Source organism: Caenimonas sedimenti, from assembly GCF_007833165.1.
GTDB lineage: Bacteria > Pseudomonadota > Gammaproteobacteria > Burkholderiales > Burkholderiaceae_C > Ramlibacter > Ramlibacter sedimenti.
In genome coordinates this window covers 113031-225993 of sequence record NZ_VOBQ01000008.1, presented here as the reverse complement: position 1 = coordinate 225993, position 112963 = coordinate 113031, and the positions used below count along the sequence as shown (strand labels likewise).

The 112963-nt window shown below is 68.1% G+C and carries 105 protein-coding genes and 1 pseudogene (2 of these 106 only partly in view); 57 read left to right on the top strand and 49 right to left on the bottom strand.

The window, feature by feature from the left end; translation table 11 throughout:
* Window positions 1-717, bottom strand: the 5' portion of a protein-coding gene (locus FN976_RS10690) for an IclR family transcriptional regulator (RefSeq protein WP_186510817.1). 174 nt of this gene lie to the left of the window's left edge; only the first 717 of its 891 coding nucleotides appear in the window; the start codon lies at window positions 715-717; the stop codon falls past the left edge of the window.
* Between the two features lie 56 nt (window positions 718-773).
* On the opposite strand from FN976_RS10690, the gene FN976_RS10685 reads away from it, so the two are divergent.
* Together FN976_RS10685 and FN976_RS10680 are read left to right on the top strand one after the other, a co-directional pair.
* Complete coding sequence (locus tag FN976_RS10685) at window positions 774-1901, top strand: NAD(P)H-dependent flavin oxidoreductase (protein WP_255440296.1); 1128 nt, start codon at window positions 774-776, stop codon at window positions 1899-1901.
* A 27-nt stretch (window positions 1902-1928) separates the two neighbouring features.
* The gene (locus tag FN976_RS10680) at window positions 1929-3095 is read left to right on the top strand and encodes a CaiB/BaiF CoA transferase family protein (protein ID WP_145892992.1); all 1167 of its coding nucleotides are present in this window, start codon (window positions 1929-1931) and stop codon (window positions 3093-3095) included.
* A gap of 3 nt (window positions 3096-3098) precedes the next feature.
* On the opposite strand, the gene FN976_RS10675 is transcribed toward FN976_RS10680, so the two are convergent.
* From FN976_RS10675 to FN976_RS10650, 6 genes are read right to left on the bottom strand one after another with little or no spacing between them, the layout of a single operon-like run.
* Window positions 3099-4349, bottom strand: a complete 1251-nt coding sequence (locus FN976_RS10675; RefSeq protein WP_145892991.1) for a CaiB/BaiF CoA transferase family protein — start codon at window positions 4347-4349, stop codon at window positions 3099-3101.
* Complete coding sequence (locus tag FN976_RS10670) at window positions 4346-5230, bottom strand: SDR family oxidoreductase (RefSeq protein WP_145892990.1); 885 nt, start codon at window positions 5228-5230, stop codon at window positions 4346-4348. Before FN976_RS10670 ends, FN976_RS10675 begins: the two co-directional genes overlap by 4 nt.
* Window positions 5227-6093: an SDR family oxidoreductase gene (locus tag FN976_RS10665; protein WP_145892989.1), complete on the bottom strand. Its 867-nt coding sequence runs from the start codon at window positions 6091-6093 to the stop codon at window positions 5227-5229. Before FN976_RS10665 ends, FN976_RS10670 begins: the two co-directional genes overlap by 4 nt.
* 5 nt (window positions 6094-6098) lie before the next feature.
* Window positions 6099-7772, bottom strand: coding sequence for an electron transfer flavoprotein-ubiquinone oxidoreductase (locus FN976_RS10660; protein WP_145892988.1), 1674 nt, complete (start codon window positions 7770-7772; stop codon window positions 6099-6101).
* A 37-nt stretch (window positions 7773-7809) separates the two neighbouring features.
* Window positions 7810-8316, bottom strand: a complete 507-nt coding sequence (locus FN976_RS10655; RefSeq protein ID WP_145892987.1) for a MaoC family dehydratase — start codon at window positions 8314-8316, stop codon at window positions 7810-7812.
* The gene (locus tag FN976_RS10650; RefSeq protein ID WP_145892986.1) at window positions 8313-8942 is read right to left on the bottom strand and encodes a TetR/AcrR family transcriptional regulator; all 630 of its coding nucleotides are present in this window, start codon (window positions 8940-8942) and stop codon (window positions 8313-8315) included. The genes FN976_RS10655 and FN976_RS10650 overlap by 4 nt, the downstream gene beginning before the upstream one ends.
* Window positions 8943-9151: 209 nt before the next feature.
* On the opposite strand from FN976_RS10650, the gene FN976_RS10645 reads away from it, so the two are divergent.
* The 19 genes from FN976_RS10645 (at window position 9152) to FN976_RS10555 (ending at window position 30324) form a co-directional block, all read left to right on the top strand.
* Window positions 9152-10318 carry an acyl-CoA dehydrogenase family protein gene (locus FN976_RS10645; RefSeq protein WP_145892985.1) on the top strand — a complete coding sequence of 389 codons (1167 nt, stop codon included), beginning with the start codon at window positions 9152-9154 and terminating at the stop codon, window positions 10316-10318.
* Window positions 10315-11100: an enoyl-CoA hydratase/isomerase family protein gene (locus FN976_RS10640; RefSeq protein ID WP_145892984.1), complete on the top strand. Its 786-nt coding sequence runs from the start codon at window positions 10315-10317 to the stop codon at window positions 11098-11100. The genes FN976_RS10645 and FN976_RS10640 overlap by 4 nt, the downstream gene beginning before the upstream one ends.
* Window positions 11101-11116: 16 nt before the next feature.
* The gene (locus FN976_RS10635; RefSeq protein ID WP_145892983.1) at window positions 11117-12724 is read left to right on the top strand and encodes a carboxyl transferase domain-containing protein; all 1608 of its coding nucleotides are present in this window, start codon (window positions 11117-11119) and stop codon (window positions 12722-12724) included.
* Between the two features lies 1 nt (window position 12725).
* Window positions 12726-14738 carry an acetyl/propionyl/methylcrotonyl-CoA carboxylase subunit alpha gene (locus FN976_RS10630; protein WP_145892982.1) on the top strand — a complete coding sequence of 671 codons (2013 nt, stop codon included), beginning with the start codon at window positions 12726-12728 and terminating at the stop codon, window positions 14736-14738.
* Between the two features lie 23 nt (window positions 14739-14761).
* Complete coding sequence (locus FN976_RS10625; protein WP_145892981.1) at window positions 14762-15715, top strand: hydroxymethylglutaryl-CoA lyase; 954 nt, start codon at window positions 14762-14764, stop codon at window positions 15713-15715.
* 31 nt (window positions 15716-15746) lie between these two features.
* Entirely contained in the window at window positions 15747-17006 is a 1260-nt protein-coding gene (locus FN976_RS10620; RefSeq protein WP_145892980.1) for an MFS transporter, read from the top strand.
* 208 nt (window positions 17007-17214) lie between these two features.
* Window positions 17215-18810, top strand: a complete 1596-nt coding sequence (locus FN976_RS10615; protein ID WP_145893171.1) for a carboxyl transferase domain-containing protein — start codon at window positions 17215-17217, stop codon at window positions 18808-18810.
* Between the two features lie 11 nt (window positions 18811-18821).
* Window positions 18822-19619, top strand: coding sequence for a crotonase/enoyl-CoA hydratase family protein (locus FN976_RS10610; protein WP_145892979.1), 798 nt, complete (start codon window positions 18822-18824; stop codon window positions 19617-19619).
* 13 nt (window positions 19620-19632) lie between these two features.
* On the top strand, window positions 19633-21642 hold the full coding sequence (locus tag FN976_RS10605) for an acetyl/propionyl/methylcrotonyl-CoA carboxylase subunit alpha (RefSeq protein WP_145892978.1): 2010 nt from the start codon (window positions 19633-19635) through the stop codon (window positions 21640-21642).
* Complete coding sequence (locus tag FN976_RS10600; protein WP_145892977.1) at window positions 21639-22784, top strand: acyl-CoA dehydrogenase family protein; 1146 nt, start codon at window positions 21639-21641, stop codon at window positions 22782-22784. The genes FN976_RS10605 and FN976_RS10600 overlap by 4 nt, the downstream gene beginning before the upstream one ends.
* Before the next feature lie 35 nt (window positions 22785-22819).
* Window positions 22820-23311, top strand: coding sequence for a PaaI family thioesterase (locus FN976_RS10595; protein ID WP_145892976.1), 492 nt, complete (start codon window positions 22820-22822; stop codon window positions 23309-23311).
* A complete protein-coding gene (locus tag FN976_RS10590; RefSeq protein WP_145892975.1) occupies window positions 23308-23766 on the top strand; it encodes a PaaI family thioesterase in 459 nt (152 codons plus the stop codon). The genes FN976_RS10595 and FN976_RS10590 overlap by 4 nt, the downstream gene beginning before the upstream one ends.
* On the top strand, window positions 23763-24650 hold the full coding sequence (locus FN976_RS10585) for an SDR family oxidoreductase (protein WP_145892974.1): 888 nt from the start codon (window positions 23763-23765) through the stop codon (window positions 24648-24650). The genes FN976_RS10590 and FN976_RS10585 overlap by 4 nt, the downstream gene beginning before the upstream one ends.
* A 35-nt stretch (window positions 24651-24685) precedes the next feature.
* Window positions 24686-25174 (top strand): MaoC family dehydratase, encoded by a 489-nt coding sequence (locus tag FN976_RS10580; RefSeq protein ID WP_145892973.1) that lies wholly within the window; start codon window positions 24686-24688, stop codon window positions 25172-25174.
* A 36-nt stretch (window positions 25175-25210) separates the two neighbouring features.
* Window positions 25211-25999 (top strand): SDR family NAD(P)-dependent oxidoreductase, encoded by a 789-nt coding sequence (locus FN976_RS10575; RefSeq protein ID WP_145892972.1) that lies wholly within the window; start codon window positions 25211-25213, stop codon window positions 25997-25999.
* Between the two features lie 19 nt (window positions 26000-26018).
* Window positions 26019-27170 (top strand): acyl-CoA dehydrogenase family protein, encoded by a 1152-nt coding sequence (locus FN976_RS10570; RefSeq protein ID WP_145892971.1) that lies wholly within the window; start codon window positions 26019-26021, stop codon window positions 27168-27170.
* 2 nt (window positions 27171-27172) lie between these two features.
* Window positions 27173-28327 carry an acyl-CoA dehydrogenase family protein gene (locus FN976_RS10565; protein ID WP_145892970.1) on the top strand — a complete coding sequence of 385 codons (1155 nt, stop codon included), beginning with the start codon at window positions 27173-27175 and terminating at the stop codon, window positions 28325-28327.
* A 38-nt stretch (window positions 28328-28365) separates the two neighbouring features.
* Window positions 28366-29136: an enoyl-CoA hydratase/isomerase family protein gene (locus tag FN976_RS10560; protein ID WP_145892969.1), complete on the top strand. Its 771-nt coding sequence runs from the start codon at window positions 28366-28368 to the stop codon at window positions 29134-29136.
* Window positions 29137-29151: 15 nt separating this feature from the next.
* Entirely contained in the window at window positions 29152-30324 is a 1173-nt protein-coding gene (locus FN976_RS10555) for an acyl-CoA dehydrogenase family protein (protein WP_145892968.1), read from the top strand.
* Between the two features lie 48 nt (window positions 30325-30372).
* Here the strand turns inward: FN976_RS10555 and FN976_RS10550 are convergent, their stop codons facing one another.
* From FN976_RS10550 to FN976_RS10530, 5 genes are read right to left on the bottom strand one after another with little or no spacing between them, the layout of a single operon-like run.
* On the bottom strand, window positions 30373-31575 hold the full coding sequence (locus tag FN976_RS10550; protein WP_145892967.1) for a CaiB/BaiF CoA transferase family protein: 1203 nt from the start codon (window positions 31573-31575) through the stop codon (window positions 30373-30375).
* 1 nt (window position 31576) lies between these two features.
* Window positions 31577-32479, bottom strand: a complete 903-nt coding sequence (locus tag FN976_RS10545) for an acyl-CoA thioesterase (protein WP_145892966.1) — start codon at window positions 32477-32479, stop codon at window positions 31577-31579.
* Window positions 32476-32901 carry an acyl-CoA thioesterase gene (locus tag FN976_RS10540; RefSeq protein WP_145892965.1) on the bottom strand — a complete coding sequence of 142 codons (426 nt, stop codon included), beginning with the start codon at window positions 32899-32901 and terminating at the stop codon, window positions 32476-32478. Before FN976_RS10540 ends, FN976_RS10545 begins: the two co-directional genes overlap by 4 nt.
* A 27-nt stretch (window positions 32902-32928) precedes the next feature.
* Entirely contained in the window at window positions 32929-33909 is a 981-nt protein-coding gene (locus tag FN976_RS10535; protein WP_145892964.1) for a Bug family tripartite tricarboxylate transporter substrate binding protein, read from the bottom strand.
* Between the two features lie 45 nt (window positions 33910-33954).
* The gene (locus FN976_RS10530) at window positions 33955-34920 is read right to left on the bottom strand and encodes a Bug family tripartite tricarboxylate transporter substrate binding protein (RefSeq protein ID WP_186510816.1); all 966 of its coding nucleotides are present in this window, start codon (window positions 34918-34920) and stop codon (window positions 33955-33957) included.
* 132 nt (window positions 34921-35052) lie between these two features.
* On the opposite strand from FN976_RS10530, the gene FN976_RS10525 reads away from it, so the two are divergent.
* Complete coding sequence (locus tag FN976_RS10525; protein ID WP_145892962.1) at window positions 35053-35835, top strand: enoyl-CoA hydratase/isomerase family protein; 783 nt, start codon at window positions 35053-35055, stop codon at window positions 35833-35835.
* A gap of 56 nt (window positions 35836-35891) precedes the next feature.
* On the opposite strand, the gene FN976_RS10520 is transcribed toward FN976_RS10525, so the two are convergent.
* The 3 genes from FN976_RS10520 to FN976_RS10510 are packed head-to-tail and all read right to left on the bottom strand — an operon-like array spanning window position 35892 to window position 39356.
* Window positions 35892-37097 carry a CaiB/BaiF CoA transferase family protein gene (locus FN976_RS10520; protein ID WP_145892961.1) on the bottom strand — a complete coding sequence of 402 codons (1206 nt, stop codon included), beginning with the start codon at window positions 37095-37097 and terminating at the stop codon, window positions 35892-35894.
* Window positions 37098-37131: 34 nt separating this feature from the next.
* On the bottom strand, window positions 37132-38199 hold the full coding sequence (locus tag FN976_RS10515; RefSeq protein WP_145892960.1) for an acyl-CoA dehydrogenase family protein: 1068 nt from the start codon (window positions 38197-38199) through the stop codon (window positions 37132-37134).
* Window positions 38196-39356 carry an acyl-CoA dehydrogenase family protein gene (locus FN976_RS10510; protein WP_145892959.1) on the bottom strand — a complete coding sequence of 387 codons (1161 nt, stop codon included), beginning with the start codon at window positions 39354-39356 and terminating at the stop codon, window positions 38196-38198. Before FN976_RS10510 ends, FN976_RS10515 begins: the two co-directional genes overlap by 4 nt.
* A 149-nt stretch (window positions 39357-39505) precedes the next feature.
* Between FN976_RS10510 and FN976_RS10505 the strand changes: the two genes are divergently transcribed.
* Window positions 39506-39964 (top strand): MaoC family dehydratase, encoded by a 459-nt coding sequence (locus FN976_RS10505; protein ID WP_145892958.1) that lies wholly within the window; start codon window positions 39506-39508, stop codon window positions 39962-39964.
* A 4-nt stretch (window positions 39965-39968) separates the two neighbouring features.
* On the opposite strand, the gene FN976_RS10500 is transcribed toward FN976_RS10505, so the two are convergent.
* Both FN976_RS10500 and FN976_RS10495 read right to left on the bottom strand, forming a co-directional pair.
* Entirely contained in the window at window positions 39969-42098 is a 2130-nt protein-coding gene (locus tag FN976_RS10500; RefSeq protein WP_186510815.1) for an acetate--CoA ligase family protein, read from the bottom strand.
* An 8-nt stretch (window positions 42099-42106) separates the two neighbouring features.
* Window positions 42107-42865 (bottom strand): SDR family NAD(P)-dependent oxidoreductase, encoded by a 759-nt coding sequence (locus tag FN976_RS10495; protein WP_145892957.1) that lies wholly within the window; start codon window positions 42863-42865, stop codon window positions 42107-42109.
* Between the two features lie 118 nt (window positions 42866-42983).
* On the opposite strand from FN976_RS10495, the gene FN976_RS29425 reads away from it, so the two are divergent.
* The 5 genes from FN976_RS29425 (at window position 42984) to FN976_RS10475 (ending at window position 47938) form a co-directional block, all read left to right on the top strand.
* A complete protein-coding gene (locus FN976_RS29425) occupies window positions 42984-43109 on the top strand; it encodes a hypothetical protein (RefSeq protein WP_255440291.1) in 126 nt (41 codons plus the stop codon).
* Complete coding sequence (locus tag FN976_RS10490; protein ID WP_145892956.1) at window positions 43106-45415, top strand: acyl-CoA dehydrogenase family protein; 2310 nt, start codon at window positions 43106-43108, stop codon at window positions 45413-45415. The genes FN976_RS29425 and FN976_RS10490 overlap by 4 nt, the downstream gene beginning before the upstream one ends.
* Before the next feature lie 71 nt (window positions 45416-45486).
* Entirely contained in the window at window positions 45487-45903 is a 417-nt protein-coding gene (locus FN976_RS10485) for a Zn-ribbon domain-containing OB-fold protein (protein WP_145892955.1), read from the top strand.
* Window positions 45900-47069 (top strand): acetyl-CoA acetyltransferase, encoded by a 1170-nt coding sequence (locus FN976_RS10480; protein ID WP_145892954.1) that lies wholly within the window; start codon window positions 45900-45902, stop codon window positions 47067-47069. Before FN976_RS10485 ends, FN976_RS10480 begins: the two co-directional genes overlap by 4 nt.
* A 2-nt stretch (window positions 47070-47071) precedes the next feature.
* Window positions 47072-47938, top strand: a complete 867-nt coding sequence (locus FN976_RS10475) for an alpha/beta fold hydrolase (protein WP_255440332.1) — start codon at window positions 47072-47074, stop codon at window positions 47936-47938.
* Between the two features lie 6 nt (window positions 47939-47944).
* Here FN976_RS10475 and FN976_RS10470 read toward each other — a convergent pair whose 3' ends face one another.
* Window positions 47945-49444, bottom strand: coding sequence for a carboxyl transferase domain-containing protein (locus tag FN976_RS10470; protein ID WP_145892952.1), 1500 nt, complete (start codon window positions 49442-49444; stop codon window positions 47945-47947).
* Window positions 49445-49618: 174 nt separating this feature from the next.
* On the opposite strand from FN976_RS10470, the gene FN976_RS10465 reads away from it, so the two are divergent.
* Together FN976_RS10465 and FN976_RS10460 are read left to right on the top strand one after the other, a co-directional pair.
* Window positions 49619-51205 (top strand): carboxyl transferase domain-containing protein, encoded by a 1587-nt coding sequence (locus FN976_RS10465; protein WP_145892951.1) that lies wholly within the window; start codon window positions 49619-49621, stop codon window positions 51203-51205.
* 16 nt (window positions 51206-51221) lie between these two features.
* Window positions 51222-53216, top strand: a complete 1995-nt coding sequence (locus FN976_RS10460) for an acetyl/propionyl/methylcrotonyl-CoA carboxylase subunit alpha (protein ID WP_145892950.1) — start codon at window positions 51222-51224, stop codon at window positions 53214-53216.
* 427 nt (window positions 53217-53643) lie between these two features.
* On the opposite strand, the pseudogene FN976_RS29775 reads toward FN976_RS10460, so the two are convergent.
* Window positions 53644-53897: pseudogene (locus tag FN976_RS29775) on the bottom strand (ATP-binding cassette domain-containing protein); the annotation flags it as partial.
* Between the two features lie 96 nt (window positions 53898-53993).
* On the opposite strand from FN976_RS29775, the gene FN976_RS10450 reads away from it, so the two are divergent.
* The 3 genes from FN976_RS10450 (at window position 53994) to FN976_RS10440 (ending at window position 57220) form a co-directional block, all read left to right on the top strand.
* Window positions 53994-54431, top strand: coding sequence for a MarR family winged helix-turn-helix transcriptional regulator (locus FN976_RS10450; RefSeq protein WP_145892949.1), 438 nt, complete (start codon window positions 53994-53996; stop codon window positions 54429-54431).
* A gap of 127 nt (window positions 54432-54558) precedes the next feature.
* Entirely contained in the window at window positions 54559-55674 is a 1116-nt protein-coding gene (locus tag FN976_RS10445) for an HlyD family secretion protein (RefSeq protein WP_145892948.1), read from the top strand.
* 52 nt (window positions 55675-55726) lie between these two features.
* Entirely contained in the window at window positions 55727-57220 is a 1494-nt protein-coding gene (locus FN976_RS10440; protein ID WP_222432797.1) for a DHA2 family efflux MFS transporter permease subunit, read from the top strand.
* A gap of 507 nt (window positions 57221-57727) precedes the next feature.
* Here the strand turns inward: FN976_RS10440 and FN976_RS10435 are convergent.
* From FN976_RS10435 to FN976_RS10395, 9 genes are all read right to left on the bottom strand, one after another.
* Window positions 57728-58885, bottom strand: coding sequence for an acyl-CoA dehydrogenase family protein (locus FN976_RS10435; RefSeq protein ID WP_145892947.1), 1158 nt, complete (start codon window positions 58883-58885; stop codon window positions 57728-57730).
* 14 nt (window positions 58886-58899) lie between these two features.
* Window positions 58900-59370, bottom strand: a complete 471-nt coding sequence (locus FN976_RS10430; RefSeq protein WP_145892946.1) for a MaoC family dehydratase — start codon at window positions 59368-59370, stop codon at window positions 58900-58902.
* Window positions 59371-59393: 23 nt separating this feature from the next.
* Window positions 59394-60203, bottom strand: a complete 810-nt coding sequence (locus tag FN976_RS10425; RefSeq protein ID WP_145892945.1) for an NUDIX hydrolase — start codon at window positions 60201-60203, stop codon at window positions 59394-59396.
* Between the two features lies 1 nt (window position 60204).
* Complete coding sequence (locus FN976_RS10420; protein ID WP_145892944.1) at window positions 60205-61347, bottom strand: acyl-CoA dehydrogenase family protein; 1143 nt, start codon at window positions 61345-61347, stop codon at window positions 60205-60207.
* 18 nt (window positions 61348-61365) lie between these two features.
* Window positions 61366-62760, bottom strand: coding sequence for an MmgE/PrpD family protein (locus tag FN976_RS10415; RefSeq protein ID WP_186510813.1), 1395 nt, complete (start codon window positions 62758-62760; stop codon window positions 61366-61368).
* A 55-nt stretch (window positions 62761-62815) separates the two neighbouring features.
* Window positions 62816-63577, bottom strand: coding sequence for an enoyl-CoA hydratase-related protein (locus FN976_RS10410; RefSeq protein WP_145892942.1), 762 nt, complete (start codon window positions 63575-63577; stop codon window positions 62816-62818).
* The gene (locus tag FN976_RS10405) at window positions 63574-64416 is read right to left on the bottom strand and encodes an IclR family transcriptional regulator (protein WP_255440290.1); all 843 of its coding nucleotides are present in this window, start codon (window positions 64414-64416) and stop codon (window positions 63574-63576) included. Before FN976_RS10405 ends, FN976_RS10410 begins: the two co-directional genes overlap by 4 nt.
* A gap of 91 nt (window positions 64417-64507) precedes the next feature.
* On the bottom strand, window positions 64508-64771 hold the full coding sequence (locus tag FN976_RS10400; protein WP_145892941.1) for a hypothetical protein: 264 nt from the start codon (window positions 64769-64771) through the stop codon (window positions 64508-64510).
* Window positions 64768-65247, bottom strand: a complete 480-nt coding sequence (locus tag FN976_RS10395; RefSeq protein WP_145892940.1) for a PaaI family thioesterase — start codon at window positions 65245-65247, stop codon at window positions 64768-64770. Before FN976_RS10395 ends, FN976_RS10400 begins: the two co-directional genes overlap by 4 nt.
* Before the next feature lie 104 nt (window positions 65248-65351).
* Between FN976_RS10395 and FN976_RS10390 the strand changes: the two genes are divergently transcribed.
* From FN976_RS10390 to FN976_RS10370, 5 genes are all read left to right on the top strand, one after another.
* Window positions 65352-66140: an enoyl-CoA hydratase/isomerase family protein gene (locus FN976_RS10390; protein ID WP_145892939.1), complete on the top strand. Its 789-nt coding sequence runs from the start codon at window positions 65352-65354 to the stop codon at window positions 66138-66140.
* A 34-nt stretch (window positions 66141-66174) separates the two neighbouring features.
* Window positions 66175-67374, top strand: coding sequence for a CaiB/BaiF CoA transferase family protein (locus FN976_RS10385; protein WP_145892938.1), 1200 nt, complete (start codon window positions 66175-66177; stop codon window positions 67372-67374).
* Between the two features lie 10 nt (window positions 67375-67384).
* Window positions 67385-69376: an acetoacetate--CoA ligase gene (locus FN976_RS10380; protein ID WP_145892937.1), complete on the top strand. Its 1992-nt coding sequence runs from the start codon at window positions 67385-67387 to the stop codon at window positions 69374-69376.
* Between the two features lie 13 nt (window positions 69377-69389).
* On the top strand, window positions 69390-70382 hold the full coding sequence (locus tag FN976_RS10375; protein ID WP_145892936.1) for a Bug family tripartite tricarboxylate transporter substrate binding protein: 993 nt from the start codon (window positions 69390-69392) through the stop codon (window positions 70380-70382).
* A 74-nt stretch (window positions 70383-70456) separates the two neighbouring features.
* Window positions 70457-71239: an enoyl-CoA hydratase-related protein gene (locus FN976_RS10370; RefSeq protein ID WP_145892935.1), complete on the top strand. Its 783-nt coding sequence runs from the start codon at window positions 70457-70459 to the stop codon at window positions 71237-71239.
* Window positions 71240-71432: 193 nt separating this feature from the next.
* Here FN976_RS10370 and FN976_RS10365 read toward each other — a convergent pair whose 3' ends face one another.
* The 17 genes from FN976_RS10365 to FN976_RS10285 form a co-directional block, all read right to left on the bottom strand.
* Window positions 71433-72593 carry an acyl-CoA dehydrogenase family protein gene (locus FN976_RS10365; RefSeq protein WP_145892934.1) on the bottom strand — a complete coding sequence of 387 codons (1161 nt, stop codon included), beginning with the start codon at window positions 72591-72593 and terminating at the stop codon, window positions 71433-71435.
* 5 nt (window positions 72594-72598) lie between these two features.
* Window positions 72599-73762 carry a CaiB/BaiF CoA transferase family protein gene (locus FN976_RS10360; RefSeq protein WP_145892933.1) on the bottom strand — a complete coding sequence of 388 codons (1164 nt, stop codon included), beginning with the start codon at window positions 73760-73762 and terminating at the stop codon, window positions 72599-72601.
* Window positions 73759-74586: a citryl-CoA lyase gene (locus tag FN976_RS10355; RefSeq protein WP_145892932.1), complete on the bottom strand. Its 828-nt coding sequence runs from the start codon at window positions 74584-74586 to the stop codon at window positions 73759-73761. The genes FN976_RS10360 and FN976_RS10355 overlap by 4 nt, the downstream gene beginning before the upstream one ends.
* 22 nt (window positions 74587-74608) lie before the next feature.
* Window positions 74609-75085 (bottom strand): MaoC/PaaZ C-terminal domain-containing protein, encoded by a 477-nt coding sequence (locus FN976_RS10350; protein WP_145892931.1) that lies wholly within the window; start codon window positions 75083-75085, stop codon window positions 74609-74611.
* Window positions 75082-76617, bottom strand: coding sequence for a class I adenylate-forming enzyme family protein (locus tag FN976_RS10345; RefSeq protein ID WP_145892930.1), 1536 nt, complete (start codon window positions 76615-76617; stop codon window positions 75082-75084). Before FN976_RS10345 ends, FN976_RS10350 begins: the two co-directional genes overlap by 4 nt.
* A 34-nt stretch (window positions 76618-76651) precedes the next feature.
* Entirely contained in the window at window positions 76652-77800 is a 1149-nt protein-coding gene (locus tag FN976_RS10340; protein ID WP_145892929.1) for an acyl-CoA dehydrogenase family protein, read from the bottom strand.
* A gap of 7 nt (window positions 77801-77807) precedes the next feature.
* Window positions 77808-78560, bottom strand: coding sequence for a 3-oxoacyl-ACP reductase FabG (gene fabG, locus FN976_RS10335; RefSeq protein ID WP_145892928.1), 753 nt, complete (start codon window positions 78558-78560; stop codon window positions 77808-77810).
* A gap of 12 nt (window positions 78561-78572) precedes the next feature.
* Window positions 78573-79673 carry a CaiB/BaiF CoA transferase family protein gene (locus FN976_RS10330; RefSeq protein WP_145892927.1) on the bottom strand — a complete coding sequence of 367 codons (1101 nt, stop codon included), beginning with the start codon at window positions 79671-79673 and terminating at the stop codon, window positions 78573-78575.
* Window positions 79674-79694: 21 nt separating this feature from the next.
* Window positions 79695-80486, bottom strand: a complete 792-nt coding sequence (locus FN976_RS10325; protein WP_145893167.1) for an ABC transporter ATP-binding protein — start codon at window positions 80484-80486, stop codon at window positions 79695-79697.
* An 89-nt stretch (window positions 80487-80575) separates the two neighbouring features.
* Window positions 80576-81802, bottom strand: a complete 1227-nt coding sequence (locus tag FN976_RS10320; RefSeq protein WP_145892926.1) for an ABC transporter substrate-binding protein — start codon at window positions 81800-81802, stop codon at window positions 80576-80578.
* A gap of 41 nt (window positions 81803-81843) precedes the next feature.
* Complete coding sequence (locus FN976_RS10315; RefSeq protein ID WP_145892925.1) at window positions 81844-82896, bottom strand: branched-chain amino acid ABC transporter permease; 1053 nt, start codon at window positions 82894-82896, stop codon at window positions 81844-81846.
* A gap of 4 nt (window positions 82897-82900) precedes the next feature.
* The gene (locus FN976_RS10310) at window positions 82901-83788 is read right to left on the bottom strand and encodes a branched-chain amino acid ABC transporter permease (RefSeq protein ID WP_186510811.1); all 888 of its coding nucleotides are present in this window, start codon (window positions 83786-83788) and stop codon (window positions 82901-82903) included.
* The gene (locus FN976_RS10305; protein WP_255440288.1) at window positions 83785-85809 is read right to left on the bottom strand and encodes an AMP-dependent synthetase/ligase; all 2025 of its coding nucleotides are present in this window, start codon (window positions 85807-85809) and stop codon (window positions 83785-83787) included. Before FN976_RS10305 ends, FN976_RS10310 begins: the two co-directional genes overlap by 4 nt.
* Window positions 85806-86585 carry an ABC transporter ATP-binding protein gene (locus tag FN976_RS10300; protein WP_145892924.1) on the bottom strand — a complete coding sequence of 260 codons (780 nt, stop codon included), beginning with the start codon at window positions 86583-86585 and terminating at the stop codon, window positions 85806-85808. The genes FN976_RS10305 and FN976_RS10300 overlap by 4 nt, the downstream gene beginning before the upstream one ends.
* A 2-nt stretch (window positions 86586-86587) precedes the next feature.
* Complete coding sequence (locus FN976_RS10295; protein ID WP_145892923.1) at window positions 86588-87748, bottom strand: acyl-CoA dehydrogenase family protein; 1161 nt, start codon at window positions 87746-87748, stop codon at window positions 86588-86590.
* A gap of 43 nt (window positions 87749-87791) precedes the next feature.
* Complete coding sequence (locus FN976_RS10290; protein ID WP_145892922.1) at window positions 87792-89039, bottom strand: thiolase family protein; 1248 nt, start codon at window positions 89037-89039, stop codon at window positions 87792-87794.
* A 28-nt stretch (window positions 89040-89067) separates the two neighbouring features.
* Window positions 89068-89868 (bottom strand): enoyl-CoA hydratase/isomerase family protein, encoded by an 801-nt coding sequence (locus tag FN976_RS10285; protein WP_145892921.1) that lies wholly within the window; start codon window positions 89866-89868, stop codon window positions 89068-89070.
* Window positions 89869-90003: 135 nt separating this feature from the next.
* Between FN976_RS10285 and FN976_RS10280 the strand changes: the two genes are divergently transcribed.
* The 19 genes from FN976_RS10280 to FN976_RS10190 all read left to right on the top strand — a co-directional run bounded on the left by FN976_RS10280 (window position 90004) and on the right by FN976_RS10190 (window position 111035).
* Window positions 90004-91536: a class I adenylate-forming enzyme family protein gene (locus FN976_RS10280; protein WP_255440286.1), complete on the top strand. Its 1533-nt coding sequence runs from the start codon at window positions 90004-90006 to the stop codon at window positions 91534-91536.
* 75 nt (window positions 91537-91611) lie between these two features.
* The gene (locus FN976_RS10275; protein ID WP_145892920.1) at window positions 91612-92796 is read left to right on the top strand and encodes a lipid-transfer protein; all 1185 of its coding nucleotides are present in this window, start codon (window positions 91612-91614) and stop codon (window positions 92794-92796) included.
* A gap of 25 nt (window positions 92797-92821) precedes the next feature.
* Window positions 92822-93265: a MaoC family dehydratase N-terminal domain-containing protein gene (locus FN976_RS10270; protein ID WP_145892919.1), complete on the top strand. Its 444-nt coding sequence runs from the start codon at window positions 92822-92824 to the stop codon at window positions 93263-93265.
* Between the two features lie 10 nt (window positions 93266-93275).
* Window positions 93276-93692 carry a MaoC family dehydratase gene (locus FN976_RS10265; RefSeq protein ID WP_145892918.1) on the top strand — a complete coding sequence of 139 codons (417 nt, stop codon included), beginning with the start codon at window positions 93276-93278 and terminating at the stop codon, window positions 93690-93692.
* 32 nt (window positions 93693-93724) lie between these two features.
* Window positions 93725-94552 (top strand): SDR family NAD(P)-dependent oxidoreductase, encoded by an 828-nt coding sequence (locus FN976_RS10260; protein WP_145892917.1) that lies wholly within the window; start codon window positions 93725-93727, stop codon window positions 94550-94552.
* 21 nt (window positions 94553-94573) lie between these two features.
* Complete coding sequence (locus FN976_RS10255) at window positions 94574-95755, top strand: acyl-CoA dehydrogenase family protein (protein WP_145892916.1); 1182 nt, start codon at window positions 94574-94576, stop codon at window positions 95753-95755.
* Window positions 95756-95778: 23 nt separating this feature from the next.
* Window positions 95779-96915, top strand: coding sequence for an acyl-CoA dehydrogenase family protein (locus FN976_RS10250; RefSeq protein WP_145892915.1), 1137 nt, complete (start codon window positions 95779-95781; stop codon window positions 96913-96915).
* Between the two features lie 54 nt (window positions 96916-96969).
* Window positions 96970-98577: an acyl-CoA carboxylase subunit beta gene (locus FN976_RS10245; protein WP_145892914.1), complete on the top strand. Its 1608-nt coding sequence runs from the start codon at window positions 96970-96972 to the stop codon at window positions 98575-98577.
* Between the two features lie 22 nt (window positions 98578-98599).
* Window positions 98600-99793 carry a CaiB/BaiF CoA transferase family protein gene (locus FN976_RS10240; RefSeq protein ID WP_145892913.1) on the top strand — a complete coding sequence of 398 codons (1194 nt, stop codon included), beginning with the start codon at window positions 98600-98602 and terminating at the stop codon, window positions 99791-99793.
* Between the two features lie 22 nt (window positions 99794-99815).
* Entirely contained in the window at window positions 99816-100976 is a 1161-nt protein-coding gene (locus FN976_RS10235) for an acyl-CoA dehydrogenase family protein (protein ID WP_145892912.1), read from the top strand.
* Between the two features lie 7 nt (window positions 100977-100983).
* Window positions 100984-101784 (top strand): enoyl-CoA hydratase/isomerase family protein, encoded by an 801-nt coding sequence (locus tag FN976_RS10230; protein WP_145892911.1) that lies wholly within the window; start codon window positions 100984-100986, stop codon window positions 101782-101784.
* Window positions 101784-103772: an acetyl/propionyl/methylcrotonyl-CoA carboxylase subunit alpha gene (locus FN976_RS10225; RefSeq protein ID WP_145892910.1), complete on the top strand. Its 1989-nt coding sequence runs from the start codon at window positions 101784-101786 to the stop codon at window positions 103770-103772. The genes FN976_RS10230 and FN976_RS10225 overlap by 1 nt, the downstream gene beginning before the upstream one ends.
* A complete protein-coding gene (locus FN976_RS10220) occupies window positions 103769-104599 on the top strand; it encodes an enoyl-CoA hydratase-related protein (protein ID WP_255440284.1) in 831 nt (276 codons plus the stop codon). Before FN976_RS10225 ends, FN976_RS10220 begins: the two co-directional genes overlap by 4 nt.
* Before the next feature lie 46 nt (window positions 104600-104645).
* Entirely contained in the window at window positions 104646-105452 is an 807-nt protein-coding gene (locus FN976_RS10215; RefSeq protein WP_145892909.1) for an enoyl-CoA hydratase-related protein, read from the top strand.
* 29 nt (window positions 105453-105481) lie between these two features.
* Window positions 105482-106270, top strand: a complete 789-nt coding sequence (locus tag FN976_RS10210) for an enoyl-CoA hydratase/isomerase family protein (protein ID WP_145892908.1) — start codon at window positions 105482-105484, stop codon at window positions 106268-106270.
* A gap of 31 nt (window positions 106271-106301) precedes the next feature.
* Entirely contained in the window at window positions 106302-107222 is a 921-nt protein-coding gene (locus FN976_RS10205; protein WP_145892907.1) for an MBL fold metallo-hydrolase, read from the top strand.
* Window positions 107223-107431: 209 nt separating this feature from the next.
* A complete protein-coding gene (locus tag FN976_RS29645) occupies window positions 107432-108058 on the top strand; it encodes an oxidoreductase (RefSeq protein ID WP_349291365.1) in 627 nt (208 codons plus the stop codon).
* Window positions 108059-108104: 46 nt separating this feature from the next.
* On the top strand, window positions 108105-110141 hold the full coding sequence (locus FN976_RS10195) for an NADPH-dependent 2,4-dienoyl-CoA reductase (RefSeq protein WP_145892906.1): 2037 nt from the start codon (window positions 108105-108107) through the stop codon (window positions 110139-110141).
* A gap of 3 nt (window positions 110142-110144) precedes the next feature.
* Entirely contained in the window at window positions 110145-111035 is an 891-nt protein-coding gene (locus FN976_RS10190) for an alpha/beta fold hydrolase (RefSeq protein ID WP_145892905.1), read from the top strand.
* 48 nt (window positions 111036-111083) lie between these two features.
* Here the strand turns inward: FN976_RS10190 and FN976_RS29710 are convergent, their stop codons facing one another.
* The 4 genes in view from FN976_RS29710 to FN976_RS10180 are tightly spaced (at most 35 nt apart) and all read right to left on the bottom strand, a layout consistent with a single transcriptional unit that may run on beyond the window.
* Window positions 111084-111299 (bottom strand): hypothetical protein, encoded by a 216-nt coding sequence (locus FN976_RS29710; RefSeq protein ID WP_349291363.1) that lies wholly within the window; start codon window positions 111297-111299, stop codon window positions 111084-111086.
* Window positions 111300-111311: 12 nt separating this feature from the next.
* The gene (locus FN976_RS29705) at window positions 111312-111722 is read right to left on the bottom strand and encodes an enoyl-CoA hydratase/isomerase family protein (RefSeq protein WP_349291362.1); all 411 of its coding nucleotides are present in this window, start codon (window positions 111720-111722) and stop codon (window positions 111312-111314) included.
* Window positions 111653-111850 carry a Clp protease/crotonase-like domain-containing protein gene (locus FN976_RS29700; protein WP_349291361.1) on the bottom strand — a complete coding sequence of 66 codons (198 nt, stop codon included), beginning with the start codon at window positions 111848-111850 and terminating at the stop codon, window positions 111653-111655. Before FN976_RS29700 ends, FN976_RS29705 begins: the two co-directional genes overlap by 70 nt.
* Before the next feature lie 35 nt (window positions 111851-111885).
* On the bottom strand, window positions 111886-112963 hold the 3' portion of the coding sequence (locus FN976_RS10180; RefSeq protein ID WP_145892904.1) for an NAD(P)/FAD-dependent oxidoreductase. 149 nt of this gene lie beyond the right edge of the window; the window shows 1078 of its 1227 coding nt (coding positions 150-1227); the start codon falls outside the window, past its right edge — the gene reads right to left on this strand; it ends in the stop codon at window positions 111886-111888.

Here is a 112963-nt window from a genome sequence, read left to right as displayed (position 1 = left end):
CAACTCGCGCCGCGGCTCGAGCCGGTCGATCGGGACGCCGATGCCGATGGCATGGCGCACTCGGCCGTCGCGCTCGATGACTGGGGCGGCCACGGCGCCGGCGCCTATCGTGTGCTCACCCTGTGTCACCACCACACCGCTGCCGCGCACCTCGTCGATGATGCGTCGCAGGCGTGTCCGTTCGGTCACCGTGCGCGGCGTGCGCCGCAGCATGTCAGTTTCGGCCAGGTAGCGATGAATGAACGACGGCTCCTGAAACGCTAGCAGCGCACGGCCCATGCCAGTGCAGTACAGCGGCCAGCGCGAGCCGACACGCGGTGAATAGCGGATGTCCTGCTGGCTGTAGATGACGTCGAGGTACAGCGCTTCGGCACTGCGTTCGTCGAGCGTGGCGAGCATCACGGTCTCACCGGTCCTGAGCATCAGTTCGGCCGCCACGGGGCGCGCCGCAGCCAGCACGCCAGCATCGGCGGCGATGATAGCGCCCAGACGCAGCGCCGCCGGGCCCAGCGCGTAGCGGGCATCGCGCAGGCTCACGTAACCGGCGCCGACCATGACCCGCAGGTGGTTCAGCAGGCTGGTCTTCGGAATCTGCAGGGCTTCGGTCATCGCGGCTAGCGACATTCCGTTGGTCGCGGCGGCCAGCAATTCGACGATGTGCATCACGCGCAACGGCGACTTGGGGCCGCTGTAGTCGTCGCCGCCGGAACCGCTCATGGGGGCAGAAGGCCGTTTCATTATTGGTATGATAATCCAATATTGGACTACTCTGAATGACAACCGTGGCCAACCGCTTGTGTGAAATGTTCGGGATCGAGGCGCCGATCTTCGCCTTCTCGCATTGCCGCGACGTGGTCGTCGAGGTCTCGAAGGCCGGTGGTCTCGGAGTGCTCGGCCTGGCCCGCATGAGCCCGCAGCGCGTCGACGCCGAACTGCAATGGATCGACGACCACATCGGTGGCCGGCCCTACGGCGTCGACATCCTGATGCCTACGACCTACCAGGACGCGGGCGAGGGCGAGGCCAAGTACGACGCCGACCGGCTGCTGCCCGCCGGGCATCTGGCTTTCGTTCGCGGCATGCTCGATCGCGCCGGTGTGCCAGCGCTGCCCGCGGCCGAAGCGGCGCAGATCGAGCGCGACCTGGTTTCGACGTTCAACTTCACCCCGGGCGAAAGCGCCGCGATGATCGAGATCGCGCTGCGCCATCCGATCAAGCTGATCGTGAATGCGCTGGGCTCGCCGCCGGCCGAACTGGTAGAGCGCGCCCATGCGCGCGGCATCAAGGTGGCGGCGATGGCAGGGGCGCCCAAGCACGCGATCAAGCACCGCGATGCCGGTTGTGATTTCGTCATCGCGGTCGGCACCGAGGCCGGCGGCCACACCGGCAGCACCACCTCGATGGTGCTGTGGCCGCGCATCGTCGACGCGGTCGCGCCGTTGCCTGTGCTCGGCGCCGGCGGGATCGGCCGCGGACGCCAGCTCGCGGCGGCGCTGGCGCTCGGCTGCGAAGGTGCCTGGTGCGGCTCGATCTGGCTGAAGACGGTGCAGAGCGAGGTCACCCCCGAGGTCAAGGCCCGCATGTTCGAAGCCGGCCCCGACGACGCGGTGCTGACCCGCAGCGTCACCGGCAAGCCCTGCCGCACACTGCGCAGCGCTTTCACCGATGCCTGGGACGCGCCCGGCGCGCCTGAACCGCTGCCCGCGCCGCTGCAGGCGATCTTGTGGTGGGGGCAGGGCCGCACGCGGGTCGAACGGGTCCGGGCCAAGGAGTTCCTGACCTACCCCGTCGGGCAGATCGTTGCCGACATGCGCGAAGAGACCTCGGTGCGGCAGGTGGTTCAGGACATGCTCGGCGAACTGTCCGAGGCCAAGGAACGCCTGGATCGCCTGCTCGGTTGACATCCCATCGTTGAAGGAGAACAGACAATGAGCCAGGGACCGCTCGGCGGCATGAAGGTGGTGGAGTTCGCCGGCATCGGGCCGGGCCCGATGTGCGGCATGTTGCTGGCCGACCTGGGTGCCGAGGTGCTGCGTGTGGACCGGCTTGCGCCGAGTGGCCTGGGCATCGAGCGGGCGCCGAAATTCGATCTGCTGAACCGCGGCAAGCGCTCGATCGCGGTCGATCTGAAGGCCGCCGAAGGGGTCGCGTTCGCGCGCCGGCTGGTCGCCTGCAGCGATGCGCTGATCGAGGGCTTCCGGCCGCAGACGATGGAGCGGCTCGGCCTGGGCCCCGAGCCTTGTCTGGCGCAACAACCCAAACTGGTCTACGGGCGCGTCACCGGCTTTGGCCAGACCGGGCCGCTGGCGCTGGCCGCCGGGCACGACCTGAACTACATCGCCTTGTCGGGTGCGCTGCATGCGATCGGCCGCGCCGGTGCGCCGCCGACGCCGCCGCTGAACCTGGTCGGCGACTTCGGCGGCGGCGGTCTGCTGCTCGCGTTCGGCATGCTCGCGGCCCTGTGGAACACGCAGCGTGGCGGTGCCGGGCAGATCGTCGATGCGGCGATGGTTGACGGCGCGGCGATGCTGATGACCTCGCTCTACGGCATGCTCGGCAGCGGAATGCACACCGGGCCGCGCGGTACCAACCTGCTGGATTCGGGGGCGCCGCACTACGAGGTGTTCCGCTGCGCCGACGGCGAGTATGTCTCGGTCGCGCCGATCGAACTGAAGTTCCGCAAGGTTCTGGTCGAGCGCCTGGGCCTGGCCGCCGACGCCTTCGACTTTGACGACGCGGCGCGGTGGGCCGAAAGCAAGACCCGGCTGGCCGCGATCTTCGAGACCCGCACGCGGGCGCAGTGGTGCGATCTGCTCGAAGGCAGTGACGCCTGCTTCGCGCCGGTGCTTGCGCCACTCGAGGCGCCGAAGCATCCACACAACCAGGCACGCTCGACCTTCATCGACATTGGCGGTGTGGTGCAACCTGCGCCAGCGCCGCGTTTCAGCGCCACCCCGGCGGGACTGCCGCGGGGACCGCACAGCGCGGACGATGGGGCGCTTGAACAGGTGCAGCGTTGGGGCATACCGGCGTCCGAACTGGGCGCACTGGTGCAGCGCGGCTTCGTTCGCGCGGGCGGTGCGCGCGCGGCTTGAAGGTCAGAGCTCTGCTTTGGCGCGCACGGCCTCCTGCGCGCTCGCCGCACCGCTGGCCAGCAGGCGGTCAATGTCAGCCGCGGCGTAACCGGCCTCGGCCAGCACCTCGCGCGTGTTTTCGCCCAGCAGCGGCGCATGGCGCCGGATGGCCGGCGGCGTGCCCGACCACGTGCCGGGAATGTTCATGCTGCGGATGCGCCCTTCGCTTGGGTGCTCGATCCACTCGAAAAAGCCGATGTCGGCCAGGTGCGGGTCGTCCATCAGGGAGGCCGGCGTGTGCATGGGCGTCACCGGGATGTCGGCCTTGGCCAGCGCGTCCATCCACTCGGCGGTGGTGCGCTGGGCCATCTGCTCGGTGACGAAGGCGTACAGCGCGTCGACATTGCGCGTGCGATCGGCCATGCGCAGGAAGCGCGGGTCGCGCAGCATCTCCTCGCGGCCCAGCATCTCGCAGAAATTCTTCCAGTGCTTGTCGATGTAGATCAGGACGCAGATGTAGCCGTCCTTGGTCTTGCAGGGGCGCCGATCCTTGGCGAGCAGACGCACATAGCCGGCGTCGGCCAGCGGCGGGTCGAAGGTCTGGCCGTACATGTGGTCGGACAGCACGAATTGCGTCATGGTTTCGAACATCGGCACTTCGATGGCCTGGCCGCGGCCGCTGCGCTCGCGCGCGTAGAGCGCGGCAGTGACGCTGTAGACGGCGGTCAGGCCGGTGGTGCGGTCGCAGATGTTGGTCGGCAGGTAGCGTGGCTCGCCTGTCACACGGCCGACCAGCGAGGGCAAGGCGACCGCGCCCTGGATCAGGTCGTCGAGCGCCGGTTTGCCGGCATAACGTCCGCCTTCGCCGAATCCGTAGGCACCGCAGTAGATGATGCCCGGGTTGACCGCGGCGACCTCGTCGTAGCTCAGGCCCAGCCGGCCCATCGAGCCTGGGCGGATGTTGAACAGCAGCACGTCGGCGCCGGCGATCAGGCGCTTCAGCGCCGCCAGGCCATCGGGCTGGCGCAGGTCGAGCACGATGCTGCGCTTGTTGCGGTTGACGGCCAGGTACATCGGGCCCATACCCTTGCTGCGGCTGGGGCCGATATTTCGTACGGTGTCGCCTTCAGGAGATTCCACCTTGATGACGTCGGCGCCCAGGTCGGCCAGGATCTGGGAGGCGAACGGACCCATCACCACGGTGGTGAGATCGATGATCCTGACGCCGGCCAGCGGGCCGGGGCCACTGGCGGTCTTGTCGGTTGTGGAGCTCATGTTGGGGATGCGGGTGGTTTGAAGTAGTCGGGCATGCCGGCGGGCCAGAAGTCGCCCCACAGCACCATGCCGCCGTCGATGTTGACGGTCTCGCCAGTGATGTACTTGCCCGATGGCGCAGTGAGGTAGACCACCGCCTCGGCAATGTCCTGCACGTCGCCGGCCCTGAGCATGGGGTTGGTGCGGAACAGGCCGCCGACGTTTTCTTCCCTGTAGTTGTTGAAGCCGTTGCTCTCGATCGCGCCGGCGCCGATGCAGTTGACGCGGATGCCGTGCTCGGCCCATTCGACGGCCAACGTCTGTGACAGCGCGATCACGCCTGCCCGCGACGCAGCGGTGTGTGCCATGCCGGGCAGGCCGCGGTCAACCGCGGCAGCGATGGTGACGATGCTGCCGTCGCGCTTGCCCTGCTTGACCCATCGCTTCGCCGTGCCCTGCATCATGTACCAGGTGCCGTTGAGGTTGGTGTCGATGACGGCGTTCCAACCCTTGTCGGTGAAGTCCATCGCATGCGCGGCGAACTGCCCGCCGGCATTGTTGACCAGCACATCGATGCTGCCGAAGCGTTCGAACACTGCGTCGAACAGACCTTCGACTTGCGCCGGATCGCGGATTGTCATCGGGTGCACAAGGACCTCGCGGCCTGACAGGGCGCGCAGCTTCTCGGCGCAGTCCTCCAGCGCATCCAGCTTGCGGCCGCAGATCGCCAGCGTGGCGCCCAGGCGGGCGAACAGGAAGGCAATCGCCTTGCCGATGCCGCTGCCGGCGCCCGAGACCAGCACCACCTTGCCGGCGAACAGATTGTCGCGGTAGACCGTGGGCAGCTCGGCGAGCGCCGCGTCGCCGGGGCCGAATTTGGGTTGCTTTTCCGCTGCGCTCATGGCGTCTGCCCCTGGGTGAAATAGGCAGGCTTGGGGATCGTCCACAGCTCGCCCCACAGGACGCCGCCGCCATCGACGGTGAGCAGCTCACCGGTGATGAACTTGCCGCTGGGCCCGGTGAGGTAGATCACCGCGTGACCGATGTCCTGCACGTCGCCCTGGCGCAGCATCGGGTTGCCGCGTGGGAACTGCTCGCGCGCTTCGGCCGAGTACTGCTTGAAGCCGGTGCTCTCGATCACGCCGGGCGCCACACAGTTGACGCGGATCTGGTGCTGCGCCCATTCCACGGCCACCGTCTTAGACAGGTAGGTCACCGCGGCTCGCGCAGCGCAGGAGTGGGCGACGCCGGGGAAGCCGCGCTGGAAGGTCAGCACGATGTTGACGATGTTGCCCGGCGTGCCGGTGTCGCGCCAGCGCTTTGCGGCGGCGTGCATCATGTACCAGGTACCGTTCAGGTTGTTGTCGATCACCGCCTTCCAGCCGTTCGGGCTGAGGTCGAGCGCGGCCTTCGGGAACTGGCCACCCGCGTTGTTGACCTGCACGTCCAGGCGACCGAAATGGGTGTAGGTCGCGTCCAGCAGCCGCTCGACATCATCGGGCTGACGAATGTTGGCCTGCTGCACCAGCACGTCGGGGCTGCCGAGCTTGCGCAGCCAGGGCTCGCAGGCATCGAGCTTGGCGCGGTCGCGGCCGCAGATGACGAGTCTGGCGCCCAGTCGCGCGTACAGGAACGCGATGGCCTTTCCGATGCCGCTGCCGGCGCCGGAGACCATCACGACTTGGCCGTCGAACAGGCCGGCCTCGAAGACGCGCGGCGCGTCCGCCAGCGCGGCATCGTCCCAGCCGAATTGCGGTTCACTCATGGGGTTCACATTCCTGCGTAGTTGGGCCCGCCGCCGCCCTCGGGCGTGACCCAGACGATGTTCTGCGACGGATCCTTGATGTCGCAGGTCTTGCAGTGCACGCAGTTCTGGGCATTGATCTGCAGGCGCTCTTTCTGGTCGTCGTCGCGGACGAACTCGTAGACTCCGGCCGGGCAATAGCGGCTTTCAGGCCCGGCGTACTTGGCCAGGTTCAGCGCCACTGGCACCGAGGGGTTCTTCAGCGTCAGGTGCGCCGGCTGGTTCTCTTCGTGGTTGGTGTTGCTGACGAACACCGACGACAGGCGGTCGAAAGTAAGCTTGCCGTCCGGCTTGGGATAGGCAATGGGGTGGGCCCGGTCGGCTGCCAACAGGCATTCGTGGTCGCGCTTGCTTCCGTGTAGCGTCCAAGGCGGGCTGGCGATGCCCAGCCTGGGCAACAGCCACTGCTCGATGCCTGTCATCAGAGTCCCGACCCACTTTCCCTTCTTGAACCAGAGCTTGAAGTTGCGCGTCTGCTGCAGCTCCCCGTTCAGCCAGCTCTGCTCGAAGGCCAGCGGGTAGGCCAGCAACTCGTCGCGCTGGCGCCCGGCGGCCAGCGCCGGCGCCAGCGCCTCGGCACACAGCATGCCGCTCTTGATGGCGGCGTGACTGCCCTTGATGCGTGCGGCGTTGAGATAGCCGGCGTCGCAACCGACCAGGGCGCCGCCCGGGAACACCGTCTTGGGTAGCGCTTGCGGGGTGCCGTTGTTGATGGCGCGCGCGCCATAGCCGATGCGCTTGCCGCCTTCGATGTGGGCGCGGATGGCGGGGTGCGCCTTCCAGCGCTGCATCTCCTCGAACGGGCTCATGAACGGATTGCTGTAGTCCAGCCCGATCACGAAGCCCAGCGTCACCTTGTTGTCGGCGAGGTGGTACAGGAAGCCGCCGCCGAAGGTCTGGTCGCGCATCGGCCAGCCCGCGGTGTGGACCACCAGGCCGGGCTTGGCGCGGGCCGGGTCGACCTCCCACAGTTCCTTGATGCCGATGGCGAAGCTCTGCGGATCCTTGCCTGTGTCGAGCCGGTAGCGGGCGATGAGCTGCCTGCCGAGGTGGCCGCGCGCGCCCTCGGCGAAGACGGTGTACTTGGCGCACAGTTCCATGCCGAGCTGGAAGGCGTCAGCGGGCTCGCCGTCCTTGCCCACGCCCATGTTGCCCGTGGCCACGCCGCGCACGGCGCCCTGGTCGTCGTACAGCACTTCGGCGCCGGCAAAGCCGGGGAAGATTTCCACGCCCAGGGCTTCCGCCTGCTGCGCCAGCCAACGCACCACGTTGCCCAGCGACACGACATAGCAGCCATCGTTGTGCAGGTTGCGCGGCACCAGCCAGTCGGGCGTGCGCACGGTGCCGGTTTCGGACAGAAACAGCACGTCGTCGGCGGTCACGGGCTGGTCGAGCGGTGCGCCCTGAGCCTTCCAGTCGGGCAGCAGTTCCGAGATGGCGCGCGGGTCCATCACCGCACCAGACAAGATATGGGCCCCCGGTTCCGACCCTTTTTCGATCACGACCACGGACAGGTCGGCGTTCAGCTGCTTGAGACGGATCGCTGTGGCCAGGCCGGCAGGGCCGGCGCCGACCACGACCACGTCGTACTCCATCACTTCGCGCGGGCCGAAGCGTTCGATCGATTGCTGGATGTTCACTTTCGATGGGCGCGCATGGCGCGCGCTCGAGTCGGAGTCAAGGCTTAGACCCCGGAACCGGGGGCGCGCGGTTTGGCGCCATCCCGCGCTTGTAGACCATCAGCGTGCGCTTGAAGGTGCACACCACTACCGCATCATGGTTGAAACCCTCGGTCGCGACGGTGATCACGCCCAGGTTCGGGCGCGACTTCGATTCACGCTTGTCGAGGACGGTGGAGCGCGAGTAGATGGTGTCGCCCTCGAACACCGGATGCGGCAGGCGTACGTCATCCCAGCCTAGGTTGGCAAATACGTTGTAAGAAACGTCAATCACGGACTGCCCTGTGACCAGCGCCAACGTGAGGCAGGAATTGACCAAGGGCCGCGCAAACTCGGTTTGCGCGGCGTAGTGCGCATCGAAATGCACCGCAGCCACGTTCTGGGTCAGCAGCGTGAACCAGATGTTGTCCTGCTGCGTGAGGGTCCGGCCGAGCGGGTGGCGGTATTCGTCTCCGACAATGAAGTCTTCGAAGAAGCGGCCCTCCCATCCCGGCTTGACGCTCATGCCGGCTCGCCGACAAAAGTGCCGTCGAAGACGATCGCCGTGATCTGCTTGACGAAATCCTGGAACGAACCCTTCTGCGGGTTGTACCACTCGACGGTCCAGTTCAGGGCGCCGATCACGAAAAGACGGATCATGGCGGTGCTGGTGTCGGCCCGCAACTCGCCGCGTTGCAGTGCGTCCTCCAGCAGACTGTCCCAATAGTCGGCGTACTCGCGACGGATCTTGCGGTGGCGGTTCTTCGCCGCGGCGGGAATCTGACCGTAGATCCGGATGTTGGCCGACGTGAAGTCGCCATGGTGCAGCATGCCCCAGAGGTGGCCTTCGATCGCCGCCGCCAACCGCTGCCGAGCAGTGGCCTCTGCAGGCAGCGCCTCCACGCGCTGCTGCACTGCGGCGGAGACCACCTGGATGCCCTTGTCCAGCACCTCACCGAGAATCTGGTCCTTGGATTCGAAGTGGTAGTAGATGCTGCCTGCCTTGATGCCGGAGGCGTCAGCCACTTCCCGCAAGGTCGTTGCGGCGTAGCCATGGTGGCGGAACAACCGTGCGGCCTCCAGCAGGATGCGTTCACGCGTCGCGCTGTCTACCTCGACTGGAGCAGGGTTTTCGCGGGACTTGGTTGCCATAGTGTGTGGTTAGTTAGGTTGGGTGATCGAAAATGGTACCAGTCACAGCGTATGTCGCCTTGAAGCCCTTGAGTTCCTAACTAACGTATGTTCGATGATATGATAGACCGGACTTGCCGGTGCAGGCAAGCGATACGTTGTCGAGGCGCTTCGTCGATGTGCGGGCGATGCGTCCCGAAGTGCTTCCACCCAGCCAAGGAGACCGGATCATGCTGCTCAACGAAGACCAGATCGCACTGCGCGACGTCGCTCGCCGCTTCTCGCGCGAGAAGCTCAAGCCCCACTACCAGACGCGTGAGGCCGACCTGGGCTTCGACCGCGCGCTGATGAAGGAGATCGGCGCGCTGGGCTTGATCGGTGTGGATCTTCCGGAAGAGTACGGCGGGCTGGGCCAGAGCGGCGTCACCTCGGGTCTGATCACCGAGGAAATCGCCTACGGCGACTTCAACATCAGCTATTTGCAGTTGCTGGGTTCGCTGATGGGGGCCATCGTGCACCGCAACGCCAACCCCGAACTGGCGCGGCACTGGAACAGCCGTCTGGTCGCGGGCGACGCCATCATCGGACTGGGGTTGACCGAGCCGCGCGGGGGCTCCGATGCGGCCAACCTCCAGGTGAAGGCGCGCCGCGACGGCAATCAGTACATCCTGTCGGGTGAAAAGACGTCCATCAGCTTCTCCGACCAGTGCGACGCCATCGTCCTGTTTGCCCGTACCGGCAAGCCCGACGCCGGCGCACGGGGCATCTCGGCCTTCCTTGTGCCGATGGATTCGCCGGGCATCCAGCGCACACGCTTCAACGACGTGGGCAGCAAGATCATCGGTCGCGGTTCGGTATTCTTCGACGATGTGCGCATCCCGGCCGAGAACCTGATGGGCCAGGAGGGCAAGGGCTTCACCGAGGTGATGCAAGGCTTCGACTTCAGCCGCATCCTGATCGCATTGCAATGCGTGGCAGCGGCGCAGGCGTCGATCGACGAGACCTGGGAGTACATGAAGGAGCGTCAGGCGATGGGCGCGCCCATCGTGCAGTACCAGGGCGTGTCGTTCCCCATCGTCGAGTTCGAGACCCTGCTGGCCGCCTGCCGACAGCTCTGCTACCACGGCCTGGCGCTGCGCGACGCTGGCCAGCCGCATACGGCGGAAGCCGCCATGGTCAAGTGGATGGGCCCGAAGACCAGCTTCGATGCGATCCACCAATGCATTCTGACCTTCGGCCACTACGGCTGGTCCAAGGACCTGCCGCACCAGCAGCGCCTGCGTGACGTGATGGGCCTGGAGATCGGCGATGGCACAGCGCAGGTGATGAAGCTCATCGTCGCGCGCGAGCGCGCGGGGCGCGTGGCCGTGCAGTACGCGGCAGAGAACAGGAAATGAGCGCGGCTTCGCCGCTGGTCGTCGGCCGCGAAGGCGCCGTCGGCATCATCGAACTGGCGCGGCCGGACAAGTTCAACTGCCTGTCGCTGGCCGTGCATGCGGCCATTGAGGCGGCGCTGGACGACTTCGAGAAGCCCGGCTCGGGCGTGCGCGCTGTCCTCATCCGCGCCCAGGGCAAGCACTTCTGCACCGGCGCCGACCTCGACGAGGTCAAGGGCCTGCGCAGCGATCCGGCCAAGATCGACCACTTCATCCGCTACGGCCACGCGGTGCTGCAGCGCCTGGAAGCCAGCCCGCTGCCCGTGGTGGCGGCCTGTCAGGGCCTGGCCCTGGCAGGCGGCAGCGAGCTGATGATGGCCTGCGACGTGATCTTCGCGTCGACCGACTTCCGCATCGGCGACCAGCATGCGCAGTACGGCTTGGTGCCCGGTTGGGGCGGATCGCAGCGCCTGCCGCGCATCGTCGGACTGCGCCGCGGCCTCGACCTGTTCTTCAGCGCACGCTGGATCGATGCCCCCACCGCCCTGCAGTGGGGCCTGGTGAACTACGTGGTCGAGCCCGACAAGCTGGGCGAGGCCGCGCTCGCCTACTGCACCCAGCTCACCACGCGCAGCCGCGGCGGGCTGGCGATCATGAAACGCCTGGCGCGGCAGGGCATGGACCAGCCGCTGGGCGGCGGCCTGAAGCTCGAACAGGACGTCATGGCCACCGAGTTGATGAACGACGACGTGAGCGAAGGCCTGGCGGCTTTTGCGGCGCGCCGCCCGCCCGTGTTCAAGTGACTATTAGAGCTCCCGGATGACGATTCTTTCCTCGCGCGCTTCCACCGCCGACCCCGAGTTCCAGCTCAACCGCAGCGCCTACGAGGCCCTGATCGCCAGGCTGCACGAGCGGCGCCGCAAGGCGCTGGCCGGCGGGCCGCCCAAGGCGCGTGAGAAGCACCTGGCGCGCAACAAGATCCTGCCGCGCGACCGCGTCGAAGTGCTGCTCGATCCGGGCTCGCCCTTCCTTGAGCTCGGCATGCTGGCCGGCGAGGGTCAGTACGACGGCGTGCCGCCGGGTGCGAGCATCATCACCGGCATCGGGCTGGTGCAGGGCCGGGCCTGCATGATCATCGCCAATGACGCGACGGTGAAGGGCGGCACCTACTACGGCATGACGTGCAAGAAGCACGTGCGCGCGCAGCAGATCGCCTGGGCGCATCGGCTGCCGTGCATCACGCTGGTCGACAGCGGCGGCGCCTTTCTGCCGGACATGGCCAACATCTTTCCCGACGTCGGCCAGTTCGGCAGCATCTTCAACAACCAGGTGCGCATGTCGGCCGAGGGCATCCACCAGATCGCCGTGGTGCTGGGGCCCTGCACCGCGGGCGGCGCCTACATCCCCGCGCTGTGCGACGAGATCGTGATCGTCAAGGAGCAGGGCTTCATGTACCTGGGCGGCCCCGAGCTGACCTTCGCCGCCACCGGCGAGACGGTCGACGCCGAGTCGCTGGGAGGCGCGCAGATGCACTGCAGCCTGAGCGGCGTCACCGACCACATTGCCCACGACGACCGCCACGCGCTGGCGCTGACGCGCGAGATCGTGCGCGAGCTGGGCGAGCCGCCGAAGCCGCGCTGGACCAAACAACCCAGCTTGCCGCCGCGGTTCGATCCGAGCGAGATCCATGGGCTGATCAGCCGCGACCCCAAGATCCCCACCGACACGCGCGAGATCCTCGCGCGCTTCGTCGACGACAGCCGCTTCCAGGAATTCAAGCCGCTGTACGGCGACACGCTGCTCACCGGGTTCGCCCGCATCCACGGCCACGAGATCGGCATCCTTGCCAACCAGGGCGTGCTGTTCCCCGAAAGCGCGATGAAGGCGGCGCACTTCATCGACCTGTGCTGCCAGCGCGACATCCCGCTGCTGTTCATGGCCGACGTCACCGGCTTCATGGTCGGTCGCGCCGCCGAGCAGTCGGGCATCGCCAAGGCGGGCGCGAAGATGATCACTGCGATGGCGTCGGCCAATGTGCCCAAGTACACCATCATCATCGGCGCGTCGTATGGCGCAGGCTATCTGGCGATGTGCGGCCGCCCGTTCAACCCGACCGCGATGTTCGCGTGGCCGAACGCGCGTGCCGCGATCATGGGCCCCGAGCAGGCGGCCACCGTGATGGCCCTGGTGCGCCGGCAGATCAACAAAACCGAAGGCCGCGAGTGGACGCCTGAGGAAGAAGAAGCCTTCAAGGCGCCGGTGCGCAAGGTCTACGAAGATTTCCAGCCGGCCGACAACTTCTCATCGAACCTGTGGGCCGACGGCATCATCGACCCCGTGGAGACGCGCGACGTGATGGGCTTGATGCTCGATCTCGCGTCACGCACCGCCCCCAAGCCGACCCCCTTCGGCATCTTCCGGTTCTGACATGCAACGCATCCACAAGGTCCTGATCGCCAACCGCGGTGAAATCGCCTGCCGCATCGCGCGCACCTGCCGGCGCCTCGGGCTGAAGGTCGCCACCGTGCATTCGAGCGTCGACCGGCATGCGCGCCATGTGCGCGAGATCGGTGAATCGGTCGAACTCGGCGGCGCGGCACCGTCCGACAGCTACCTGCGCATCGACGCCATCGTCGCGGCAGCGCTGCGCGTCGGCGCCGACGCAGTGCATCCCGGCTTCGGCTTCGTCTCCGAGAACCCGGATTTCGTGCGCGCGCTCGACGCCGCCGGGCTGATCTTCATCGGCCCCACGGCCGAAACCATGGAACGCCTGGGCGGCAAGGCGCAGGCCAAGCGCGAGGCCGCGCGCCTGGGCGTGCCAGTGATCGCGGGCAGCGAGGGCGGCATGAACGTCGCCGCCGAGGTGGTGAACGCCGTGCGCGGCATGCCGCTGCCGGTGCTGCTGAAGGCCGTCGCCGGCGGCGGTGGCCGCGGCATGGCGGTGGTCGAGACCCTCGACGGGCTGGACGCACGCGTCGAAAGTGCGATGCGGGAGGCCGAGAAGGCCTTCGGCAAGGGTGAGCTGATCGTCGAGCGCTATCTGCCGCGCGTGCGCCACATCGAGGTGCAGGTCGCCGGCGACGGGCAGGGCCACGCGATCCACCTGTTTGAACGCGAATGCACGCTGCAGCGGCGTCACCAGAAGGTGATCGAGGAGGCGCCGAGCGCCGGCCTGCCGGCAGCCTTGCGCGAGCGCCTCCTGGCCGATGCGGTCAAGCTCGCCGCCGGGGTGAACTACCGCGGCCTCGGCACGGTCGAGTTCGTCGTGACGGGGGACGAGCACCACTTCCTCGAGGTCAACCCGCGCCTGCAGGTCGAGCATCCGGTCACCGAGGAAGTGACCGGACTCGACCTGGTCGAGCTGCAACTGCGCATCGCCGACACCGATCGGCTGCCGCTCATGCAGGCCGACGTGCGCTGTGACGGTCACGCCTTTGAGGCGCGGCTGTGTGCCGAGGATGCCGAAGCCGGCTTCCTGCCGACCACCGGGCGGCTGGACCGGGTCGACTTCTCGCGCGCCGCGGTGCGCATCGAGTCGGGCGTCGAGAGCGGCGACGAGATTTCGCCGTACTACGATTCGATGATCGCCAAGCTGGTGTCGCGCGGCCCGAACCGCGAGGCCGCGCGCCGCGCGCTCGCTGCGGGTCTGCGCGACAGCACGGTGATCGGCCTGACGACCAATCTGCAGTTCCTACACGAGCTGCTGCACTGGCCGCAGACCATCGCGGCGACTTTCCACACGCGCCTGATCGACGAGTCGTTCGCGGCCGATGCTGCGACTGCCCGCGCGGCTCCTGTCGTGCCGGCCGAGCACGTGGCCGCGGCTGCGCTGCACTGGATCGCCACCCAGCGCGCTGCGACCCCGGAACTCGGCTGCTGGAGCCAAGCGCGGGGTTTCACCGGCTGGCGCCTGGCCAACGGCGGGCCCGCGCCGGCGCCGCTGCCGAACCTGGTGCTCAAGAGCGGCACGGACGAATGGCCGGTGCGCTTCGGCGCGCCGCAGACCGACGGCAGCATCGAGCTCGTGCTTGGCGATGCGCACGAACGCGTGTCGCTGGCCGTGCTGCCCAGTGGCCATCGGCTGCTGCACTTCGGCGGCCGAACGCTCGAGCTCGCGCTCGTCGGCGATGCCCACAGCATCGAGCTGTCGAGTCCGCTCGGGCGCAGCGTGTTCGACTGCACGCCTTACCTTGGCGGTGCGCTCGCAGACGCCGCCGCGGGCGGGCAGCTCGGCGCGCCGATGATGGGCAAGGTGGTGGCCCTCAAGGCCGCGGTCGGCGATGCGGTGAAGATCGGCCAGACGGTGATCGTGCTCGAGTCGATGAAGATGGAACTGCACGTCGCCGCCCCGTTCGACGGCAGCGTCGCAACTCTGCGCTGCAAGGTCGGTGACATGGTCGAGCGGCACCAGGTGCTGGCCGAGGTCGCGCCGCTCGAATAGTCTGCGCAAGCAAGGAGCAACCCATGACGTCATTCCCGAAGCAGGTCGAGTTCCATGAAGAGGGCCCGCGCGAGGGCTTCCAGATGGAGAAGGCGACCTACCCGCTGGCCGACCGCCTGGAACTCATCGACGCGCTCGCCGCCACCGGCCTGAAGCAGGTGCAGTGCGCGTCTTTCGTGAGCCCGCGCGCGGTGCCGCAGATGGCCGATTCGCCCGAGCTGTTCGCGCGGCTGAAGAAGCGGCCGGGCACGCGCTACACCGCGCTCTGGCTCAACGACAACGGCTTCGAGCGAGCGCGCGCCTGCGAACAGGTCGACCTCGACGGCAAGATCGTGTTCTACGTGACCGAGCCGTTCTCGCAGCGCAACAACAACTGCAGCGTGGCCGAGAACCGCGAGCGCCAGCTCCGCTGGATCGACTGCTACATCGCGCTGGGCATCCCGCTCGAACAGGCCTATGTGGTCACGTCCTTCGGCTGCAACCTCGGCGGACCGGTGCCGGTCTCAGCAATCACCGACATCGTGCGCTGGCTGGCCGACGTGTGTGCAGACCGGCGTATCCCGTTCCCTGCCTTCTATCTGGCCGACACGATGGGCTGGGCCAACCCGGAAGAGATCAAGCGCCGCGTCGGCGCGGTGCGCGAGATCGTGCCTCAGGCGCGCATCGGCCTGCACCTGCACGACACACGCGGGCTGGGCGGCGCCAACGTCTACGCGGCGCTGCAGATGGGCGTGGAGTTGTTCGACAGTTCGGTCGCCGGCCTGGGTGGCTGCCCCTTCGCCGAGCACAAGACCGGCTCTGCGGCCGGCAACGTCTGTACGGAGGACATGGCGTTCATGTGCGAGGAGCTGGGCATCTCGACCGGCATCGACCTGGAGAAGCTGGTCGAGGCCTCGCGTCTGGCGGAACGCATCATCGGCCGGCCGCTGAACGGCCACCTGATGCACAGCGGCACGCTGGCCGCGATGCGCGGGTGACCTTGCCCTCGCTCGCGCCGCCGGCCACTGGATGACGGCGGCCGGCCCCAAAGACCCGCCGGGCCTGCAGACCGGCCGCGATGAAGACTGGTTGGGCCCGCTGCTTGCGATGCTGGCGGTGCAGACGGCCGTGTCCTTCCTGTCGCGCATCGCGCCGACGCTGGCGCCTTCGCTCGCACCGCGCATCGGCTGGCCGGTCGAGAGCGTGGGTTACCTCTCGTCGATGATCACCGGCGCCTCGGTCGTCGCGCTGCTGCTGGGCATGCCGCTGCTGCGGCGCCTGGGCTCGATGCGCAACCTCCAGATTGGCCTAGCGCTGGGTGTGCTCGGCGCGTTGCTGAGCGCGGTGCCGGAGGCCATTGCGCTGGTGGTCGGCACCTTGCTGATCGGCTTGTCGATCGGGCCACCGTCGTCGGCCGGCATGGACGTGCTGCAGCGCTTCGCGCCGCCGCGGCATCGCAACCTGATGTTCTCGGTCAAGCAGGCCGGCGTGCCGCTCGGCGGCGTGATCGCCGGGCTGCTGATGCCCTGGGCCTCGCAGACGCTGGGCATCGGCCTGGCCGTGGCCATCGCCGCCGCGTTGGGGGCGCTGACACTCTTCGCGGTGCAGCCGTTGCGGGCCCGCGTCGACGCTGCGCGCGAGACCACGCTGCGGCTGAACTGGCGGATGTTCCTGTCGCCAAACAACCTGCGTCAGCCGCTCGCGGTGCTGGTGGCGATGCCGGCCTTGCGCCGCATGGGCTTGGCGGGCGGCTGCCTGGGCGCGGGGCAGAGCGCGTGGTTCGCGTTCCTCGTCACCTACCTGGTGGTCGAGCTGCAATGGACGCTCACAGCCGCCGGCGCGCTTTTCGCGCTGATGCAGTTGGTCAGCGCGCTAGGCCGGCCGCTGGCCGGCTTCATCTCGGATCGGCTGGGCGACGGGCTGCGCGTGCTGCGGTGGGCGGTGATCGGGTCGGGCCTGACCACGCTGGCGCTGGCGTTCTGCACGCCGGCCTGGCCGACCTGGAGCGTGGTCGCGCTGGCGGTGCTGGCCGGTTTGACGGTGGCCAGCTGGAACGGCGTGCAGTTCGCCGAAGTCGCGCGCCTGGCGCCGCCGGAAACGCTGAACGAGACCATGACCGGCGCCACGTTGCTGTTGCTGCTGGCCTATGTCGTGGGGCCGTCAATCTTCAGCCTGGTGGTCGCCGCCGGTGCGAGTTTTGGGGCTGCCTTTGGCTTCACCGCGCTGGTCACTTTCTCGGCCCTGTGGCCCTTGTCTCGGGTCAAGGACGATGCCCTGCCGCGTGGTTGACCTTGCGCCGATTCTGCAGCCTCCATCACCCCCACACCCTGCTTCCCTCCAAACAAGTCAGCTAACTAACGTATGTTTGATGGCAGAATGCGAGGAAGGCGGCGTGGCGATACGCATGCGCATCGGCGCTGCCGAGGATCGGAAGTCCAATGAAGAGTTCCTGGCGTCTGCAACCGGCTTCACCGGCCGTCTCGAAAGGGCACCGCCCATGGCAGTGATGACCAGTCGCGTCGATTGGCGCTCGGGTGCCGGCGTCGCGGCCGCGGCGCGCGGCCGACAGCAGCTCGAACTGCTGCGCGAGCGCCTAGTGCTGGCCGCCACGGGCGGCCGCGACGCGCACATCCTTCGCCACCGCGGCCGCGGTAAGTTGCTGGTGCGCGAGCGCATCGACTTCGTGCTCGACGACGCGAGCGCCTTCCTCGAGCTCTCCCCGCTCGCCGCGTGGGGCCAGTACGGCAACGAGGTGCCGGCGGCCGGCATCGTCACCGGCATCGGCATCGTCGCGGGCCAGCCGTGCATGTTCATCGCCAACGACGCCACCGTGAAGGGCGGTTCCTTCTTCCACGAAACGGTGAAGAAGCACCGCCGCGCGCAGGAGATCGCGTGGCGGCTGCGCTTGCCGTGCTTGTACCTGGTCGACTGCGGCGGTGCCTTCCTGCCCGAGCAGGACCGGGTGTTCCCCGACCGCGATCACTTCGGGAACAACTTCTTCCAGCAATGCCGCATGTCGCAGGACGGCGTGCCGCAGATCTCGGCCGTGTTCGGGGGCTGCACTGCGGGCGGGGCCTACATCCCGGCGCTGTCGGACGAAGTGGTGATGGTGCGCGGCAATGCACGTATCCACCTCGGCGGCCCGTCGATCGTGAAGATCGCAATCAACGAGACGGTGGACGGCGAGACGCTCGGCGGCGCCGAGATGCATACCCGCGTCTCCGGCGTCAACGACCACCTGGCCGAGAACGAGCCGCAGGCGCTGGCGCGGCTGCGCGAGATCGTCGCCAGCCTGCCGCCGGCGCCGCTGCCGGTGCCGGCGCTGATGCCACGACCGCCGCTGTACGACCCGGCCGAGCTCGACGCCATCGTGCCGGTCGACCCCAAGCAGCCCTACGACGCGCGCGAGATCATCGCCCGCCTGGTCGATGGCAGCGAATTGCACGAGTTCAAGCCCGAGTGGGGCTCGACCCTGGTGACCGGCTTCGGCGCGATTCACGGCCAGCCGGTGGGCATCCTGGCCAATAACGGCGCGCTGCTGGCCGAGGCGGCGCTGAAGGGCACGCACTTCATCGAACTGGCCAACCAGCGCGGCGTGCCGCTGCTGTTCCTGCAGAACATCGCCGGCTTCATGGTCGGCACCGAGGCCGAGCGCGCTGGCATCGCAAAGCACAGCGCCAACATGGTCTACGCGGTGTCGTGCGCGCGCGTGCCCAAGATCACCCTCATCGTCGGCGGCTCCTACGGCGCCGGCAACTACGGCATGTGCGGGCGCGGATTCGAGCCCGAGTTCCTGTTCGCCTGGCCGAGTGCCTCGGTCGCGACCATGAGCGCCGACATCGCCAGCAACGTGATGCTCGAGCTGGCGCGCTCCAACCTGCGCGGCCCGGCCGACGAGGCGCGCATGGCCGAGACCGAGCGCGCCGTGCGCGAGCAGTACGCCCGCCAGTCCGACCCGTACTACGCCACCTCGCGCCTGTGGGACGACGGCCTGATCGCGCCATCGCAGTCGCGCGGCGTGCTGGCGCTGGCGCTGGCGCTGGCCACGCGGCGCGTGTTGTCCAAGACCGCCACCCCCGTCTACCGGATGTGAGAGCCCAAACGATGAAGACCCCTGCCTTCGAAACCCTGCTGCTCGACATCGACGCCCGCGGCGTGGCCCGGCTCACGCTGAACCGGCCCGAAACCCACAACGCGCTCAATGCGACGCTAATTACCGAGCTGCGCCAGGCAGCCGCCTGGCTGGCCGGCGCGACCGGGCTGCGCGCCGTGGTGCTTACCGGCGCCGGCAAGACCTTCTGCGCCGGCGGTGATCTCGGCTGGATGCAGCAGAACATGAAGAAGACGCGCGCCGAGCGCGTCGCTGACAGCGCCGAACTGGCAACCATGTTCCGCGCGCTCAACGAGCTGCCCATGCCGCTGATCGGGCGCATCAACGGCCCGGCCTATGGCGGCGGCGTGGGCATGATCTCGGTGTGCGATGTCTCCATCGCGGTCGACAGCGGCGTGTACTGCCTGACCGAAGTGCGCCTGGGCCTGCTGCCGGCAAACATCGCGCCCTATGTCGTGGCACGCATGGGCGAGGCCAACGCGCGCCGGAGCTTCCTGACCGCGCGGCGCATGAGCGCGACGGAGGCGCGCCGCCTCGGCCTGGTCTCCGAGGTCACGCCCGACGACCAGCTCGACGCGGCGGTCGAGCGCGAACTCGCGGACTTGCTCCAATGCGCACCCGGCGCAGTCGCCGCGACCAAGAAGCTGATCGACTACGTGGACAAACACGATCTGTCCACCAGCATGATCTACACCGCCGACAAGCTAGCCGATGCCTGGGAGACCGAGGAAGGCAGCGAGGGCATCACGGCCTTCTTCGCCAAGCGGCCTCCCGCCTGGCGTGCGGCCTAAGCGAACGGGCGCCATGTTCGACACCCTGCTGATCGCCAACCGCGGCGAGATCGCCTGCCGCATCGCCCGCACAGCGCGGCGCATGGGGCTGCGCACGGTGGCCGTCTATTCAGACGTCGACCGCGAGGCGCTGCACGTCGCGAGCTGCGACACGGCCATGCGCATCGGACCGCCCGAGGCCGCGCGCAGCTACCTCGATGCTGTGGCCATCGTCGCCGCGGCGCGCGCCACCGGCGCGCAGGCGGTACACCCTGGCTACGGCTTCCTGTCCGAGAGCCTGGCGTTGATCGAGGCCTGCGAGGCCGCCGGCATCGCTTTCGTCGGCCCGTCGCGCGAGGCGATCCGGCGGATGGGCTCGAAGATCGAATCTAAGCGCATCGCGGTCGAGCATGGCGTTCCGGTCGTGCCGGGCTACCACGGCGATGACCAGGCGCCCGCGGAGCTGAGCGAGGCCGCCGCGCGCATTGGCTTCCCGGTGCTGATCAAGGCTTCGGCCGGCGGCGGCGGCAAGGGCATGCGGGTGGTACGCGCCGCGGAGGAATTCGCTGCGGCACTCGACACCGTTCGGCGCGAGGCCAAGGCCTCGTTCGGCGACGACCGTGTTCTGCTCGAACGCTACCTCGCTGAGCCGCGCCACCTCGAGGTGCAGTTGCTGGGCGACAAGCACGGCCACCTGGTGCACCTGTTCGAGCGCGAGTGCTCGATCCAGCGCAACCATCAGAAGGTGATTGAGGAGGCGCCGGCAGCCCATCTGTTGGAAGCACAACGCGAGCAGCTTTACCGGCACGCGTTGGCGGTCGGGCGCGCGATCGGCTATGACAGCACCGGCACGATCGAATTCATCCACGACGCGGGCAGCGGCGACACCTTCTTCCTGGAGATGAACACCCGGCTGCAGGTCGAGCACCCGGTGACCGAGGCCACGGTGGGCATCGACCTGGTCGAATGGCAGTTGCGCGTCGCCGCGGGCGAGCCGCTGGCGTTCGAACAGAAGGACCTGAGCCGCCGCGGCTGGGCGATCGAGGCGCGGGTCTGCGCCGAAGACCCGGCCGCCGGCTTCGCCCCCGAGATCGGTGCGATCGTCGGCTACACGGAGCCCGCCGGCGAAGGTGTGCGCGTCGACAGCGGCGTGCGCGCCGCCAGCCGCGTCACACCGTATTACGACTCGATGCTCGCCAAGGTCATAGCCTTTGCCGACACCCGCGAGCAGGCCGCGCGGCGTCTGGCCACCGCGCTCGACGAGTATCAGCTGCTGGGGGTACGCAGTAACCTGGGCTTCCTGGCCGACCTGCTGCGGGCGCCGGCCTTCGGGCAGATGCTCAGCACCCACTACATCGAGCGCAGCTTCCCCGAAGGCTGGCACCCGCGCGGCGACACGGTAGAGGCCCTGGCCACGGCCGCGCTGGGGTGCGCGCTCGCCGCCCACGCGCTGTACACAGCCTCGCCCTGGCAAGCACTGGGCGCCTGGCGTGTGATCGGTGATGCCGCGCCGGCCGGCGTGTGCGTGTTGCTCGAAGACCCGTCGCGCACGCTGCACCAGGTGTTGGTGCAGGCCCGCAGCAGCCTGTGGCAGGTCCAGGTGGGCGAGCGCAGCTTCAGCTTTGCCGCCCGGCTCGACGGCGAACGGCTGGATGTCGAATACGCAGGTCGCAGCGCGACGCACCGCTTCATGCGCGTGCACGACCCTGGCGCCGAACGCGTGTGGCTGTGCGGCCCGCAAGGCACCCACACTTGGACCCGGGTGGATCGCGTGCGCCACGCGCTCGCAGGCGGCGACGCGGCCGGGGCGGATGCCGGCAACAGCCTGCGCGCGCCCATGCCGGGGCTGGTGACCTCCGTGCCCGTCAGCGTCGGCGCGAGCGTGCGCGCCGGCGACACGCTGGTGATGCTGGAAGCGATGAAGATGCTGCACACGCTGGCGGCGCCCGCTGCCGGCCGCGTGACTGACCTGCGCTGTCGCGAAGGTGATTCGGTGCGTGGCGGCGATTTGCTGGTGGTGATCGAACCGGAAGAGAGAACATGAACGAGCCGATCTACTTCACCGAGGAGCACCGCCAGTTTCGCGACAACTTGCGCCGCTTCATCGAACAGGAGGTCGTGCCGCACGCCGCGCCCTGGGAAGAAGCGGGCATGGTGCCGCGCGCGGTGATGCGCCAGATGGGCGAGCTCGGCTACCTGGGCATCCGCTACCCCGAGACGTACGGCGGCTCCAGCCTGGACACGGTGTACAGCGCGATCCTGGCCGAAGAGCTCGGCCGCTCAACCTACGGCGGCTACGCGGTCACGGTTACGGTGCACACCGACATGGCCTCGCCGCACCTGGCCAACTTCGGCACGCCCGAGCAGCTGCAGCGCTACCTGCCGTCGCTGATCCGCGGCGACACGGTCTGCGCGGTGGCGGTGACCGAACCCGACGCCGGCTCCGACGTGGCCGGCATCCGCACTCGCGCGGTGCGCGACGGCGATCACTGGGTTCTCGACGGCAGCAAGATGTTCATCACCAACGGCGTGCATGGCGATCTGTATTTTGTGGGAGCGAAGACCGATCTCACGGCCAAGGGTTCGCGCGGCATCTCGATCTTCATTGTCGAAAAGGGCACGCCAGGGTTCCGCGTCGGGCGTGCGCTGAAGAAAAGCGGCTGGCTGTGCAGTGACACCGCCGAACTGGTGTTCGACAACTGCCGCATTCCGGCCACGAACCTGCTGGGCGGCGAGAACAAGGGCTTCTACCAGATCATGCGCAACTTCCAGAACGAACGCATGGTGATCGGCGCCCAGGCCATGGGCGAAGCGGCGCGGGCGATCGAGATGACGGTGGACTACGTGCGAGAGCGCAAGGCCTTCGGTGCGACGCTGTGGGACAAGCAGGCGATCCGCCAGCGCCTGGCGATGCGCGCGGCGCAGGTCGAGGCTGGGCGCGCGCTGGTCTACCACGCCGCCTGGCTCGATGCCCAGGGCAAGGACTGTGTCAAGGAGGTTTCGATGGTCAAGGCGCTCTGCGGCGAACTGGTCAACAAGGTGCTGTACGACTGCCAGCAGTTCCACGGGGGTTTCGGTTACATGCACGAGACGACGATCGCCCGCATGGTGCGCGACGCGCGTGTCGAGGCCATCGGCGGCGGCGCCACCGAGGTCATGCTCGAGGAAGTAGCCAAGCGGATGTAGATTGCGCGTCGCGCGCATGGATGGAAGGATTGTCGATGTCGAACGAAGATGCTGGCCGTGTCAAGCGGATGCGGATGTGGCAGCAGATCACCACGATCTCGCCCTACAGCCGCGAGCTCGGCCTGCGGCTGCACGAGGTCGAGCCGGAGTGGTGCGTCATCAAGGTGCTGCCCGATGCGCGCCTGGTCGGCAATCCGCAGACGGGTGTGGTCCATGGCGGTGTCGTCACCGCCTTGCTCGACAGCTGCTACGGGCTGGCGATCTTCGTGCGGCTGGACAAGCTGCGTCCGATGGCAACGCTCGATCTGCGGATCGACTATTTGAAGGCAGCCGCCCCGGGGCGGGAGATCTTCGGTGGAGCGGTCTGCTACAAGCTGGGTCACGAACTGGCGTTTGTCCGGGGGTGCGCCTACCACGAAACGCCAGACGATCCGATCGCCACCTCGTCCGCGATCTTCATGTTCACCGGGGGCCCGGTGATCGCGCTCAATGATGCCCTGTCTGCACTGCAGGAGAACCGCCCATGAACGTGAATGCCATTGTCACCGCAGCACGTGCGAGCCGGAACTGGAATCCGATCGTGGAACTCGTGCCCTACGCATGCTTCCTGGGCATGCGCCTGGACATCAAAGGCGACCAGTTCACGGCCTGCATGCCGTTCGACTCGAAGCTCATTGGCAATCCCGCATTGCCTGCACTGCACGGCGGCGCGACAGGCGGGTTCCTTGAGTGCGCCGGCATGTTCTATCTGCTGTGGCACATGGACACTGCGGACCTGCCGAAGACGATCAACTTCACCTTCGAGTACCTGCGCTCCGGTCGGCCCGAGGACACCTACGCCAACGTCTTCATGGTCAAGCAGGGCCAGCGCGTCGCGCACCTGCGGATCGAGGCCTGGCAGACCAGCCCCGACAAACCCATCGCCATCGGCCACGGCAACTTCATGCTCAAGCCGGCGCCATCCGCCGAAGGAAAGCCATGACCACGGCCGCCTACCGCTCCATCTACCGCGCCGGCCTGTTCGCCGGGCAAACCGTCATCGTCACTGGCGGGGGCAGCGGCATCGGCCGTTGCACCGCGCACGAACTCGCCAGCCTCGGCGCCGCTGTAGCGCTGGTGGGCCGCAAGCTCGAAAAGCTGCAGGCGGTGCAGGCGGAGATCGAGGCCGCCGCCCCGGGCGCGCGGCTCAGCATCCACTCGTGCGACATCCGCGACGAGGCCGGGGTCAAGCAGACGGTCACCGATGTGCTCGCTGCGCACGGCCGCATCGACGGGCTGGTCAACAACGCTGGCGGCCAGTATCCGCAGCCGGTGCGGGACATCACGCTCAAGGGCTGGGACGCGGTGGTCCGCAACAACCTGCATGGCGGCTTTCTCGTTTCTCGTGAGGCCTACACGCAGTGGATGGAGGCCCATGGCGGCGCCATTGTCAACATCATCGCCGACATGTGGATGGGCATGCCGACCATGGCGCACAGCGGCGCGGCGCGCGCGGGCATGTTGTCGTTCACCGAGACCGCTGCCTGCGAGTGGGGGCACTCGGGCGTACGCGTCAACGCGGTGGCCCCGGGCTTCGTGGCCAGCAGCGGTTTTGACACCTACGGCCCGGAAATGAAGGCCAAGTTCCGCAGCCTGATGAAGACCGCGCCGCTGCAGCGTTACGGCACCGAGGCCGAGGTGTCTTCGGCCATCGTCTACCTGCTGTCCGAAGGCGCGGCCTACATCACTGGTTCATTCATTCGCGTCGACGGCGGAGTGCCCAACGCGCGCCAGACCTGGAAGCTCGAAGAGCACAGCCGCTCTGTGCCCTACGAGGGCTTCCCGCTCGCGACGATGCCGGATTGCCTCAAGCCCGGCGCCCAGTAGGCCGATCACCCAACACACACAGCAGGAGTGCCCAAATGCCCATCGATCCACCCGCCGGCGTCCAGACGGTTCCGTTCAAGACGCACAACCGCACCATCACCGAAACCGACATTGTCACCTTCGTCAATGTCGTCGGCCTGCACGAGCCCTTCTTCATCGACATGGAGTACATCAAGAACAACATGTCGGGCAAGCACCGCAACCGCTTTGCGCCCGGGCCGATGATCATCTCTGTCGGCATGGGTCTGCTGGCGTCCACGGTGGCCGGCATCATTGACAAGGTGCTGGAGGGGCGCGAGCACGGCCCGTTCGGCGGCATGACCAGTGTGGATGCGCGTGTCAAGGCAGCGCTGTTTCCGGGCGACACCGTGCATGTGGAAGGCGAGGCCTGGTTGCGCCCGCCCACCTCGCGCGGCTACACGCTGATGGACCTGCGTCACCGGGTCATCAACCAGCACGGCGAGGTGCTGGTCGAGTTCACCGAGACCATCACCTTCCTGCCCAAGGGCGCGGTCGAGCACTGACGGTCTCGTCGGCGTCGGCCGCGAAAGGACAATGCCATGAGCGAGAGATTCAAGTCGCGCACCGCGGTCGTCACCGCGGCGGGCTCCGGCATCGGTGCCGCCACCGCGCGTGGCTTCGCCAGGGAGGGCGCGCGCGTGGTGGTCGCCGACCTGAGCGGCAAGCGCGCCGAGGAAACGGCGGCCGGCATCACCGCTGCGGGCGGCCAGGCGGCGTGGATCAAGATGGACGCGGCTGATCCGGGTGCGATGCAGGCTACCTTGCAACTCGCGCTGGACCGCTACGGCAGCGTCGACGTGCTGGTGAACAACGCGGGCTATGGGGAGCCAGGCCTGCTGGCTGACTGCTCGATCGAGGTTTGGAACCGGACCCTGGCGGTCACGCTGACCAGCGTCTTCCTGGGGTTGAAGTACAGCCTGCCGCAGATGCGGCGCCAGGGCCGAGGCGTGGTCGTGAATACGGCGTCGATCTCCGGTACGGCCGGCGACTACGGCATGTCGGCCTACAACGCGGCCAAGGCCGGCGTCATCAACCTCACGCGATCGGCGGCGCTCGAGTGGGCGCGCGACGGCATTCGCGTCAATTGCGTCTGCCCGGGCGGCATCGACACCCGCGTCACGCAAGTGCTGGCCGGCGAGCGCGCGGGGGAAGTGCGCCGCGCGATGGCCGCCGTCCACCCCCTGGGGCGCATGGGCGACGCCGACGAGATCGCCAACGCGATCCTTTTCCTGGCCTCCGACGAGGCCTCGTTCATCACCGGCGCGGCACTCGTCGCCGACGGCGGCCTGACGGCGCAGACCGGCCTGCCGCCCTTCGTGGCCCGCTGAACGGCGAGACAGGACCGATATGGATTTCGCCTTCACCGAGGAACAGAACCTGCTGCGCGACAGTGTTCGCGCGATGCTGGACCGTGTCGCCACGCCGGAATACATCCGGCGCTGCGACACCGAACCGCACTACCCCTACGAGCTGTACGATGCCTTTGTCGAGATGGGCCTGCTGCGCATGCCGTTTCCCGAGTCGGTCGGTGGGCTGGGCGGCAGTGTGATCGACTTCGCCGTGATCGCCGAGGAGCTCGGTCGCAAGAGCTACGATTTCCTCGGTGCCTACGGCACCTGCGTCTTCAACGGCCTCAACATCTTGCACAACGGAACCGAGGCGCAGCGCGCGCACTGGTTGCCGAAGCTGCTTGACGGCAGCATCCGGATGTCGATCTCGATGACCGAGCCGGGTGCGGGGTCGGATGCCGGTGCGATGCGCACGAGCGCGCGGCGCGACGGTGACGCGTGGGTCATCAACGGCCAGAAGGTGTTCTCGACCGGCGCCGGCGCCGACAAGAACGTCATCAACCTGTACGCGCGCACGCAAGCCGACGGGCCGCACCAGCAGGCGCTGTCGCTGTTCCTGGTCGACAAGGACACGCCGGGCATCACGCTACGCAAGTTGGACACGCTGGGCCGCCGTTCGCTGGGCACCTACGAGGTGTTCTTCGACGACGTCCGCGTGCCCGCCGACCACCTCGTCGGCGAGGCAAACAAGGGCTGGGGCTACATGCTGTCGGGTCTGCAGCTCGAACGCCTGATGACGGCGGCAGGCTATGTCGGCGGCGCGCAGGCGGCGGTCGACCTGGCCCTGGCCTACGCCAAGGAACGCAAGCAGTTCGGCAAGCCGATCGGCACTTTCCAGGCCATCGCCCACATGCTGGCCGACATGCAGACCGCGGTCGAGGCCAGCCGGCTGATGATGTGGCGGGCCGCCTGGCAACTGTCGCGCGGCGAGGACGCGCTGATGGCCATCTCGCAGGCCAAGCTGTTCGGCTCGGAGGCCTACGCCAACATCGCCAACCAGGGCATGCAGATCATGGGCGGCTACGGCTACATCATGGAATTCGACATGCAGCGCCACTACCGCGATGCGCGCGCCACCACCATCACCGCGGGCACCTCGCAGATGCAGCGCAACCTGATTGCCGGGCTGATGGGCTTGAAAACCAAGTGAGCATGGACTTCGATCTGACCGAGGAACAAGTGCAGTTGCGCGATGCCGCGCGCAGGCTCGCGCAGAACGAGTTTCGCGACAAGGCCGCGCGCTGGGACCGCGAAGAAGCGTTTCCGGAAGAGAACAAACACCGCCTGGCCGAACTCGGCTACCTGGGCCTGAGCGTCGGCAAGGAATACGGTGGCTCCGGTGCCGGTCTGGTCAGTACCTATCTGGTGATCGAGGAACTCGCCAAGGTCGACCTGCTGACGGCGATGATCGTCCACGATCAGAACGTGTCGCCACGGATCATCGCCAACCACGGGCCCGAGGATCTCAAGCGGCGCTTGGTGCCGCGCTTCGTCGGCGGCGAACTCGAATGCAGCATCGCCTGGACCGAGCCGCAGGCCGGCTCCGACGGCACCGCGATCCGAACAGCGGCCGTGCGGGACGGCGACGACTACCTGATCAACGGCAGCAAGATCTTCACGACGTTCGGCGACCGCGCCGACATGCACTTGGTCTATGTGCGATTCGGGCCGTCGAGCGGGGCCAAGGGCATCGGCACCATCATCGTCGAACGTGGCCGGCCGGGGCTGACGGTGCGCAAGCTCGAGGGCAAGATGGGTGTGCGCGGCGCGGCCGAGAACGAGCTGTTCTTCGACAACGTGCGCGTGCCGGCGACCAACGTCGTGACCCTGGGCGACCCGCTGAACTCCCGTGGCTTTGTCAGGCCGCTGACGATCTACAACGGCACGCGCGTCGGCATGGGCGTGATGGCGCTGGGTGTGGCCGAGGGAGCGTTCGACCTGGCGCGCGAGTACATGAAGGTGCGCGAGCAATTCGGCCAGAAGCTCAGCGAGATGCAGGGCCTGCGCTGGATGATGGCCGACGCGCTGATCGAGATCGAGGCCGCGCGATGCCTTTGCTACAAGGCACTGGCGCTGATCGACGCCGGCAAGCCCGACCCGCAGCTGTGCTCGATCGCGAAGGTTTTCGCCACCGAAATGGCGCAGCGCGTGACCGTTCAGTGCCAGCAGATGTTCGGCGGCTACGGCTACTTCGGCTCGCTGCCGCTGGAACGCATGGTGCGCGACGTGCGCATGCTCACGCTGACCGGCGGCACCACGCAGACCCAGAAGAACGTGATCGCCGGGCACATCTTCCCCGGCGCCTGAGCCGGCCTTAGCAATCCCGGCCACATCTGGAGACAAGCATGACGGTTCGAATCGAGCGCCACGGCGCGGTCGCGCATGTGGTCCTGGCCCGGCCCGAGCGCTTGAACGCGCTGACTCCGGAGATGATGGAGCAGCTGTCGGCTGCGACCGTGGCGTTGCAGCTTGACCGTGACGTGCGCGCCGTGCTGCTGCGCGGCGAGGGCCGGGCCTTTTGCGCCGGTGCCGACGTTGGCACGATGCAGGGGCTGGACGTGCTGTCCGGCCGCCAGCGCATCCAGCGCGCGCACCGCGTCATTGCCGGACTGGCCAACCTCGACAAGCCGGTGATCGCCGTGGTGCGTGGCGCGACGGTGGGCGTCGGCTGGAGCCTGGCGCTGGCCTGCGACCTGATTCTTGCCTCCGACAACGCCAAATTCAGCCTGGTGTTCAAGAAGATCGGACTCGCGCCCGACGGCGCAGCGGCCTACTTCCTGACCCAGTACATAGGCATGCTGCGAGCGCGCGAGCTGATGATGACGGCGCGCATGGTGCCGGCCGAGGAAGGCCGGCAGCTCGGGCTGGTCAACGAGGTGCTGCCCGACGAGCAACTCGACGCTCGGGCCGTGGCGCTGGCCGAGGAACTGGCGGAATCGGCCACCTTCGCGCTCGCGGTCGGCAAGCGCATGTTCCGCAACGCGACGCAACCCAGCCTCGAGGCGTTTCTCGATTACGAAGCCCAGGCCCAGAACCTGGTGTTGCACAGCGACGACCGCAAGGAAGGCGTCGCGGCCTTCATGGAGAAGCGCAAACCCCGATTCGTCGGCCATTGACCCCGGAGTACCAACATGTTCCAGCTCGACCCCGACCTCGAAGCCTTCCGCCAGGAAATCCGCAAGACCGCCGAGCGCGCCTTCAGCGCCAAGGCCGCGTACTGGGATGAGAAGGAGGAATTCCCGACCGAGAACCGCGACCTGCTCGCCAAACTCGGCTACCTCGGCATGGTCATCCCCGAGGCCTACGGCGGCTCGGGCGCGCCGGTGATCCAGGGCACCATCCTTCTGGAGGAAGTGGCGCGGGTGTGCTTCAACACCGCGCTTGTGGCGCAGATCGCGCTCAACGGGCCGTCGCGCGCGCTGGCGGTGCTGGCATCCGAAGAGCAGAAGCAGCGCTGGCTGCCGGGCTGCGCGAACGGCGACTACAGCTTCGCCATCGGCATCAGCGAGCCCGGCGCCGGCTCGGCGATGACCGACATGATCACCTCGGCCGTGCCGGATGGCGACCACATCGTGCTCAACGGGCAGAAGGCCTATTGCACCGGCGGCCACCTGGCCAGCCACGTTTTCGTGTTCGCGCGCTGGGGCAAGACGCAAGGACCGCGCGGCATCGGCGCGCTGGTGGTCGAGCGCGGCATGAAGGGCTTCGAAGTCGGTCACCCTGACCGCAAGATGGGCGGGCGCGGCATTCCCGAGGTTGAGCTCTATTTCGACCATTGCCGGGTACCGACGCAAAACGTCATCCTGGCCGGTGACCCCGACTCGACGCGCAGCTTCAAACGCCTGATGAGCTCCTTCGGACCCGAGCGCGTCGGCAACGCTGCCATGTGCCTGGGCGTGGCGCAGGCCGCCTACGAGGCGGCCAGGAAGTACTCCCAGGAGCGCGAGCAGTTCGGCCGGCCGATCTGCGAGTTCCAGGGGCTGCAGTGGAAGGTCGCCGATATGGCGGTGCAATTGCATGCCGCGCGCCTGATGATCTACCGCGCGGCGACGAACCTGGTCGACGGCTTTCCCGACCCGCTGGAAGCAGCGATGGCCAAGCTCTACGCCAACGAGATGGTGCAGCGTGTCACCAACGAGGCGCTGCAGATCCACGGCCACGCCGGGTTCACACGTGCGCTGCCTTTGGAGCGCATGGTGCGTGATTCGCGCGGCTTCGCGCTTGGCGGCGGCACCACCGAGATACTGCGCAACACCATCGCCTCGATGGTCTATGGGCGGGCTTTCGATCAACGCAGGGCCTGAGCGTGATGGGCGCACGACCCTGGCACGGGTAGAGCGGATCGCTGGACATCACGCAGGCGGTCGCCCGATGGTGCGATCGGCGTGCAGCGCCTCGATGGCCGCGCTGTCGTAGCCCAACTCCGCCAGAATGGTGTGCGCGTGCTCGCTCAGCCGCGGCGGCAGCGCGCCAGCACGTCCCGGACTGGCCGACAGCTTGACCGGCAGGCCCAGCGAGCGATGGCCCTGCTGGTCCACCACCATGCCGCGGTGCGCGGCGTGCGGCTGCGACAACGCCTGTGCCACGTCGTTGACCGGCCCGGCCGGCACGCCGTGGCGCATCAGGCTCTCGCACAGTGTGGCCGCCGGGAAGTTGACCAGGGTCCGCTCGATCTCCGCGCGCAGCGGCTCGCGGTTGGCCAGCCGCGCCGCGCTGTCGACGAAGCGCGGGTCCGCGGCCAGGTCGGGACGGGACACGCATTCGCAGAAGCGCTTGAACTGCCCGTTGTTGACGACGCCGAGGAACACGTCGCCGTCCGAGGCCGCGTAGCGGTCGTAGGGCGCGATGTTCGGATGGGCGCTGCCCATGCGCTGCGGAACGCGTCCTGAGTAGAACCAGTTCGACGCATGTGGCACCAGGAGCGCCAGGCCGGTGTCAAAGAGCGTAGCCTCCACACGCTGGCCAAGGCCGCTGCGCTCGCGCGCCGCGAGCGCCAGCAGCACGCCGCTGAACGCGTTGTAGCCCGTGAGGTAGTCGACCACCGGCACACCGAGCCGCAACGCGCCTGAGTCGGGCGTGCCGTTGACGCTCATCAGGCCGCAGATCGCCTGCAGCACGGCGTCGTACCCGGGCAGTCCGCCCAGCGGCCCGTCCGCGCCGAAGCCGCTGACGCTGCAATAGATCAGCCTCGGGTGACGCGCTGCGAGCGTCGCGTCGTAGCCAAGGCCCCACTTCTCCATCGTCCCGGGCAGGAAGTTCTCGATCAGCACGTCGGAATCGGCGAGCAGGCGCTCGAGCACCACGCGGCCCACGGGGCGCGACAGGTCGACCGCGATCGATCGCTTGCCCCGGTTCAGCGCGCCGAAATACGCCGTCTCACCGCGTTCATCCAGGGGCGGACCGAAGCGCCGCGCCTCGTCGCCATCGGGCGGTTCCAGCTTGATGACGCTGGCACCGTGGTCGGCGAGCATCTGCGCGCACAGCGGGCCGGCCAGCACCCGCGAGAGATCGAGGACGCGCAGGCCGGCCAGCGCGCTGGGTGGGGGCTGGCTCATGTCACGCTCCTGCAAGGAGACGCTGGGCTTCGGCCCGGACCGCAGCCGGTATCGGTACCGACTTGCGCGCCGCCAGGTCGAAGAACAGCGCGGCAACAACGATCGTGGTGATGCGTTCACCGCTGGCGGAATCGAGAATGCAGTGAACCAGGTGATAGACCTTGTCGCTCAGCGCGAGCATGCCGCTGCGAATCTCCACCGCCGTGCCGGACCGCAGCGGCCGGTGATACGCGATGTCGTAGTCGAGCGCCGCCGATCCCAGCCCGCTCACGAACAGTTCGGCGCGGTCAATCTTCATCGCCCGGAACAGGTGCGTGATCGCGTCGTTGAAGCGCGCAATGTGAGCGCGTGGCGGTGCCACGCCGTCGGAATCGCACTCCCAGGCCTCGACCGATCCGCGGTAGGTCAGCAGGAGGCGCTCAAGCTGCCGTTGCGCTGGCAGCAGGCTTGCCATCGGCTGAGGTCGCCGCAGTTCCCCCAGTTCGCCCGCGAGCTTTGCGGCGGCGGCCGCCACATCGCCGGGCCAGGGCAAGGGCGTCGTGCGGTCTGGTCCGACCCAGCGCAGGCGCGTCTCGAACGCCGCCGATTCAATGCCGGTCTCCTGGTTGACCATGCGGCTGGCGATCTCCAGCGTGCCGTCTGCCGCCACGGCGCGAATGCCCGAACGAATGAAATAGATGTCGCCGGCGCGCAATTCGCGCTTGAACAGCGCGCGGTCGGTCGCGGGCATCAGGCTTCCCGCGCTATTGCGCAGGCGCGACGGCACCAGGCCCAGATGCGCGATCAGATGAGCCTGGGCATCGCTCGCCTTGGCCAGGTAGAACTGGACGTTGAGGTGCCCCCACTGGTCGCATTCCCACAGGTTGATGGCACCCCGCCCCGTGATGAAGGTCGGCACGCTCACGGTGCGCCTCCCGGCAACAGGCGTTCCAGCGCTCTGGCCAGGATGGCCGGGTCCAGCAGCGTCGAGCGGCGCGCGTCGAGGTCCATGTTGACGGTGTAGACCTTGGACGTCATCGCCACCTGCCCGGTCTCGACGTTCGTCAGCCGGTGGTAGAAGGTGAGCCGCTTCTCGCTGGCCTCGAGGACCCCGCTGTCCATGCGCAGCAGGTCGCCGGCGCGCAGTTCCTTGAGGTAGGCAATCTCCTGCTTGACCGCAGCCGGTGCCTGGCGGCGCTCGCGGATAAAGGCCGGCGTGATGCCGATCGAGGCCATCACATGCCAGGCCGCGTCGGAGACCTTGGCGACGTAGAACTGCACGTTCATATGGCCGAGGTGGTCGCACTCGCCGGGCGCGACTCGCCCGAGGTGGGTTTCGATGAGCAATGCGGCTCCCGGTGAAAAGATGCAGACTCAGTTGGGCTTGAAGTTCGAATCCTTGGCGATTCGCCGCCACTTGGCGAGGTCGGTTTCCAACGTCGCGGCCAGTTCAGCCGGCGTGCTCCCGACAGGTTCCTGGTACAGCGTGACGAGGCGTTCGCGCACCTCTGGCAGCGCCATGATGCGAGTCACTTCGGCCGACAGGCGAGCGACGATCGCCGGCGGCGTGCCCGCCGGCGCCAGCAGAGCGGTCCAGCTACCCAGCGTGATCCCTTTGATTCCGGCTTCTTCGAGTGTGGGAACGTCGGGCAGCAGCGGCGACCGGCTGCTCTGCAGCACGGCGAGCGGGCGGAGCTTGCCCGTTTTGATGTGCGAAATGCCGACGAAGGGGTCGACCACGGCGTCGACCTCGCCCGCGAGCACGGCGTTCAGCTGCGGCCCGGTCCCCTTGTAGGGCACCACCGTGATGTCCGCTTGCAGAGACTGCTTTAACTGCTCGCCGATCAGGCGAAGGAGCGAGGTGCCGGCACCGAAGCTGATGCGCCCGGGCCGGCTGCGTGCTTCGGCAGCGAACTCCTGCATGGTGCGCACCGGAAGCGCCGCGTTGACCGCCAGGACGCCGTTCAGATTGACCATCAACGAGATCGGTGAGAAGTCCTTAACCGGGTCATAGGGCACTTTCTGCAACACCGGCGCGAGTGTCAAGGGGCTCGCGGCCGTCATCAGCAGGGTATAGCCATCGGGCGCGGCACGAGCCACGGCACTGGCGCCGATGGTGCCATCGGCGCCCGGCATTGAATCAACAAAGACGTTTTGCTTGAGCGATTCGGACAGCCTGGGTGCCACCAGTCTCGCAAACACGTCCGTACTGCCACCCGCGCCGAAAGGCACGACGATACGGACGGGCTTCGCCGGATAAGGCTCAGCAGCGGATGCCCAGGATCCCAAAGCGAACAAAGTGAACAAGGCGAGCTGTCGCAGCGTCTGTCGCAGGAGAGAAAATGTCGGCGCCATGTGGTTCTCCGGTTGCCGTTGGTGATGAGCAGCCCTTTGGTGGGGCTACTCGGCCTTGATGCCAGCCGCCTTCACCGTGGCGGCCACGGATGCCATCTCCGCCCGATGTACGGCCGCCAGCGACTCCGCGTTGCCTGGCCGGGGGTCAAAGCCGATGGCGCGAATCCTGTCCATGACAGCGGGATTGTTCACGATGGAGAACAGCTCGTTGCCCAGGCGCGTCGCCACGTCCTTGGGAAGACCCGCAGGCGCATAGAAGGCGACCCAGGCCGTATATGCCACACCCTTGACGCTTTCCGCGACAGTCTCCAGGTCAGGCGCGGACGGCGAGCGTTCGGCGCCCGTCTGCGCGAGCGCGCGCAGACGGCCCGCCCGGACGTTAGGCAGGCTGGTGGAAAGCGGCTCGCAGATGACGTCCAGGTGGCCCCCGATCATGTCGGTCAGGGCCTGGGCGGAGGTCTTGTAGGGGACCCTGCGCAGATCGACGCCGACAGCGGCCTTGAAAAGCTCGGCGCACAGCAGTGCCGAGCTTGTGCCCGAGCCGTAGTTGAGCTTGCCTGGCGCCGCCTTGGCTGCTCTCACCAGATCGCCCACCGACTTCAGGGGTGAACCCGCCGGCACGACGAGCGCAAAGGGCGCGTCGGCCGCCATCGCGAGCGGCACCAGATCCTTCAGCGGATCGACGGGGAAGCTGGCGTAGAGAAACGCGTTCGCTGCCACGGTCGTATTCGAGCCGATCAGTAGCGTGTACCCGTCAGGCGCAGCTTTCGCTGCTGCGGCAACACCCAGCACACCACCGGCGCCTGCCCGGTTGTCGACGACGACGTTCTGGCCGAGCCGCTCGCCCAAGGCTTGCGCAACAAGTCTGGCGAGGTTGTCTGTGCTTCCACCAGCGCCCTGGGGAACAATCAACTGCAAGGGCTTCGAGGGCCAGCTCTGGGCTGTTGCGGTCACGGGTTGCACCAGGCACACGAGGATCGGCAGGATGGACGCAAACTTCAGGAAGTTCATGCAGGTCTCCATAGGGTGGTTTTGAGATCAAAATCAGGCCCGCCATGCGCGGGCCCAGGGACAGCGCTGTACGTGTTCGACGTCGCTGAATACAATTGCTGCGGCCGAATTGGCCTGTCCGTTGGAGACCCCATGACCGAAGCCGCGGTGCTTGTGAGCCGCCGGGATCTTGTCTGCGAGATCACCCTGAACCGACCCGCGCATCGCAATGCGATGTCGCCCGAGATGCTGGGCCCGTTCCAGCAGGTCATCGACCAGGTCAAAGCCGACCGCGACATCCGTTGCGTCGTCATCACCGGCAACGGTGCCAGTTTCTGCTCGGGCGCCGACTTCCGCAGTGGCATCCTCGACCGCGGCAACGAACAGCCTCACGACGCGTCGTACGGCATCTACCGCCCGTTCCTGACCATCCTGGAAGTGCAGGTGCCGGTGATCGCGGCGATGAACGGCCATGCCATCGGTGGCGGTTTTGGCCTGGGCCTCGTCTGCGATCTGCGCGTGGCCAACAGCGAGGCCCGGTACGGTGCGAACTTCGCCCGCCTGGGCATCCATTCCGGCATGGCGATCAGCTATCTGCTGCCGCGCATCACCAGCGTGCCGCGCGCAGCCGAACTGCTGTTCACAGGACGTGTGTTTTCCGGCACCGAGGCGGCCGAAATGGGGATTGCCAACTACGCCGTCGAACCCGGCGCGGTGCTGTCGAAGTCGCGCGAACTTGCCGCCGAGATCGCCGCCTGCGCGCCCGTCGCTGTTCGCATGATGAAGCGCAGCCTCTACCGTGGTCTGAACTGGGACCCCAAGGCGGCCGGCGAGCTGGAGGCGTTTGCGCAGTCGCGCACGCTCGAGATGGCCGACGCGAAGGAGGGCGTAGCTGCCCTGCTGGAAAAGCGGCAGCCGCAATTCCGCGGCGATTGACGGCCCGCGCGCTGCCGGGTGGGCGAGAGTGGTCCGCAAGCTGCCCGCCATCGCCTTCACGTCCCGGTGGCGTGGTTCGAGGTGACGCCAGCCGCCGCGAGCGCCGCCACCTCGGCCTGCGAGTAGCCGGCTTCCCGCAAGACCTCGGCGCTGTGCTCGCCGAGACGCGGCGGCAGCCGGCCGATGGCCAGCGGCGTCTTTGACCAGCGCGACGGCGGCCGCAGGCTGATGACGGTGCCCTCTGTCGGGTGTTCGTGGCGCTCGAAAAAGCCGACTGCCTTCAGGTGTTCGTCCTCGAGCAGCGACTCCAGCGAATGCAGCGGCCCGGCGGGCACGTCGGCCTCTTGCAGCAGTTCCAGCCACTGCGCGGTGGTGCGCGTGCGGAAGGTCGCGTCGAGGAAGGCGTAGACCTCGGCCGAATGCTCGGTGCGGGCTTGCAGGGTGGCGAAGCGGGGGTCCTTCATGCGCTCGCCCTCGCCGATGGCGTCGAGCACTGCGCGCCACTGGCGGTCGTTGATGACGAAGGTGCAGAGGTGGCCGTCGAGCGTGCGGAACGGCCGCCGGTCGTGGCTGAGATGGCGCGGGTAGCCGAGCGGACCCAGCGCGGGCTCGAAGCTGGCGCCCATCAGGTGGTCGCCAAGCACGCCCTGCACCAGCGACTCGAACATCGGCACCTCGACCGCCTGGCCCTCGCCGCTGCGCAGCCTGTGGACCAGCGCCCCGAGCACGGCGTTGACCAGGCAGATGCCCGAGTAACGGTCGGCCATCGCCATCGGGATGTAGCGCGGCCCCTCGGCGCCGGCGCGCTCGAAGAGGCTGGGGATGCCCGACATGCCCTGCATCAGGTCGTCTAGCGCGGGCTTGGCCGCATAGGGACCGTCCTGGCCGAAACCGACCGCTCCAACGTACACGATGGCCGGATTCGCGGCGGACACGGCTTCGTACGACAGACCCAGCCGCGCCATCGCGGCCGGCCGCACGTTGTAGATGAAGATGTCGGCGTTCTTGGCCAGCCTGAGCACGGCATCGCGCCCGGCGGGCTGCTTCAGGTCAAGCACGATGCTGCGCTTGTTGCGGTTGTTCTGCTGGAAGATGCCGCCCATGCCGGGGCTGCGCGTCGGGCCGATCGCGCGCACGAGGTCGCCTTCGGTCGGTTCGACCTTGATCACGTCGGCACCCATGTCGCCGAGGATCTGCGTGGCGAACGGGCCCATCAGATAGCCGGTCAGGTCGAGCACCCGGATGCCGTGCAGTGGTGTCAAGTCGGGCTCCTGTCAGCAGCGTGGGGCCGCATCGTCATCGGCTGGTTGCGGCAACGATGGCTTGCCAGGCGCTGGGCGCACCGGCATTGCGCAAGGCCTGCACCAGTTCGCGCGCCCAGTAGGCCTCGGCGCCGTGCTCGTCGCGCCAGGCCAGCATCCGGCGGGTGCTTTGATGCAAGGGGTGCTCGGCCGTGACGCCCATGGCGCCATGAAGCTGGTGTGCGATCCGGGCGCACAGGCCCGCTGCCTCGCCGGCGCGCAGCTTGGCCGCCGCCATCGCCGCCACCGACCAGGAGCCGTCGCTGGTGGACGCCGCCGCGTGGACCGCGACACGCACGGCCGAGGTCTCTTCGGCGAGCTGCGCCAGCTGGTGCTGCACCGCCTGGAATTGGCCGATGGCCCGGCCGAACTGCACGCGCTCGCCGGTGTAGGCCAGCGTCAGGGCGAGCACCCGGCGGCAGGCGCCGGCGATCTGCGTTGCGCGCAGCAGCGCGGCACGGCCCAGGACGTCGGCATGACACAAGCCCTCCAGGCGCAGGCAGGTCACGCCGGGCTCGGTCAACGCCAGGTCGCGCACCGAAACGCGGTCGCGCGGGTCGCCGGCCGGTGCGCGGTCGGGCGTGGTCGTGTACGAATCTCTCGGCAGGTACAGCAACCAGGCCTCGGCGTCGTCGCCAAGACCGACCAGCGCCATCCCCGTGCTGCGTGTCGCCCATGGCACGTTGCGCGCCTCGAAGGCGACACGCCCTTGCCGATGCGCCGCGGCCAGGTCGACCTTGCCGCAGGCAAAACTCAGCGGCCCGGCCACGGCCGGCAGGCCGGCGCGGTCGAGCAGCCAGCCGGCGAGCACCGTCTCGGCCACCGGCAGGGGCACGTTGAACTCGCCGGCGCGTTCGAGCAAGGCGCAGGCGTCGGACCAGTCACCGCCCGCGCCGCCGCGGTCTTCGGGGACCAGCAGCTGCGCGGGGGTCAAGGCCTCGAGCGCCGACCATAGGGTCTGCGGCCAGGTACCGGCTTCGGCGCTGGCGACCACATCGGTGCCGCAGCGCTGGGCGAACAATCGGTCGGCCGCCTCGGCCAGGGGGCGGGCGAGTTCGCTCATTTGCCTTGCAGGTTCTTCGCGATCATGTTGCGCAGCACTTCGTTGGTGCCGCCGCGCAGGTTGTAGGTGGGAGACAGCGGCAGCGCGTCGGCCATCAGTTGCGCTAGCGCTTCGTCGCCGGCCACGCGCGGGTCGGCCGTCATCGCCTCGCGCACGACCTCGATCGCGTCGCGCTCGAAGTTTGTGCCCAGGTCCTTGACCATCGCGGCCTCGATCGCCGGCGACTGGCCGGCGCCGAGCGCGCCCCAGACCCCCAGGCTCATGTTGCGCAACGTCATCAGCCGCGCCAGCAGGCGGCCGGCGGCGATGTCGCCCACGGCAGCCGGTCCGGCCAGCACGAGCTGCAGGCAGCGTTCGACCAGCGGCATCGTGCTGAGGAAGCGCTCGGGGCCGCTGCGCTCGTAGGCCAGCTCGCTGCTCACCTGCTTCCAGCCGTCGCCGGCGTTGCCCACCAGACGCTCGGTCGGCACCTGCACGTTGTCGAAGATCACCTCGTTGAAGTGGTGGCTGCCGTCGAGCATGCGGATCGGGCGGATGGTCACGCCCGGGGCCTTCAGGTCGACGATGAGCTGGCTCAGGCCGGCATGGCGCGCCTTGGGGTCGGCCGGCGCGGTGCGGCACAGCACGATGGCGTAGTGGCACAGGTGGGCGCCGCTGGTCCACACCTTGCGGCCGTTGAGCACCCACCTGCCGTCGGCCAGCTCGGCGCGGCTGCGCACCGAAGCCAGGTCGGAGCCGACATCGGGCTCGCTCATGCCGATGCCGAAATAGGTGGTGCCGGCGGCGATGCCCGGTAGGAATTCCTGGCGTTGCGCCTCGTTGCCGAAGCGCATCAGCAACGGGGCGCTCTGGCGTGCCGCGATCCAGTGCGCACCGACGGGCGCGCCGGCAGCGAGCAGTTCCTCGTTGATCGTGAGCGTGTCGAAGGCAGTGCCGCCGCGCCCGCCGTACTGGGTGGGCCAGTGATAGCCGATCCAGCCGCGTTCACCCAGGCGGCGGCTGAAGTCCGCCGCGAGGCTCTCGGTCCATGAGTTGCATCGTGGCGTGATGCGGCCGCCGGCGATCTCATCGGCGACGAAGGCCCGCACGGCACTGCGCAGGCCGGCGGTGCTGGCGCCTACGCAAGGAAGTTCGAAATCGGGTCGGAGGAACAGCATGCGGCAGGTGGCGTGAGGCAAGGGGCCGGAGCCCGGACCCGGCGAACACGATCAAAGCCCGGCGGGCTAGTGCATTATGCGCCGGAGAGAGTATCCTGCCAACTGTTAGTTTGATTCATCCCAGCGCAACCTGAACCAAGGCGACACCCATGTCCAACCGCTCGCTCGACGACCTCAACCCCGGCGACGTCTTCAAGAGTTACGGTCGCACCGTGACCGAGACCGACATCGTCAACTTCACCTGCCTGGCCGGCCTGAAGCTGCCGATCTTCATCAACGAGGAGTTCGCCAGGAAGCACACCAACTTCGGCGGCCGCATCTGCCCCGGCCTGCTGACGGCCAGCATCGCCGCCGGGATGATGGAGGAGATCCTCGGCCCGGCAACGATCGCCGCGCTCGAGCTGACCGACTTCAAATTCACGGTGCCGGTCCGCCCCGGCGACACGCTGCGGGCCGAGATCACGGTCGAGGGCAAGAAGGAGCTCTCGGACGGCAAGCGCGGCGTGATGAGCGGCCGGGTGCGCGTGTTCAACCAGCGCGCCGAGCAGGTGTTCGAGTTCAGCGAGAAGCTGATGATGCGCCGCGGTCGGGTCGACGACCTGGTATGACGGGTCAGCCCTTCGGGCGCGGCATGATCAGCGCATCCAGGGCGAGCGCACCCTGGCCGCGCGGCAGCACGACGAAGGGGTTGATGTCGATGCTCTCGAGGGCGGCCTCGTGCCGCGCGGCATAGACCGACAGCGCCGCGATGGCATCAGCCAGCGCCGCTTCGTCCGACGGCGGCTGCCCGCGCAGTCCGGTCAGCAGGATGCGGCCCTTGACCTCGTCGATCATCGCGCGGGCTTCGTCCACGCCAAAGGGCGCGACGCGGAAGGCGACGTCCTTGAAAGCCTCGACGAAGACCCCGCCCAGTCCGAACATGATCACCGCGCCGAACACCGGGTCGCGGACCACGCCGAGGATGGTCTCGACGCCCTTGCCGGCCATTTGTGCGACGACCATGCCGTCGATCCGCGCCTGCGGCGCGTGCTGCCGGGCGCGCTGCAGCAGCGTGCCGAAAGCCGCGCGCACCTGCGCCTCGTCCTGCAGGCCGACGAGCACGCCACCGATCTCGCTCTTGTGCGCGATGTCGGCCGAGGCGATCTTCAGCACCACCGGATAGCCGATCTGCGCGGCGCAGCGCGCGGCCGCGTCCTCGGTCGCGGCGACGAGCTCGCGTACTGCCGGGATGCCGGCGCTGGCCAGCACGGCCTTGGCCTCGACCTCGTTGACGGCACGCCGCGGCGGCGCCAATGCCGTCCCCGGCAGATCCGGCGGAGCGGCGCGCGTCCGGGCGCGTTGCGCTTCCTGCGCGAAGTACACCAGGGCTTGCGCGGCGCGCACCGCGCGAGTGGGTTCGTCGAACAGCATCACCCCGGCGGCCTCGTAGACCTTGCGCACCTCGGGCGAGGCCAGCATCGACATGATCACCGTGCGGTCGGGGAACCGGGCCAGCACTTTCTGCAACTGCAGCAGCAGCGCGCTGCTCAGATCGAGCACCTGGCCGACGCTGGACAGGAAGGCGACGATCAGGTCGTAGCCGCCTTCTTCCAGCATGAGCTCGAAGTTCTTCTCGAACAGACTCAGGTCGTTGACCAGCTGCGCCGTCATGTCGACCGGGTTGCGCGGGCCGCAAAAGGGCAGGATCACCTTGAGCCGGCGCTGCGCGTCCTCGGGCATCGGCGCGACGTCGAGGCCGCACTCGGCGGCCACGTCGGCCATCAGCGCGCCGACGCCGCCCGATACGGTGAGCAGGCCCAAGCGGCGGCCCTTCGGTACCGGCGTGGGCAGCGAGCAGGCATAGGCGACGTCGAAGAGTTCGTCGATGCTGCGTGCTCGATACACGCCGTACTGCCTGAACAGTCCGTCGTAGACCTGGTCCGATCCGGCCAGCGACGCAGTGTGCGAGGCCGCCGCTTGCGCACCGGCTTCGGAACTGCCGACCTTCATGACGACGATGCGTTTGCCGTTTTCGCGCGCCAGGTCCAGCGCTGCGATCAGGCGGTCCTTGTCGGTGGCGGCCTCGATGTAGCCGACGATGACCTGGGTGCCCTCGTCCTGCGCGAAATGGCTGACGCAGTCGGCGAAGTCGACGTCGCTCTGGTTGCCGGTGGTGACCCACAGGTTCAGGCCCAGGCCGCGCTGGCGGATCAGCGACAGGCAATAGCCGCCGAAGGCGCCGCTCTGGCTGACCAGACTGATGCGGCCGGGCACCAGCCCGAAGCCGGTGGCACTGGGCGTGAAGGTGCCCACGATGCGGCGCCTGACGTTGATCACGCCCATGCAGTTTGGGCCGACGACGCGCATGCCGCTGCGTCGCGCCAGCGCGGTGATGCCCTGCTGCCACTCGGCACCGACGCCGCCGACTTCGGCGAAGCCCGAGCTCAGCACCACCGCCGCGCCCACGCCCTTGGCGGCGCAGTCCTCCAGCGCCGGCAGCACCGCCGGCGCCGGCACCGCGACGATGGCCAGGTCCACCGGGCCAGGCACCGCCGACACGGTCGCAAACGACGGCAACCCCTGGATCACGGGCGCCTTGGGGTTGATGGGGTACAAGGGGCCGTCGAAGCCGCAGCCCTTCAGGAAGTCGAGCGGCCGCCCGCCGATCTTGGTGGGGTCGGACGATGCACCGTAGACCGCGATGGCACGCGGGTGGAACAGCGGGTGCAACGACCCGCGCGGGGCCTCGATGGGGCTGCCCATGTGCGGCGTCAGTGGATCGACATGCCGCCGTCGGCACCGATCAGCTGGCCGGTGACGTAGCTCGCGCCCTCCGAGGCCAGGAACACCCACACCGGCGCGATCTCTTCCGGCTCGGCCCAGCGGCCGAGCGGGATGCGATCCAGGGTGCGCTGCCTGAAGCGCTCGTCGGTGCGGATGGTCTCGGTCATCGGAGTGGATGCGCCCGGCGCCACGCAGTTGACGATGATGTTGTAGCGCGCCAGCTCGCGTGCCGCCGACTTGGTGAAGCCGATCAGGCCGGCCTTGGCCGAGCCGTAGTTGATCTGGCCGATGGTGCCCAGGATGCCGGCGGTGGAGATGGTGTTGATGATCCAGCCGCGCTGGCGTTCCATCATGCTGCCCACCACCGCCTGCAGGCAGTTGAAGCTGCCGGTCAGGTGCACGGCCAGCACCTGGTCCCACTGGTGCGGCGTCATCTTGTGCAGCATGGCCGTGCGCGTGATACCGGCGTTGTTGGCCAGCACATCGACCGGACCGAACTGGGCCACCGTGGCGGCCACCATCGCGTCGACAGCGGCGCGGTCGGCCACATCGCACTTCAGGGCCACGGCCTGGCCGCCGGCGGCGCGGATCGACTGCGCCACCAGCTCGGCGGTCTCCAGGTTCCAGTCGACGACCGCCACCTTGGCGCCCTGCGCCGCGTAGGCCCGTGCCACCCCCGCGCCGATGCCCTGGCCGGCGCCGGTGACGATGGCGACCTTGTTGTCGAGTGCCTTGCCGTTGAACATTCTGTGATCTCCTGTGCTGGTGCCGGCCCGGGGCCGGCAGGGCCGGCCACACGTTGGCAAAACGAACGGCCGTTTGTTAGACTCGTACCATGCCACAAAGACCATCCGAGCGCCAGCCGTGACCTACCTTCCATTCGCCGCGCCGGTGTCGCTGCACCCCGCGCACGCCATCCTCAAGGAGATGTCCTTCCTGGGCACCGACGGCGTGACGCCGGCCGAGGTCGTGAGGGCGGTGGCACGATGATCGACCTGGCCGCCAAGCTCGACGACCTGGGTGACGAGCAGCGCATGCTGCGTGACGCCGGCGCGGATTTCTTCGCCGCCGACGAAGAGGGCCGACGCTTGCGCGCCTGGCGTGGCTGCGCGCCAGGCTACGACCGCGCGCGCTGGCACGAGATGGCTGCATTGGGCTGGACTGGCCTGTGCCTGCCGGAGGCTTACGGCGGCAGCGGCTGCGGCCTGGCGCAGGCCGTGCTGCTGCTCGAACAATGCGGCCGCGCGCTGGCGCCCGAGCCACTGGTCGGCGGGGCGCTGCTGCCGGCCTGGGCACTGCTGCATGGCGACAACGAGGCGCTGCGCGCGCGCTGGCTGCCGAGGCTGGCGCGCGGCGAACAGGCGTTCGCGCTGGCCTGGCAGGAATGCGAGCACGAGCAGTCCCCGCGGCCCCAGAGCCTGCGTGCCACGCCGCGCGGCGACGGCTTCGTGCTGGACGGCGCCAAATGTTTCGTGGCCGCGGCCGAAGGCGCCGGGGCCTTCGTCGTGTCGGCCCTCGCGCCGCAAGGGCCGGTGCTGCTGCTGGTCGAGGCCGGCCAGCCCGGGCTGACGCTGGGCACGCTGGTGCGCGTCGACGGCGGCTTCTGGGGCGAGCTGCAATTCAAGGGCGTCGAAACGGGCGCGGCGCAGCTCGTCGCCGATGCGCCGCGGGCCGACGCCGTGCTGCAGCGTGCACTCGACCTGGCGCGCATCGCCGCCGCCGCCGAACTGCTGGGCGTGATGGGGCGTGCGCTGGACAGCAGCGTGCAGTACATCGCCGTGCGCGAGCAATTTGGCCGCCCGGTCGGCAGCTTCCAGGCGCTGCAGCACCGCGCGGCCAACCTGCTGATCCAGGTCGAGCTGACGCGCGCCGTGGTGGCGCAGTCGGCCGCGCTGGCCGATGCCGAGGGTACCGATGCCGCCCGGCTGGCGGCAGCCGCCAGCCAGGCCAAGGCGCGCGCTTCGGCCGCGGCGCTGGAGGTCACCAAGGGCTGCATCCAGCTGCACGGCGGCATCGGCTACACCGACGAATGCGCCATCGGCCTGTACCTGAAGAAGGCTATGGTCGGCGCCGCCTGGCTGGGCGCCGCGGCCTGGCACCGGCGGCGCTACAACGAGCTGGCACCGGCCGGCGACGACGCGGCTGCGCCCGAAGTCATCGTCGGCGGCGAGCAGCCGATCCGGCGCGACGCGTTGCGGCGCTGGCTGGCCGACAGCTTCCCGCCGGCGTGGCGTTTTCCGCCAAGCCGGCTGAGTCTGCGCGACACGCACGAGTGGCACGTGAAGCTCAATGCCCGCGGCTGGGCGGCGCCCAACTGGCCGAAGGAGCACGGGGGCATGGGCCTGGGTGCTTACGAGCAGGTGGCCCTGCAATCGGAATTCGACCGCCATGGCATCCAGATCGCACCCAACATGGCGGTCGTGATGCTCGGCCCGCTGATCATCCGCTACGGCACCGAAGCGCAGAAGCGCGAGATCCTGCCGCGCATTCTGGCCGGCGAGGTGCGCTGGTGCCAGGGCTATTCCGAGCCCTCGGCCGGCTCCGACCTGGCCAACGTGCGCACCTCCGCCGTGGCCGACGGCGACGACTTCATCGTCAACGGGCAGAAGATCTGGACCTCGTTCGCGCACGAGGCCGACATGATCTTCCTGCTGGTGCGCACCGACCCCCAGGCCAAGAAGCAGGAAGGCATCAGCTTCCTGCTGGCCGACATGCGCAGCCCGGGCATCACCGTCAAGCGCATCCGCAACCTCAGCGGCGGCGCCGAGTTCTGCGAAGTCTTCTTCGACGACGTGCGCGTGCCGCGCGCCAACCTGGTGGGTGGCCTGAACCAGGGCTGGACGATGGCCAAGTCGCTGCTCGGCTCCGAGCGCATCATGATCGGCAACCCGCGCGGCGCGCGTGCGCCGCTGCTGCGGCTGCGCGAACTGGCGCGCGCCAACGGGCTGGACGAGGACGCCGCGTGGCGCGCCCGCCACGATGAACTGCGGCTGGACGTCGACGACCTGGACGCGCTGTTCGTGCGCTGCGTCGACGTGCTGCGCCGCGGCCGCGATCTGGGGCCCGAGGTCTCGATGCTGAAGATCTGGGTCACCGAGACGCAGCAGCGCGTGGCCGACCTGATGCTCGAGACCGCTGGCGAGAGCGGCGTCGGCGACCAGTCCCTGGACCTGCCGGGCGGTGCGCTGCACCCGGCCAACGTCTTCTTCTCGGCGCGGCCGGCCAGCATCTACGGCGGCAGCAATGAGATCCAGCGCAACATCCTGGCCAAGGGCGTGCTTGAACTGCCGGGCTGATCCGGCATTGGGTCCGTGCGTGCGCCGGGGTGCGACAGCAACTGAATACTGATTCCGAGGAGAACCATGCGATGAGCGAAGCCACGGCCGCCTCCGGCTGGACCCAGGGGCCTGGCCCCGACGCGGTGTACGCGCAGCACCTGGCCACCAGCGAGTTGCGCATCCAGCGCTGCCGCGCTTGCAGCCGGCATGTGTTCTACCCGCGCCTGGTCTGCAGCCACTGCGGCAGCGTCGAGCTCGACTGGGTGGCGGCCAGCGGCCGCGGCACGGTCTACGCCGTCAGCATCGTCAACCGCAGCGCCGACAAGGGCGGACCGTACAACGTGGTGCTGGTCGACCTGTCCGAGGGGCCGCGCATGATGGCGCGCGTCGACGGGGTGGCGCACGACGCGGTGCGCATCGGCATGGCGGTGCAGGCGCGCGTGGCCCCGGGCGCTGACGGCACCCCTTGCGTGGTCTTCGATGCCGCCCCCGGGGGTGCAGCATGAGCGGCGGTGCGAAGCACGGCCTGCGCGGCCAGGCCGCCTTCGTCGGCGCGGCGCTCGCCGGCCTGGGCGAGGCGCCGGGCCGCAGCTCGGAAGACATCGCTGTCGAGGCCAGCGTCAAGGCGCTGGCCGAAGCGGGGCTCACCACCCGCCATGTCGATGCCGTGTTCGGCTCGCTGCCCGGCAACGCCAACCCGCTGTCGGCGCTGCTAATCGCCGAGATGCTGGGCATCCAGCCGAAGTTCACCGATAACAACCGCACCGGCGGTTCGACCTTCCTGTCGTACACGCTGATGGCGGCGCTGGCGCTGCAGGAAGGGCTGTGCGAGACGGCGCTGATCTTCTACGGCAGCAACCAGCGCACCGCATCGGGCAAGCTGGTCTCGTCGGTCAAGCCCTTCGCCTATGAGGCGCCGTATGCGCCGATCTTCCCGGCCACTTCGTACGCGCTCGCGGCCTCGCGCCACATGCACCAGTACGGCACCACGCGCGAGCAACTCGCGGCAGTCGCCGTGGCGGCGCGCGCCTGGGCCAACCTCAACCCCGAGGCCTTCATGCGCGGGCCACTGAGCGTGGCCGAAGTGCTGGCGTCGCGCATGGTGTCGAGCCCGCTGACGGTGCGCGACTGCTGCCTCGTCACCGACGGCGGCGCAGCCTTGGTGATGACCACGGCCCCGCGTGCCCGCGACCTGCCCAGGAAGCCGGTCTACCTGCTGGGCGCGGCGGCGGCCACGACCCACATGAACATCGTCGCGATGGCCGACCTCACGCAGACCGCGGCCGTCGATTCCGGCCGGCGCGCCTTCGAGATGGCCGGCCTGGCGCCGCGCGACATGGACGTGATCGAGCTCTACGACGCCTTCACGATCAACACCATCCTGTTCCTCGAAGACCTGGGCTTCTGCAAGAAAGGTGAGGGCGGTGCTTTCGTGGCGAGCGGGGCCATCGCGCCTGGTGGCGCGCTGCCGGTCAACACCAATGGCGGTGGGCTGTCCTGCGTGCATCCCGGCATGTACGGCATGTTCACGCTGGTGGAGGCGGTGCAGCAGTTGCGCGGCGCAGCAGGCGCGCGCCAGGTGGCCGGCGCCGAACTGGCGCTGTGCCACGGCAACGGCGGCGTGTTGTCGAGCCAGGTGACCAACATCCTGGGAACGGAGGCCACCCTTTGACGGTGCCGCTGCCCGAGATCACGCCCGAGGGGCTGTTTCCGGACCTCGAATTCCAGACCCGAACGGTTGCTGGCGTGGTGGCCCGCGAGGTCGGCCAAGGGCCGACCCTGCTGCTGCTGCATGGCGGTACCGGTTCCTGGACGCACTGGGTGCGCAACATCCGGGCCCTGTCGCAGCACTTCCGTCTGGTGCTGCCGGACCTGCCCGGCATGGGTGAGTCGCTCGACGTGCCGCACGATTCCGATCTCGATGGGTACGGCGAGTTTCTGCTGGCCGCCGTGGTGGGCGGCCTGGTGCCGGCAGGCGTCCCCTTCCTGGCGGCGGGCTTCTCCTACGGCGGCGTGATGACGGCCTGGCTGGCGGCGCGCCTGCCCGAGCGTGTGGCCGGCATCTGCCTGCTCGCACCGGGCGGATTTCCACCGGGCAGCTGGTCACGGCCACCCTTGCGCCCGGTGCCGGCGGGCGCCAGCGACGCCGAGACGAACGCCGTGCACCGCCGCAATCTGGAGCTGATGATGATCGGCGACCCGAAGCGGATCGATGACCTCACGGTCGCGATGCAGCGCCGCAACCATGGGATGACACGCTTCAAGTCGCGCTTTCTGGGCTACCGCGACACGTTGGGCCCGAGCCTGCGCCAGACCCGTTGCCCGGTGCTGGGCCTCCTGCCCGAGCGCGATCCGCTGCCGCAACCCGACGCCGCGTCGCGCGCCGCCTACCTGGAACGCACCGCGCCACGCATCACGTGCCGTATCGTTCCCGGCGCCAGCCACTGGGTGGCGTTCGAGGCGCCGGACGACGTCAACCGGCTGATGATCGAATTTCTCGGTGCGCGTGGTCGCCGTGACAAGGCCGGCGCGTTCATCTGAAAACCGCTACATGCGGAACACGGCGAACTCGGTGGGTCTGGCGGGAGTCCGGCCGGCCACGTCGAGCAGCTGGGCGAGGGCGGGGCGGGTCTCGGCCGGATCGATGACCATGTCGCACCAGAGATGGCGGGCCCAGTTCAGCGCGCCAGCCACTTCGTCGGCGGCGTCGCGCGAGGCGGCGGCGCGGGCGTTGGGCCACATCAGCAGCGCGTTGGGCTTGAAGGCGCGGCCGCATAGCGCGTGGTAGGCCGCGCCGTAGGCTGCGCCGACGATGAGGGTGAACTTGGGCACGTCGGCGTTGGCCACGGCGTTGAGCAGCTTGGCGCCATGCTTGCCCACGCCGCGCTGGTCGCCCTGGTCGCTGTCGGCGAAGCCCGGCGAATCGACCAGGAACAGCAGCGGGATGTCGCGCTGGCAGCACAGCTCGATGAAGTGCGCGCCCTTGGCGCAGGCCTGCGAAGTGAGCAGGCCGTTGCCGGCCAGGATGCCGACCTCGAAGCCCTCGATGCGCGCGAAGCCGCAGACCAGGGTCTCACCGTGGAGTTGCTTGAACTCCTGGAAGCGGCTGCCGTCGGCCAGGCGGGCGATGATCTCGCGGCAATCGCCGCCGGGCTGGTCGCCCATGCGCGCCAGGCCGAGCAACTCCTGCGGGTCGTAGCGGGGCGCCTCGACAGCGGTGCGCGTCCAGCGCAGACACGGCGCCTCGCCAAGATGGGCGACGATGTTTCGCGTGATCTGCAAGGCATGCGCGTCGTTTTCCGCCATGTGGTCGGTGACACCACTGAGACGGCTGTGCATCTCGGCGCCGCCCAGCGGTTCGATATCGATAACCTCGCCGGTGGCGGCGAACACCAGCTGCGGGCTGCCGAGGAACATCGCACCCTGGTTGCGGATGATGACCACCTCGTCGCACAGGGACGGGATGTAGGCCCCGCCGGCTGTGGACGGGCCGTGCACCAACGCGATCTGGGCGATGCCTTCGGCCGACATCTTCACCTGGTTGTACATGATCGAGCCGGCCTGGCCTTCGTCGGGAAAGATGTTGGCCAAGTCGGGCAGGAAGCCGCCGCCGGACTGCACCATGGTGATGCAGGGCAGACGGTGCTGCCAGGCGAACAACTGCGCCCGGGTGTGGCGCTTGGTTGTCATGCCGAACATGGTGCCGCCCTTCACGGTGGCGTCGTTGACAATCAACATGCAGGCCCGGCCGCTGACCTGACCGACGCCCGTGATGATGGTCGCCCCCGGCGGCACGCCGTCGTACAGGTCGGCGCCGGCGAGGTGGCCGATCTCCAGGAATGGCGAGCCCGGGTCGAGCAGGGCCGCAATGCGTTCGCGCGGCAGCATCTGGCCGCGGCTCTTGTGCAGCTTGCGCGACTTCTCGTTGCCACCCAGCGTGGCCTCGGCGCGGCGCGGCTTGAGCGCCGCTATCCGCGCCAGGAAGGCGTCGCGCTGGCGCTGGAAGTCGGAACTGTCGGTGGCGATGTCGGATTGGATCGGGTGCATGGCGGGGTGGTGCGGCGCCGACGGGTCGGCAGGGATTGGCAGCCTAACGAATGTTTGTTATCTTACGGCCTTGCTGCACCCACTGCAATCCACGTACACCCCCCATCCGATGAAATCCCCCCTATCCGCGGCGCGGCCCGCAACAGGCCGGCCGCGCGCCGGCGGGAGCGCTCGATGAGCGTCATCAAATCGGCCCTCGCGGCCAGCCCCGATGAGTTGCGCGCCAACCGCGAGTTCTACGAGGGCCGCGTGGCCGATCTGCGCGCGCGCCGCGCCGCGGCGGTGGCCGCCGGCACGGAATCTGCCCGCGCGGCCCTGCGCGAAGCGGGTCAGCTGCTGGTGCGCGAGCGCGTCAGCGCGCTGCTCGACCCGGGTTCGCCGTTCCTCGAGTTGTGCCAGCTCGCCGGCGAAGGCCTGCACGGCGACACCGCGCCGGGCGCCGGCATCGTGGCCGGCGTGGGCATGGTGTCGGGCCGGCCCTGCATGGTGATCGCCAACGACGCCGCGGTGCATGATGGCGCCTACAACACCATCACCAGCAAGAAGCATGTGCGGGCGCTGCGCTTCGCCTGGGTACACCGCTTGCCCTGCCTGACGATGGTGCAGTCGGGCGGGCGCGAGGTCTTGAGCGCAGGTGGCGGCCAGCCTGGCGTGTTCGCCGATGACGGCCAGTTCGGCTCCATCCTGTACAGCCAGCTGCGCATGTCGCGCGAGGGCATCGCGCAGATAGCCAGCGTGCACGGCCCGGCCGCCGACAGCGGAGCGTTCGTGCCGGCGGTGTGCGACGAGGTGGTGGTCGTGCGCAACCAGGGCGCGCTGGCCTTCGGCTCCAACGCGGTGCCGGTGCCCGCCGATGCCGACCGCGCCAACCGCCAAGACGGCAATACCGACCGCCTGGCCGAGAGCGACGCGCACGCGATCGCGATCCTGCGCGACGTCGTCGCCCACCTCGGCGACGTACCGCGCCAGCGCCGCGACGTGGCCGAGGCCGTGGAACCGCTGCACGACCCGGTCGAGATCAACGGCATCATCAGCGCCGACCCACGCATCCCCACCAACAACCGCGAGATCCTGCTGCGCCTCGTCGACGGCAGCGACCTGCACGAGTTCAAGCCCGACTATGGCGACACGCTGATCACCGGCTTCGCGCGCATCAAGGGCTTCGAGGTCGGCATCCTGTGCAACAACGGCGTGCTGTTCTCCGAGAGCGCGATGAAAGCGACGCAGTTCATCGAGCTGTGCTGCCAACGCGACATCCCGTTGCTGTTCATGGCCGACATCAACGGCTTCATGGTCGGCCGCGAGGCCGAGGAGGCTGGCATCGCCAAGCACGGTGCCAAGATGATCACCGCCATGACCTGCGCGAACGTCGCCAAGTACACGCTGATCATCGGCGGCTCCTACGGCGCGGGCTACCTGGCGATGTGCGGCCGCGCATTCAAGCCGAACGCGCTCATCATGTGGCCCAACGGCCGCGCTGCGATCATGGGTCCGGACCAGGCAGCCACGACGCTGGCCATGGTCAAGGACGACCAGCACAAGCGCGACGGCACGAGCTGGACCGACGCGCAGCGCGAGGATTACAAGGCGCCGGTGCGCAAGACCTTCGAGGACTTCGCCAACGCCTACAACTTCGCGCGCAACACCTGGTGCGACATGGTGATCGAGCCGGCCGAGACGCGCGACGTGATGGCGTTGCTGCTCGACCTGGCCGGCCGCGTGCCGGCCGTGCCTTCGCGCTTCGGCGTGTTCCGGATGTGACCTGGGAATCGACGCAGTGTTCAAGAAAATTCTGATAGCCAATCGTGGCGAGATCGCCTGCCGCATCGCCCGTACCTGCCGGCGGTTGGGCGTGGCCGTGGCCGGTGTTCATTCCAGCGCCGACCGGGACGCGCTGCATGTGCGGCAAATCGGCGAAACGGTGGAGATTGGCGGCGCGCCCGCCTCCGAAAGCTACTTGCGCATCGACGCGGTGATCGCCGCCGCGAAATCCGTCGGGGCCGAGGCCATCCATCCGGGATTCGGGTTCCTCGCCGAAAACGCCGCCTTCGCGCGTGCCGTCGAAGCGGCGGGCCTGGTGTTCATCGGCCCGACCGCCGACGTGATCGAGCGCCTGGGCGACAAGGCCGCGGCCAAGCGCGAGGCCAAGGCCGCCAAGGTGCCGATCGTGCCGGGCAGCGAAGCGCCTAGCGTCGACGCGGCCGTGATCGCCGCGTCGGTGCGCGCTGTCGGCCTGCCGGTGATGCTCAAGGCCGCGGCCGGTGGCGGCGGCAAGGGCATGCGCGGCATCACCAGCTTCGAAGGCCTGGAGCTGGAGATCGAATCGGCGATGCGCGAGGCGAAGAACTCATTCGGAGACGCCGGCCTGATCGTCGAGAAGCTGATCCGCCAGGGCCGCCACGTCGAGATCCAGATCGCCGGCGATGGCCAGGGCCGGGTGATCCATCTGTTTGAGCGCGAGTGCACGCTGCAGCGACGCCACCAGAAGGTGATCGAGGAGGCGCCTGCGGCCAACCTGAGCGCCAAGATGCGCGATAGCATGGCGGCCGATGCAGTGCGGCTGGGCGAACGGCTCAAGTACCGCGGCGTGGGCACGGTCGAGTTCATCGTCGGTGCCGACGAGTACCACTTCCTCGAGGTCAATCCGCGCCTGCAGGTCGAGCACCCGGTGACTGAAATGGTGACGGGCCTGGACATCGTCGAGATCATGCTGCGCATCGCCAGCGGCGAAGGACTGCCCGTACAGCAGGGCGATGTGCGCATCCACGGCCATGCCGTCGAGGCGCGCATCTGCGCCGAGGACCCGGCGGCAGGCTTCCTGCCGTCCACCGGCAAGCTGTCGCAGGTGCGCTTTCCCGACCTGGGCGTGCGCGTCGAGACCGGCATCGAAAGCGGCATGGAAGTCACGCCCTACTACGACTCGATGCTGGCCAAGCTGATCACGCATGCGCCGACGCGCGACGAAGCGCTGGACCGGCTGTCACTGGCGCTCGAGGACACCGTGGTCTTCGGCGTCACCACCAACCGCAGCTTCCTGCGCCGCCTGCTCGACCTGCCCGAGACCCGCACCGCCACCTTCCACACGCGGCTGATCGACGAGCAGATCGCAGGCTGGTCGCTGGGCGACGCGCTGCACGACACGCAGACCCTGGCCGTGGCCGCCTGCCACTGGCTGCAGTTGCAGCGCCAGGTCGAATCGCGCAGCCCCTGGAGCCGCTGGCACAGCAGCGGCTGGCAGATGAGCGTCGGCGGTGAAAGCCTGGCGCCGATCCCCAGCCTGCACGTGGAAACGATTGACGGCGTCAGTGCCGAGATCCGCTTCGGCCCCTTGCGCTCCGACGGCAGCATGCTGGTGGGCGTGAACGACGCGCAGGTGCGGGTGCAGCTGGCGCAGGCTGGCGACACCGGCAGCTTCCTGGCGGTCACCGACACCCGTCGCGAGACCGTGCGCCTGCACCGGGACGGCGACATGCTGTACCTGCACGACCGCCGCGGCTCGCACAGCCTGAAGGTGGTGCCCTACCTGTCTTACATCAGTACCTCGGCGCAGGCCAGCGGCGAGCTGAAGGCGCCGATGATGGGCCTGATCCTGAAGGTCAACGTGGCGCCCGGCGACCGCGTGGAAAAGGGCGCCGTGGTGGCGATTCTCGAGTCGATGAAGATGGAGATGCGCATCGTCGCCGAGTGCGCGGGCACAGTCGCCTCGGTCTCTTGCCAGGCCGGGCAGACGGTCGAGCGTAGCGCGGTGGTGGCGTCGATCACGCCTGATTGATCCGTCGGCGGCGGCACCTTCAGGCGGCACGGTTGGATGCGCAACCGGTAGGTATTCGCGCGGCGCTGTTCCGACCCTGAACCGTCATCTCGGCGCGATGGCCCGGCCCGAAAAGGGAAGTGCCAGCGCCATTTCCGCTCGGCCGGGTTCGTACTGTAGCCCTGAAAGAGCTTCTTCTGGGCGGCTCCCTCGACGTTAGCTCGAGCGACCTTGTCTGTCGACTTTCCTGGGGGCAACCGGCTGCAGCGCGGCTCGCCACGCTGCTCACCTGCCGGAGCCACCTTACAAACTTCTACATCCGAAAATGTTCACCCAGATAGATGCGGCGATTGGCTTCTGTGACCGCGCAGATATCATCAATCAAGGAACTGTAGTGGCCAGCGGACGACCGGCGGACATCGTCGTAAATGAATCGGTACGCCGCATCTATCTGTTTCACGCACGTTGTGGTCGGTGATCAGAACCCCAATGTTGCGTGCCTGCAAGAATTGAACAATGCTCTGGATTTCGATGACCGCAATGGGATCGATCCCGAAATGGCTCATCAAGCAACAGGAAGCTTGGGTTGGTCGCCAGGGCACGCGCCATCTCCACCCGTCTGCGTTCGCCGCCGGATAGCGACAGCGCCGGGTTTGTGCGCAGCTTTTCAACTTGCAAGTCGGCCAGCAAGGCATTCAAGCGCGACTCGATCACAGCACGCGACAAGCTCCTGACGCCATTCACTTGACTTGCATCTTGTCCGGTTGAATACTACGCATACTACATCATATACTACACATGGTATCGGAACAAGACAGTCTGGGTTTCTTGCTGGCTGACCTTTCCCGGATGATGCGGCAGGCTTTCCAGCGGCGATTGGAGGGAAGCTCCATCACCTTGGCGCAAGCGCGGGCGCTCGTTTACCTGGCCCGCCATCAGGGCATTCGGCAGATTGACTTGGCGAAATTGCTGGAAGTCCAACCCATCACACTCGCGCGTTTGATCGACCAATTGGCCGAGGCGGGATTGGTCGAACGTCATGCCGATGCTGCAGACAGAAGGGCCTATCGAATGTTCTTGACAGATGCCGCGACTGCGCACCTGGCTGCGATCAGAGAAGTTGGCGCCGCGATCCAAGCCGATGTTTTGCGCGATCTCGACAAAAAGGAGGCTGCGGCGGTTCTCGTCGCCCTGGGCAAGATGCGCCGCAATCTGGCTTCAAGCCGCGAGTGCTGAGTTCTCGTTGTCCTAAGCGCTTCGCTCATGATCCACACCGGAACCAAAACCTTGTCGCCGCCAGTCAACCCGCTGCGCGCAATTCAAGGTCTTGGCCCTTGACCCCGGGGCCTCTCGAGAGACTCCGGTGATTGAGCGGCTGCAAAAATTCAAACAATCGCTGGGCGAGCGCCGGGGGCTGCGTCATGCATTACTTGTGGTGCTCGCAGTGGCAGTATTGGTCACAGGCGGACGATTCGTTCATCACCGCATGACGCATCTGGATGTGACCGATGCGCGAATCGCCTCCGAAATGATCGCAGTGGCCAGCCGCTCACCCGGTTGGCTGTCCTCCCGCCCCGTCCAGGAAGGCGACCGTGTCCATCGCGGCCAGACGATGGGGGAAATCTATGCCGAAAGTGCAAGCTTGGCCGCGAGCGCCCAGGCAGCCAGCTTGCAAAGTGCCGAGGCTGAAGTCCTGCGTCTGGAGCAGTTGATTGCGGAAACTCGAGCTTCGACCCAGGCTGCCGTGCGAGAAGCGCAGAGCCAACTGGACTCCGTCGCACTTGCGCAAGAGCAGGCACGCCTGAATGAGGCCAATGCTCGGGCCGATTACCAGCGTGACCGGGATCTGGTAGACCGGCAGTTTGTGTCCGAACAGCGCGTGCAGCGTAGCGAGACGGTTTACAAGATTGCTCAGCGCGAGCAGCAGAAGCTGACTTCCGAGGCGAGGGCCGCTCAAGCGCGCCTGGCGAAGGCGCAGGCTGCGACGCGCCTTGATTCATTGGCTACTCAAGCGCAGCGGGCGAGAGCGGACGCGGAAGGTCTTCGCGCCCGACTGAGGCTGTCGCGTCTGGACGTGCATGACCTGCGGTTGGTCGCTCCTGTCAACGGGGTGGTGGACCGCACCTTCGCCAATACCGGCGATTACCTTGCCGCTGGACAGCGCGTGTTGCTCATGCACGATCCCGAAGCGATCTGGGTGGAAGCCAACATCAAGGAAACGGATCTGGCCGACATCCGGCTTGGCCAGTCTGCGCAGGTGCGTGTCGACGCCTACCCTGGGCGAACTTTTGAAGGCCGGGTGAGCCTGATCGGCAACAGTGCGACCAGCGCTTTCGCATTGCTGCCGAATCCGAATCCGTCGGGCAATTTCACCAAGATCACGCAGCGCATTCCAGTCCGCTTGTCGGTCCGGCAAGAAGGCTTGCTGCTCAAGCCCGGAATGATGGTCGAGGTATCGATTGACACCCTCCAGCGCTAGCGACGGGCTCGCGCCCTTTTTCGAGCGATACGGGCCAGCATACCGATGGCTGGTGATCTCCACCACCATGATGGCCACCATCACGGTGGTCCTGTCGTCCACCGTCGTGAACGTGGCATTGCCCGACATCATGGGCGTCTTCGGGATCGGGCAGGACCAGGTCCAGTGGATGTCCACTGGCTTCCTCGCGGCGATGACCGCGTCCATGCTACTCAACGCGTGGCTGAACGACGCAATTGGCGTTCGCGCAACCTTCATTGGGTCGCTCGCGCTGTTTTCTGTCGCCTCGATCATCGGCGGGGTGGCGCCCAACGAGGACGTGCTGACCTTGGCGCGAGTGGCTCAAGGGATTGCTGCCGGCATCGTCCAGCCCTTGGCGATGATCATGATTTTCCGGGTCTTCCCGACCAACGAGCGCGGGCGGGCGATGGGCATCTATGGCATCGGGGTGGTGCTGGCCCCGGCTCTTGGGCCAGCGCTGGGTGGCTGGCTCACCGACAATTTCAACTGGCGCTGGGTCTTCTACATGGGTCTGCCCACCTCGATCGCCGGGATGCTGCTCGGCTTGGTGTTTCTGCCTGGGCGTCTGGGTAACAAAAAAGCTGCGCGCTTCGATTTCTTCGGCCTGTTGCTGCTCACTCTCTTCTTGGCGATCTCGCTTTATGCAGTGGCCAACGGCCAGCGCGCGGGGTGGAACTCCAACTTCATCGTCGGGTTGTCCAGTCTCGGCGCCCTTCTCATGCTCGCCTTCATTGCCTGGGAACTCAAGACCCCCCAACCGCTGGTCAATCTCTCGGTCTTCAGCGCATCGCGGTACTCGGCGGCGGCAGTGGTGGCACTGATCTTCGGGGCCGGCATCTACGGCTCCTCCTACCTCGTGCCATTGTTCATGCAGATCGTCCAGGGCTACACGCCGACCCTTGCGGGTGAGCTGCTGATCCCGGGTGGGCTGATTCTGGCTCTCGTATTCCCCATCGCCGGTCGACTGACAGACCGGTTTCCAGCGTACTACATGGTCGGCATAGGACTGTTCCTCTTCGGGCTTTCCAACATGCTGATGTACGACATGAACGTAGACACTGGTTTCTGGCACATGGCATTACTCGTCCTGCTCGGCCGCGTCGGCTTGGGCGTGATGATGCCAGCATTGAACGCAGGCGCACTATCGGCCCTGCCGCAAGCGATGCTGGCCCAAGGGACCGGAACCATCAACTTCGTGCGCCAACTAGGGGGCGCATTTGGCGTCAGTCTGCTGGCTGCCGCAACGGAGATTCGCTTTGGGTTTCATGCGGACACCTTGGCGGCGACCCAGACCGCAGGCAATGGAACCACGCTGGAACTCATCAGTCGGGTTGCCGGGCTGGACAACTCGTGGGGAGTGCCCGTGACCCAGACAAACGCTGGCGCGCTGAACTACCTGGGCCAGATGGTCGCCGCCCAGGCACAGAGTCTGGCCTATGGCGATGGCTTCGCGCTTGTCGCTATTGTCTTCTGGGTGGGCATCCTGCCGGCATTGTGGATGCGACCGAAAACTAAGGAAGAATAGTACTCATGTTCCAGGCCACGTCATTGCCTACGACAGAGCCCGGAATGCCGATACGCTCTCAGGAAAGGGATCGAGCTTGCGAGCCGCCCCAACGCTCGCCGCCAAGCGGTCGCTTATCTGACAATCGAGAATCCCAGCCTCGCCTGGACATGCGGTTCACCCCTGAAGATCACCGGCCCTTGTTCGCTACCCTGAAAGCAATGCAGGAGCCGGCTCACCCGCGGCGCAGCGTGCCTTCGCCTGCCCAGCTCACGGTCAGCGGGTTGCAGGCAAGATAGCCCGCCTCCACGAGCCCTGACAAGCGGTGGCATGGGCCTAGTCGTAGCGCAGCTGGGCCGGCGGACGGGCGCCAGGGTGATTGCCGTAGCAGGCTCGCATGCTGGTCAAACAAATCGCCGGGGACGCCAGTGCGAGCATCGGCGCTGAACGAGGGGCCAAGTCGGACAAAAGCGTTGTCCGGCTGATGGCCAGGTCGGGAGAGGCGCGTGCGGGTCGGTCATGACGGAGTTAGCGCGCCGCGCGCCCGAGCAGGCCGTCGCCGATGATGTTGCGCTGGATCTGGTTCGTGCCTTCGATGATCTGCAGCACCTTGGCGTCGCGGAAGTAGCGGTTGATCGGCGTGTCGGCCGAGATGCCCGCGGCGCCAAACAGCTGCACGGCGTCGGTGGCCACGCGCATCGCGGTGTCACTGGCGAAGCACTTGGCCATGGCCGCGATCGGCGCCAACTCGATGCCCGACGCGCCGCTGTCCACCACCGCCGCCGAGTGGTACACCAGCTGGCGCGCGGCCTCGGTCTGCATCGCCATGTCGGCCAGCATCCAGCGGATGCCCTGGTTCTCGCTGACCTTGCGGCCCCAGGTGACGCGGTTCTTCACGAACTCGATGCTGTGGTCGATGGCACCCTGCGCCAGGCCGACGCCGCGCGCGCCGATCAGTGGACGGCTCTTGTTGAAGGCCTCCATCACGTTCTTGAAGCCGCGACCGTCCTCGCCGATGCGGTTGGTTTCGGGCACGAACACCTCGTCGAGAAACAGCGGGCACGACGGCACGCCGCGTGCACCCATCTTGTCTTCGTGGCGGCCGACAGTGAAGCCCTTGCTGCCACGCTCGACGATGAACAGGTTGATGGCGCGTGCGCCCTCGTCATCACCGGTCTTGGCCGCCACGAGCACGAAGTCGGCGATGTGCGAGTTGGTGCACCAGATCTTCGAGCCGCTGATGCGGTAGCCGCCATCGCAGCGCTTTGCGCGGGTGCGGATGCCGGCGACGTCGCTCCCGCTCTGCGGCTCGGTAGTGGAAAACGCGCCGCGCAGCTCGCCCGCGGCCAGCGGGCCGAGCAGGCGCCGCTTCTGCTCATCGCTGCCGGCGGCGAGGATGGCGCCGAACGGCACCCACTGCACGATCAGCAGGTAGGCGGTGTTGTAGCAGACGCGGCCCAGTTCCTCCACGGCCACGGCGGCCGACAGCATGCTGCCCGTGCCACCGTACTCCTGCGGAAACGGGATCGTGAACAGGCCGACTTCGCGCAGCAGGTCGAACATGTCCTGCGGATACTCGGCGCTGCGGTCGATGGCGGCGGCACGCGCTGCCACCTTGTCGCGCGCCAGCCGCCGCACCAGGGCCTGGATCTCGCGCTGCTCGTCGTTCAGCGCATAGGGCTGCATGAGCCGCGGTCCCTTCAGCCTGCCGCCTTGTCGCGGCACTTGATCATGCGCATCGGCGTGTAGGTGATGGCGAGCGTGCCGTCCTGCTTGACAATCCGGTTGCGCGTGCGGACTAGGCCGCGGCCGGGACGGCTCTTGCTCAGCCGCGCTTCGATCACCTCGCACTCGACATGCAGCGTGTCACCGACGAACACCGGGTTGTGCACTTTCAGGTCCATCTCGAGGAATGCGAAGCCGGTGTGCTGCATCGTCGCGTGCACCAGCAGGCCTTCGGCGAAGGTGTACGCGAGTGCGCCCGGGGCGACGCGGCCCTTGATGTCCGACTCGGTGCGCAGGAACTCGAGATCGGTGAACAGCACCTCCGTCATGCCAGTGCAGGTGCAGAAGTTGACGATGTCGGTTTCGGTCACCGTGCGCCCCACCGTGCGGAACTGGCGGCCCAGAGGCAGATCTTCGAAGTGCAGGCCGATGCCGAGGATTTCCATGGGTCTCTCTCTGTGTGTAGCGGTCAACGGGCGACCAGATTCATCAGGTCCGGGCTGAGGTCGGGATAGCCGGAATCCGGTGTCAGCACAGGGAACAGCTTGCCGTCCGCACGCGTGCCCAGCGTCGGCTGGATGCGCCGCAGCGGCCGTGAACGCGCGGCTTGCACTGCGCCGGCCATGTCGCCTGTCTGGGCGAGCAGGGCCAGGTTGCACAAGGTCGGGAAGATGATGGTGCGGCGCCGCTGCGCGCAGTCGTCCAGCGCATCGGCCGGGCGTATCCAGAACGAGTCCACCGCCTCTGATCCATCGTGCCGTGCCACCTGGCCGGCCGGCGCTTCGGCGATGAAGAAGTGGGTGTCGAAGCGCTTGGGGGAGACCTCGGGCGTCACCCAATGGGCATAAGGCACCAGTTGCTCCAGCGCCAGCACCAGGTCTTCTTCGCACACCATGTCGACGAAGGCATTGCCGCCGCCGGCCAGCCGCGCCTGCCAGCGCTGGTGCAGGGCGGCACGCTGCGTGCCATCGATCATGGCGCCGCGGTGCCGGGCCAGCAGCAAGCCGCTTTCCTCGAAGGTCTCGCGGACCGCAGCCACCCGCAGGCCAAACTGCGGCTCGCCCGGCAGGTGGCCGCCAGCCACGCGCGCGGCGATGCGCGGGTCGGTGTCGGACGCGGATATCTTGCCCCCGGGGAACACCGCAGCGCCGCGGGCGAAGTCGACCTCGTGGTGCCGAACCACCATCAGCGTCTCGAGCCCCCGCGGGCCGTCGCGTACCAGCACCACGGTGGCGGCCACTGCCGCGACTGCCGGCTCGCTGCTCGTCGAGCCGACCACGTCAGACCCGCATCTCTTGCGCGATGATCGTGCGTTGGATCTGCGACGTGCCGCCGCCCACGGTGGACTGCATGCCCTCGCGGAAGTAGCGCTCCATGTCGCCCTCGGGCGTCATGCCGTAGCCACCCAGGATCTGCATGCCCTGGCGGGTCACGGTCTGCAGGGTCTCGGACGCGAACAGCTTGGCCATCGCCACTTCCTTGCGGCAGGGCAGGCCACGCGCGGCCAGGTCGGCGGCGCGGTAGGTGATCAGGCGGGCTGCGTCGGTCTGCGTCTGCATGTCTGCCAGCATGTGGCGGATGACCTGGAATTCGTAGATCGGCTTGCCGAACTGCACCCGCTGCTGGGCGTAGGCCAGCGCATCGTCGACGGCGCCCTGCGCATTGCCGACATAGCTGGCCGCAACCGCAACGCGCTCCAGCGCCAAGTGTTCGCCGGCGATGATCTTGAAGCCCTCGCCGGGCGCGCCCAGCATGTTGGCCGCCGGAACACGCACGTTGTCGAGGAAGATCTCCGTGGTCACGACGGAACGGCGGGCCAGCGTCTGCAACGGGCGGATGGTCAGGCCCGGCAGGTCGTTGGGCACGATCAGCACCGACAGGCCATCGCGCTTGTCCGGCGTGCTGGCGGTGCGCACCAGCATCACGATGACGGCGCCGCGGTTGCCGGCGCCGCTGCACCACAGCTTCTGGCCGTTGACGACGTAATCGTCGTCGACGCGCTCGGCCCGGGTCTGCACGTTGGCCACGTCTGAGCCGGCGTTCGGCTCGGACATCGAGATCGGGAAGCGGATCTCGCCGCGCATGAAGGGCTTGAGAAAGCGCTGCTTCTGGCCTTCGGTGCCATGCAGCGACAGGTTCATCGCGGTGAAGATGCCACCGGCGATGGCCACCGAGAAGTCTACGCCGTAGCACGACAGCGCCTCGCACAAGAGCGCATAGGAGAATACGTCGCCACCATCGCCACCGTCGGCCTCGGGCACGAGCAGGCTGTGGAAGCCGAGTTTGGCGGCCTTCTCGTAGGCTTCGAAAGGGAAGGCCCGGTCCATGTCGCACTTGCGGATATACTCGCGGCCGATCTCGCGATCCACCCAGCGACGGGCGGAGTCCTTCCAGGCCTGCTGCTCTTCGGAGAGGAAGTTCATACGGTTGTTCTCGCCGAGTCAGTGACGCCGGATGCGCACCGGCTGGCAGGCCAGCAGGCCCGCCAGCGGCGACAGATCTGGCAAATCTTCGAGGCGATCGATCAAGTCCAACACTTCGTCGCTCGACTCCTGGTCGAGCAAGGGGTGTGCGATGGCGCGAAACTTGGTGTTCAGCCTCGCGCCCTGGGCGCCCAGGTCCGTCGCCGCCATGCCGCAGTCGTGTCGCCGACGCAGGATCGAGCCATCGACGGTTTCGATGACCACCTCGGCCTGCGTCATGGAGCCGCACGCGCGGACCAGTTCCACCTGCACCCGATCACGCAACCCGGTCAGCGCCGGCTCGTTCGTCGACGCGTCGCTGTAGCTGGCCAGCTTGGCGGTGTCCAGGCCTGCCAGGGCCATGGCCACGACATGACGAAGGCTGAATTTGGCCTCCAGGCCGGTGCGCGGTGCGGCAATGTTGCACACACCTTCGCTTTGGGCCGACGTATGCACGGTGACTCGCCGGACGTGCTGCTCCTCGATGCCATGCTCTTCGCGCAGGTGGCGCGCGGCTTCGATGGCCGCGTGTGTGCCGTAACAGGCAGCGTGATACTTGAACAGGTTGTCGCGCAGGTACAACCCGTGGGGGGCATCCTGCAACCCGGCGGCGGGGTCGAAGTCTGGGCCGTGTGTGGCGGCGAAGCCCTGCAGCGCTTCGATCGCGTCGCTGCGGCCGGTGAAGCCGCGTGCCGCCAGCTGGGCAGCCATCATGCCGTCGGCGCTGGCCTTGCCGGCGTGCAAGGGCTTGCACATGGAGCCGAACATCGCTTTCAAGCCCGCAGCCTGCGTGGCCGCGATACCCAGGGCATCGGCGGTGTCGTCGGCATCCAGCTGCAGCAGGCGGGCGCAGGCTGCGGCCGCGCCGAACGTGCCGATGGTGCCGGTGCTGTGGAAGCCCAGCGCGTAGTGCCCCGGCGCCACGGCCGCACCAATGCGGCAAAGCGTCTCGTACCCCGCCACGAATGCCGTCATGAACTCCGCACCGCTGGCACCGCGCGCTTCGGCCAGCGCCAGCAAGGCCGGCACCAGCACCACACTCGGATGGCCCGTGAACGACATGTTGACGTCGTCGAAATCGAGCGCATGTGACGCGGCACCGTTGATCAGCGCGGCCTGGCGGCTGCTGGCGGCGAAGCCATGCCCGACGACGGTGGCCTGGGGGAAGCCGCCTTGCTCGCGCGCTTCCTCCGCGAGCATGTGCGTCACCGGTTCCTGCGCGCCGGCCAACGTGACCGCGATCCAGTCCAGCAGGCAATGGCGAACGAGCGTGCGCGCGTCAGCGGGCACGCCTTCGAAGGTCCATGCGGCGTTTTGCGCTGCCAGGGCGCGAGTGAAGCGCAGGTCCCGCTGCGACGGCTTGGCCACCGCCATCAGAACCGAGCCTGCAGATGCGCTTGCCCGTGCGGTTGCATAACTGGTATTCATGTCATTGCCCCTTCCATTGCGGTTTGCGCTTTTCGCGGAACGAACGCGGTCCTTCGATCGCGTCCTCACTGAGGTAAACAGCGTCGAACGCGCGATGCGATGCACGCAGCGCTGCCGTCCGTCCCATTTCGGTGGCCATGCGCACCATCTCCTTGGCGCCGCGTACGGTGAGCGGCGCGTTGACCAGGATGCGGGAGGCCAGTTCCTTGGCACCTTGCAGCGCCTCGCCCTTGGGAACGACACGGTTGACGTAGCCCAGTTCGTAGGCGCGCTGCGCGGTCAGCGGGTCGCAGGTCATGGCCACTTCCATGAGGATGCGCTGCGGCAGCATGTGGATCACCGGCGATGCCCACGGCATGCCGCGGCCGACACGGCCTTCGGTGATGGCGAACTTGGCCGTCTCGTCGGCCACGCACAGGTCGCACATCTGCGCCAGGAGCCAGCCACCGGCGTAGGCATATCCCTGCACGGCGGCGATCACGGGCTTGGTGACCTCGATGTTGTCGCCAAGCACGGGCATGAAGTTCTTGGGCGGGATGCGCAGCACCGTGTCGGCGGCCTCGACCAGATCCATTCCGGCGCAGAACGTGTCACCTGCGCCGGTGAGGATGGCAACCTGCGCCGACGCGTCCGCCTCGAAGCGCGGCCACACCTCGAAGAAGGCCTGGCGCACCGCCCGGTTGAGGGCGTTCTTGCGCTCCGGGCGATTGATGGTGATGACGGCGATGCCATCGCTGACCTCATACAGCAGTTCGTTGCTCATTGCTTTCCGTTCAATAGCTGGGGAGTGGGAAGACTCTCGGCGCGGTAACCGAGGGCTTGCGACAGCTGCGCGGCGATCTGGATCACGATGCCGGTGAGCCGCTCCGCCACGGCGCGCCCCCGTTCGAGTGGGGCGGCGATGATGAGCGCTGCATTCACCTGACCGCTGGGTTCGAAGATGGGCGCAGCAAAGCCGGCCACGTCGGGCGTCACCTCGCCGATGGTCACTCCATGGCCGGTGGTGCGTATCCGTTCGATGATCCTGGCCAGTTGGCGACGGTCGGTCACCGACTTGTCGGTCATCGCCCGGACGTCGGCCGTCTTCAGGTACTCGCGTCGCCAACCTTCATCCTGGAATGCGAGTAGCACGCGGCCCGCCGACGTCGCGAAGAGCGGTCGGGTGGTGCCCACCGGCACGGCATAGCGCACCGGCTTGTGGCTCTCCAGGATCTGGGTATATGTCAACCTGCCCGCGATCCGGTCGATGACCGCGAGCAGGACCGTCTCGCCGGACTGCGCCCGTGCTTCACGCAGATACGGCGTGGCCACGATGGTCAGCGAGCGGGCCGCAACGAGCGCCGCGCCGAGTACAAAGGATTCCGGGCCGAGCCGGTAGAGGGAATCGTGTCGCTGCACGTAATTTGCTGCAGCCAAGCCTTGCAACAGCGAATGCACGCTGGTCTTGGGCGCCTCCATCTGTGCCATCAGCTGTGACAGCGTCAGCCCATCCGGCTCATCGGCGAGCAAGCGCAGCGTCCGCAGCACCCGCTCCAACGCCATGGGCGCCACATCGCTGCGCCTTGGGGCGGCAAACCTGACCGACGCCAACGATGACTGCACGGTGGTGTGTCTCCTTCATAGTTCTTATATCGGAACAAGTGTTCCCGTATGAGTCCATCCTAGCGACGGTTGATTCCAGCGTCAAGCGGACTCACCCGCCATTGAAAACAGGCGACCGGTGGTCAACGGTGGCGCGCTGCCAGCACTGCTCATGTGCTTCCCTTTCGGTCGCGGCCTGGATTTTGTCGGCCAGGCCACGCCGCAAGGTTTGGCGCATGGAGGACACCGCCAGCGGCGCACCGGCTGCGATCTCGGCGGCCAGTTCCAGCGCTTTGGCGCGGACGTCCTGCGCGGAGGCCAGATCGTCGGCCAGTCCGATAGCCACTGCCATGCCGCCCCGGATGGGGTCGTTCATCCGCGGGGCCAGAGCACTCGCCAGATGCCCTGCGCCGTAGCGCAGACCTTGCCGTCGGCATTGATGAACTGGCCTTCGGCAAAGGCCGTGCCGCGGCCCAGGCGCAGCACGCGGCCGCGGGCCTCGAAGCGATCGCCGCGCGCCACGTCGAGGTAGGTCATGGTCAGCGTGATGGTGAAGGTGCGCAGTTCGCGCGCGTCGACCTTCTGGGCTTCGGGCAGCGCCAGCAAGCCCGAGATGATCGAGTAGCCGAGCGCACCGTCGCACATGTACGAGATCACGCCGCCGTTGAGCACCTTCGCCGCGTCGCCGCCGGCGCCGCCGCCGCGCTGCGATGGCGTCGCTTGCGCCAGGAGGATCGTGACCTCGCCTGGCGCGTGCTCCTGAAAGGTCAGACCCTGCGCGCGCATGAAGGTATCTTCGTTCCAGCCGCGCTTGATGGTGGCGATGACTTCGCGGTTGCGGTTGGTGTCCATGGGAGGGGGTTGATTGACTGCAAAATCGCCAAACTAACACTTGTTATGTTATCGTAAAAGCCTGACGCACGCGCCGTGCGGCCGTTTTGAAGGAGTCCGAGAACATGTCCGACCAGCCGCCGGTTCGCCTGGATGTCGATGCCGATGGCATCGCCACGCTGACGCTGAACCGCCCGGAGCAGCTCAACGCCTTCGACCTGAAGATGATCGAGGCTTGGCGTGCCGCGCTCGAAGCGGCCGAGGCCGACGAGCGTGTCAAGGTGGTGGTGGTTACCGGCGCCGGCCGCGCCTTCTGCGCTGGCGGCGACTTCGAGGAGATGGCCAAGTTCAGCGAGATGAACAGCCTGGACCGTAAGAACTTCCTCTACCGCAACGTGCACCGCATCCCGCTGGCGCTGGAGCGCATGGACAAGCCGGTCATCGCCGCCATCAACGGCGCGGCGCGCGGCGCCGGTCTGGACATGGCGCTGATGTGCGACATGCGTTTCATGGCGCAGTCGGCCACCCTCGCCGAGACCTACATCAACATCGGCCTCATCGCCGGCGATGCCGGCTCGTGGTTCCTGCCGCGCCTGATCGGCACGGCGCGCGCGCTCGAGCTGTTCTGGTCGGGTCGCGTGGTCGGCGCCGAGGAAGCCGAGCGCATCGGCATGGTCAACCGTAGCGTGCCCGACGCCGATCTGCTGAAGGTGACCTACGACTTCGCGCGCACCGTCGCCGCCAAGCCGCAGCAGGCGGTGCGCTTCTTCCGCCGGGCCGTCTACCAGAGCCAGACCATGGCGCTGGGCGCGCACCTGGATATGGTGTCTTCGCACATGGCCGTGCTGGAAGACCTGCCCGAGCACCGCGACGGCATCGCCGCGTTCCGCAATCGCGCGCGCGGCAAGGCCTAACCGCCGGCGCACCGCAATCCATCGTTGGGCCGGCATGGAGGGCATTCTCGAAGGAATCACGGTCGTCGACCTGTCGCGATTGATCGCGGGGCCGTACTCGACCATGGCTCTGGCGGACCTGGGTGCACGCGTCATCAAGGTCGAAGCCCGGGCGGGTGAGGACGGCCGCCACCTTGGGCCGCCGTTCTACGGCGAATCCAGCGTCACTTTCATGTCCTGCAACCGCGGCAAGGAATCGCTTGCGCTGGATTTGCGCAAGCCGGACGGGCGCGACATCCTCGACCGCCTGATCAAGCGTTCGCAGGTCGTGGTGCACAACTTCAGGCCCGACTTCGCCGAAAGGCACGCCCTGACCTACGACGACGTGCGCGCGCTGCAGCCCGAGGTGATCTACGCCGCCGTCACGGCCTTCGGCGAACAGGCCGCGTACCGGCTGCGCCCGGCGGTGGACAGTGTGGTGCAGGGCATGGCCGGGGGCTTCTATGCCAGCGGCAACGAGGGCGACGACCCAATCCGCATGGGCATTCCGCTGGTCGATGTCGCCTGCGGCATGTGTGGCGCCTTCGGCATCCTTGCCGCATTGATGCACTGGCGCCAGACCGGCCGCGGCCAGCAGGTCGAGACCGTGCTCGTCGACGCCATGTTCAACCTGATGGCTGCCAAGGTGGCCGAGCAGGCCGTCGAGCAGCGCGAGCCGGCGCGGGCCGTGAATCTGCCGATCGCCGCGCCCAGCCGCCACTTTCGCGCCGGCGACGGCCAGTGGTTCAGCGTCTCCGTGATCAGCGACGGCGCCTTTGCCCGCTTCTGCGACGCCATCGGCCGCCGCCATTGGGTGACCGACCCGCGCTACGCCAGCAACGCCGGCCGCGTGGCGCACCGGCCCGAGATGGCGGCCGAATTGGGGGCGATCTTCGCCACGCAACCCGCAACGCACTGGCTGTCCGCGTTCGCCGACGCCGACATTCCCAGCGGGCCGGTGAACACCGTTTCGCAGGCCATGGCCGATCCGCACCTGGCCGCCCGCTTCGTTGCGCACCCGGCGTTGCCAGGCCTGCCGCTGATCCCGTTCCCCGCACACCTTTCGCGGGGCATGCTGAGCCCGGACCAGATGGCACCGCCGCCGCGCGCCGGCCAGCACACCGCGGCGCTGCTGCACGAACTGGGTTGTGACGCTGCCGAAGTGCAGCGCCTGGTGCGCGAGCGTGTCGTTCGCCTGGACCGACCCACCGCATGAGAACCCGAGCATGAATCCACTCGACACTGCCGAAGTGATCTGGCGGCCATCCGCGCAGCGCGTGGAGCGCGCCCGGATCACCGACTTCGGGCGCTGGCTGAAGGACCGCAAGGGCCTGGACTTCCCCGACTACACCGCGCTGTGGCAATGGTCGGTCGACGAACTCGAGGCCTCCTGGGCGGCGATGGTCGAGTACTTGGACATCCCGCTGCAGGGTGAGCGTACGCCGGTGCTGGTGGATCGCAGCATGCCCGGCGCACGCTGGTTCCCGAACACGCGCACCAACTACGTCAGCCAGATCTTCAAGCATGCAAGCGCCGCGCGGCCGGCGATTGTCTTCCGCAGTGAGGCCGGCGCACGCGACGAGGTGTCGTGGGCCCGGCTGGAGCGCGATGTGGCGGCGCTGGCGCAGTGGTTGCGGGAGCTGGGCGTCCAGCCTGGGGACCGCGTGGTCGCCTACCTGCCGAACATCCCCCAGGCCGTGGTGGCCTTCCTGGCGGTGGCCAGCGTCGGCGCTGTGTGGTCGCTGTGCTCGCCCGAGATGGGCGTGGCGGCCGTCGTCGACCGCTTCCGCCAGATCGAGCCGAAAGTGATGATCGCCGTCGACGGCTATTGGTGGAGCGGCAAGGCGCATGACCGCCGCGATGTGCTGACGGCGATGCTCGGCGAACTGCCCAGCGTCGAGCGGCTGGTGCTGGTGCCCTACCTCGACCCGGCGGCCGACGCTTCGGCATGGCGGCAGGGCGTGGCCTGGCGCGACACGCTGCGGCGCGAGGTGCCGCTGCAGATCGACCTGCAGCCTTTCGACCAACCGCTGTGGGTGGTGTATTCGTCGGGCACCACGGGCCTGCCCAAGCCCATCGTGCACGGCCATGGCGGCATCCTGGTCGAACACGTCAAGACCATGGCGTTGCACAACGACGTTGCCGCCGGTGACCGCTTCCACTGGTACACCACCACCGGCTGGGTGATGTGGAACCTGAACGTGGCCGCGCTGCTGGTCGGTGCCACCATGTGTGTCTACGACGGCAACCCGGCCTGGCCCGATTACTCGACGCTGTGGCGCTTCTGTGGCGAGATGAATCTCGACTTCTTCGGTGCCGGCGCCGCCTTCTTCACCATGTGCGAAAAGAGCGGCATCGAGCCCCGCAAGGTGGCGGCGCTGGGCCGGTTGCGCACGATCGGGTCCACCGGCTCGCCACTGTCGCCCGAGAGCTACCGCTGGGTCTACGACAAGGTGATGCGCGATGTCTGGCTGACGCCGATGTCCGGCGGCACCGACTTCGCCGGCGCCTTCGTCGCCGGCGTGCCCACGCTGCCGGTGGTGGTGGGCGAGATGCAGGTGCGCTGCCTGGGTGCCAATGTGCAGGCCTGGGACGACGCGGGCCGGCCGTTGGTCGACGAAGTGGGCGAGCTGGTCTGCACCGCGCCCATCCCGTCGATGCCGCTGTACCTGTGGAACGACCCGGGCGGCAAGCGACTGCACGAGAGCTATTTCGACGTCTACCCTGGCGTCTGGCGCCATGGCGACTGGCTGCGCATCACGCCGCGCGGCGGCGCCATCATCTATGGCCGCAGCGACGCCACCATCAACCGCCACGGCGTGCGCATGGGCACCAGCGAACTCTACCGCGTGGTCGAGGCCCTGCCCGAAGTGATGGACAGCCTGGTGGTCGACCTGGAGTTCCTGGGCCGCGAAAGCTGGATGCCGCTGTTCGTGGTGCTGCGGCCGGGGCATGAACTCGACGCCGCGCTGACCGCGCGCATCAAATCGGCCATCCGTGGTGCGCTGTCGGCGCGCCACGTTCCCAACGACGTCATCGCCGTGCCCGAGGTGCCGCGCACGCTCACCGGCAAGAAGCTCGAGGTGCCGGTGAAGAAGCTGCTGCTCGGCCAGCCGGCCGACAAGGTGGCCCACCGCGACGCCATGGCCAACCCCGACAGCCTGGACTGGTTCGTGGCGCTGGCGCGCCAGCGTGACCAGCCGGCCGATCACCACTGAAGGAGCTCTCGTGATGAGAAGAGAGAACGTCCGCCGCGTTGCGCTGAGCGCCGGTGTGGCACTGTTGCTGGCCGGTGCGACGTTCGCGCCGGCGCTGGCCCAGCCGGCCTACCCGAACAAGCCGGTGCGCATCATCGTTCCTTCGACACCGGCCGGTGTGCTGGACAACGTGGCGCGCACGCTGGCCATGCGGCTGGGCGACCAACTCGGCCAGTCCATCGTCATCGACAACAAGGGCGGTGCCGGCGGCAACATCGGCGCCGAGGCCGCGGCGCGCTCCTCGGCCGACGGCTACACCCTATTCATCGGCTTCAACGCGACGCACGGAGCCAACCTGGCGCTGTTCGGCAAGCTGAGCTACGACCCGGTCGGTGACTTCGCCCCCATCAGCCTGCTCGCAGCGGTGCCCAACATCATTTCGGCGACCCCGGCGCTGCCGGTGAACTCGCTCGCGGAGTTGGTGGCCCTTGCGAAGGCCAAACCAGGCCAACTGAGCTATGCCTCATCGGGCAACGGCACGTCCACCCATCTCGCCGGCGAACTGTTCAAGGCGGCTGCCGGCATCGAGATGGCGCATATTCCCTACAAGGGCAGTGCGCCGGCGGTGAACGACGTCATCGCCGGTCAGGTGCCGGTGCTGGTGGACAGCGTGGCCTCATCGACGGCTCAGGTCAAGGGCGGCAAGCTCAAGGCCCTGGCAACGACCAGCCCGAAGCGGCTGCTGGTCCTGCCAGAGCTGCCCACCGTGGCCGAGTCGGGCTACCCGGGCTTCCAGTCCACGGCCTGGGTCGGACTGCTCGCGCCGGCGGGCACGCCCAAGGCCATCGTCGAGCAGATTAACGCCGCCGTCCTCAAGGTCATGGCGCTGCCCGAGACGCGCGAACGCATGGCCGGCTTCGGCGCCGAGATCACCACGTCCACGCCCGACGAGTTCGCGGCCCACATCCGCTCCGAGATGGCCAAGCTGGGCAAGGTGATCCGCGATGCCAACATCAAGGTGAACTGAGTCCCGGACGCCCGCAGCGCGGCGGGCTGCGCACCACCTGTTTTCCCTCAACCCATCAACACTGGAGACCCAGAATGTCGGACAAAGAGATCTACTACGAAGTCAAGGACTACGTCGGCACCATCACCATCAACCGGCAGAAGTCGCTGAACGCCTTCACCGGCGACAACATCGTCGAGATGCAGCGGCTGCTCGATGTGGCGTCGGCCGACAAGAATGTCGGCGTGATCGTGCTCACCGGCGCCGGCGACCGCGCCTTCTGCGTCGGCGGCGACGTCAACTGGGAGAAGGGCGCCGGCGGCAAGAGCGGCCTGGAGGACCTGAACTTCACGTTCAACCGCCAGATCGTCGAGTGCCCCAAGCCGGTGATCGCGCGCGTCAGCGGCTACGCCATAGGCGGCGGCCACCACATCGCCTACTTCTGCGACTTCACGGTCGCCGCCGACCACTCCATCTTCGGCCAGAACGGCCCGCGCGTCGGCTCGCCGGCCGGCGGCTACATCGTCTCGCACTCGGCCAACGTGCTTGGCCACAAGCGGGCGCGCGAACTGTGGATGCTGTGCCGGCGCTACAACGCGGCGCAGGCGCTGGACTGGGGGCTGGTGAACTCGGTGGTGCCGAAGGAGAAGCTCGACGAGGAAGTACGCAAGTACGCCGACGAGCTGCTGTCGCTGAGCCCGACCTGCCTGCGCATCGTCAAGCGCTCGTTCTACCACCACATGCAGCCCATCATGGCCCGCGACATGAAGGAACTGATCGAGGAGGTGGCGCCGAACTACTTCAAGACCGAAGAGCAGCAGGAGGGCGCCAACGCTTTTCTGCAGAAGCGCAAGCCCGACTTCAGCCGGTTCCGCTGAGGCGACGCCGCGCCGCTCGACCCGAAGGGCCCGGGCGGCGGCGGGCAAATGACTCGGGCATCACCCTCTTGTTCGGCGGCGTGAGCGGCGCAGTTCGGCGACGAACTCGACCTGCTTGGTCGCCTGCACCGCGCCGCGCTCGATCAGCAACATGCCGACGATGCCGCCCGCGACGGCGAACCAGCATCGGGCCCTAGCCGCGCAGCGCCGACAGGCCGAGTTCGCCCTGCGCCAGCAGCAGCGCCTGGATCTGGTTGCTGCCCTCGGCGATGGCGAGGTGGCGCACGTCGCGGTAGTGGCGCTCGAGCGGAAAGTCGCTGGTGTAGCCGGCACCGCCCAGCACCTGCATGGCATCCTCGCACACGCGCAGCACGGCGTCGCTGTTGTGGCGCTTGGCCATCGAGCACCAGCGCTGCGCGTCGGCACTCTTTCGGTCGAGCGCATCGGCGGCGCGCGCGGCCAGCAGGCGCGAGGTTTCCACCCGCGTCATCATGTCGGCCACCATCTGCTGCACCAGTTGGAACTGGCCGATCGGCCGGCCGAACTGCTGGCGCTGGCCGGCGTAGCGGCAGGCTTCCCGGTACGCGGCCTCGGCCACGCCGGCGCAGACATAGGCGACAAAGCAGCGGCCGAGGTTGAGGTAGTGCTTGGCGATGGCGAAGGCCTGGCCTTCGACGCCGATGAGGTTGCCGGCCGGCAGCAGCACGTCGTCGAATAGCAGCTCGCCGAGTGGGCAGCAGTGCATGCCCATCGCATGCACCTCGCGCGCCGAGAAGCCGGCCGTGCCGCGTTCGACGATGAAGGCCGAGACGGCACGGTCTTCCCCGCTGCCGGTGCGCGCGAACACCACGCCCAGATCGGCGTGTATGCCGTTGGAGATGTACAGCTTGCGCCCGCGCAGGCGCCAGCCGCCGCTGGCGAGGTCGCGTTCGGCGCGGGTCTCGACGCCACTCGCGTCGGAGCCCACGTTGGGTTCGGTCAGGCCGAAGAAGGCCAGCGTGTCGCCGCGGATCAGCGCCGGCAGGAACCGCTCGCGCTGCTCGGCGCTGCCGCGCTCGGCGATGATGGACAGCACCAGATTCGAGGTGCTGATCATGCTGCGCAGCGACGCCCAGGTGCCGGCCAGCTGAGCCAGCAGCGTGCCGTAAGTGACGTGATCCAGCCCCTGGCCGCCGAGTGCCTCTGGCAGCAGGCCGCCGAGCAGGCCGTAGCCGCTCATCGCGCGCACCAGCTCGCGCGGTGGCAGGCGGCGTTCGCGTTCGTGCGCGCCGACGATGGGCGCGACTTCACGCGCCAGGTAGTCGGCGAAGGCGTCGCTCGCGGCGCGCTGCCAGTCGGCGAGTTCGAAGTCCATGCGGGTCAGATCACGGACCGTGTCGCGGTCGTCAGCGCGTCGGTCGGCAGGCCCAGCTCGGCCAGAATGGCTTGCGTGTGCTCGCCGATCGTCGGCGCCTTGGTGCTGGCAGCGGGCAGGTCGCGCAGCGGCACCGGGAATCGCAGGCGCGGCTGGCCGTAGCCCTCGCTCACCATGCCGCGGGCCTGGAAGTGCGGGTCGGCAAGCACGTCGTCGAGGCTGTTGACCGGCGCGCAGGGGATGTCCTGGGCATCGAACAGCGCGGCCCAGTGAGCGAGCGGTTGCGTGCGCAGGCATTCGGCGATGGCCGCGTCAATGCGAGCGCGGTGCGCCACGCGGTCGTGGTGCCGCGCGAGCGCGGGCCCCTGCAGATCGGTCAGCCCGAGCGCAGCGACCAGGCGGGCGAAGAACGGGTCTTCGATCGCCGCGATGCTGAGGTAGCGTCTGTCGGCGGTCGGGTACACGCCGTAGGCCGGCTGGCGCGGTAGACCTGCACTGGCTGCCGTGCCGCGCGCCCGTGCCGCCAACCACGGCCCGAGCCGCGGCGTGGTCCAGTGCAATACGGCGTCGGCAATGGCGACGTCCAGGAACTGGCCGCGGCCGTCGCGCTCGCGCTGCGCCAGCGCGGCCAGGATGGACACCACCGCGAACATGCTGCCCGCGATGTCGGCCACCGGGATGTTGACGTCGTGGGTCGGCGCGCCGCCACGCTGCGTGAGGCCCACCACGCCGGCGGCGCTCAGGTAGTTCAGATCGTGTCCCGGGCGCAGCACCTGCGGCCCGCTGGCGCCGTAGCCCGAGATCGAGGCGTAGATCAGGCGCGGGTTGAACCTGCTCAAGTTGTCGTAGTCGACGCCGAGACGGCGCGTCACTCCGGGGCGGAAACCTTCGACCAGCACGTCGCTGCGCTCGGCCAGCTGGCGCAGCACGGCGCGGCTGGCTTCGGTCTTCAGGTCGATGCAGATGCTGCGCTTGCCGCGGTTCAAGGCCTCCACCATGTCGGGCACGATCGCGCGTGCGTTGTCGCCGCCGGGCCGTTCGACCTTGATGACCTCGGCCCCCAGATCGGCCAGCAGCGACGTGGCGTAGGGCCCGGGCAGTAGTTCGGACAGGTCGAGCACGCGCAGGCCGGCCAGCGGTGGGCTGCCGCCTGTATTGACCACGCTCATGCCTTGCCCGCGTTCAGAGCCCGGGCGCGCTGCGGGATCGGGTTGTCGTGACCGGCAAGCTCGGCGCTGTCGTCCTGCGCCAGCACCAGGTCCCACAGCTTCTGGCCCAGCGGTGCGCGCTTCTCGTCGAGCAGGTGCGCCACCAGCCCGGCCGAGCGGCCGATCAGCGCGAAGCCGCGCGCCCACAGCGGGTCCAGCTCCATATCGGCGACGCAGGCGCCCACGGCGCCGGCGGCGTTCAGCGGCAAGAGCTTGCCGTACTCGGCCTGCGCGGCACGCTCGATGGCCGTGGCCAGTTGCCAGTGCCGGCCTTCGAAGCCGCATTCGCGGGCCACGCGGCGCAGCGCCGGCACGCGCGGGTCGCCCTTGATGTGGATGGGGTGGCCGATGCCGGGCACGATGCGCTTGCCGGCGCGGTACTCGCGCACCAATGCCGCTGCGCAGGCGTCGAACGCGGCGCCGTCGGCGTCAGGCGCCAGGCCGGCCACGGCGTCCTTCAGCATCTGGGCGCTGAGCTGCATGGTGCCCAGGAAGTGGTTGCCCGCGCCCAGCAGACCGGCCGCCACTGCGCCCTGGATCGACTCGGGTGCGCCGAGGATCGTCAGCCGTGCCGCGATGGCGCTGGGCGTCAGGCCGTGGTCGGTGACGGCCACCATCAGCGTGTTGGCCATGCGCTTCATCGGCGCGCTGGGTGTCTGGCCGGTAGCGGCCAGGAAAATCATGTCGATGAAGTCGAGCTGGCCGAGGATCTCGGTGGCGATGTTGCGGTCGCGCACGAAGATCTCGTCGCGCGTGGTGTAGCCGATGGGGGTCTTGATGGTCATGCTGGCTTCTCGTTTCAGTCACTCAGGCCGGGCGGCGCTTCACCAACAGCTTCCAGACGCCTTCGACCACGACCTCGCCGCGCTGGTTGATGACCTGGCGCCTGAAGGCCACGACGCCGCGGTCGGGTTTGGAGGTCTCGCTCTTCTCGGCTACCTCGACGCGCACGCGCAGGGTGTCGCCGATGAAGGTGGGCATGGGGAAGCGGCACTGGATGTCGAGCAGGCCCAGCAGGCTGGGTTCGAGGTGCTGGTTGAGCTGCATGCGCGTCACCAGCCCCGACATCACCGCCAGCACTAACAGGCCGTGAGCGATGCGCTGGCCGTAGGGCGTGTCCTTGGCGAACTCGGCGTCGACGTGCAGGCGGTTGTAGTCGGCCGACAGGCCGGCGAAGTTGACGACGTCGGCTTCGGTGACGGTGCGGGTCGGGCTGTCGAAGGTGTCGCCGATGCCCAGGTCTTCGAAGTAGCAGGGTTCAGCGCGCAGGGCGGACAGGATCATGCGTTCTCTTTCATGTCGGGTTTCGGCATGGCCAGCACCTGCTCGACGAGCTGGGTCTTGAGCACGCGGCCGGTCAGGTTTTTGGGTACCTCGGCCATGAAGACCACGCGCCGGGGCTTCTTGTAGGCGGCCAGGTGCGCCGCGGCGAACGCGGTGATGTCGTCGGCCGTCGGCTGCTGGCCGGCACGCGGCACGACGACGGCGCAGATCAGCTCGGTCCAGCGGTTGTCGGGCAGGCCCACGCAATGCGCCTCGGCGACGCCCGGGTGCTGCTGCAGCACCTCCTCGATCTCCGAGGCGTAGATGTTGATGCCGCCGCTCTTGATGATGTCGCGCTTGCGGCCGACGAAGTGCAGCAGGCCGTTGGCATCCAGCCGCCCTAGGTCGCCGACGGTCAGGAAGTCGCCGCGCCGCGTGCTGGCGGTCAGTTCGGGGTCCTCGAAGTATTCGTCGTACTGCGACTCGCTGCGGCAGCAGATCTCGCCCACCTCGCCGGGCGCCACCTCGGCGCCGTCGTCGCCGAGCAGCTTCAGCTCGACGCCGAAGAAGGGCCGGCCGACGCAGTTGCCGTCGAGGTGGTCGCGGACCTCGGCGCCCTTCAGGTTGGCGTAGGGGCCGACCTCGCTGGAGGCGGCGTAGATGTTGAGAACGCCGTCGCCGAAACGCGCGAGCAGCGCACGCTTGAGCGTGCCCGACAGCGCCCCGGCGCCGGACTGGATGACGTGCAGGCTCGACAGATCGGCGCCGCCGAAGCGCGGGTGTTCGACCATGGCCTGCAGCATCGCCGGCAGCAACATCGTCGAGTGGATGCGTTCTTGTTCGATCGCGTCGATCACCGCACCGGCGTCGAAGTGTTCGTGAAGCCGGATGCTGGCACCCAGGTACAGCGGCAGCAGGGTGTAGACGCAGCCGGCGCCCAGGCAGATCGGCAGCACGCACAGCGTGCGGTCGTCCATGCCGAAGCCCTGTTCGATGGCGCGTTCCTCGAAGCCGAAGCGTGAACGCAGCGCGCCCTTCGGCCGGCCCGTCGTGCCCGAGGTGTGCAGCATCACGGTGCTGCCGGCGCGGCCCTCGGGCACCGCACCGGTGGCGCCGGCCTGCAGCGCCTGCCAGCGCAGCGCGTCGGCCGGCGCGTGGTCTTCGGCATCGGCAAACCAGATCCAGCGCCGTGCCGGATCGGCCAGCGCTTCGGCGCGCTCGGCGAAGCCCGAGCCAAGCAGCACGAAGCGCGCGTGCGCGGCGGCGATGCCGTGGCGCAGGTCGTCGTCGGCCAGGCGGTAGTTCAGCGGCGCCGGGATTGCGCCGACGCCGGTGAGCGCGAAGTAGGCCACCAGCATGTCGGCGTGGTTGGTCGACAGCATCGGCACCTTCTCGCCCGGCGCCAGGCCCAGGGCGGCCAGCGCGCACATCGCGCGTTCGGTGCAGGCCAGCAGTTCGGCGTAGCTGAGGGCGCTTTCGCGGAAACAGAACGCGATGCGCTGCGGGTGGCGCCGCGCGTTCAGGCGCAGCGCGTGGAGCAGGGTCATGCCCATGTGAGGCGATGCGTCATGTCTTCACCGTTTCAGCTCATTGGAACGCCGAGATGCCGAGCACCTCGCGGCCGACAATGAGGGTCTGGATCTCGGTCGTGCCCTCGGGGATCATGCCGCCGCGCGTGTCGCGGAAGATGCGCTCGATCGGCAGTTCTTCGCTGTAGCCCGAGCCGCCGTGCACCTGCAGCGCCATGCCCGCCACCTCGTGCGCGGCTTCGGCGGCGTAGAGCTTGGCGATCGAGCACTCGGTGCGCGCGCTGCCGCCCTGGTCGAGCGCCCAGGCGGCGCGGTAGCCCAGCGCGCGTGCGGCTTCGCAGCGCACCATCATGTCGACGATCAGCTTCTGCACCAGCTGGAAGCCGGCGATCGGCTTGCCGAACTGCTTGCGCTGCTTGGAATAATCGATCGACAGGTCGAGCGCCGAACGGGCCGCGCCGACCGCACCCATGGCCACGTTCAGACGGCCGAAGTTCAGCCCGGTGAGGATCGCCTTCAGGCCTTCGCCTTCTTTGCCCAGCAGGTTGGCCTTGGGCACCACGGCGTCGTTGAAGCTCAGTTGCGAGGTGCCGGTGGCGCGGATGAACATCACGTCGGCGCGCCGCGCCTCGTAGGCCGTCTGCGCGCGCTCGACGATGAACATGCTGATGCCGCCGTCGCAGGTCGCGCTGAAGGTGCGCGCCACCAGCACGCCGAAATTGCCGTGGATGCCGTTGGTGATCCACAGCTTGTTGCCGTTGACGAGGTAGTGGTCGCCCTTGTCCTCGGCGCGCGTTTCGATGCCAGCGACGTTGGAGCCGTGGTTGGGCTCGGTGATCGCCATCCAGTGCTTCAACTGCCCGGCCAGAAGCGGCTTCAGCCAGCGCTGCTGCTGCGCGGGCGTGCCCTGCCTGTGCAGCAGCTGCGCCAGGATGTTGAGCGAGTTCATCATCACGCGCAGCGACAGCCAGCAGTAGCCGGCCTCTTCCATCAGGATCGCCCAGTCGGCGTAGCGCATGCCGAAGCCGCCGGCCTCTTCGGGGAGCAGGCCGCCGAGGTAGCCGAAAGGCTGCAACTGCGGCAGCAGGTCCCAGGCGAATTCACGCTGCTTCTCGCATTCGGCCACGCGCGGCGCGACGCGCTCGCGCATGAAGCGGCGCACCGATTCGCGCATCGTGTCCTGCTCGGGGCTGAAGCCGAAGTCCATCTCTTGTTCAGGTCGCGAAGCGGCCGCCGGTCACGTGCAGCGTGGCGCCCGTGATGTAGCCGGCCGCCTCGCTGGCCAGGAAGGCCACCGCGCCAGCGATGTCGCGCGGCACGCCCAGGCGCCCGATGGGCGTGCGGGCGATCGCGTTGTCCTTGATCTTCTGGTAGTGCGGCAGGTTGCGCACGCCGTCGGTCTCGATGAAGCCCGGGGCGATGGTGTTGACGGTGATGCCGTCGCGGCCGAGTTCGAGCGCCAGCGCGGCGCTGAAGCCGAGCAGGCCGGCCTTGGCGGCCGAGTAATTGGCCTGGCCCGGATTGCCCAGGTGGGCGCGCGACGAGATGTTGACAACGCGGCCCCAGTGCTGCGCGGCCATCACCGGCGCCACCGCCTTGGTGCACAGGAAGGCGCCCTTGAGCACGGTGTCGACGACGGCGTCCCAGTCCGCTTCGCTCAGCTTGGTGATGCGGGCGTCGCGCGCGAAGCCTGCGTTGTTGACCAGCACGTGCACGCTGCCGAAGGCGTCGCGGGCCGACTGCACCAGGCGCTCGACCTCGGCGGCCTTGGTCACGTCGGCGGCCACGGCAATGGCCTCGAAGCCGTCGCGCTGCAATGCGGCGCAGTGGTCCGCTGCCACTTTCGCGTCGATGTCGGTGACGACGATGCGCGCGCCTTCCTCGGCCAGCGCGCGTGCGGTTTCGGCCCCGATGCCGCGGCCCGAGCCCGTGACGATGGCGACCTTGTCCTTCAGTCCGAGTTGCATGGCGCTCTCAAATCACAACAGTTGATCGTCGTGCTCGCCGATGTAGGGCGCAGGCACGGGCCGGGTGGCCGGCGTGCGGCTGAAACGCGGCGCCGGCGAGGGCTGCACCACGCCCTGGCTTTCGAAGAAGGTGTCGCGCGCGACGTTGTGCGGGTGGCGCGCGGCCTCGCCGGTGCTCAGCACGGGGCCGAAGCAGACGTCGGTGTTCTCCAGCAGCGCGCACCAGTGGGCGCTGGGCTGGCTGCTGAAGATGGCGGCCAGCTTGGCCTTCAGCGACGGCCACGCCGACGGGTCGCGCTGGCGCTGGAACTCCGGGTCGGTGATGGCGAGCTTCTGCAGCAGCAGCGCGTAGAACTGCGGCTCCAGCGCGCCCAGGGAAATCCACTGCCCGTCGGCGCACTCGTAGGTGTCGTAGAAATGCGAGCCGCCGTCGAGTAGGTTGGACTCGCGCTCGTCCTTCCAGTGGCCGACGGCGCGCAGCTCGCAGACGATGGCGGTGAGCAGCGCCGCGCCGTCCAGCACCGCCGCGTCGACGACCTGGCCGTGGCCCGAGTTTCTGGCCTCGAACACGGCGCACATGATGCCGAAGGCCAGCATCATGCCGCCGCCGCCCAGGTCGCCGATCATCGCGGCCGGCGCGATGGGCCCGCCGACCTTGCGGCCGATGGTGGCCAGCGCGCCCGACAGCGCGATGTAGTTGATGTCGTGCCCCGCGGCCTGCGCCAGCGGGCCTTCCTGGCCCCAGCCGGTCATGCGGCCGTAGACCAGGCGCGGGTTGCGCGCCAGCAGCACGTCCGGGCCCAGGCCCAGGCGTTCCATCACGCCGGGGCGGTAGCCTTCGATCAGCGCGTCGGCGCTGTCCAGCATGGCCAGCACCTTGTCGCGATCGGGCGGCGACTTGAGATCGACCGCCACCGAGCGCCGGCCGCGGTGCAGCACGCCGCGCCGGCCGCTGGCCAGGAATGCCGGGTCGCCGCGGTCCCTGCCCTTGTCGGCCTTGCGGTCGAGGCGGATCACGTCGGCTCCCATGTCCGCCAGCATCATGGCGCAGAAGGGTCCGGGCCCGATGCCGCCGAACTCGATGACTTTCAGGCCCTGGAGGGGTCCGCTCATGTCGCTGTTCCTTTCGTTGGTTCAGCCCAGCCAGCGCTTGCGCCGGCGGTAATGCTTGACTTCGCGGAAGCTCTTGCGCCCGCCTTCGCGGTCCAGGCCCAGGTAGAACTCGCGCACGTCCTCGTTGGCGCGCAACTCTTGCGCATCCCCCTCCAGAACGATGCGCCCGCTCTCCATCACGTAGCCGTAGTCCGCGATCTCGAGCGCCACACGCGTGTTCTGCTCGACGATCAGCAGCGCCAGGCCCTGTTCGCGCAGCCGGTGCAGCAAGGCGAACACCTCCTCGATCATGCGCGGCGCCAGCCCCAGCGATGGCTCGTCGATCAACATCAGCCTGGGCTCGGCCATGATGGCGCGACCGATCACCAGCATCTGCTGCTCGCCGCCCGAGAGGTAGCCGGCGACGCGCCTGCGCAGGTCGGCCAGCCGCGGGATGGCCTGATACACCGCCGCCAGCGCCTGGCGCATCGCGGCGGCGGACTTGAACATGTGGCCGCCAATGATGAGGTTCTGCTCCACGGTCATGTGCGGCAGCACGCGGCGACCTTCCATCACGTGGACCAGGCCGGCGCGCACCACGGTGGCCGAATCCTGGCCGTGGATCGGCTGTCCTTCGAAGGCGATGAGGCCGCCCGAGACGCGTCCGTCTTCGGAGTCGATCACGCCGGAGATGGCCTTCAGCGTCGTGCTCTTGCCCGCACCGTTGGCGCCCAGCAGCGCAACGCAGCCGCGCTGCGGAACCTGCATCGAAACCCCCTTGAGCGCCAGGATGACCTCGGCGTAGAGCACCTCGACGTTGCTCAACGCCAGCAGTGCGCCTGCCGTGGCGGGGGCCGGGTGCGCCGGCGCATGCTGCGCGGACTGGCGCCGTGCCTCCACTGCGGCCGATTCACTGCTGTCCGTCACCACTTCGGCACCGTGGGCACGGCCACTTCGCCAGCGGCGCGTACCACCTTGCCGTCCTTCATCGTCGCCACGTTGACCTTGGCGCTGCCCGTGGGGAAGGGCGAGTCAGCGCTGAAGTCCACGCCCGGCAGAAGCCCCATCAGCTCTGCACCGGTGAACTGAGTGGCCAGCAGCGCAGCGTGCACGGCTTCACCGGTCACCTTGTCGGCACCTTTGGATTTCACCGCGGCCTCGATGGCGCGCACCGCGACGATGCTCTGGCCGAGCCCGATCATGGTCATGGCGTTCCAGCCCGACTTCAGTCCGTGCTTCTCCTGCAGCAGGCGGTAGAACTTGCGCGCCGTGGTGTCGTCCTCGGTCGCGTCCGCAATGGCGCCCACTTCATAGTCGCCGGCGAAGCCGTTGGCGTCGCCCAGCGCGCGCGACGACCCGGCCACGCCGTTGTGCAGAGACAGCATGATCGGGATGTTCTTTCCCAGCGCCTGCAGCGCGCGCTTGGTGGCCACGGCCTGGGCGGTGTTGGTCTGGATGACGATCACGTCGGTGCCGGCGTTGGCAAGACGGCGCACCTGCAGCGTCAGGTCGGCCGGTTGCACCTCGGTCCAGATGGCCTCCACGAAGGTGGCTTTGTCCGGGTTCGCTTTGGCGTAGCTCTGCAAGCCCTTGGCCATGTCCGCGTAGGCTGGCGTGGCTTCCGAGGTGATGATCGCCACCTTCACCGGGCGCTTGCCTTCCAGCTTGGTGGCGCGGAACCACTCCACGAAGCCAGCCGCCTCGTGCGAATAGGTCGGACGGATGTTGAGAGCCCACTGGCCGGGTTTCCAGCCGAAGCCGTAGGCCGCGGTGCCGAACAGCATCGGCACCTTGTCTTCCGGCAGTCGCTGCTGCAAAGCGGCGGCATCGGGTCCTCCGAGACCAAGAACCATGACCGGCTTGAGTTCGGCCTTGATGCCGGGCCACAGGCTGGCCGTCTGCGCCACGTCATAGCGTGTGTCGTAGGTCTTGACGGCGATGCGCACCTTGAGCTTCTCGCCGACCTCCTTGTTCCACCAGTCAAGGACCGCAAGCCGCCCGCCCTGCATGTCGTTCATCACGTTGGCATACGGGCCGGCGAAGTCGGCCAGCGCGGCCACGTTGATCGTGGTCTGGGCGCGCACGGCTGTGCTCAGCAGCAGGCCGGAGGCCAGGGCGGCGGCACAGGTCAGGAAGGGGCGTCGTTGCATGTGGGTATCTCCTTGGAGGTGTGGGTCGGAACGGGGTGACTTCAGTGCGGGAAGGGCCAGAGTCGATAGGTCGCCTTGAAGATGTTCCAGCGGTGCATCAAGCCCTTGGGCTCGAGCAGCAGGAAACCAGTGATGACCAGCCCCAGGAACACGTTCATGCTGGCGAACACGATGTCACTGCTCAGGGTGGGGATGAACTCGATGAGATCGGGGCCCAGGGTGGTGATGCTTTCTTGCACGATGCGGATCAGCACAGTGCCGATCAGCGCGCCGACGATGGAGCCCAGTCCGCCAACGATCATCATGGCGATGAACCAGATCGAGTTGAATAGCGTGAACTGGTCGACTGAGACGAAGCGGATCTGGTAGGCCCACAGCGCGCCGCCGATGCCGGCGTAGAAGGCGCCGAGTACGAAAGCGCGGGCTTTGGTGCCGGGCACGTCGATGCCCATCATGCCGGCGGCAACGTCGTCGTCTCGCACCGCCACGAAGGCGCGGCCGTGCCGGCTGCGCAGGATGCCGAAGGCGCCGAACACCATCACCACGGTGCTGAACAGGAACAGGTGGTACAGCGCGCGGTCGCTGTCGAACACCAGCGGGCCCAGCCGCGCCGGTTCCAGGCTGAACCCGTTGACGCCACCGAGCCACGACGAGGGCAGGTTCAGCACCACGAAGACGAACAGAAACTGCGCTGCGATCGTGGTCAGCGCAAGGTAGAAGCCCTTGATGCGCGCGGCCGTCAGCCCGAAGGCCCAGCCGGCCAGCGCGGCCAACATGCCGCCCACCGGCACCGCGACCCAGAACGGCAGGCCGAACTTGACTTCCACGACGCTGGCGCCGTAGGCGCCCACGCCCATGAAGGCGGCCTGGCCCAGGTTGATCTGGCCGGCGTAGCCGGTGGTGATCTGCAGCCCGACGACGACGATGGCCGTGACCAGCATCAGGTTGGCCACTGCCACCAGCCGCGGCGAAGCCAGCCAGGGGTAGAGCAGCAGCGCGGCGCCGAGCAGTGCCAGGGCCAGCCACTGGGCACGGGTGCGCACGAGCGCGCTGTCGCGGGCGTAGCTGGTGGAGAAGATGCCGGAGGGGTCCATGGGTTCAGACTCTTTCGATGCGCTTCCAGCCGAACATGCCGGTGGGCCGGACGATGAGCACGACCAGCATGAAGATGTAGGGCACCACTGCGGCGGCGTTGCCACCGATCAGCGGGTCGATGTACGCGGCAGTCAGGCCCTGCACGACGCCGACGATGATGCCGGCCAGCAGCAGCCCGCCGATCGACTCCAGGCCGGCCAGCAGCGCCACCGGCAACGCCGCGAAGCCGATCTCGGACGACAGGAAGGTCAGCGACTTGCCGCTGAGGTAGACCATCGACGTGATGACCGACAGCACACCCCCCAGCGCCCAGGCGAAGGCGATCGAGCGCCGCACGCTGATCCCCATGGCCAGCGCGATCTGGTGGTCCTCGGCCACCGCCGACATGGCCAGGCCGGCCCGGCTGCGGTTGAAGAACCAGTGCAGACCGGCGGCGCAGACCACGGCGATCATGCCGCCGGCAGCCAGCGAGCGCGGCACGATCAGGTCGCCGACGATCAACGGCGCCAGCGAAATGATGGCCGGGAACTGGCGTTCCTGCGGGCCCCAGATCAGCAGCACCAGGCCGCGCATCAGGATCAGCAGACCGATGGTGACCATGATCATCGAGAACACCGACTCGCCGATCAGGCGACGGAACAGCAGGCGTTCGATCGCCAGTCCGATCAGGACCGAGATCGCCAGCGCCACGCCGATGCCCACGGCCGGGTGCATGCCGCGCGACTGCACGGCCCACCACACCAGGAAGGCACCGACCACCAGCATCTCGCCGACTGCCATGTTGAAGACCTTGCTGGCGCGGTAGATGACGACGAAACCCATCGCCACCAGCGAGTACAGCAGGCCGAGCAGGGCGCCGTTGAGCGCGTAATTGAAGAATTCGATGATCATCGCGGGCTGGCCCTGGTGATGTCGGTGGCGGCCACGGTGGCGCGCAGCACCCCCTGGCGACCGTCCTGGTAGGTGATGGCGATTGCGCAATCGATGTCGTTCGCACCAGCGTACAGACCCTCGATCAGAGCCTCGTAGCGCTGCTCCAGGAACTCGCGGCGCAGCTTGCGGGTGCGGGTGAGTTCGCCCTCATCGGCGTCCAGCTCCTTCGGGAAGTTGGCGAAGCGAACGATGCGAGAGCCGTCGGGAAGCAAGGTATTGATGCGCGCGATCTCGTCGCGCACCAGGGCGCGGATCTCGGGCCGTTGTGACAGGTCGGTGAAAGTCGAGAAGGTGATGCGTCGCTCCTCGGCCCAACGCGCGGCCACGCCCATGTCGATGTTGATCAGTGCGCCGACCCAGGGCCGGGTCCCGTCGCCGAGCACCATCACGTCCTTGATGAAGGCCGAGAAGCGCAGCCGGGTCTCGATGAACTGCGGCGGGTAGGGGTGGCCGTTGGCCAGCTTCACCAGGTGCTCGACCCGGTCGAGGAACACGAGCTCGCCACGCTCGGTGCGTTGCACCGCGTCGCCGCTGGCGAACCAGCCGTCGCGGTCGAGTGCCGCGGTCTTGTCCGGCTTGTGCCAGTAGCCCAAAAAGCCGGTGCCGCCGCGCAGCAGCAGTTCGCCGCTCGGTTCGATGCGGGCCTGCAGCGGCGCACCGAAGGCCGGGTCGACATCGAGCAGCGGACCCACGGTTTCCAGGTCGTAGCGTTCGCCGCGGTGGCCGGCAATCAGGCCGAACTCGGAGCAGCCGTAGATGTTGCGCAGCGGCACTCCCAGTGCGTGGAACAGGCGGAACACGTCGGGTGCCATTGCGGTGCCTCCCGAAACTGCGATCCTTGAGCGCAGGAAGCCGAACTGGTCGCGTACGGCATGCAGTGTCAGCAGCTCGGCCAGAGGCAGCAGTAGCCGCGACCGCGTCGGCGCGGACCGGCCTTCGAGCCGGGCCACGTGCACATCGTGGCCGATGCGCACGCCCCAGCGGTAGATCATTCGCGCCGGCCAGCTGGCGTGCAGCATGCGCGCCTCGATGGTGGCGGCAATGCTCTCCCACTGGCGTGGACCGAACAGCACCATGTGCGGCGCGAGCTCGCGCAGGTTCGGCAGCACCTGGTCCGGACCCTCGGGGAAGTTGACCACCAGCGGCAGCGTCAGTCCCAGCGTCACACCGAGCAGCTGCTCGGTGATCCAGGCCAGCGGCGTGTACGACAGGTACTCCATGCCGGGTTCGATGGGTAGTGCGCTGCGCATGCGGCTGGCGTTGTCGACCAGCCAGCGGTGGCTGATCATCACGCCCTTGGGCTTGCTGGTCGTGCCCGAGGTGTACGTCAGCAGCGCGAGGTCATCCAGGCTGCCGGCCTCGACCTCGCGGGCGAAGCGCTCCGGGTTGCGGCGGTGCCCCTCGCGGCCGGCGGCCAACAGGGCGTCGAAGGCGTGAAGCAGGTCGTGACTGTACGACCACATGCCGCCGTCATCCCAGTAGGCGATGCCGATGATCGCCGGCAGCCGGGGCGCCACCGCAAGCGCCTTGTCGACCTGCTCCTGGTCCTGGGCGAAGATGAATCTGGCGCCCGAATCCTCGCACAGGTAGTGAAGTTCTTCCGCAGTGGCGTCGGGGTAGACCGACACCGTCTTGGCGCCCAGCGACTGGACCGCGAAGACGGCCCAATAATGCTCGGGCTCGTTCTCACCGATCACGACCGCGGTGTCACCGCGCGCCAGACCCAGCGCGGCCGCGCCCAGGGCAATGCTGCGCACGTGCTCCAGCACGTGGGCGAAGTCGTACTCGCGCCAGATGCCCTTGCGCTTGGCCCGCTGGGCCAGTCGCGCCGGTTGATTTCGTGCGTGGGCCAGCAGGGTCTGGGGTAGCGTGCGCAACGCGGTATCGTCGGCGTCCGTGGCAGTGGCAGACCGGGCAGACCGGCGTGCCTCGGCAGGGGGCATCGCTTCCTTGATCACGGCAGTGACGCCGCCGTTCATGCCGCGGCTCCGAGATAGGCCTGGATCACGGCCGGGTCAGCCTGCACTTGCGCCGGTGTGCCGTCGGCGATCTTGCGACCAAAGTCGAGCACGGCAACGCGGTCGGCAAGGTCCATGACTACGCCCATGTCGTGCTCGACCAGCACCACGGGGATGCGCCTGGCCTCGCGCACATCGATGACGAAACGCGCCAGGTCTTCCTTTTCCTCGGTGTTCATGCCGGCCATGGGCTCGTCCATCAGCAACACTTTGGGTTCCATCGCCAGGGCGCGGCCGAGGTCGACGCGCTTGCGCAAACCGTAACCGAGCGAGCCGACCGGCTGGTGGCGGATGTTCTCGATCTCCAGGAATTCCACGATGTTCTCGGCCACTTCGCGGTGCCGCGCTTCCTCGCGCTGTGTCCACGGGAAGTACAAGAAGGCTTGGGCGAGGCTGGAATGCATGTGGCTGAAGCGCCCGATCAGGATGTTGTCGAGCACGCTCATGTTGGAGAACAGGTGCGTGCCCTGGAAGGTGCGCACCACGCCGTCGCGGGCGATGGAGTGCACGGCCCGGCCCAGCAGATCGCGGCCTTCGTACTGCACGCTGCCCTGCTGCGGGCGGTAGAAGCCGCTCAGCACGTTGAGCAGCGAGCTCTTGCCAGCGCCGTTGGGGCCGATGATGGCCAGCATCTCGTCGGGCCGGACTTCGATGCTGACCTCGGACAGCGCGACGACACCACCGAATCGCAGCGTGATGCCCTCGGCGCGGAGGACGGGTGCGGCAGGCGTGGCCATGGTCAGGAGAAGGCGTTGAGCCCGGTGAGGGCACGCCCGATGATGAGTTTCTGGATCTCGGTCGTGCCGTCCGGGATGGTCATCATGCGGGCATTGCGGAACAGCAACTCGACGCCGAAGTCCTTGGTGATGCCGTTGCCGCCGTGGATCTGCACCGCCTTGGAGGCCACGTCGACCGCGATCTCGGTGGCGTAGCACTTGGCCATCGCGCTTTCGACCTCGCAGCGCACGCCGTGGTCGATCAGGTTGAAGGCGCGGTAGACCAGCAGCTTGGCCGCGTCGAGTTCGATCGCGGCCTCGGCCAGCATGCCCTGGATGAGCTGGTGGGCGCCGATCGGCTTGCCGTGCTGGCGACGCTCCTTGGCGTAGGCCACCGCCTTGTCGAGCGCCGCCTGGGCGATGCCCACGGAGGTCAGGCCGACCATCGGCCGCGCCTTCTCGAACAGCACCAGCGTGTTCTTCAGCCCGGCGCCGGGCGCGATCAGCATGTTGGCGGCGGGCACGCGCACGCCGTCGAAGAACAGCTGCGCGGTCGAGGTGCTGTTGAGCCCCAGCTTGTCGATGTTGCGGCTGTCGTAGCCGTGCTCGGCGCGGTCGACCAGGATCATCGACAGGCCCTTGGCGCCATCGTCCGAGGTGCGAACGATGACCATGCAGAAGTCGGAGTAATGGCCGTTGGAGATCCAGGTCTTCTCGCCGGTGACGACATAGAGGTCGCCGTCCTTCTTCGCGCGGCAGGTCACCTCGGCTACGTTGGATCCGACGCCGGGTTCGCTGATGCCGCTGCAGGCGATGATCTCGGCGCGCAGCATGCGCGGCAGATATTTGTCTCGCATCGCGTCATTGCTGCACACCTCCAGCGAATAGGCGCCGAGCTGCTGGATCAGCAGCGAGATCGCGACGTCGCCGGACACCCGCGCGAGCTGCTCGTACATCAGCGCGTAGGTCAACCACGGCATCCCCATCCCGCCGTGCTTCTCGGCAATGATGCCGTTGCCGCCCATGCCGTAGGGCAGCATCAGCTGGAAGATTTCCAGCATGCGCTCCTTCTCGATCAGCTTGTCGGGCTGGTAGCGCCGGACGATGGGCTGCAACTTGGTCTCGAGGAAGCGATTGAAGCCTTCGACGGCCAGTCGCTGTTCATCGGTGGGCAGGAAGTTCATGCGTTAGGGTCAGGTTCTGTTGCAACGGGGCGGCGAGCGCGCGTCAGCGGCTGAGGATGGTGATGGCGCACACCGCCTCTTCGATGCCGAAGATGCCGCCGCCGTTCTCGGCGACGGCCAGCCGCGCGCCCTGCACCTGACGCGCGCCGGCTTCGGCCCGCAGCTGCGTCACCAGTTCGTGCAGCTGGCCCAGCCCCGTGGCGCCGATGGGGTGGCCTTTGGATTCCAGTCCGCCCGAGGTGTTGATGGGAATGCGCCCGCCGATCGTGGTCGCGCCGCTTTCGGCCAGCGCGCCGCCGGCGCCGAACTCACAGAAACCCAGGTTTTCGCTCTGCACGATCTCGCCGATGGCGGTGGCGTCATGGACTTCGGCCAGCGAGATGTCCTTCGGACCGACGCCGGCGCGTTCGTAGGCCAGCTTGGCGGCCTTGACAGTGACGTGCTGGCCCACGTCGTGCGGACGGCGCGTGCTGCCGGTGCCAAGCACGCAAGCCAGCACCCGGATGGCGCGCCGACGGTCGGCCAGGCGGGCCAGTGCGGCTTCGGAGCACACCAGCGCGGCGGCGGCGCCATCGCTGATCGGCGCGCACATGGGAAGAGTCAGCGGATAGGTAATGGGCGGCGCGGCCAGCACTTCGTCGATGCTGTAGGCGGTTCGGTACTGGGCCAAGGCGTTGTGCACCGAGTGCCCGTGGTTCTTGGCCGCGACGGCCGCGAACTGGCGTTGCGTGCTTCCGAATTCGCGCATGTGGAAGCGGCCGAACGCGGCGTAGATATCCATGAACAGGCTGTACGGGGCTTTCGACGTGCTGCCTTCGGGCGGCGTGATGCCTTCGCCCAGGGCCAGCAGGCTGCGCTTGTTGGCCTCGATGGTCGACAAGTCCCAGGCGCCGTCGAAGACGCTGAACATCCTGGCCTTGTCGGCGCAGAACATCTTCTCGGCGCCGACCGCCAGCGCGATGTCGCCCTCGCCGGACCGCACGTACTGCACTGCCAGGTTGAAGGCCGAACTGGCGCTGGCGCAGGCATTCTCTATGTTGTAGACGGGGATGGACTCGATGCCCATCGAGCGCAGCGCGATCTGTCCGCGCACCATGGTCTGGCCTTCGAGCACCCCTTGCGTCGCGTTGGAGAAGAAGGCGCTCTGAATATCGGCCAGCTGCAGGCCGGCGTCGGCCAGCGCCGCGTTCACCGCGTCCGCAGTCAGCTGTTTGATGCTGCGGTCGACAAACTTGCCGGTTGGAGTCATGCCGATGCCGGCCACGTAGACGGCGGGTTGCGGGTGGTTCATTGATCGAATCCTTCGGGGCAGAGGTGCTTCAGTAGCCCTTGAACTCGGGCTTGCGTTTGCCGGTGAAGGCCGCCAGGCCCTCGCGGATGTCGTGTGAGTACCGGTGCGCGTCGAGCACCAGCCGCTCGAGTCGCAGAGCCGCCGCCTGTGGCTGCTCAAGCCCGTCAGCCACGGCCTGCTTCATGCGGCGCAGCACCAGGGGGCTTTTGCTGGCGATGCGGGTGGCCAGCTTGTCGATCTCGGACACCAGATCGGCATCCGGCACAACCCGGTTGACCAGGCCCAGCGGCACCAGCTCGGCCGCGCTCTGGGCTTCGCCCGTGAAAAGCAGGTATTTGGCGGCCGTGGGCCCGATGCGACGGGGCAGCACGGCGGTACCGCCGGCGCCGGGAAAGACACCGAAGTTGGCGTGCGCATCGCCGATGCGGGTGCTTTCAGCGGCGATGATCAGGTCGCAGGCCATCGCCAGTTCCAGGCCGCCGGCCATCGTGAGGCCGTTCAGAGCGGCAATGGTGGGCATGGGCAGCATGCGGACGCGGTCGATCATGCCGGCCACCAGGTCGAGGAAGGTGCTCATCGGGTCGGCGCGGCCCGGTGCGCCGGTACTGCTGTCCAACACGCCTTTGAGGTCGGCCCCGGCACAGAAAGCACGCCCGCTGCCGGTCAGTACCAGAACACGGATCTCGGCATCGCGTTCGACCGTGTCCAGGGCGTCCATCAGCTCGCTGCACATCGAATCGGACAGCGCGTTCATCGCGTCCGGCCGGTCGAGCGTGATCCAGGCCGCGGCGCCGCGCTGCTCGAAGCGAATCGCCTTGGTATCTTGCATCCGTCTGGCTCACTGCTGGAAAGATTGTTCGGCGCAGTCTACCTAACGCTTGACAGATAAGCAACTCCCCAGTTAGCCTGCGGTGTGCCGACCCCTCGGCGGCGGCCGGACCCATGAACGAGAGACAACCCTGAAATGGCCATGACCGACCTTGGCGCACATGCCTTGACGGTGGCGGACCTGTTGCGCAAGCAAGCCGGCATGCGCGGCGAGGCCGTGGCGCTGCAAGACGCGCGCGGCGCGCTGAGCTATGGGGACCTGGACCGGTCGGCCAGCCGGCTGGCGCAGGCATTGCGCGGGCGCGGAGCGCGGGCGGGAGACCGGGTCGCGATCCTGTCCGAGAACCGCCGCGAGTACATCCAGCTGCAACTCGCGGCTGCGAAGATCGGTGTCATCGTGGCCTGCCTGAACTGGCGCCTGGCCGATGCCGAGCTGTCGCACTGCCTGCGCCTGGTGTCGCCATGCATCGTCTTTGTCTCGGCGCGACACGCGCCAGCGCTCGCGCGCATCGAACATGGCGCGCCGCTGGTCGTCCTGATCGAGACCCAGTTCGGCACGCTCATGGGCGGTGCGCAGGAAGACGATCCACACACCGAGATCGACCCCGAGCAGGGCCTGGTCATCCTCTATACCAGTGGCACCACCGGCCTTCCTAAGGGTGCGGTGATCAGCCAGCGCGCGATGGTCGCTCGTGCCATGTGCTTCGCGACCGAATACGGCATCGGTGCGGAACACACCTATGTCGCCTGGTCGCCGCTGTTCCACATGGCCGCCACCGATTTCAGCCTGGCCACGTTGATGATCGGTGGCAAGGTCGTCTTGCACGATGGCTTTGACGTCGACAGCCTGTGTGCGGCGATCGCCGCCGAGTCGATCGGCTGGCTGGTGGCCATGCCGGGCATGATCGACGTGTTGATCGACGGTCTGCGCCGCAACGCCACCCGCCCGCGCGGTGTGCGCGTGGTCGGCGCCATGGCCGACCTGGTACCGCTGCAGCAGATCGCCGATCTCACCGGCCTGCTGAACGCGCCGTACATCAACAGCTTCGGCGCCACCGAGACCGGGCTCGCGCCGGCCTCGGGGGCGCTGCTCGCACCCGGAGTGGCGCCGACCAGCCTGGCCAAGCGCGAATCGGCGTTCTGCTGCGTGCGCCTGCTCGATCCCGAAGACCGCGACGTGCCCCTGGGCACACCAGGCGAAGCGGCAGTGCGCGGGCCGACGCTGTTCTCCGGCTACTGGAACGCGCCCGAGGCGAACGCGCACGACTTCCGCGGCGGCTGGTTCCACATGGGCGACCTGTTCGTGCGCCGCGCCGACGGCACGCTGGACTTCGTCGACCGCGCCAAGTACCTGATCAAGTCGGGTGGAGAGAACATCTACCCGGCCGAGATCGAACGGGTGTTGCTGGCCCAGGCCGCCGTGGCCGATGCCGCGGTGGTGCGCCAGCGCGACGAACGCTGGGGCGAGGTGCCCGTGGCCTTCATCGCCTTCAAGCCAGGCGCGGGTGCCGACACCGAGGCGCTCAAGGCCCGCTGTCGCGAGCAGCTGGCCGGCTACAAGATCCCCAGGGAATTCCGGGTCGTGGATCCGGCGGCTTTTCCGCGCAGCAGCACCGGCAAGATCCAGCGCCACGAGATCGAGCGCCTGTGGCTCGCGTCGCCGTCCTGACACGAGGTGGTCCCGGTACATGTTCCTCCTCGCAGTTCCCCTGTCTGGCCCTCATCCCCTTCAACTGGAGTTCTCATGAGCAATCAAGTCATCGTCGCCGGCGTCGGCATGATCCCCTTCGCCAAGCCTGGGGCCAGCGAGCCCTACCACGTGATGGGCGAGAAGGCCGCCCGGCTGGCCCTGCAGGACGCAGGCGTCGACTACAAGGCCATCCAGCAGGCCTACGTCGGCTATGTCTATGGCGATTCGACATGCGGCCAGCGCGCGCTCTACCCGGTGGGCATGACAGGCATTCCGGTGCTCAACGTCAACAACAACTGCTCCACCGGCTCGTCGGCGCTGTTCCTGGCGCGCCAGGCAGTGCAGTCGGGTGCCGCCGATTGCGTCCTCGCGCTGGGCTTTGAGCAGATGCAGCCCGGCGCCATCAAGGCGGCCTTCGCCGACCGGCCGACGCCCTTCGACGAATTCGACCAGATCACCGACGAGCTGGTCGGCCACGCCGAGATTCCGCTCGCGCTGCGCTACTTCGGCGGGGCCGGCAAAGCTCACATGGACAAGTACGGTACGCAGCTGGAGACCTTCGCGGCCATCCGTGCCAAGGCCAGCCGGCACGCTGCAAACAACCCGCTCGCGCTGTTCCGCAAGGAAGTCAGCACCGAGGACGTGATGGCGTCGCCGATGCTCTGGGACGGTGTGATGACGCGCCTGATGGCCTGCCCGCCGACCTGCGGCGCCGCAGCCGCCGTGATCTGCTCGGAAGGCTTCGCCAAGAAGCACGGCCTGAACGCCCAGGTCAGCATCGCGGCCCAGGCCATGACCACCGATTTCCACAGCACCTTCGACTCGAAGGACATGATGCGCGTCGTCGGCTACGACATGGCGCGCGACGCGGGGCGCCAGGTCTATGAAGCGGCCGGCATCGGCCCCGGCGACGTCGACGTCGTCGAACTGCACGACTGCTTCGCCCAGAACGAGCTGATCACCTACGAGGGCCTGGGCCTGTGCCCGGAAGGCGGTGCCGAGAAGTTCGTGCGCGACGGCGACAACACCTACGGCGGCAAGGTCGTCACGAACCCGTCGGGCGGGCTGCTGTCCAAGGGCCATCCACTCGGCGCCACCGGCTTGGCGCAGTGTTATGAGCTGACACACCAGTTGCGCGGGACGGCGGACCAGCGCCAGGTGCAGGGAGCGCGGGTGGCGCTGCAGCACAACCTGGGACTCGGTGGCGCCTGCGTCGTGACGCTCTACAAGGCCGCCTGAAGCGCAGCGCCGAGGACCCAACCCCATGATCGACAAGAAGCACATCGGCTACGCGCCGCCTCCCATCCTGTGGGACGTGGAGAAGGGCCGCATCGCCTTCTTTGCCAAGGTGATCGGCCTCACTGACCCGATCCACACCGACGAGGCCGCTGCCAAGGCAGCCGGCTACCGCGGCATCGTCGCGCCGCCGACCTTCATCTTCGGCGCCCCGGGAGACTCCGGCGAGACGATGAAGCTGATCGAGACGCTGGAGATCGACCTCGGTAAGGTACTGCACGGCGAGCAGCGTTTCGACTTCCACGCGCCGGTGTGCGCCGGCGACACGCTGCGCTTCCAGTCGAAGGTCAGCGACATCTACGACAAGAAGGGCGGCGCGCTCGAATTCGTCGTCAACGGCACGAAAGTGACCAACCAGCTCGGCGAGCACGTCGCCGACCTGCACTCGGTCATCGTCGTGCGCCACGGTTGAAGGACCCACCATGACATTCAACGCTCAAAATGTCGCCGTGGGCGACGCTATGCCCGTGCTGCAGCTGCCACCCATCAGCCGCACCACGCTGGCCCTGTTTGCCGGCGCCTCGGGCGACCACAACCCGATCCACATCGATATCGACTTCGCTCAGAAGGCGGGCATGAAGGACGTCTTCGCGCATGGGATGTTGTCGATGGCCTACCTGGCCCGCGCGCTCACCCTGTGGGTTCCGCAGCGGCGCATCCTCAGTTACGGGGTGCGTTTTGCCGCCATCACGCAACTCGGCGACCGCGTGCAGTGCAGCGGCAAGGTGGTAGAGAAGCTGACGCACGCGGGACGCCCCTGTGCGCGCATTGAACTCACCGCTGCCAAGGGCAGCGGTGAAGTGACGCTTGCCGGCGAAGCGCTGGTGGCACTGGACTGACGCATTTTCCAACCGACATCGAGGACAAACCCATGAAGAAGCTCGAAGGCAAGGTCGCCATCGTCTCCGGCTCCGGCCGCGGCATCGGCCGCGCCATCGCCATGAAGCTCGCCAGCGAGGGCGCGAAGGTCGTCGTCAATGACCTCGACCCGGCACCGGCCGAGCAGACTGTCGCCGACATCAGGGCCGCTGGCGGCCAGGCGCTGGCCTGCGCCGGCAGCGTCACCGCCGACGGCTTTGCCGACACGATCGTCAAAAGCGCGATCGACGGTTTCGGCGGCCTGGACATCATCATCAACAACGCCGGCTACACCTGGGACAACGTGATCCAGAAGATGACCGACGAGCAGTGGCACTCGATCCTGGACGTGCACCTCACGGCACCGTTCAAGATCCTGCGCGCTGCCGCCGACTACTTCCGCCACCAGTCCAAGGTCGAGGCCGAGGCCGGCAAGGAAGTGTTCCGCAAGGTCGTCAACATCTCGTCGATCGCCGGCACCGGCGGCAACGCCGGCCAGGCCAACTACTCGGCCGGCAAGGCCGGCATCATCGGCCTGACCAAGGCGCTGTCCAAGGAATGGGGACGCTACAAGGTCAACGTCAACGCGGTCGCGTTCGGCATGATCAAGACGCGCCTGACCGAAGCGACGGCCGGCGGCAACGCCTCGATCGACGTCGAGGGGCGCAAGATCAAGGTCGGCGTCAACCCGGACCTGCTGGCGATGATGGAGCGCACCATCCCGCTCGGCCGCAGCGGCACGACCGAAGAGGCTGCCGGCTCGGTGTACCTGCTGTGCACGCCCGAGTCGAACTACATCAGCGGCCAGACGCTGATCTGCGGCGGCGGCATTTCCATCTGATCGTTGCCAGCGGAGCCGGCCATGGACCTTTCCTTCAGTGACAGCGAGCGTGCCTTCCAGCGCGAAGTACGCGGCTGGTTTGCCGCGAACACGCCCGGGCACCTGCGCCGCAAGGTGGTGACTGGCCAGATGCTGAACAAGGACGAGATCGTGCAGTGGCAGCGCCGGCTCGACGACCAGGGCTACCTGGTCGTTGGCTGGCCGAAGGAGCATGGCGGCTCCGGCTGGACGCCGACGCAGCGTTACCTGTTCGACCTGGAGCGCGCCGCGGCCAATGCGCCCGTGGGCCTGTCGATGGGCGTCATCATGCTCGGGCCGGTGCTGATGGCTTTCGGCACCGAGGCGCAGAAGGCGCGGTACCTGCCTCGCATCAGGCGCTGCGAGGACTGGTGGTGCCAGGGCTACTCCGAGCCCGGCGCGGGCTCCGACCTGGCCAGCCTGAAGACCAGCGCGGTGACCGATGGCGACGACTACGTCATCAACGGCTCGAAGATCTGGACCACCTACGCGCACTGGGCGAACATGATGTTCTGCCTGGTGCGCACCGCCAACACCGGCAAGAAGCAGGAGGGCATCTCCTTTCTGCTGATCGAGATGGACCGCCCCGGCATCGAGGTGCGGCCCATCGTCTCGATCGACGGCGAGCACCACCTGAACCAGGTCTTCTTCACCGACCTGTGCGTGCCCAGATCCAATCTCGTGGGCCGCGAAGGCCAGGGCTGGGAGATCGCCAAGTACCTGTTGACCCACGAGCGCACCAGCATCGCCGGGGTGGCCGACAGCAAGGCCGCGCTGGCCAACCTTTATGCTGAAGCAGCGCGGCGGCGCGCGGGCGGCAGGCCGTTGCTCGACGACCCGGCGGTACGCATCAAGCTGGCGCGCGCCGAGATCGACCTGATGGCGCTGGAATACACCAACCTGCGCGTGCTTTCGTCCACCGCGGCCGGCAAAGCGCCGGGGCCGGAATCGTCGCTGCTGAAGATCATGGGCACGGCGGTGCAGCAGACGCTGTCGGAGCTGAGCGTGGAGTTCGGCGGCGAGCAGGCCTGGCCCTGGTATGCATCGGGCGCGCTAGGCGAGACCGACCACGCGCATGCGATGGAACGCTACGCCTTCCTGCGGGCGGCCACCATTTACGGTGGCAGCGACGAGGTCCAGAAAACCGTGCTGGCCAGGTCCCTGCTGGGCAAGACCGCCGCCTGACACCGACACGACGACGATTTGCGATGGACCTGACGCCCACCTCCGAACAGAAGATGTTGCGCGATGCCGCGCACAAGTACCTGCGCGCCGAATACGCCTTCGACACGCGCCGCCATCTGATGGCGACCGAGGCCGGCATGAGCGCCGCGCACTGGCGCCGCTTTGCCGAGTTCGGCTGGCTCGGCCTGGGCCTGCCCGAAGCCCATGGGGGCTTCGGCGGCATGCCCGACGTCGTGCAGGTGGCCGAAGCCCTGGGCGCGGCGCTGGTCGTCGAACCCTATGTCGCCAGCACCGTGCTGGCCGGGCAGGTGATCGCCGCCGCGGGCAACCCGACCCAATGCGCGGCCCTGCTGCCGCCCTTGGTGACTGGGGGGAAGATCTACACCCTGGCCCACACCGAAGCCGACGCTGGAGCCGACTTGGCCTGGGTGACGACCAGCGCGCGCCTAGAGGGCGGTCGTTGGGTGTTGTCGGGCCGAAAGACGGGCGTGCCGGCGGCGCCCTGGGCCGACGCCTTCGTGGTCGCGGCGCGCACCGCAGGCGCGGCGGGAGAGCGCGGCGGGATCGGCCTGTTCGTGGTGCCGGCCGGCGCGACTGGTGTCCGCGTCGATGCCTACCCGCGCTACGACGGTGCCCGCGCCGGCGAGTTGCAGCTCGACGCTGTCGCTGTGGATGCGGCCGCTGCGCTAGGTGACTCGGCCGCTGGCCTGGCCGCGCTGGAACGCGCCGTCGACCTGGCCACCGTCGCCGCCTGCGCCGACGCGCTGGGGGCGATGACGGCCGTGCTGTCCAAGACTGGCGAGTACCTCGCCACGCGGCGGCAGTTCGACGCCCCTCTGGCCAGCTTCCAGGTTCTCCAGCACCGTCTGGTGGACATGTTCGCGGCCGTCGAAGCCAGCCGCTCGATGCTGCTGCTGGCGGCGCTGCAGGCCGACAGCGCGGTGCCCGGCGAACGCGCGCGGGCGGTGTCCGCGGCCAAGGCGGCGATCGGCGAACGCGCCCGCTACGTGGCGCAGCAAGGCGTGCAGCTGCACGGCGGCGTGGGCATGACCGAGGAACTGGACATCGGCCACTACTTTCGCCGCCTGACGCTGTTTCAGCACGCCTTCGGTGGCAGCGACCATCACCTGCAGCGCTTTGCCTCCTTGCGCGATGCGTGATGGCAGTGCATCGCACCGCCGTGGTCGGCCCGCACTCCTTGTGAAAGCCCCTGCATGACCCTGATGACGACCACCGTGTCGCCCGGCAGCCACGACTTCGCGCGCAATCGCGACGCCTACCTGGCGCGCATCGCCGACCTGCACGCGCGCCGCGCACGCGCCCTGGTCGGCGGCCCGGAGAAGGCGCGCCGCCTGCACAAGGAGCGCGGCCAGTTGCTGCCGCGTGAGAGGCTGGCGGCGGTGCTCGACCCGGGCTCGCCCTTCCTCGAGTTCGGCCAGCTCGCCGGCGAGGGGCTCTACGAAGGCGTGCCTCCGGGCGGCAGCATCATCACAGGCGTGGGCCTGGTCAGCGGCCGGCCGTGCATGTTGATGATTCACGACGCCACGGTGAAGGGCGGCACCTACTACGGCATCACCTCGAAGAAGCATGTGCGGGCGCAGATGTTCGCCTGGCAGCACCGGCTGCCGTGCATCACCATGGTTCAGTCGGGCGGCGCCAACCTGCCCGAGCAGGCGCACATCTTTCCGGACGACGGGCAGTTCGGATCGATCTTCTATAACCAGATCCGCATGTCGGGCGAAGGCATCACGCAGATCGCCACCGTACACGGCCCGTCCACGGCCGGCGGCGCCTACCTGCCGGCGCTGTGCGACGAGGCGGTGATCGTGCGCAACCAGGGCGCGATGTTCCTCGGCGGGCCGCAGCTGGTGTACGCGGCGACCAAGGAAGTGGTCGATGTCGAAACGCTCGGTGGCGGCGACATGCACAGCCGCGTCAGCGGCGTCACCGACCACCTGGCCGAGAGCGATAGCCATGCCATCGCCATCGTGCGCGGCATCGTTGCCAACCTGGGCACCGGCCCGAAGCAGCGCTGGGATGTGGCCGCGTCGAAGCCGCCGCGCTTCGACGCGCGCGAGATTTACGGCATCGTCAGCGCCGACAACCGCCACCCCACCGACAACCGCGAGGTGCTAGCGCGGCTGATTGACGACAGCGACCTGCAGGAATTCAAGCCGCTCTACGGCAGCTCGATGATCTGCGGCTTCGCCCGCATCAAAGGCTTTCAGGTCGGCATCCTGGCCAACAACGGCGTCATCTTCTCCGAGAGCGCACTGAAGGGTGCGCACTTCATCGAGCTGGCCTGCCAGCGCGACATCCCGCTGCTTTTCATCGCCGACGTGTCGGGCTTCATGGTCGGCCAGGCGGTCGAGCGCGAAGGCATCGCCAAGCACGGCGCCAAGTTCATGACCGCGATGGCCTCGGCCAACGTGCCACGCTACACGCTCATCACCGGCGGCTCGTATGCCGCTGCCTACCTGGCGATGTGCGGTCGCCCCTTCAAGCCGCACGTGATGATGATGTGGCCCACCGGCCGCGCCGCGCTGATGGGGCCCGAGCAGGCGGCGACGACCATGACGATGGTGCGCGACAACATCCACGAGCGTGAGGGCACGAGCTGGACCGAGGAAGAGAAGGAGCGCTTCAAGCAGCCGATCCGCGAGCAGTTCGAGGCCTTCGCCAGCCCCTACAACTTCGCCGCCAACATGTGGTGCGACATGGTCATCGACCCGCTGGAGACGCGCGACACGATGGCCCTGCTGTTCGAGATGGCGGGCCGCCAGCCGCAGCGCGACACGCAGTTCGGCGTGTTCCGGATGTAGGGCCGCAGGCAACTCACCACCCATGCTCGAGAACATCCTTCAGGGCTGCCGCGTCATCGATCTGACGCAGAACGTGGCCGGCCCGTTCTGCACCCAGATTCTCGGCGACCTCGGCGCCGAGGTCATCAAGATCGAACGCCCGGTCAGCGGCGACGATGCGCGCCAATGGAAGCCGCCCGAAATGGCCGGCGTCTCGACCGGCTTCGCGGCGCTCAACCGCAACAAGAAGAGTGTCTGCATCGACCTCGACAGCGCGGCGGGTCAGCAGCTGGTCGCGCGCCTGGCCGCCAGTGCCGACGTGCTGGTGCATTCGCTCAAGCCCGGCAGCGCCGAAGCGCGCGGCCTCGGCGACGACCACCTGCGGCCGACCAATCCGCGCCTGGTGTACTGCGCGATCAGCGCCTTCGGCGAGGTCGGCCCGATGCGCGCGTTGCCCGGCTACGACCCGCTGATGCAGGCCTTCACCGGCATCATGAGCGTCAGCGGCCACGAAGGTGACGAGCCGGCGCGCGTCGGCGTGTCGCTGATCGACATGGGCACCGGCATGTGGGCCACGATGGCGATCCTGGCCGCGCTGCTGCGCCGCGCCAGCACGGGCGAAGGCATGCGCGTGCACGCCAGCCTGCTCGAGACAGGATTGTCGTGGATGACGGTACCGGTGGCGAACTACCTGGCCACCCAGCGCCTGCCGCGCAAGATGGGTTCGGCGATGGCGATGATGGCGCCCTACGAGCTCTTCGACAGCGCCGATGGCAAGGTCTTCATCGCCGCCGCCAACGACCGGCTGTTCGGCCGCATCTGCAGCGCGCTGGCTTGCCCCGGGCTGGCGCAGGACCCGCGCTTCATCGACATGTCGGCGCGCATCGGCCACCGCGAGGCGCTGCACGCCGAGCTCGAAGCGCGCACCCGGCAGTTCAGCACCGCGGACTGCGTGGCGGCGCTGCGTGCGGCCGGTGCGCCCTGCAGCGAGATGCACGACGTGGCCCAGATGCTGGCGCACGAACAGGTGCAGGCGGTGGGCATGCTGGGCGCTCTGCCGCTGCCCGGCGCACCGCAACATCAGGCCATGGGCCTGCCCTTCAGTTCGCAGGGCCGGCGCGGGCGCAGCGGGCAGCCGCCGCCTGTGCTCGGCGCGAGCACCGACGAGGTGCTGACGGCGCTCGGCCTGGATGCCAATGAGCTGGCGGCGCTGCGACAGCAACGCGTCGTCGATTGAGAGAAGCAAGGCCGACATCCAAATGAACTTCGACTACACCGAGACCCAGGGCCAGATCCGCGCCGCCGTCAAGGAGCTGTGCAAGGGCTTCGGCCCCGAATACTGGCGCCAGTGCGCCCAGGACGGCGCCTATCCGGAAGCCTTCGTCGACGCGATGGCCAAGGCCGGCTGGCTGGCAGCGCTGATTCCCGAGGAATACGGCGGCGCAGGGCTGCCGCTGCTCGACGCCTGCCTGATCCTGCAGGAGATCAACCAGAACGGCGGCAGCGCGGTGCACTGCCATGCGCAGATGTACACGATGGCGTCGATCATGCGCCACGGCTCCGAACAGCAAAAGCGCCGCACGCTGCCCCGCATCGCCGACGGCAGCCTGCGGCTGCAGGCCTTCGGCGTGACCGAGCCCGACGCGGGCTCCAACACGCTGGCGATCAAGACCTTCGCGCGCAAGGTACCCGGCGGCTACGTCGTCAACGGCCAGAAGATCTGGACTTCGCGCTACAGCCACTCGCACATGTACCTGCTGATCGCGCGCACCACGCCGATCGACGCGGTGAAGAAGAAGACCGAGGGCCTGAGCCTGTTCCTGATCGACATCGCGAAGGCCGGCGCGTCGCTGAAGGCCACGCCGATCCGCACGATGATCAACCACCACACCTTCCAGGTCTTCATCGACAACCTCGAGCTCACCGACGACGACCGCATCGGTGAGGAAGGCAAGGGCTTCCACTACCTGCTGGATTCGCTGCATTCCGAGCGTCTGCTCGTGGCCAGCGAAGCCATCGGGGACGGCCACTGGTTCGTCGGCAAGGCCGCGCGCTACGGCAGCGAGCGCGTCGTCTTCGACCGTCCGATCGGTGCCAACCAGGGCGTGCAGTTCCCGATCGCGCGCGCTTACATGAACATCGAGGCTGCCGAACTGATGCGCAACAAGGCCGCGACTCTGTTCGACGCCGGCCTGCCGTGCGGGCGCGAGGCGACGATGGTCAAGTACCTGGCCAGCGAAGCGGCCTGGGAGGCGGCTGAGGCGGCCATGACCACCTTCGGCGGCTATGGCGTGGCCTGCGAATACGACATCGAGCGCAAATGGAAGGAGAGCCGGCTGTTCCGCACCGCGCCGATCTCGAACAACCTGGTGCTGGCGCAGGTGGCAGAGCACCTGCTGGGCATGCCGCGTTCGTATTGACAGCCTGATGGACTACGAAACCCTGCTGATCCAGCCCGCGCCGGGCACCGCGCCCGAGGATGGCATCCGCTGCCTGGTGCTGAACCGGCCCGAGGTGATGAACGCGATGAACACGCAGATGTTCGCCGACTTGCGCAACGCCCTGCACGAACTGGCCTTCGACGACGGCCTGCTGGTGCTGATCATCACCGGCGCCGGTGAACGCGCCTTCTGCACCGGCGGTGACCTGAAGCAGCGCGATGGCATGACCGATGCCGCCTGGCGCCGCCAGCACCAGTTGGCCGAGGAAGTGCTGCTGGCGGTGAAAGACTTCCCGCGCCCGGTGATCGCCGCAGTCGAGGGCCATGCCCACGGCGGCGGCTGCGAGCTGGCGCTGATGTGCGACTGGATCGTGGCGGCCAGAACGGCGGTGTTCTCGCTGCCCGAGGTCCGGCGCGGCATCATGCCCGGCGGTGGCGGCATTCAGAACCTCGTGCGCGCCGTCGGCGCGCGGCGCGCCAAGCAGCTGCTGCTGACGGCACGGCGCTTCTCGTCGGAGCAGGCCGCGGCCTGGAGCATGGTGACCACCCTGGCCGAGCCCGGCCAGGCGCTGGCCGTGGCCGTGGCCGAGGCACGCGAAATTGGGCTCGCCGCACCGATGGCGGTGCACTACGCCAAGCTCGCCGCCTCGCGCGGCGGCGAGGTCGATTTCCATACCGGCTACGCGCTCGACATCGCCGCCTACAACGTGCTGGTGTCCTCCGGCGACCGGCTCGAAGGTGTCAAGGCCTTCAACGAGAAGCGCGCCCCGCGCTGGAACGGACGCTAGTGTTCAAGAAAATCCTGATCGCCAACCGCGGCGAGATCGCCTGCCGCATCGCCCGCACCTGTCAGCGCCTGGGCATCGCCGTGGCCGGCGTGCATTCCAGCGCCGACCGCGATGCGTTGCACACGGCCGTGATCGGCGAGTCGATCAGCCTGGGCGGTGGCAGCGCGACCGAGAGCTATCTGCGCATCGATGCGGTCATCGCCGCTGCCCTGCGCTGCGGTGCGCAGGCCATCCACCCCGGTTACGGCTTCCTGGCCGAGAACCCGGATTTCGCGCGCGCCGTCGAGGCCGCCGGGTTGGTGTTCATCGGCCCCACGCCCGAGGTCATCGATCGGCTGGGCAACAAGGCATCGGCCAAGGCCGAGGCGCGCGCCGCCGGCGTGGCGGTCCTGGGCGGCGGTGAGCAGGCCAGCGCCGATGCCGAAGTGGTGGCCGGCTGGGCGCGCGCCCAGCCACTGCCGGTGCTGCTCAAGCCGGCGGCCGGCGGCGGCGGCAAGGGCATGCATGTGGTGCACCAGGCCGGCGCGCTGGCCGAATCCATCGCCACCGCCATGCGCGAGGCCCGCAGCGCCTTCGGGGACGCTGCTCTGATCGTCGAGCCCTATGTCGAGCGTGGGCGCCACATCGAGGTCCAGATCGCCGGCGACGGGCAGGGCACTGTCATCCACCTGTTCGAGCGCGAGTGCACGTTGCAGCGGCGGCATCAGAAGCTGATCGAGGAAGCGCCCGCCGCGCCGCTGCCTGCGGGGCTGCGCGAGCAAATGCTGGCCGACGCCGTGCGCCTGGCGCAGCGTCTGCGCTACCGTGGTGTCGGCACGGTGGAGTTCCTGGTCGCGGGCGACCGGCACTGGTTCCTGGAGGTCAACCCGCGGCTGCAGGTCGAGCATCCGGTGACGGAGGAGGTGACCGGCATCGACATCGTCGAGCTGATGTTGCGGGTGGCGGCAGGCGAGGGCCTGACGCTGACCCAGGCCGACGTGCGGCTGCACGGCCATGCCGTCGAGGCCCGCTTGTGCGCCGAAGACGCCGAGCACGACTTCCTGCCGTCCACCGGCAAGATCGTCGCGGTGCGGTTCCCGGGCCCAGGGGTGCGCGTCGAGACCGGCGTGCGCGCCGGTTCGGTGGTCACGCCGTTCTACGACTCGTTGCTGGCCAAGCTGATCGTCCACGCTGGCGATCGCGATGCCGCGCTCGACCGCCTGTCGCTGGCACTGGCCGAAACCGAGGTGCTGGGCGTCACCACCAACGGCCGCTTCCTGCAGCAGCTGATCGCCCTGCCGCAGACGCGCGACGCCAGCTTCCACACCCGCAGCGTCGACGAAGTGCTTGCTGGGCGGGCCGGCTCCGAGGCGGCGCCGCTGCGCTGGCTGGCGGCGGCGGCGGCCTGGTGGCTGCTCGATGCACGCCACCGGGGCGCAGGCTACGGGGCCTGGTCTGCGCTCGACGTTACCGGCTGGCAGATGCACGCCGGCGACGACCCGGTGTCGACGGTGCCGAGCTTGCTGCTGCGCGACGGCAAGCGGCTGCACGAGGTGCGCTTCGGCGCGCCGCAGCCGGACGGCCAACTGCTGGTGCAGGTCGGCGAGGAGCGCGTGCGCCTGGGCCTGCGCGCCGAGGCCGCGCGTTGGCAGCTGACCATCGGCGATTCGGTCGAGCAACTGGCCATCGCACGCCGTGACGGCAGCCTGTTCGTGCAGGCGCAGGGACTGGCCTTCGCTTTCGATGCCATCGACTTCCTGGCGCAGGCCGCAGCGGCCCACGTCACGTCGGGCGAACTGCGCACGCCGCTGATGGGCACCATCCTGAAGATCCACGCTGCCGTCGGCGACACGGTGCGGGCCGGGGACGTGGTGGTGACCATGGAGTCGATGAAGATGGAAATGAAGATCTGCGCCGAGCACGACGGCGTGCTGCGCATCCTAGGCGTTGTTGCCGGACAGATGGTCGAACGCGGCTTGCTTGTCGGCCTCGTCGATGCTGCTGCGTGACAGACGCCCCTGACCTGCTCGAGGAGACCGCGTTGAACTACGAATCGATCAAGCTGACGATGGACTGCGAGCACGTCGCCCGCCTCACGCTTGCCCGCCCCGACATCCAGAACGCGATGAGCATGCGGCTGGTGCAGGAACTGCGCCACGCGCTGCGCGTCATCGCCGCCAACGACAGGCTGCGCGCGGTGGTGCTGGCCGGCGAGGGACAGTCCTTCTGCGCCGGCGGCGACCTGAACTGGATGCAGAGCGTGCTCAAACAGAGCCGCGCCGAGCGCGTCGCCGAATCCAAAGTGCTGGCCGAGCTGTTCTACGAGTTCGACACCCTGCCCAAGGTGCTGGTCGGTCGCATCCAGGGTGCGGCCACCGGCGGCGGCTTCGGCATGGCCTGCATCTGCGACGTGACCGTGGCCTCGAGCGCGGCGCGCTTCGCGCTCACCGAGGCCAAGCTCGGCCTGCTGCCGGCCAACATCGGCCCCTATGTGGCGCGCCGTCTGGGGCTGGCGCGGGCCCGCCGCTACGCCCTGACTGCGAAGTTCATCGACGCGGCGCAGGCCGAGCGCATAGGCCTGGTGGACCGGGTCGTCGAGCCCGGCGATCTGGACAGCGCGGTGGAAGAAGAACTGGCGCTGATCCTGGCCCTTCCGGCCGGCTCGATCGCCTCGACCAAGAAGCTGTTCAACGACGTCGTCGGGCGTCCGCCACGCGAGTGCATGGACTACACCGCGGCCGCGCTGGCCGACGCCTGGGAGACCGAGAACGCCAGCGAAGGGATCGCCGCCTTCCTGGGCAAGCGCTCACCGTCCTGGACGGTCAAGCGCGGCTGAAGCGCCCGGCGCAACCAACCCCTGAAACAAAAACGCTGCCGATCCCATGACTGAATTCGAAACCATCCGACTCGCCATCGATGCAGCCGGCGTCGCCCGCCTGACGCTGGCCCGCGCCGATGTGCACAACGTCCTGAACCCGACCATGTTCGCCGAGATCGGCCAGGCGCTCGACCGGATCGAGGCCGACCCCGCCGTGCGGGTGGTGGTGCTCAGCGGCGACGGCGAGAACTTTTGCGCGGGCGGCGACTTCCGCTGGCAGCAGAGTCAGGGCGACCAGGATCGGGCCAGCCGCATCCGCAGCGGCGTGCCGCTGGCCAAGATCCTGGCCCGGCTCGACACCTTCGGCCGCCCCATCATTGGCCGCATCAACGGCTCGGCCTACGGCGGCGGCGTCGGCCTGATCGCCATCTGCGACGTCGCCGTGGCGGTGGACAGCGCGCGTATCTCCCTCAGCGAGGTCCGCCTGGGCCTGGTGCCGGCGACCATCTCGCCCTATGTCGCGGCCAAGCTGGGGCCGAGCTACGCGCGGCGCGTGTTTCTCAACGGCAAGATCATGTCGGCCGCCGAGGCGCAACGCTACGGCTTGGTGCACGAGGTGGTGAGCGCGGCGGAACTCGACAATGCCGTCAATGCCGAGATCGACCTGGCGCTCGCTTGCGCACCGGGCGCCGTGCAGATGACCAAGAAGCTGGTGCAGTTCGTCCTGGCCCATGACACCGCGGATAACCTGATCTACACGGTGGACCGCCTGGCCGATTTCTGGGAGAACGAGGAAGCGCGCGAAGGCATGACGAGCTTCTTCGAGAAGCGGGCGCCGGCCTGGCGCCGCAAGCACGAACCCGCAGCCTGAATCAACCCTCTCCCGATAGAAAGACACCCATGAACGACGCAGATACCGTGATTTACGAGGTGCGCGACGGCATCGCCACCGTCAAGATCAACCGCCCCGAAATCCGCAATGCGCTGTCGCCCGCGGCAGCCAACCGCCTGCACGACTGCTGGGGCGAGGTCGACGCCGACAAGAACGTGCGCGCGGCCATTCTCACCTCGGCCGATTGCGGCACCTTCTGCGCGGGGCTGGACCTGCGCGAAGCGGCGCGCGTCAAGAAGGAGGAGGGCGTCGACATCCTTACCAAGATGAAGGACCCGTTCCACGGCCGCCAGCGCCGCGTGGCCAAGCCCATCATCGCGGCCATGACCGGGCACCTGATCGCCGGCGGGATGATGCTGAGTCTGAACTCCGACCTGCGCGTGGGCCTGAAGGGCACGCAGGTGGGCATCACCGAAACGCGCATCGCCGGGCGCGGCAGCCCGTGGGCCATTCCGCTGCTGTGGATGCTGCCGCAGCCGCTGCTGATGGAGATGGTGCTGACCGGCGAGCTGTATCCGATCGCCACCTTCCACCAGCTCGGCTTCATCAACTATCTGGAGGACACGCCCGACGCCGTGCGTGCCCGTGCCCAGTCGCTGGCCGAGCGCATCCGCGACAACGCGCCCTTGTCGGTCATGGCCGGCAAGGAGTCGATCCTCACGGCGATGAGCGCCGGCTGCGATGCCGGAATGGCGCTGGCGCAGAACATCTACCGCGCCGCGTATGCCAGCGAAGATGCGCAGGAAGGCCCGCTCGCCTTTGCCGAGAAGCGCAAACCGGCGTGGAGGGGGCGCTGAGGCGCCGTGTCCTGAAGTGCCGAGCGCATCCATGAGCCAGGCCGAACTGCCGCCCGGCGTGCAGGTCTTCGAGCGCGGCTGGTTGTCCAGCAACAACGTGCTGTTCCTCGGCGCGCAGTCCACGGCCCTGGTCGACAGTGGCTATTGCGCGCACGCCGAGCAGACACTGGCCCTGGTGGCAGCGGCCCTGCGCGGGCGCCCGCTCGGCCGCCTCGTCAACACCCATCTGCACAGCGACCACTGCGGCGGTAACGCCGCGCTGCAAGGCCACTGGCCGGCGCTGCAGACGCTGATCCCGCCTGGCCTGGCGCAGCAGGTGGCGCAGTGGGACCCGGTGGCCCTGGGCTATGAGCCCAGCGGCCAGCGCTGCCCCCGCTTCCATCACGACGCCCTGGTGCTGCCGGGAACCGAAATCGAGCTTGCTGACACGCCATGGCAGGTCCATGCCGCGCCGGGACACGACCCCGACTCGGTGATCCTGTTCGAGCCCGGCTCGCGCACCCTGATCTCGGCCGACGCGCTGTGGGAGAACGGCTTCGGCGTGGTGTTCCCGGAGCTCGACGAGCGCGACGCCTTCAACGAGGTCGGCGCCACCCTCGACCTGATCGAGCGGCTCGGCCCGCGCTGGGTCATCCCGGGTCATGGCCCGGTGTTCCGTTTCGAGGCCGCGGTGCTGGCCCGGGCCCGCAGCCGCCTGGAGGCCTTTGTGCGCAACCCAGCCCGCCACGCCCACCACGCCGCCAAGGTGCTGCTCAAGTTCAAGCTGCTGGAATGCCGGCAGATGCTGTTTGTTGACTATGTCCAGTGGGCCGCCGGCACGCCGCACTTCCAGGGCATCCGCCGCCGGTTCGCGCCTGAGGTGGAAATCGGCGACTGGATTGATCAATTAACGCAGGAACTGGTGCGTTCGCGGGTGGTGCGAGTGGTGGGTGAGTCGGTCCTCGATGCCTGAGGAGTGGGGCCGTCTGGTCACGGCAAGGACGGCGGAGGCGACGGGAGTCTTCGGGTGTGCCACGCTTGGAAGACCACCGCACGATTCGACGCTCAAGGAGCAAACCGATGACCCCTGCAATGCACAGCTCGAATTGCCCGACCGCATCGTCGTGTCGGCGGGCGAAGACACCTGGGGCACGGTGAGCACGTCCGATCTGCCATTCGACGATGGCTGGCCGCAGCCGGCGGTGCAGGAAACCAATGGCATGGCTGCGTTGCGCGAGGCCTTCGCGCAGGCGACGCGGCGCGCCAGGGCTTCGACCTGGTGGAAAGACACATCGCCCATGGCTACCTGCTGGCTTCCTGTCGCCGCTGTGCAACCCTCGCGGCGACGCCTACGGTGGCAGCCTCGAGAACCGGATGCGCCTCCCGCTCGAGGTGTTCGACGCGATGCGCGCCGAATGGCCGCAGCACAGGCCGATGGTCGTGCGCATCTCGGCCACCGGTTGGGTCGACGGCGACTTCATCACCGTCTCCAGCGGCGGCACGTCGTTGAAGCAGAAGACCACGCTCGGCGCAGGCTTTCAACTCCCGCTGGCCGCCGCGGTGCGCCAGGCCGCCGACCTGCCGGTGATGGGTGTGGGCATGCTGTTCGACCCGGTTCATGCCGACCGCGACATCGCCGAGGGCCAGTGCGGCCTGGCGGCCATCGCGCGCGGCATGCTGCACGACGCGCACTGGGTCTGGCGAGCCGCCGCCGCGCTGGGTGGCGAGGTGAGCCATCCGCCGCAATCCATCCGCCGCGACCTTTCCTCGTTGCTGCGCGAGCAGCGCGCGGGCTCGAGCGGCGCATAGTCTGCCGAACCCGACCCGGCAAAGTCAAAACCAGACAGGCACACCGATGATCGGCACTATTCGCTACCCCCATGTCTTCGCCCCGCTCGACCTCGGCTTCACGCGGCTGAAGAACCGCATCCTGATGGGTTCCATGCATACCGGGCTGGAAGAAGCGCCCGATGGCTTTCCGCGCATGGCCGAGTACTTTTCCGAGCGCGCGCGCGGCGGTGTCGGCATGATCATCACCGGCGGCTTTCCGCCCAATGACGAAGGCGGCGCCGGCGGCCAACTCGCCACCCCGGCCGATGCCCGGCAGCACCGGCTCATCACCGAGGCCGTGCATGCGGCCGACCCCGAGGTGAAGATCTGCCTGCAGATCCTGCACACCGGGGCGCTGGCGCCCACGCCGGATTGTGTCGCACCTTCGGCCGTCAAGTCGCGCATCGGCCGCTACACGCCCAAGGCGCTGGACGATGCCGGCATCGAGAAGCAGCTCGCCGATTTCGCCAATTGCGCCGCGTTGGCGCAGGCCGCCGGCTACGACGGGGTGGAGATCATTGGCTCAGCCGGCTACCTGCTCAGTGCCTTCATGGTGCGCAAGACCAACCTGCGCACCGACCAGTGGGGCGGGCCCTGGGAAAACCGCATGCGCTTCGCGGTCGAGGTGGTGCGCCGGGTGCGCGCCGCGGTGGGCGAGCGCTTCATCGTGATCTTCCGCGTCCCGGCGATGGACATGCTCGACGGCGGCCTGGCCTGGGACGAGATAACCTCTCTCGCTCAGGGCCTGCAAGCAGCCGGCGTCAGCATCATCAGCACCCATTTCTGCTGGCACGAGGCGCCGGTGCCGACAATCGCCACGATGGTGCCGCGCGCGGCGTTCTCGCAAGTCACGGGCCGGCTGCGCAAGGCCGTCAGCGTACCCGTCATCACCAGCAACCGCATCAACATGCCCGACGTGGCCGAAAGCGTGCTGGCGCGGGGCGACGCCGATTTGGTATCGATGGCGCGCCCGATGCTGGCCGACTCGCAGTTCGTGCTGAAAGCCGCGCAGGGCCGCGAGGACGAGATCAACACCTGCATCGCCTGCAACCAGGCCTGTCTGGACCACTACTTCGACGGCCGCCAGCAGGTGACTTGCCTGGTCAACCCGCGCGCCTGCTACGAGACGCTGCTGCACTACCGGCCCGTGGCGGAGGCCAAGCGCGTCGCGGTGATCGGTGCCGGGCCGGCCGGCCTGGCCGCCGCCACCGTGGCAGCCGAACGCGGCCACTGCGTGACGCTGTTCGAGGCCGGCGCCGAGATTGGCGGCCAGTTCAACCTGGCCCGCCGCATCCCCGGCAAGGAAGAGTTCCACGAGACCCTGCGTTACTACCGTCGCATGATCGACAAGCTCGGCATCGCACTGCGCCTGAACATCACTGCAGACGCCGCGCTGCTTGGCGCCGAGGGCTTCGACGAGGTGGTGGTGGCCACCGGCATCGAGCCGCGTCGGCCCGAGATTCCCGGCATCGAGCACCCCAAGGTGCTGTCGTACATCGACGTGATCCTGGGCCGCAAGGCGGTCGGCCGGCGGGTGGCCATCATCGGCGCCGGCGGCATCGGCTTCGACGTCGCCGCACTGGTGTCGCAGGCCGGCCCGTCGGCCGCGCTCGACATCGCGGTGTTCGCGCGCGAATGGGGCATCGACTTCGAGAACCACCCGCGAGGCGGCGTCACCGGCGTGCTCCGACAGGTGGAGAAGGCCGAGCGCTCTGTGACGCTGCTGCAGCGCAAGGCCGACGCCCTGGGCAAGAACCTGGGCCGCACCACCGGCTGGGCGCACCGGATGACCCTGGCGCGCCGCGGTGTGCAGATGGTCGGCGGCGTCGAGTACTTGCGCATCGACGACGCCGGCCTGCACACGCGCGTCAATGGCGAGCCGCGGCTGTTCGAAGCCGACAGCGTCATTGTCTGCGCCGGGCAGTTGCCGCTGCGCAGCGTGTACGACGCTTTGTTGGCCAGCGGCCTGAAAGCCCATCTGATCGGCGGCGCCTTCGAGGCGGTCGAACTCGATGCCAAGCGTGCCATCGACCAGGCCAGCCGCCTGGCAGCCGGGCTCTGAACGGTGCCGGCCACCATCGACGACGCCGAGCCGCGGCTGAGTCACAGCCTGGCCAACGGCGTCAGCCACGCCCATTTCGAGTGGCGGCCCGAACGGCGCGGCCAGGCGCCGAGCCTGTGCATGGTGCACGCCACCGGCTTCCACGGCCGTGTCTGGGACCAGGTCATCCACCGCCTGCCCGGCCGCCACGTCTTTGCGATCGAGCAACGCGGCCATGGCCGCAGCCAGACGGTCGATTTCGATGGCTGGGCCGACTTCGGCCACGACCTGGCCGCGCTGGCGGTGGCGCTCGATCTGCAGGGCGCCGTGGGCATCGGGCACAGCATGGGCGCGCACGCATTGGTGCAGGCCGCCGCCTACCAGCCCGGCCGCTTCTCGCAACTGGTGCTGATCGACCCGACGATCTTTTCGCCGGCCGACTACCACCAGCCGCCGCCGACGCCCGGCACGCTGCACCCGGCGGCCGCGCGCAAGAACCACTTCGCGTCCGCGCAAGCCATGTTCGAGCGCTTTGCCGTGCGTGCCCCGTACAACGTGTTTCAGCGCCAGGCCTTGCTGGACTATTGCCAGCACGGCCTGCGCCCGTTCGATGGCGGCAGCGGCTTCCAGCTCGCCTGCGACCCAGCCTTCGAGGGCAAGATCTACCCCTTGTCGCGGCAGAACCTGGGCATCTTCGGCAGCATCCGCGCGCTGCAGATTCCCGTGCTCGTGCTGCGGGCGCGGCCTGGCGACCCGGCGATCCTGCCCTGGGACCCGCTGGGCTCGCCGACCTGGCCGGGCCTGGCGCAGGAATTCCACCGCGGGCGCGACCTGCCGCTGCCGGACAAGACCCACATGCTGCCGATGGAAGATCCAGCGCTGGTGGCGCGGCTGATCAATGAGACGATGGGCTGATACCGAGCGCTGGTTGGAGAGCGAACGTTCGTTGCGCCCGCCGCCGCGTCAGTCGGTGCCCCATACCGGCCTGCGCTTGGCGGCGAATGCAGCCAGCCCTTCGCGGCAGTCGTCGGTGCCGAAGACGGTCGACAACAGATCGACCGCGCTGGCCGCGCCCTGGCGATAGCCGTTGTCGGTGGCGCGCGTGAAGGCGGCCTTGCCCAGTTTCATCAATGCCGGCGACTTCCCGGCGAAGACCTGGGCCCAGGCGGTGGGCTTCACCCAGCACCTGCGCTACGGGCGCGGTGCGGCTGACGAGCCCCAGAGCCATGGCCTCGCGGGCATCGAAGTCGCGGCCGGTAACAGCAGATCGAAGGCGCGGTAGCGGCCGACGATGCGCGGCAGGTGGGTGTAGTGGATCGCGGGCAGCAGCCCGACCTCCATCTCGGGGTAGCCGAAGCTGGCATCGTCGGCGGCGACCAGCATGTCGCAGGTGATCGCGATCGACATGCCGCCACCGCGCACGGCACCGCTGATGGCAGCGATCGTCGGCTCGGGCAGGCCGGACTGCAGTTCGAACAGTTGCGCGTACAGCCGGCCCACGCTGGCATGCACTTCGGCGGGTGAACTGTCCTTTAACCGGGGCAGGTCCAACCCGGCGCAAAAGCGGCCCGGCACGGCACTGCCCAGAACGATGGCGCGCACGGCGGATCGCTGCCGGCCTCGCGCAGGGCCGCCATCAGCGCGTCCATCAAGGCATCTGTGATGGCATTGACCGGTGGGTTGTCCAGCAGGATCTCGGCCACGCCATCGCTCGCGTCGAATCTGATCATCGTGTCTCGCTCTCTGCACGGCAGGCGGCTCAGTCTCACCGCGCCATCGGCGGCGCCAGCAGCTTGCGCAGATCCGTGCCGGGGTCGGCGAGCGCGGCGCGATCCGGCAGCGGCACGCTGCCCAGCAGTCGCTTGAGCGACGAGAATTCACGCACGTTGTTCATGCAGGTCACGCCGACCGCGCGACCGCGATGCAACTGGATCAGCGAGAACTTCGCGCCTGGTACTGCTTCGCCGCGCACAATCTCCTCGTCGCCCATCGAAACACCAGCCACCTGGAGGCGCAAATCGTATTGGTCCGACCAGTACCAGGGGATGTCGGCGTAGGGCGCCGCCGTCGGGTCCAGCAAGGTGCGCGCTGCAGCCAGCCCCTGATTCTGGGCGTTCGACCAGGTCTCGATGCGTTCGAAGCGCCCGCTGATCGGGTTGCGTTGGCGGGTCACGTCACCGATGGCGTAGACGCCGGGACAAGTCGTGCGGCCGAGGCGATCGACGAAGATGCCGTCGTCGCAGGCAATGTCGGCGGCGCGCGCCAGTTCGTCGTTGGCGACGACGCCGATGCCCACGACCACCAGGTCGGCTTCCACCCGGGCGCCGTCGTCGAGCACGATCGCGGGGCCCTCGAAGCCCATCACCTGACGACCCAGACGGATGTCCACGCCATGGTCGAGGTGCGACTGGGCGACCACCTTTGCGAGGGTTGTCGAGGCGCAGCGATTCATCAGCCGATCGAGAGCTTCGATCACGGTAACCGAGGCGCCGAGGCCGCGCGCGGTGGCCGCGAGTTCGAGCCCGATCACGCCGCCGCCGACCACCACCAGCCGGGCACCTGGACCTAGCCCGGCGCGAATGCGCTGCGCGTCGTCCAGGGTGCGCAGCGTGATGACGGGCAGGGTCGCATCTTGCAGCGCCGGCAGGCGACGGGGCGATGCGCCGGTGGCGAATACCAGGGCCCCGTAGCCGAACCTGCGGTCGTCGGCCAGCAGCACTTCGCGGCGCTGCGTATCGATCTTGCACGCCGGCGTGCCGCGCAGCCATTCGACGTCGCGCGCGCGGCTCAGATCGAGACGGATCTTGTCGGGGAGGCCTTCGCGCTGGAACTCCTTGGACAGT

Bases quoted from the DNA above. Each gene is read 5' to 3' on its own strand.
- FN976_RS10390 (WP_145892939.1), top strand. From the start codon at position 65,352: ATGTCCGACCAGCCGCCGGTTCGCCTGGATGTCGATGCCGATGGCATC.
- FN976_RS10650 (WP_145892986.1), bottom strand. From the start codon at position 8,942: ATGGCAACCAAGTCCCGCGAAAACCCTGCTCCAGTCGAGGTAGACAGC.
- FN976_RS10525 (WP_145892962.1), top strand. From the start codon at position 35,053: ATGACCGAAGCCGCGGTGCTTGTGAGCCGCCGGGATCTTGTCTGCGAG.
- FN976_RS10675 (WP_145892991.1), bottom strand. From the start codon at position 4,349: ATGAGCTCCACAACCGACAAGACCGCCAGTGGCCCCGGCCCGCTGGCC.
- FN976_RS10260 (WP_145892917.1), top strand. From the start codon at position 93,725: ATGAAGAAGCTCGAAGGCAAGGTCGCCATCGTCTCCGGCTCCGGCCGC.
- FN976_RS10450 (WP_145892949.1), top strand. From the start codon at position 53,994: ATGGTATCGGAACAAGACAGTCTGGGTTTCTTGCTGGCTGACCTTTCC.
- FN976_RS10580 (WP_145892973.1), top strand. From the start codon at position 24,686: ATGCCCATCGATCCACCCGCCGGCGTCCAGACGGTTCCGTTCAAGACG.
- FN976_RS10385 (WP_145892938.1), top strand. From the start codon at position 66,175: ATGGAGGGCATTCTCGAAGGAATCACGGTCGTCGACCTGTCGCGATTG.
- FN976_RS10625 (WP_145892981.1), top strand. From the start codon at position 14,762: ATGACGTCATTCCCGAAGCAGGTCGAGTTCCATGAAGAGGGCCCGCGC.
- FN976_RS10670 (WP_145892990.1), bottom strand. From the start codon at position 5,230: ATGAGCGCAGCGGAAAAGCAACCCAAATTCGGCCCCGGCGACGCGGCG.
- FN976_RS10595 (WP_145892976.1), top strand. From the start codon at position 22,820: ATGTCGAACGAAGATGCTGGCCGTGTCAAGCGGATGCGGATGTGGCAG.
- FN976_RS10485 (WP_145892955.1), top strand. From the start codon at position 45,487: ATGAGCGAAGCCACGGCCGCCTCCGGCTGGACCCAGGGGCCTGGCCCC.
- FN976_RS10480 (WP_145892954.1), top strand. From the start codon at position 45,900: ATGAGCGGCGGTGCGAAGCACGGCCTGCGCGGCCAGGCCGCCTTCGTC.
- FN976_RS10400 (WP_145892941.1), bottom strand. From the start codon at position 64,771: ATGAACGACCCCATCCGGGGCGGCATGGCAGTGGCTATCGGACTGGCC.
- FN976_RS10275 (WP_145892920.1), top strand. From the start codon at position 91,612: ATGAGCAATCAAGTCATCGTCGCCGGCGTCGGCATGATCCCCTTCGCC.
- FN976_RS10665 (WP_145892989.1), bottom strand. From the start codon at position 6,093: ATGAGTGAACCGCAATTCGGCTGGGACGATGCCGCGCTGGCGGACGCG.
- FN976_RS10535 (WP_145892964.1), bottom strand. From the start codon at position 33,909: ATGGCGCCGACATTTTCTCTCCTGCGACAGACGCTGCGACAGCTCGCC.
- FN976_RS10295 (WP_145892923.1), bottom strand. From the start codon at position 87,748: ATGAACTTCCTGCCCACCGATGAACAGCGACTGGCCGTCGAAGGCTTC.
- FN976_RS10330 (WP_145892927.1), bottom strand. From the start codon at position 79,673: ATGAGCGGACCCCTCCAGGGCCTGAAAGTCATCGAGTTCGGCGGCATC.
- FN976_RS10590 (WP_145892975.1), top strand. From the start codon at position 23,308: ATGAACGTGAATGCCATTGTCACCGCAGCACGTGCGAGCCGGAACTGG.
- FN976_RS10495 (WP_145892957.1), bottom strand. From the start codon at position 42,865: ATGTTCAACGGCAAGGCACTCGACAACAAGGTCGCCATCGTCACCGGC.
- FN976_RS10435 (WP_145892947.1), bottom strand. From the start codon at position 58,885: ATGCAGCCCTATGCGCTGAACGACGAGCAGCGCGAGATCCAGGCCCTG.
- FN976_RS10635 (WP_145892983.1), top strand. From the start codon at position 11,117: ATGACGATTCTTTCCTCGCGCGCTTCCACCGCCGACCCCGAGTTCCAG.
- FN976_RS10610 (WP_145892979.1), top strand. From the start codon at position 18,822: ATGAAGACCCCTGCCTTCGAAACCCTGCTGCTCGACATCGACGCCCGC.
- FN976_RS10290 (WP_145892922.1), bottom strand. From the start codon at position 89,039: ATGAACCACCCGCAACCCGCCGTCTACGTGGCCGGCATCGGCATGACT.
- FN976_RS10575 (WP_145892972.1), top strand. From the start codon at position 25,211: ATGAGCGAGAGATTCAAGTCGCGCACCGCGGTCGTCACCGCGGCGGGC.
- FN976_RS10320 (WP_145892926.1), bottom strand. From the start codon at position 81,802: ATGCAACGACGCCCCTTCCTGACCTGTGCCGCCGCCCTGGCCTCCGGC.
- FN976_RS10550 (WP_145892967.1), bottom strand. From the start codon at position 31,575: ATGAGCCAGCCCCCACCCAGCGCGCTGGCCGGCCTGCGCGTCCTCGAT.
- FN976_RS10570 (WP_145892971.1), top strand. From the start codon at position 26,019: ATGGATTTCGCCTTCACCGAGGAACAGAACCTGCTGCGCGACAGTGTT.
- FN976_RS10420 (WP_145892944.1), bottom strand. From the start codon at position 61,347: ATGAACTTCCTCTCCGAAGAGCAGCAGGCCTGGAAGGACTCCGCCCGT.
- FN976_RS10620 (WP_145892980.1), top strand. From the start codon at position 15,747: ATGACGGCGGCCGGCCCCAAAGACCCGCCGGGCCTGCAGACCGGCCGC.
- FN976_RS10630 (WP_145892982.1), top strand. From the start codon at position 12,726: ATGCAACGCATCCACAAGGTCCTGATCGCCAACCGCGGTGAAATCGCC.
- FN976_RS10410 (WP_145892942.1), bottom strand. From the start codon at position 63,577: ATGAGCAACGAACTGCTGTATGAGGTCAGCGATGGCATCGCCGTCATC.
- FN976_RS10285 (WP_145892921.1), bottom strand. From the start codon at position 89,868: ATGCAAGATACCAAGGCGATTCGCTTCGAGCAGCGCGGCGCCGCGGCC.
- FN976_RS10510 (WP_145892959.1), bottom strand. From the start codon at position 39,356: ATGCTGTTCCTCCGACCCGATTTCGAACTTCCTTGCGTAGGCGCCAGC.
- FN976_RS10680 (WP_145892992.1), top strand. From the start codon at position 1,929: ATGAGCCAGGGACCGCTCGGCGGCATGAAGGTGGTGGAGTTCGCCGGC.
- FN976_RS10205 (WP_145892907.1), top strand. From the start codon at position 106,302: ATGAGCCAGGCCGAACTGCCGCCCGGCGTGCAGGTCTTCGAGCGCGGC.
- FN976_RS10310 (WP_186510811.1), bottom strand. From the start codon at position 83,788: ATGATCATCGAATTCTTCAATTACGCGCTCAACGGCGCCCTGCTCGGC.
- FN976_RS10395 (WP_145892940.1), bottom strand. From the start codon at position 65,247: ATGGACACCAACCGCAACCGCGAAGTCATCGCCACCATCAAGCGCGGC.
- FN976_RS10250 (WP_145892915.1), top strand. From the start codon at position 95,779: ATGGACCTGACGCCCACCTCCGAACAGAAGATGTTGCGCGATGCCGCG.
- FN976_RS10300 (WP_145892924.1), bottom strand. From the start codon at position 86,585: ATGGCCACGCCTGCCGCACCCGTCCTCCGCGCCGAGGGCATCACGCTG.
- FN976_RS10235 (WP_145892912.1), top strand. From the start codon at position 99,816: ATGAACTTCGACTACACCGAGACCCAGGGCCAGATCCGCGCCGCCGTC.
- FN976_RS10465 (WP_145892951.1), top strand. From the start codon at position 49,619: ATGAGCGTCATCAAATCGGCCCTCGCGGCCAGCCCCGATGAGTTGCGC.
- FN976_RS10490 (WP_145892956.1), top strand. From the start codon at position 43,106: ATGATCGACCTGGCCGCCAAGCTCGACGACCTGGGTGACGAGCAGCGC.
- fabG (WP_145892928.1), bottom strand. From the start codon at position 78,560: ATGCAACTCGGACTGAAGGACAAGGTCGCCATCGTCACGGGCTCGGGC.
- FN976_RS10375 (WP_145892936.1), top strand. From the start codon at position 69,390: ATGAGAAGAGAGAACGTCCGCCGCGTTGCGCTGAGCGCCGGTGTGGCA.
- FN976_RS10345 (WP_145892930.1), bottom strand. From the start codon at position 76,617: ATGGGCATGACCCTGCTCCACGCGCTGCGCCTGAACGCGCGGCGCCAC.
- FN976_RS10505 (WP_145892958.1), top strand. From the start codon at position 39,506: ATGTCCAACCGCTCGCTCGACGACCTCAACCCCGGCGACGTCTTCAAG.
- FN976_RS10210 (WP_145892908.1), top strand. From the start codon at position 105,482: ATGAACGACGCAGATACCGTGATTTACGAGGTGCGCGACGGCATCGCC.
- FN976_RS10560 (WP_145892969.1), top strand. From the start codon at position 28,366: ATGACGGTTCGAATCGAGCGCCACGGCGCGGTCGCGCATGTGGTCCTG.
- FN976_RS10195 (WP_145892906.1), top strand. From the start codon at position 108,105: ATGATCGGCACTATTCGCTACCCCCATGTCTTCGCCCCGCTCGACCTC.
- FN976_RS10265 (WP_145892918.1), top strand. From the start codon at position 93,276: ATGACATTCAACGCTCAAAATGTCGCCGTGGGCGACGCTATGCCCGTG.
- FN976_RS10500 (WP_186510815.1), bottom strand. From the start codon at position 42,098: ATGGGCAGCCCCATCGAGGCCCCGCGCGGGTCGTTGCACCCGCTGTTC.
- FN976_RS10270 (WP_145892919.1), top strand. From the start codon at position 92,822: ATGATCGACAAGAAGCACATCGGCTACGCGCCGCCTCCCATCCTGTGG.
- FN976_RS10340 (WP_145892929.1), bottom strand. From the start codon at position 77,800: ATGGACTTCGGCTTCAGCCCCGAGCAGGACACGATGCGCGAATCGGTG.
- FN976_RS10605 (WP_145892978.1), top strand. From the start codon at position 19,633: ATGTTCGACACCCTGCTGATCGCCAACCGCGGCGAGATCGCCTGCCGC.
- FN976_RS29645 (WP_349291365.1), top strand. From the start codon at position 107,432: ATGGCTGGCCGCAGCCGGCGGTGCAGGAAACCAATGGCATGGCTGCGT.
- FN976_RS10355 (WP_145892932.1), bottom strand. From the start codon at position 74,586: ATGACCATCAAGACCCCCATCGGCTACACCACGCGCGACGAGATCTTC.
- FN976_RS10655 (WP_145892987.1), bottom strand. From the start codon at position 8,316: ATGAGCGTCAAGCCGGGATGGGAGGGCCGCTTCTTCGAAGACTTCATT.
- FN976_RS10600 (WP_145892977.1), top strand. From the start codon at position 21,639: ATGAACGAGCCGATCTACTTCACCGAGGAGCACCGCCAGTTTCGCGAC.
- FN976_RS10215 (WP_145892909.1), top strand. From the start codon at position 104,646: ATGACTGAATTCGAAACCATCCGACTCGCCATCGATGCAGCCGGCGTC.
- FN976_RS10585 (WP_145892974.1), top strand. From the start codon at position 23,763: ATGACCACGGCCGCCTACCGCTCCATCTACCGCGCCGGCCTGTTCGCC.
- FN976_RS10370 (WP_145892935.1), top strand. From the start codon at position 70,457: ATGTCGGACAAAGAGATCTACTACGAAGTCAAGGACTACGTCGGCACC.
- FN976_RS10255 (WP_145892916.1), top strand. From the start codon at position 94,574: ATGGACCTTTCCTTCAGTGACAGCGAGCGTGCCTTCCAGCGCGAAGTA.
- FN976_RS10315 (WP_145892925.1), bottom strand. From the start codon at position 82,896: ATGGACCCCTCCGGCATCTTCTCCACCAGCTACGCCCGCGACAGCGCG.
- FN976_RS10530 (WP_186510816.1), bottom strand. From the start codon at position 34,920: ATGAACTTCCTGAAGTTTGCGTCCATCCTGCCGATCCTCGTGTGCCTG.
- FN976_RS10470 (WP_145892952.1), bottom strand. From the start codon at position 49,444: ATGCACCCGATCCAATCCGACATCGCCACCGACAGTTCCGACTTCCAG.
- FN976_RS10430 (WP_145892946.1), bottom strand. From the start codon at position 59,370: ATGGAAATCCTCGGCATCGGCCTGCACTTCGAAGATCTGCCTCTGGGC.
- FN976_RS10640 (WP_145892984.1), top strand. From the start codon at position 10,315: ATGAGCGCGGCTTCGCCGCTGGTCGTCGGCCGCGAAGGCGCCGTCGGC.
- FN976_RS10685 (WP_255440296.1), top strand. From the start codon at position 774: ATGACAACCGTGGCCAACCGCTTGTGTGAAATGTTCGGGATCGAGGCG.
- FN976_RS10360 (WP_145892933.1), bottom strand. From the start codon at position 73,762: ATGAGCGTGGTCAATACAGGCGGCAGCCCACCGCTGGCCGGCCTGCGC.
- FN976_RS10365 (WP_145892934.1), bottom strand. From the start codon at position 72,593: ATGGACTTCGAACTCGCCGACTGGCAGCGCGCCGCGAGCGACGCCTTC.
- FN976_RS29700 (WP_349291361.1), bottom strand. From the start codon at position 111,850: ATGATCAGATTCGACGCGAGCGATGGCGTGGCCGAGATCCTGCTGGAC.
- FN976_RS10305 (WP_255440288.1), bottom strand. From the start codon at position 85,809: ATGAACGGCGGCGTCACTGCCGTGATCAAGGAAGCGATGCCCCCTGCC.
- FN976_RS10350 (WP_145892931.1), bottom strand. From the start codon at position 75,085: ATGATCCTGTCCGCCCTGCGCGCTGAACCCTGCTACTTCGAAGACCTG.
- FN976_RS10515 (WP_145892960.1), bottom strand. From the start codon at position 38,199: ATGAGCGAACTCGCCCGCCCCCTGGCCGAGGCGGCCGACCGATTGTTC.
- FN976_RS10565 (WP_145892970.1), top strand. From the start codon at position 27,173: ATGGACTTCGATCTGACCGAGGAACAAGTGCAGTTGCGCGATGCCGCG.
- FN976_RS10245 (WP_145892914.1), top strand. From the start codon at position 96,970: ATGACCCTGATGACGACCACCGTGTCGCCCGGCAGCCACGACTTCGCG.
- FN976_RS10240 (WP_145892913.1), top strand. From the start codon at position 98,600: ATGCTCGAGAACATCCTTCAGGGCTGCCGCGTCATCGATCTGACGCAG.
- FN976_RS10380 (WP_145892937.1), top strand. From the start codon at position 67,385: ATGAATCCACTCGACACTGCCGAAGTGATCTGGCGGCCATCCGCGCAG.
- FN976_RS10615 (WP_145893171.1), top strand. From the start codon at position 17,215: ATGGCAGTGATGACCAGTCGCGTCGATTGGCGCTCGGGTGCCGGCGTC.
- FN976_RS10645 (WP_145892985.1), top strand. From the start codon at position 9,152: ATGCTGCTCAACGAAGACCAGATCGCACTGCGCGACGTCGCTCGCCGC.
- FN976_RS10230 (WP_145892911.1), top strand. From the start codon at position 100,984: ATGGACTACGAAACCCTGCTGATCCAGCCCGCGCCGGGCACCGCGCCC.
- FN976_RS10555 (WP_145892968.1), top strand. From the start codon at position 29,152: ATGTTCCAGCTCGACCCCGACCTCGAAGCCTTCCGCCAGGAAATCCGC.
- FN976_RS10280 (WP_255440286.1), top strand. From the start codon at position 90,004: ATGGCCATGACCGACCTTGGCGCACATGCCTTGACGGTGGCGGACCTG.
- FN976_RS10415 (WP_186510813.1), bottom strand. From the start codon at position 62,760: ATGGCGGTGGCCAAGCCGTCGCAGCGGGACCTGCGCTTCACTCGCGCC.